General features: G+C 55.0%; 104 protein-coding genes (2 of these 104 running past the window's edge). 54 read left to right on the top strand and 50 right to left on the bottom strand.

The genetic code is table 11. From position 1 onward, the window contains the following. From LA756_RS17295 to LA756_RS17280, 4 genes are all read left to right on the top strand, one after another. On the top strand, positions 1-159 hold the 3' portion of the coding sequence (locus LA756_RS17295; protein WP_224435974.1) for a hypothetical protein. The gene continues 588 nt to the left of window position 1, outside the view; only the last 159 of its 747 coding nucleotides appear in the window; the start codon falls outside the window, past its left edge; its stop codon occupies positions 157-159. 127 nt (positions 160-286) lie between these two features. Then, complete coding sequence (locus LA756_RS17290) at positions 287-916, top strand: hypothetical protein (protein WP_224435973.1); 630 nt, start codon at positions 287-289, stop codon at positions 914-916. A gap of 44 nt (positions 917-960) precedes the next feature. After that, the gene (locus LA756_RS17285) at positions 961-1,686 is read left to right on the top strand and encodes a hypothetical protein (RefSeq protein ID WP_224435972.1); all 726 of its coding nucleotides are present in this window, start codon (positions 961-963) and stop codon (positions 1,684-1,686) included. 5 nt (positions 1,687-1,691) lie between these two features. Then, positions 1,692-2,438, top strand: a complete 747-nt coding sequence (locus LA756_RS17280) for a hypothetical protein (protein WP_224435971.1) — start codon at positions 1,692-1,694, stop codon at positions 2,436-2,438. Positions 2,439-3,221: 783 nt separating this feature from the next. On the opposite strand, the gene LA756_RS17275 is transcribed toward LA756_RS17280, so the two are convergent. The 9 genes from LA756_RS17275 to LA756_RS17235 all read right to left on the bottom strand — a co-directional run bounded on the left by LA756_RS17275 (position 3,222) and on the right by LA756_RS17235 (position 9,000). Then, positions 3,222-4,049 carry a class I SAM-dependent methyltransferase gene (locus LA756_RS17275; RefSeq protein WP_224435970.1) on the bottom strand — a complete coding sequence of 276 codons (828 nt, stop codon included), beginning with the start codon at positions 4,047-4,049 and terminating at the stop codon, positions 3,222-3,224. Between the two features lie 14 nt (positions 4,050-4,063). Continuing rightward, positions 4,064-4,501: a hypothetical protein gene (locus tag LA756_RS17270; RefSeq protein WP_224435969.1), complete on the bottom strand. Its 438-nt coding sequence runs from the start codon at positions 4,499-4,501 to the stop codon at positions 4,064-4,066. Continuing rightward, a complete protein-coding gene (locus tag LA756_RS17265; protein WP_224435968.1) occupies positions 4,498-4,977 on the bottom strand; it encodes a hypothetical protein in 480 nt (159 codons plus the stop codon). The genes LA756_RS17270 and LA756_RS17265 overlap by 4 nt, the downstream gene beginning before the upstream one ends. After that, positions 4,937-5,368 carry a hypothetical protein gene (locus LA756_RS17260; protein ID WP_224435967.1) on the bottom strand — a complete coding sequence of 144 codons (432 nt, stop codon included), beginning with the start codon at positions 5,366-5,368 and terminating at the stop codon, positions 4,937-4,939. Before LA756_RS17260 ends, LA756_RS17265 begins: the two co-directional genes overlap by 41 nt. Next, positions 5,361-5,747, bottom strand: coding sequence for a hypothetical protein (locus LA756_RS17255; protein WP_224435966.1), 387 nt, complete (start codon positions 5,745-5,747; stop codon positions 5,361-5,363). The genes LA756_RS17260 and LA756_RS17255 overlap by 8 nt, the downstream gene beginning before the upstream one ends. After that, on the bottom strand, positions 5,740-6,168 hold the full coding sequence (locus LA756_RS17250) for a hypothetical protein (protein WP_224435965.1): 429 nt from the start codon (positions 6,166-6,168) through the stop codon (positions 5,740-5,742). Before LA756_RS17250 ends, LA756_RS17255 begins: the two co-directional genes overlap by 8 nt. Further along, positions 6,165-6,584 (bottom strand): hypothetical protein, encoded by a 420-nt coding sequence (locus tag LA756_RS17245; protein ID WP_224435964.1) that lies wholly within the window; start codon positions 6,582-6,584, stop codon positions 6,165-6,167. The genes LA756_RS17250 and LA756_RS17245 overlap by 4 nt, the downstream gene beginning before the upstream one ends. Positions 6,585-6,589: 5 nt before the next feature. Continuing rightward, positions 6,590-7,108, bottom strand: a complete 519-nt coding sequence (locus LA756_RS17240; protein ID WP_224435963.1) for a hypothetical protein — start codon at positions 7,106-7,108, stop codon at positions 6,590-6,592. Positions 7,109-7,446: 338 nt separating this feature from the next. Next, complete coding sequence (locus LA756_RS17235) at positions 7,447-9,000, bottom strand: sigma-70 family RNA polymerase sigma factor (protein WP_224435962.1); 1,554 nt, start codon at positions 8,998-9,000, stop codon at positions 7,447-7,449. Between the two features lie 1,350 nt (positions 9,001-10,350). On the opposite strand from LA756_RS17235, the gene LA756_RS17230 reads away from it, so the two are divergent. The 4 genes from LA756_RS17230 (at position 10,351) to LA756_RS17215 (ending at position 13,318) form a co-directional block, all read left to right on the top strand. Then, the gene (locus tag LA756_RS17230) at positions 10,351-11,145 is read left to right on the top strand and encodes an SDR family NAD(P)-dependent oxidoreductase (RefSeq protein ID WP_224435961.1); all 795 of its coding nucleotides are present in this window, start codon (positions 10,351-10,353) and stop codon (positions 11,143-11,145) included. Positions 11,146-11,294: 149 nt separating this feature from the next. After that, a complete protein-coding gene (locus LA756_RS17225) occupies positions 11,295-11,834 on the top strand; it encodes a hypothetical protein (RefSeq protein ID WP_224435960.1) in 540 nt (179 codons plus the stop codon). 17 nt (positions 11,835-11,851) lie between these two features. Then, the gene (locus tag LA756_RS17220) at positions 11,852-12,571 is read left to right on the top strand and encodes a lipoate--protein ligase family protein (protein WP_224435959.1); all 720 of its coding nucleotides are present in this window, start codon (positions 11,852-11,854) and stop codon (positions 12,569-12,571) included. 78 nt (positions 12,572-12,649) lie between these two features. After that, positions 12,650-13,318, top strand: a complete 669-nt coding sequence (locus tag LA756_RS17215; RefSeq protein ID WP_224435958.1) for a basic secretory family protein — start codon at positions 12,650-12,652, stop codon at positions 13,316-13,318. Between the two features lie 119 nt (positions 13,319-13,437). On the opposite strand, the gene mutY is transcribed toward LA756_RS17215, so the two are convergent. Beyond that, on the bottom strand, positions 13,438-14,568 hold the full coding sequence (mutY, locus tag LA756_RS17210) for an A/G-specific adenine glycosylase (protein ID WP_224435957.1): 1,131 nt from the start codon (positions 14,566-14,568) through the stop codon (positions 13,438-13,440). A gap of 152 nt (positions 14,569-14,720) precedes the next feature. Here mutY and LA756_RS17205 point away from each other — a divergent pair, with 152 nt between their 5' ends. Next, positions 14,721-15,701 carry a S9 family peptidase gene (locus tag LA756_RS17205; protein WP_224435956.1) on the top strand — a complete coding sequence of 327 codons (981 nt, stop codon included), beginning with the start codon at positions 14,721-14,723 and terminating at the stop codon, positions 15,699-15,701. 8 nt (positions 15,702-15,709) lie between these two features. On the opposite strand, the gene LA756_RS17200 is transcribed toward LA756_RS17205, so the two are convergent. Further along, positions 15,710-16,699, bottom strand: a complete 990-nt coding sequence (locus LA756_RS17200) for a DUF1559 domain-containing protein (RefSeq protein WP_224435955.1) — start codon at positions 16,697-16,699, stop codon at positions 15,710-15,712. A 54-nt stretch (positions 16,700-16,753) separates the two neighbouring features. Then, positions 16,754-16,918 (bottom strand): hypothetical protein, encoded by a 165-nt coding sequence (locus LA756_RS17195; RefSeq protein WP_224435954.1) that lies wholly within the window; start codon positions 16,916-16,918, stop codon positions 16,754-16,756. Positions 16,919-17,419: 501 nt separating this feature from the next. Here LA756_RS17195 and LA756_RS17190 point away from each other — a divergent pair. The 5 genes from LA756_RS17190 (at position 17,420) to LA756_RS17170 (ending at position 24,154) form a co-directional block, all read left to right on the top strand. Then, the gene (locus LA756_RS17190; RefSeq protein ID WP_224435953.1) at positions 17,420-19,105 is read left to right on the top strand and encodes an alpha-keto acid decarboxylase family protein; all 1,686 of its coding nucleotides are present in this window, start codon (positions 17,420-17,422) and stop codon (positions 19,103-19,105) included. 237 nt (positions 19,106-19,342) lie between these two features. After that, positions 19,343-20,338, top strand: a complete 996-nt coding sequence (locus tag LA756_RS17185; protein ID WP_224435952.1) for a zinc-binding dehydrogenase — start codon at positions 19,343-19,345, stop codon at positions 20,336-20,338. 129 nt (positions 20,339-20,467) lie between these two features. Next, the gene (locus tag LA756_RS17180; protein ID WP_224435951.1) at positions 20,468-21,496 is read left to right on the top strand and encodes an aldo/keto reductase; all 1,029 of its coding nucleotides are present in this window, start codon (positions 20,468-20,470) and stop codon (positions 21,494-21,496) included. Positions 21,497-21,643: 147 nt separating this feature from the next. Next, positions 21,644-23,062, top strand: coding sequence for an arylsulfatase (locus LA756_RS17175; protein ID WP_224435950.1), 1,419 nt, complete (start codon positions 21,644-21,646; stop codon positions 23,060-23,062). Positions 23,063-23,152: 90 nt separating this feature from the next. Further along, on the top strand, positions 23,153-24,154 hold the full coding sequence (locus LA756_RS17170; RefSeq protein ID WP_224435949.1) for a hypothetical protein: 1,002 nt from the start codon (positions 23,153-23,155) through the stop codon (positions 24,152-24,154). Here the strand turns inward: LA756_RS17170 and LA756_RS17165 are convergent, their stop codons facing one another. Beyond that, positions 24,155-24,493: a ribonuclease E inhibitor RraB gene (locus LA756_RS17165; protein ID WP_224435948.1), complete on the bottom strand. Its 339-nt coding sequence runs from the start codon at positions 24,491-24,493 to the stop codon at positions 24,155-24,157. A 209-nt stretch (positions 24,494-24,702) separates the two neighbouring features. Between LA756_RS17165 and LA756_RS17160 the strand changes: the two genes are divergently transcribed. The 3 genes from LA756_RS17160 to LA756_RS17150 all read left to right on the top strand — a co-directional run bounded on the left by LA756_RS17160 (position 24,703) and on the right by LA756_RS17150 (position 28,137). After that, positions 24,703-25,161 (top strand): hypothetical protein, encoded by a 459-nt coding sequence (locus LA756_RS17160; protein WP_224435947.1) that lies wholly within the window; start codon positions 24,703-24,705, stop codon positions 25,159-25,161. A gap of 96 nt (positions 25,162-25,257) precedes the next feature. Further along, complete coding sequence (locus LA756_RS17155; protein ID WP_224435946.1) at positions 25,258-26,601, top strand: sulfatase-like hydrolase/transferase; 1,344 nt, start codon at positions 25,258-25,260, stop codon at positions 26,599-26,601. A 207-nt stretch (positions 26,602-26,808) separates the two neighbouring features. Further along, a complete protein-coding gene (locus LA756_RS17150; protein WP_224435945.1) occupies positions 26,809-28,137 on the top strand; it encodes a sulfatase in 1,329 nt (442 codons plus the stop codon). A 106-nt stretch (positions 28,138-28,243) separates the two neighbouring features. Here LA756_RS17150 and LA756_RS17145 read toward each other — a convergent pair whose 3' ends face one another. Together LA756_RS17145 and LA756_RS17140 are read right to left on the bottom strand one after the other, a co-directional pair. Further along, positions 28,244-28,978 (bottom strand): DUF2071 domain-containing protein, encoded by a 735-nt coding sequence (locus tag LA756_RS17145; RefSeq protein ID WP_224435944.1) that lies wholly within the window; start codon positions 28,976-28,978, stop codon positions 28,244-28,246. 452 nt (positions 28,979-29,430) lie between these two features. Beyond that, a complete protein-coding gene (locus LA756_RS17140) occupies positions 29,431-29,820 on the bottom strand; it encodes a hypothetical protein (protein ID WP_224435943.1) in 390 nt (129 codons plus the stop codon). A 96-nt stretch (positions 29,821-29,916) separates the two neighbouring features. On the opposite strand from LA756_RS17140, the gene LA756_RS17135 reads away from it, so the two are divergent. After that, on the top strand, positions 29,917-31,416 hold the full coding sequence (locus LA756_RS17135) for a sulfatase (protein ID WP_224435942.1): 1,500 nt from the start codon (positions 29,917-29,919) through the stop codon (positions 31,414-31,416). Positions 31,417-31,533: 117 nt separating this feature from the next. Here LA756_RS17135 and LA756_RS17130 read toward each other — a convergent pair whose 3' ends face one another. The 6 genes from LA756_RS17130 to LA756_RS17105 form a co-directional block, all read right to left on the bottom strand. After that, positions 31,534-31,965, bottom strand: coding sequence for a carboxypeptidase-like regulatory domain-containing protein (locus tag LA756_RS17130; protein WP_224435941.1), 432 nt, complete (start codon positions 31,963-31,965; stop codon positions 31,534-31,536). Positions 31,966-32,007: 42 nt separating this feature from the next. Continuing rightward, positions 32,008-33,039: a DUF1559 domain-containing protein gene (locus LA756_RS17125; RefSeq protein WP_224435940.1), complete on the bottom strand. Its 1,032-nt coding sequence runs from the start codon at positions 33,037-33,039 to the stop codon at positions 32,008-32,010. A 399-nt stretch (positions 33,040-33,438) separates the two neighbouring features. Continuing rightward, on the bottom strand, positions 33,439-33,864 hold the full coding sequence (locus LA756_RS17120) for a carboxypeptidase-like regulatory domain-containing protein (RefSeq protein WP_224435939.1): 426 nt from the start codon (positions 33,862-33,864) through the stop codon (positions 33,439-33,441). Between the two features lie 39 nt (positions 33,865-33,903). Further along, positions 33,904-34,965 (bottom strand): DUF1559 domain-containing protein, encoded by a 1,062-nt coding sequence (locus LA756_RS17115; RefSeq protein ID WP_224435938.1) that lies wholly within the window; start codon positions 34,963-34,965, stop codon positions 33,904-33,906. Between the two features lie 486 nt (positions 34,966-35,451). Then, entirely contained in the window at positions 35,452-35,877 is a 426-nt protein-coding gene (locus tag LA756_RS17110; protein ID WP_224435937.1) for a hypothetical protein, read from the bottom strand. Positions 35,878-35,904: 27 nt separating this feature from the next. Next, the gene (locus tag LA756_RS17105; RefSeq protein ID WP_224435936.1) at positions 35,905-36,858 is read right to left on the bottom strand and encodes a DUF1559 domain-containing protein; all 954 of its coding nucleotides are present in this window, start codon (positions 36,856-36,858) and stop codon (positions 35,905-35,907) included. A gap of 610 nt (positions 36,859-37,468) precedes the next feature. Here LA756_RS17105 and LA756_RS17100 point away from each other — a divergent pair. The 4 genes from LA756_RS17100 (at position 37,469) to LA756_RS17085 (ending at position 42,176) form a co-directional block, all read left to right on the top strand. Continuing rightward, positions 37,469-39,097 carry an alkaline phosphatase gene (locus LA756_RS17100; protein ID WP_224435935.1) on the top strand — a complete coding sequence of 543 codons (1,629 nt, stop codon included), beginning with the start codon at positions 37,469-37,471 and terminating at the stop codon, positions 39,095-39,097. Between the two features lie 279 nt (positions 39,098-39,376). Then, a complete protein-coding gene (locus tag LA756_RS17095; protein ID WP_224435934.1) occupies positions 39,377-40,342 on the top strand; it encodes a DUF1559 domain-containing protein in 966 nt (321 codons plus the stop codon). 13 nt (positions 40,343-40,355) lie between these two features. After that, positions 40,356-40,754: a carboxypeptidase-like regulatory domain-containing protein gene (locus tag LA756_RS17090; RefSeq protein WP_224435933.1), complete on the top strand. Its 399-nt coding sequence runs from the start codon at positions 40,356-40,358 to the stop codon at positions 40,752-40,754. A gap of 36 nt (positions 40,755-40,790) precedes the next feature. Next, positions 40,791-42,176 carry a YncE family protein gene (locus LA756_RS17085; protein ID WP_224435932.1) on the top strand — a complete coding sequence of 462 codons (1,386 nt, stop codon included), beginning with the start codon at positions 40,791-40,793 and terminating at the stop codon, positions 42,174-42,176. Positions 42,177-42,261: 85 nt separating this feature from the next. Here LA756_RS17085 and LA756_RS17080 read toward each other — a convergent pair whose 3' ends face one another. Continuing rightward, complete coding sequence (locus LA756_RS17080) at positions 42,262-42,681, bottom strand: carboxypeptidase-like regulatory domain-containing protein (protein WP_224435931.1); 420 nt, start codon at positions 42,679-42,681, stop codon at positions 42,262-42,264. Between the two features lie 63 nt (positions 42,682-42,744). Beyond that, positions 42,745-43,770: a DUF1559 domain-containing protein gene (locus tag LA756_RS17075; protein ID WP_224435930.1), complete on the bottom strand. Its 1,026-nt coding sequence runs from the start codon at positions 43,768-43,770 to the stop codon at positions 42,745-42,747. 398 nt (positions 43,771-44,168) lie between these two features. Here LA756_RS17075 and LA756_RS17070 point away from each other — a divergent pair, with 398 nt between their 5' ends. The 5 genes from LA756_RS17070 to LA756_RS17050 all read left to right on the top strand — a co-directional run bounded on the left by LA756_RS17070 (position 44,169) and on the right by LA756_RS17050 (position 49,983). Beyond that, complete coding sequence (locus LA756_RS17070; protein ID WP_224435929.1) at positions 44,169-44,735, top strand: dual specificity protein phosphatase family protein; 567 nt, start codon at positions 44,169-44,171, stop codon at positions 44,733-44,735. A gap of 76 nt (positions 44,736-44,811) precedes the next feature. Next, a complete protein-coding gene (locus LA756_RS17065; RefSeq protein ID WP_224435928.1) occupies positions 44,812-45,777 on the top strand; it encodes a hypothetical protein in 966 nt (321 codons plus the stop codon). 56 nt (positions 45,778-45,833) lie between these two features. Beyond that, positions 45,834-47,666 (top strand): glycerophosphodiester phosphodiesterase, encoded by a 1,833-nt coding sequence (locus tag LA756_RS17060; RefSeq protein ID WP_224435927.1) that lies wholly within the window; start codon positions 45,834-45,836, stop codon positions 47,664-47,666. A 10-nt stretch (positions 47,667-47,676) separates the two neighbouring features. Continuing rightward, positions 47,677-48,420: a UPF0489 family protein gene (locus tag LA756_RS17055; protein WP_224435926.1), complete on the top strand. Its 744-nt coding sequence runs from the start codon at positions 47,677-47,679 to the stop codon at positions 48,418-48,420. A 162-nt stretch (positions 48,421-48,582) separates the two neighbouring features. After that, positions 48,583-49,983, top strand: coding sequence for an arylsulfatase (locus LA756_RS17050; RefSeq protein WP_224435925.1), 1,401 nt, complete (start codon positions 48,583-48,585; stop codon positions 49,981-49,983). Positions 49,984-50,081: 98 nt separating this feature from the next. On the opposite strand, the gene LA756_RS17045 is transcribed toward LA756_RS17050, so the two are convergent. Then, a complete protein-coding gene (locus tag LA756_RS17045) occupies positions 50,082-51,485 on the bottom strand; it encodes a tetratricopeptide repeat protein (RefSeq protein ID WP_224435924.1) in 1,404 nt (467 codons plus the stop codon). A gap of 300 nt (positions 51,486-51,785) precedes the next feature. On the opposite strand from LA756_RS17045, the gene LA756_RS17040 reads away from it, so the two are divergent. Next, positions 51,786-52,175 carry a hypothetical protein gene (locus tag LA756_RS17040; RefSeq protein WP_224435923.1) on the top strand — a complete coding sequence of 130 codons (390 nt, stop codon included), beginning with the start codon at positions 51,786-51,788 and terminating at the stop codon, positions 52,173-52,175. Between the two features lie 85 nt (positions 52,176-52,260). Here LA756_RS17040 and LA756_RS17035 read toward each other — a convergent pair whose 3' ends face one another. Continuing rightward, complete coding sequence (locus LA756_RS17035) at positions 52,261-52,695, bottom strand: putative adhesin (RefSeq protein WP_224435922.1); 435 nt, start codon at positions 52,693-52,695, stop codon at positions 52,261-52,263. 322 nt (positions 52,696-53,017) lie between these two features. On the opposite strand from LA756_RS17035, the gene ilvN reads away from it, so the two are divergent. From ilvN to LA756_RS17020, 3 genes are all read left to right on the top strand, one after another. Next, a complete protein-coding gene (ilvN, locus tag LA756_RS17030) occupies positions 53,018-53,542 on the top strand; it encodes an acetolactate synthase small subunit (RefSeq protein ID WP_224435921.1) in 525 nt (174 codons plus the stop codon). Between the two features lie 154 nt (positions 53,543-53,696). Beyond that, positions 53,697-54,701, top strand: coding sequence for a ketol-acid reductoisomerase (gene ilvC, locus LA756_RS17025; protein WP_224435920.1), 1,005 nt, complete (start codon positions 53,697-53,699; stop codon positions 54,699-54,701). A 321-nt stretch (positions 54,702-55,022) separates the two neighbouring features. Then, the gene (locus LA756_RS17020; protein WP_224435919.1) at positions 55,023-55,940 is read left to right on the top strand and encodes a hypothetical protein; all 918 of its coding nucleotides are present in this window, start codon (positions 55,023-55,025) and stop codon (positions 55,938-55,940) included. A gap of 189 nt (positions 55,941-56,129) precedes the next feature. Here the strand turns inward: LA756_RS17020 and LA756_RS17015 are convergent, their stop codons facing one another. Further along, positions 56,130-56,687: a hypothetical protein gene (locus LA756_RS17015; RefSeq protein ID WP_224435918.1), complete on the bottom strand. Its 558-nt coding sequence runs from the start codon at positions 56,685-56,687 to the stop codon at positions 56,130-56,132. Between the two features lie 228 nt (positions 56,688-56,915). On the opposite strand from LA756_RS17015, the gene LA756_RS17010 reads away from it, so the two are divergent. The 4 genes from LA756_RS17010 to LA756_RS16995 all read left to right on the top strand — a co-directional run bounded on the left by LA756_RS17010 (position 56,916) and on the right by LA756_RS16995 (position 60,522). Then, the gene (locus LA756_RS17010) at positions 56,916-57,593 is read left to right on the top strand and encodes a trimeric intracellular cation channel family protein (RefSeq protein WP_224435917.1); all 678 of its coding nucleotides are present in this window, start codon (positions 56,916-56,918) and stop codon (positions 57,591-57,593) included. A gap of 151 nt (positions 57,594-57,744) precedes the next feature. Then, positions 57,745-58,686: a hypothetical protein gene (locus LA756_RS17005; protein WP_224435916.1), complete on the top strand. Its 942-nt coding sequence runs from the start codon at positions 57,745-57,747 to the stop codon at positions 58,684-58,686. A gap of 102 nt (positions 58,687-58,788) precedes the next feature. Continuing rightward, positions 58,789-59,322 carry a DUF6790 family protein gene (locus tag LA756_RS17000; protein WP_224435915.1) on the top strand — a complete coding sequence of 178 codons (534 nt, stop codon included), beginning with the start codon at positions 58,789-58,791 and terminating at the stop codon, positions 59,320-59,322. Between the two features lie 261 nt (positions 59,323-59,583). Continuing rightward, the gene (locus LA756_RS16995) at positions 59,584-60,522 is read left to right on the top strand and encodes a hypothetical protein (RefSeq protein ID WP_224435914.1); all 939 of its coding nucleotides are present in this window, start codon (positions 59,584-59,586) and stop codon (positions 60,520-60,522) included. Positions 60,523-60,724: 202 nt separating this feature from the next. Here the strand turns inward: LA756_RS16995 and LA756_RS16990 are convergent, their stop codons facing one another. Together LA756_RS16990 and LA756_RS16985 are read right to left on the bottom strand one after the other, a co-directional pair. Beyond that, positions 60,725-60,955 carry a hypothetical protein gene (locus LA756_RS16990; RefSeq protein ID WP_224435913.1) on the bottom strand — a complete coding sequence of 77 codons (231 nt, stop codon included), beginning with the start codon at positions 60,953-60,955 and terminating at the stop codon, positions 60,725-60,727. A 113-nt stretch (positions 60,956-61,068) separates the two neighbouring features. Further along, a complete protein-coding gene (locus tag LA756_RS16985) occupies positions 61,069-61,998 on the bottom strand; it encodes a restriction endonuclease (protein WP_224435912.1) in 930 nt (309 codons plus the stop codon). 276 nt (positions 61,999-62,274) lie between these two features. On the opposite strand from LA756_RS16985, the gene LA756_RS16980 reads away from it, so the two are divergent. The 4 genes from LA756_RS16980 to LA756_RS16965 all read left to right on the top strand — a co-directional run bounded on the left by LA756_RS16980 (position 62,275) and on the right by LA756_RS16965 (position 69,107). Then, positions 62,275-62,805, top strand: coding sequence for a HEAT repeat domain-containing protein (locus LA756_RS16980; protein WP_224435911.1), 531 nt, complete (start codon positions 62,275-62,277; stop codon positions 62,803-62,805). 415 nt (positions 62,806-63,220) lie between these two features. Beyond that, on the top strand, positions 63,221-63,484 hold the full coding sequence (locus tag LA756_RS16975; protein ID WP_224435910.1) for a hypothetical protein: 264 nt from the start codon (positions 63,221-63,223) through the stop codon (positions 63,482-63,484). 484 nt (positions 63,485-63,968) lie between these two features. Further along, entirely contained in the window at positions 63,969-67,382 is a 3,414-nt protein-coding gene (locus LA756_RS27195) for a S8 family peptidase (RefSeq protein WP_261362043.1), read from the top strand. Positions 67,383-67,625: 243 nt separating this feature from the next. Then, positions 67,626-69,107, top strand: coding sequence for a PQQ-binding-like beta-propeller repeat protein (locus LA756_RS16965; RefSeq protein WP_224435909.1), 1,482 nt, complete (start codon positions 67,626-67,628; stop codon positions 69,105-69,107). On the opposite strand, the gene LA756_RS16960 is transcribed toward LA756_RS16965, so the two are convergent. Both LA756_RS16960 and LA756_RS16955 read right to left on the bottom strand, forming a co-directional pair. Next, positions 69,022-69,936, bottom strand: coding sequence for a hypothetical protein (locus tag LA756_RS16960; protein ID WP_224435908.1), 915 nt, complete (start codon positions 69,934-69,936; stop codon positions 69,022-69,024). The genes LA756_RS16965 and LA756_RS16960 overlap by 86 nt on opposite strands. Further along, a complete protein-coding gene (locus tag LA756_RS16955; protein ID WP_224435907.1) occupies positions 69,933-70,772 on the bottom strand; it encodes a hypothetical protein in 840 nt (279 codons plus the stop codon). The genes LA756_RS16960 and LA756_RS16955 overlap by 4 nt, the downstream gene beginning before the upstream one ends. A 476-nt stretch (positions 70,773-71,248) precedes the next feature. On the opposite strand from LA756_RS16955, the gene LA756_RS16950 reads away from it, so the two are divergent. Continuing rightward, positions 71,249-71,686, top strand: coding sequence for a hypothetical protein (locus tag LA756_RS16950; protein ID WP_224435906.1), 438 nt, complete (start codon positions 71,249-71,251; stop codon positions 71,684-71,686). A 142-nt stretch (positions 71,687-71,828) separates the two neighbouring features. Here the strand turns inward: LA756_RS16950 and LA756_RS16945 are convergent, their stop codons facing one another. Together LA756_RS16945 and LA756_RS16940 are read right to left on the bottom strand one after the other, a co-directional pair. Beyond that, the gene (locus LA756_RS16945) at positions 71,829-72,770 is read right to left on the bottom strand and encodes a DUF3616 domain-containing protein (RefSeq protein ID WP_224435905.1); all 942 of its coding nucleotides are present in this window, start codon (positions 72,768-72,770) and stop codon (positions 71,829-71,831) included. 30 nt (positions 72,771-72,800) lie between these two features. Further along, positions 72,801-73,142: a hypothetical protein gene (locus tag LA756_RS16940; RefSeq protein ID WP_224435904.1), complete on the bottom strand. Its 342-nt coding sequence runs from the start codon at positions 73,140-73,142 to the stop codon at positions 72,801-72,803. A 102-nt stretch (positions 73,143-73,244) separates the two neighbouring features. Here LA756_RS16940 and LA756_RS16935 point away from each other — a divergent pair, with 102 nt between their 5' ends. After that, positions 73,245-74,045: a TrkA C-terminal domain-containing protein gene (locus LA756_RS16935; protein ID WP_224435903.1), complete on the top strand. Its 801-nt coding sequence runs from the start codon at positions 73,245-73,247 to the stop codon at positions 74,043-74,045. Positions 74,046-74,058: 13 nt separating this feature from the next. Here the strand turns inward: LA756_RS16935 and LA756_RS16930 are convergent, their stop codons facing one another. After that, positions 74,059-75,177, bottom strand: coding sequence for a DUF1570 domain-containing protein (locus LA756_RS16930; protein ID WP_224435902.1), 1,119 nt, complete (start codon positions 75,175-75,177; stop codon positions 74,059-74,061). A gap of 194 nt (positions 75,178-75,371) precedes the next feature. Between LA756_RS16930 and LA756_RS16925 the strand changes: the two genes are divergently transcribed. Together LA756_RS16925 and LA756_RS16920 are read left to right on the top strand one after the other, a co-directional pair. Beyond that, positions 75,372-76,667, top strand: a complete 1,296-nt coding sequence (locus tag LA756_RS16925) for a hypothetical protein (protein WP_224435901.1) — start codon at positions 75,372-75,374, stop codon at positions 76,665-76,667. Positions 76,668-76,744: 77 nt separating this feature from the next. After that, positions 76,745-77,812 carry a peptidylprolyl isomerase gene (locus LA756_RS16920; protein ID WP_224435900.1) on the top strand — a complete coding sequence of 356 codons (1,068 nt, stop codon included), beginning with the start codon at positions 76,745-76,747 and terminating at the stop codon, positions 77,810-77,812. Here the strand turns inward: LA756_RS16920 and LA756_RS16915 are convergent, their stop codons facing one another. From LA756_RS16915 to LA756_RS16880, 8 genes are read right to left on the bottom strand one after another with little or no spacing between them, the layout of a single operon-like run. Then, on the bottom strand, positions 77,813-78,754 hold the full coding sequence (locus tag LA756_RS16915; protein WP_224435899.1) for a hypothetical protein: 942 nt from the start codon (positions 78,752-78,754) through the stop codon (positions 77,813-77,815). Next, positions 78,751-82,434, bottom strand: coding sequence for a hypothetical protein (locus tag LA756_RS16910; RefSeq protein ID WP_224435898.1), 3,684 nt, complete (start codon positions 82,432-82,434; stop codon positions 78,751-78,753). Before LA756_RS16910 ends, LA756_RS16915 begins: the two co-directional genes overlap by 4 nt. Positions 82,435-82,477: 43 nt before the next feature. Beyond that, positions 82,478-85,111, bottom strand: coding sequence for a hypothetical protein (locus tag LA756_RS16905; protein WP_224435897.1), 2,634 nt, complete (start codon positions 85,109-85,111; stop codon positions 82,478-82,480). Between the two features lie 41 nt (positions 85,112-85,152). After that, positions 85,153-85,578: a biopolymer transporter ExbD gene (locus LA756_RS16900; protein WP_224435896.1), complete on the bottom strand. Its 426-nt coding sequence runs from the start codon at positions 85,576-85,578 to the stop codon at positions 85,153-85,155. A gap of 3 nt (positions 85,579-85,581) precedes the next feature. Next, the gene (locus tag LA756_RS16895; protein WP_224435895.1) at positions 85,582-85,998 is read right to left on the bottom strand and encodes a biopolymer transporter ExbD; all 417 of its coding nucleotides are present in this window, start codon (positions 85,996-85,998) and stop codon (positions 85,582-85,584) included. Positions 85,999-86,019: 21 nt separating this feature from the next. Beyond that, a complete protein-coding gene (locus LA756_RS16890; protein WP_224435894.1) occupies positions 86,020-86,832 on the bottom strand; it encodes a MotA/TolQ/ExbB proton channel family protein in 813 nt (270 codons plus the stop codon). 14 nt (positions 86,833-86,846) lie between these two features. Next, a complete protein-coding gene (locus LA756_RS16885; RefSeq protein ID WP_224435893.1) occupies positions 86,847-87,986 on the bottom strand; it encodes a hypothetical protein in 1,140 nt (379 codons plus the stop codon). Next, positions 87,970-89,001, bottom strand: a complete 1,032-nt coding sequence (locus LA756_RS16880; RefSeq protein WP_224435892.1) for a VWA domain-containing protein — start codon at positions 88,999-89,001, stop codon at positions 87,970-87,972. The genes LA756_RS16885 and LA756_RS16880 overlap by 17 nt, the downstream gene beginning before the upstream one ends. A gap of 288 nt (positions 89,002-89,289) precedes the next feature. Here LA756_RS16880 and hemE point away from each other — a divergent pair, with 288 nt between their 5' ends. Beyond that, positions 89,290-91,218, top strand: coding sequence for a uroporphyrinogen decarboxylase (gene hemE / locus LA756_RS16875; protein WP_224435891.1), 1,929 nt, complete (start codon positions 89,290-89,292; stop codon positions 91,216-91,218). Positions 91,219-91,266: 48 nt separating this feature from the next. On the opposite strand, the gene LA756_RS16870 is transcribed toward hemE, so the two are convergent. The 3 genes from LA756_RS16870 to LA756_RS16860 all read right to left on the bottom strand — a co-directional run bounded on the left by LA756_RS16870 (position 91,267) and on the right by LA756_RS16860 (position 93,933). Beyond that, complete coding sequence (locus tag LA756_RS16870; RefSeq protein ID WP_224435890.1) at positions 91,267-91,842, bottom strand: HYExAFE family protein; 576 nt, start codon at positions 91,840-91,842, stop codon at positions 91,267-91,269. Positions 91,843-91,937: 95 nt separating this feature from the next. After that, complete coding sequence (gene hisS, locus LA756_RS16865) at positions 91,938-93,287, bottom strand: histidine--tRNA ligase (RefSeq protein ID WP_224435889.1); 1,350 nt, start codon at positions 93,285-93,287, stop codon at positions 91,938-91,940. A 211-nt stretch (positions 93,288-93,498) separates the two neighbouring features. After that, a complete protein-coding gene (locus tag LA756_RS16860; RefSeq protein WP_224435888.1) occupies positions 93,499-93,933 on the bottom strand; it encodes a YkgJ family cysteine cluster protein in 435 nt (144 codons plus the stop codon). A gap of 253 nt (positions 93,934-94,186) precedes the next feature. On the opposite strand from LA756_RS16860, the gene LA756_RS16855 reads away from it, so the two are divergent. The 3 genes from LA756_RS16855 (at position 94,187) to LA756_RS16845 (ending at position 99,216) form a co-directional block, all read left to right on the top strand. Beyond that, entirely contained in the window at positions 94,187-95,044 is an 858-nt protein-coding gene (locus tag LA756_RS16855; protein ID WP_224435887.1) for a formyltransferase family protein, read from the top strand. Positions 95,045-95,319: 275 nt separating this feature from the next. Beyond that, positions 95,320-97,956 (top strand): diguanylate cyclase, encoded by a 2,637-nt coding sequence (locus LA756_RS16850; protein ID WP_224435886.1) that lies wholly within the window; start codon positions 95,320-95,322, stop codon positions 97,954-97,956. A 96-nt stretch (positions 97,957-98,052) separates the two neighbouring features. Continuing rightward, complete coding sequence (locus tag LA756_RS16845) at positions 98,053-99,216, top strand: hypothetical protein (protein WP_224435885.1); 1,164 nt, start codon at positions 98,053-98,055, stop codon at positions 99,214-99,216. A gap of 55 nt (positions 99,217-99,271) precedes the next feature. On the opposite strand, the gene LA756_RS16840 is transcribed toward LA756_RS16845, so the two are convergent. The 3 genes from LA756_RS16840 to LA756_RS16830 are packed head-to-tail and all read right to left on the bottom strand — an operon-like array spanning position 99,272 to position 102,834. Next, positions 99,272-99,976: a sulfite oxidase-like oxidoreductase gene (locus LA756_RS16840; RefSeq protein ID WP_224435884.1), complete on the bottom strand. Its 705-nt coding sequence runs from the start codon at positions 99,974-99,976 to the stop codon at positions 99,272-99,274. Further along, positions 99,973-101,142 carry a GTPase gene (locus LA756_RS16835; RefSeq protein ID WP_224435883.1) on the bottom strand — a complete coding sequence of 390 codons (1,170 nt, stop codon included), beginning with the start codon at positions 101,140-101,142 and terminating at the stop codon, positions 99,973-99,975. Before LA756_RS16835 ends, LA756_RS16840 begins: the two co-directional genes overlap by 4 nt. Next, the gene (locus LA756_RS16830; RefSeq protein WP_224435882.1) at positions 101,143-102,834 is read right to left on the bottom strand and encodes a M3 family oligoendopeptidase; all 1,692 of its coding nucleotides are present in this window, start codon (positions 102,832-102,834) and stop codon (positions 101,143-101,145) included. It lies immediately after the preceding gene. A gap of 151 nt (positions 102,835-102,985) precedes the next feature. Here LA756_RS16830 and LA756_RS16825 point away from each other — a divergent pair, with 151 nt between their 5' ends. From LA756_RS16825 to LA756_RS16795, 7 genes are all read left to right on the top strand, one after another. Continuing rightward, positions 102,986-104,056 carry a DUF4282 domain-containing protein gene (locus LA756_RS16825; RefSeq protein WP_224435881.1) on the top strand — a complete coding sequence of 357 codons (1,071 nt, stop codon included), beginning with the start codon at positions 102,986-102,988 and terminating at the stop codon, positions 104,054-104,056. A 499-nt stretch (positions 104,057-104,555) separates the two neighbouring features. Beyond that, positions 104,556-106,124, top strand: coding sequence for a bifunctional phosphoribosylaminoimidazolecarboxamide formyltransferase/IMP cyclohydrolase (purH, locus tag LA756_RS16820; RefSeq protein WP_224435880.1), 1,569 nt, complete (start codon positions 104,556-104,558; stop codon positions 106,122-106,124). A 19-nt stretch (positions 106,125-106,143) separates the two neighbouring features. Then, positions 106,144-106,935 (top strand): indole-3-glycerol phosphate synthase TrpC, encoded by a 792-nt coding sequence (gene trpC, locus LA756_RS16815; protein WP_224435879.1) that lies wholly within the window; start codon positions 106,144-106,146, stop codon positions 106,933-106,935. A 46-nt stretch (positions 106,936-106,981) separates the two neighbouring features. After that, positions 106,982-107,575, top strand: coding sequence for a HupE/UreJ family protein (locus tag LA756_RS16810; RefSeq protein ID WP_224435878.1), 594 nt, complete (start codon positions 106,982-106,984; stop codon positions 107,573-107,575). A gap of 214 nt (positions 107,576-107,789) precedes the next feature. Further along, entirely contained in the window at positions 107,790-108,602 is an 813-nt protein-coding gene (locus tag LA756_RS16805; protein WP_224435877.1) for a phosphatase PAP2 family protein, read from the top strand. 17 nt (positions 108,603-108,619) lie between these two features. After that, positions 108,620-109,780: an LptF/LptG family permease gene (locus LA756_RS16800; protein ID WP_224435876.1), complete on the top strand. Its 1,161-nt coding sequence runs from the start codon at positions 108,620-108,622 to the stop codon at positions 109,778-109,780. A 10-nt stretch (positions 109,781-109,790) separates the two neighbouring features. After that, positions 109,791-111,380 carry a glycosyltransferase family 39 protein gene (locus tag LA756_RS16795; RefSeq protein WP_224435875.1) on the top strand — a complete coding sequence of 530 codons (1,590 nt, stop codon included), beginning with the start codon at positions 109,791-109,793 and terminating at the stop codon, positions 111,378-111,380. 5 nt (positions 111,381-111,385) lie between these two features. Here LA756_RS16795 and LA756_RS16790 read toward each other — a convergent pair whose 3' ends face one another. The 3 genes from LA756_RS16790 to LA756_RS16780 form a co-directional block, all read right to left on the bottom strand. Continuing rightward, complete coding sequence (locus tag LA756_RS16790) at positions 111,386-113,026, bottom strand: DUF58 domain-containing protein (protein WP_224440400.1); 1,641 nt, start codon at positions 113,024-113,026, stop codon at positions 111,386-111,388. Between the two features lie 5 nt (positions 113,027-113,031). Beyond that, positions 113,032-114,366 carry a MoxR family ATPase gene (locus tag LA756_RS16785; RefSeq protein WP_224435874.1) on the bottom strand — a complete coding sequence of 445 codons (1,335 nt, stop codon included), beginning with the start codon at positions 114,364-114,366 and terminating at the stop codon, positions 113,032-113,034. A gap of 63 nt (positions 114,367-114,429) precedes the next feature. Then, positions 114,430-115,343, bottom strand: the 3' portion of a protein-coding gene (locus tag LA756_RS16780; protein WP_224435873.1) for a hypothetical protein. 310 nt of this gene lie beyond the right edge of the window; the window shows 914 of its 1,224 coding nt (coding positions 311-1,224); the start codon falls outside the window, past its right edge — the gene reads right to left on this strand; the stop codon is at positions 114,430-114,432.

Genomic DNA, 115,343 nt, shown 5'->3' with positions numbered 1-115,343 from the left:
TGGATGCTTCCCTCGCTGTGGAATCGACTTCCGCTGGTGATTGCCTGGGAAACGTTTTACCTGCTGATCGCAGGTATCGTCGCGCTTCAGGCGATTGCCAACGATGAAGCACTGACGCAGGAACAAGACATCAAGTCGCCAACAATTTCACGCCTCTAACGGCGGGATTCGTTATGCTGGGGGGATGAATCGGACCCCTCAACTCGCATCATTGCTCTTTCTAGTTGCGATCATTGTACTGCTTGACGTGGTCATGGCAGTGATCGTCCTATGGCACGAGAGTAACGTGGCAGAAACGCCTTATCATGGCATTTTCATTGGACTGATATGTGGTCAGTTTGGTTTATGCTGTGCCGCGCGGCTTCGTTTCGATTCGTGGAAACTCGCTGCGTATGCCGGCATGGCAATCTGTCCGTTGATTGCCATTGCCACCCTGCTGACGAGCGCCGAAGGAATCGCAAGGCAAAACCTGTCGGTGATGGTGATGTTGGCGGCCGGGTTCACAGCACTATACTGTCTTGGTCCTCGATCGTTGTTTCGCTGGCTCAGTTCGCATCAAAACGAACGGCAATTCAGCATGAAGGAACTCTTCGCCGGCACGCTGTTGGTGTCCTTCGGTTGCATCCTGGTAATGAATGTCCAACTTGCTTTAGGCGTAGCCCTGGGAGTTTTCTTTTTAGCCCTTCCCACAATTGTCGGATGCAACTTACTGGCAAACGCCCAGCAATTGTGGATCTTCAGCGGGCAGATGGTTATGGGATTGTTCTTTTGCATTGTTACGATACCGTTTGTCCCTCCCGATGTTTTTTACATGTTCGCCGCGCAACTGCTTGTCTTGTGGCTAGGCGGCATTCAGCTCATATCGTTCCGCAAATTGTCGTCGCATAACGTGGTGATTGGTTTACCAGAGGAATAATTGCCGCTTTGGAATTTTCACTGAAACGGAACCTCGTTCTTCTGATGGCGGCGAGTATCGTCGTCCAGCTTTTCGTCGCGGCCGCGCTGACGCCGGGGTATTACTTGTTCAGTGTGCTGCTGGGAATTTCCAGTGGGTATTTGGCTTTGGTGTCCGTCGCGGTGGTGCGTAACGAAGAGGCCCGTTCGTCGATCTACTCGGCGGTTATCGCCACGTGGATGTTTTGGTTTGTGCTGAGTTTATGGAAGAACTCCCGGTTCACGATCCTGGATGCGTTGATCAGCACGTTCGGCACGATTGTGATTTATTGTCTGCTTTGTCTCGGGATCGCGTTTTACGCACGCTGGCAGCTGACTCGAAACAAGTACCAATTCCCGTTAAGCCAGGTCTTTGGTTTGACCGCGATCGTCGCGCTGGTTTCTGTGATGTCGAGTACGTTTCCCGATGCGGTGCCAAGAGTCTTACGACTGTTGCCAGGCATCTTTCCCGCGGCGACGGCCTGTGTCACGCTTGCGTTGACAAGTCGCCTGAAACGGTTCGTCGGCGCCATGCTCGGCTGTGGTGCGGTGGTGATCATCCTCTATGGGTTGGCAATCCCAAACAGCGAACTGATGATCGGAACGCTCTCTCAATGGCTGATGATAATGCTCGGCGGCGTGCTATTACGACAAGTTCCGCGAGACTTGGAAGTTAGTACCGACGCCAACACGGAAGCGGCAGACAATGAGCTTCGGCCGGAGCTCATCCCAGAATCTTTGGACGAGTCTTAACAACCATGGAAAGCAAGTCGGCAATCGATCGAGACCACCATGCAACGACCAGCGAGATTCGTGGATTTCTTCGCGTACTGCTTGTTTTTACGGCCGTCCTCCATCTGTTAGTGTCGTCGATGTTGGTCGACTGGTTTTTGCCATTTCGAATCGGCGCGCTAATCGGTTTAACCGCCGGTTATCTGGCAGTTCTTTGCGCTACTTACATTCGTCGGAGAGAAATTGCAGACGCATTTCTATTCGCGTTGGTCGCGGTATGGACTTATTGGAGTGCGTTTGTGCTTATCGAGAGTCTCGACCATTTACTGGACGCCGTTGTCTTCATACCCCTAGGGATGCTTTTCTATTGTGCAATTTGCCTGGGAACCGCGTATTCGGCACGCTGGTTAGCGACGCGAACGAAGTTCCAATTCACACTCAAGTATGCTTTCATTTTCATGACCTGCATCGCGCTGGGGTGTGTCGCCACTTTTCAAGCACCCACCAATGTACTTCGGTTATTGAGCGAAACGTTGGTCGTTTTTCCGGCACTCATTGGCTGCTTTTTTATGGCCATATCACGCAGAGTCTGGGGCTTCCTTGCGGTGATGTTCTTTGTGTTTGTCTCCTTGATCGCCATCGGTCCGATACTAGTTAGTGAGTTATTGTTCGTTCAGACTCTTTACATCAACCTGGCAGGCGCCGTATTGGTACACCTCTTTCGAGGCGAACAAGCCTCTACCAACGTCAAACAAGAAGCCGCAGCGAACTAGCTTCGACCGGAGATTGATTCCCGTTTATTGAAGACGCCTAACGAAGCTTTCTCGATAGATTCGATGCCAACATGAGAGAAGAACGCAAAAATCGTTGGATTAGCCGGATCGTCATTTCCGTCTTGGTGTTTGACTTTTTGTTGGCGTTAACGATTGCCAAACCAGGTCTTCACGTCGAATATTGCGTTTCGTTTTTGGTGGGCGTGCTGATTGCCCAGTTTGGAGTTTGCTGCGGGGCGATACTTCGAAGTCCGACACTGCGTGTCGAAGCAATTGGAGGAATGGCCTTATTGGCTAGTTTTTCTGGGGCGATGCCAGTTGTCTTAAATTATCTTGACGCGCTCGGATACGTTCTCGTATCTGTTGTGATCGTTAGTGTGATATGTCTGGCGACAAATTTGATTCCAACGATGGTAATGCGATGGTTTGTTTCCTATGACGGTTTTCAATTTTCAATTTTTCAGATGATGTTGCTAATGACATTGGCGGGCATAGGAGCACTAATCGTTTCCCTTACCGATGTCCTTATCCTTGTGGCTGTTCCTGTGGCCGTACTCTTTGTAGCTCCGTCTGCGATCTGCTGTTTTCTGGTTGGCAACTTCTCAAAGGCCAGGATCGTTTACCCAGTTATGGGAGCGATCGCACTAATCGTTTGCGTCGTATGGATCAGCTTTCCCTGGACCTACGCGTTTTCGATTTACCTTCTAGCTCAAACGTTAATGGTTACGTTAGGAGCCTACGTCTTGCTATTCATTGAATTAGAAAGAACGGACTCGGCTGGTTTTAACCAGGAAGCCACAGCGAACCCACTTCGGTCCGAGTTTGCTCCTGACCCACTCGACGAGCTTTGATGCGGACGTAGGGGGCGATGTATTTGCTGCGGTCTTCGAAGCTGTTCGGTTCGGCGTCTTCTTTGGCATGCAGCGGTTCGACGAGATCTTCAATTACCAGTCCGGCTCGGCACATGCCGCCGAGCAGTTGATCCCAACGGTGCAGATACTCGAGCGTTCCTTCTTCGCGATGGCGGCTGCCGCGGACTTCCGGCAAAGGGCCTTCGCGGTAATATGGCTCGGTTACTTCATAGCCGCGATCGCTACGCTTGATGTCGGCTTGCAGGCTGGTCGGCGTTTTATGCTGACTGATGTAGAGCCCGCCGGCGCACAAGACTTTGGCGACTTCGCGAAAAACCGGCGCGACATCCGGCACGTAACAAGTACTCACCGGATGAATGACAATGTCAAAGTCGGCCGGGGCGAACATCGACAGATCGTCCATCGAGGCTTCCACGGTTCGCAGCTGCAACCCACGATCGGTCGCCACTTTTCGGTCGATTTCCAGCTGCGCTCCACTGATGTCGACGACTGTCACCGTAGCACCTGCGGCGGCGTAGAGGGGGCCTTGTCGACCACCGCCGGCGCCGAGGCAAAGAACGCGCTGCCCATAAATACTCGCCCCGAGCCAGCCCCACCGATCGATCGTTTTCAGCGGGTCTTTGAAGTCATCCTCCTTTGCCGGCTGAGCAAATCGATGCCCACCCCGAGCCATCCGGTCCCAGGCACCTTGGTTATGCTTTTTGGCAGGCGAGTTCTCTTGAGGGGCAGGGGCGTTCAATCTTCAATTTCCAGCTAGGCTTGGTGACTATTGCTACCGAAGTAATAAGCTCGACCAAGCGGATGAAGTAGACAAACCAGGATCAACGCACTGAAAAGAAGCGGCAAAATCGGTAGGAAATCGTATTCGCCAAATCCGACGGCCGTGCCGATCCAAAACATGTGCGAGATCAGTTGCATACTGTAAAACAACACGCCGAGCCTCCAAAAGTTAGCATAGGGGATCAGCACCGAAAAGGAGATTACCGCGGAGACGACGCCGAGTGCGAGTCCTGCAGTTCCCAGCAAGAGGAACAACATCGCTGCGAGGATAAGCACATTCAAAAGAGTCTCGATCGTCAATACACAAGCGATTACCAATATCGACTTCGAGGTTTGATCGGCTTGGCGTTCCGCGAGACTTTGAGTTTCCACCGGCGATGCGAACGGATTATCCTTCGTGGGATCGATCACGATCGCCTCTTATTATTTCGGTAATAGGTTTTCGCGCTATCATTCATCAGCATCAGTACGATGGCGAAACTGAAAACAATTCCTAGGGGAGCGTAGACCTCATAGCCAGGGGGAATTGACTTCAGCACGGGTTTCATCGAGAGGACAAACCCAGGAATGAGCAAGCCAAAGTAGGTCATCCCCAACCAGCGCACCAATGGTTGGCGGACGAATAACAAAACGAAACCGAGTGTGATCGTCCCTACTACGGCAAACGAAAACGGTATCGCGAGCAGAGAAAGCGCGAGCGGTGCCAGGGGAGAGAGAAACAGGGCGGCCGTCATCGACATCACGACAGAAGTCGGGGCAAGGTCTTTCTTCCTGCGACGAGGCGTTTCGACAATCGCCGCGACGACCGGATCTTCGTCAACGACTTTTGGCGACTCGAACGGATTCTCACTCGTTGGCGTGATAGTAGAATCTCCGCGATTGGACATGCATCAGCAATAACAGAATGAGCGTTGTCACTAACAGAATGAACGTGCCTCGAACGACACGCCACCATTGTTGTTCCAGCAATGCGAGAGCGGTGCCGGCCAGCATAATCAGAAAGAGCACCGCGAAGTAGTTGGCCGACACGCGGTACGCCCAAAGGTGTTTCCAAAACAGCAGAAACCCGGCCACCGTCGACAGCAAACTGGTGATCGGTCCGATCGGCGATTCGACTAAGACGACAAGTGCCACGGAAAGCCCCAGACTGAGCAGCCACGCCAATGCGACGGGGCCTGGCACGCGAATGGCCTGAGGATCGCCAGCCTCTTCGACTACTTCGGTCTCGACGGGAGGTTCTTCGATTGTTTCGGGGGATTCAAACGGATTGTCATCCATTGGTCTCTCCCTTCGGCTGTTGGGCATAAATCAGCGTGACAAGCACGACAAGATATCCGATTCCAAACAGGATCAAGCTAACGTTTTCAGGATAGGCAACTTCGGTGACCGACCAGCCGAAGCAGAGGACCAGCAGCACCTGAGACAACGTGATCGTTCCAACTTTCCGGCAGTTTCCGGGGATGGCCATCAACAAAACGACCAGCAGCGACAATCCAAAAAGAACGGCTTGAGGAACGCTTTGCCAGGTCAGGTAAAACCCCAGATGAAGCGCAGACAACGTTATCAGTAGCGCCCACGCTGCGACGAAGGGGACCGAGAGTGGGGCGAATTGCGGAGATTGCCGGATCGCTTTGGGGGACTCGAACGGGTTATCCACGTGTCATCTGCTTCCTTTCCTGGTTTCCAATATAAACCAGTAGAGCAGTCATGATGGCATAGACGGCCAAGAAGCTGAGCAAGACGACCGTTTGATAGCCTTTTTCCTGCATTGCGGCGAATGTTCCGCAGTAAGCCACCACCGAAGCCGCATAAAGTATCGCCATCAGCCGGGTACCAGGCGTGGGAATGATCAGAATGATGCCCACGATTCCCGTCAAGCAAAACAACACGCCATGCAGAACATCTCGCTCGACCCAACTCATCCCAAAGTGCAGCGAGGCGACCAACATGAACAAACACCACGTGATGAACAGCAGGATGGTCATCTGATGATTCGATTCGTCGGTGCTGCTTTCTGAGGGCGGATCTTGATCGATTCCCTTAGGCGACTGAAACGGGTTGTCAGAGCGTGCGTTCATTCTTTCCTGTTCTGTTTCCAGTAATAGACGCTCGCGTTTTGAATGAGCAGTACCATGATGACGATGTAAACGATCAGCGGGGCATAGCCAAACAGCAGCAGTGGGTGGTCCTCAAACATTCCGGTGGAAATCTGCCAGACCGAAAGTATCGCCATCAGCGTGGTGTATGCGAGACCGATCAACCACGTGTGATGCGACGGCAGCAATATGATGAATCCGATCGTTAACGTAAGCACCCCGACGACGGTCTGGAGTCGATAGCCGATAAGAATGGCTGCCTCCAGATGCATAAGGGCCGCAATCAGGAAAAGCAGGCCTGTGAGCCCGACGAGACCCATTCCCTTAATGGGAGCCGCTTCATCGGCTTGCGAGGGGACGCGCGGCGAGCGAAACGGGTTGTCAGGGGAATCAGACATTTTCTCTACCAGCGATAGTCACAACGCGTACATCGTCGCTGGAAGCATAACAAGTCATCCCCGCGCGAATTGACGTACTCGCATTGAGGGCATTTCAAAAGATGGAATCGCCGGGCCGCTTGTTGCTTCAACGCCATGAAGATGGCCAGGCAAAATCCAGCTTGGACCAGCCCCGAGACGATTGCCAGCGGTGGCTTGAGAAAGACGAATGCCATCACACAAAAGCCAATCGACATCGCTCCATGAAACAGAAAGTAAAACCGCGCGACGGCCCAAGTCGGCGTACTCGGTGCGATCAGCCCTAGCGAGATGAGAAACGAGAAGCCGGCTCCGATCAACAAACTGAACTGCTGCGAAGTATCGGTGTAGCCGATGACGAAGAACTCGCCAATCTGCCAAGCGGTGAGTACCAAGCCAAGCAAGATCGCAATCGCCAACGCCGCGGGAAACGACGAGATCTCTTGCGGCGTCGAATCATCGTCGCCGTGCGGAGAAGTGAACGGATTGGATTCCTGCTCAGGCATGTCTCGAGTTTGCGCAAGTTATCGACAAGTATCAACAATTCATCAAACGGCTATCGACCAGTTAACGACAAGCTATAGACAGCATAGTGACAGGTTATCGACCGGTTTTCCACAGGGTTAGTTTTCAGTGGGAAGTGTTCTGTTTTTCGGTAAGAGGGTAGGTATCTGCCGGGTGGCCCATGGTTGCAAGCAACCGTGGGCCACCCAATACCTGATGTGGTTTGAGGAAACCTCTTTCCTGCTGAAAGCGGAACACTTCCCACTGGAAACTAACAACAAAAAAAGCCGGACCCATTTGAGTCCGGCTTTTGAATTTCGAAAGTTGTCGCGGCAGCGGCTTAGTCGAGGAACCCGACCAGGTCTTGGCTGCGGCTTGGCTGCTGCAGTTTGCGGACTGCTTTGGCTTCGATCTGGCGGATACGTTCTCGCGTCACTTTAAAGATGTGACCAACTTCCTCCAGGGTATAGCTGTAGCCATCGCCCAAGCCGTAACGCAGCTTGATGATCTCGCGTTCGCGGTAGCTGAGAGTCTTCAGCACGCGACCGATACGACCACGCAACATTTCTTGAGCTGCACCGTTGGCTGGGCTTTCGGCTTCGCCATCGGGAAGCAGATCGCCGAACTGGCTGTCTTCGCTGTTACCAACAGGGCGGTCAAGCGAGATCGGGTAGCGGCTCATAGCCAACACGCGTCGAGCTTCCTCGACAGTGGTGCCAGCACGACGGGCCGTTTCTTCGATGGTTGGTTCGCGACCTTTTTCTTGCAGCAACTGTCGAGCGACGTTGCGGACGCGGGACATCGTTTCGACCATGTGAACCGGGATACGAATGGTTCGGCTTTGGTCAGCAACAGCACGCGTGATGGCCTGACGAATCCACCAGGTGGCGTACGTACAGAACTTGAAACCACGACGGTATTCAAACTTGTCGACCGCACGCATCAAACCGGCGTTACCTTCTTGGATCAGATCCAGGAAGCTCAAGCCACGGTTACGATACTTCTTGGCGATCGAAACGACCAGACGCAAGTTACCTTCGGACAGCTCGCGTTTGGCTTGCTGGTATTCCGAGTAAATCGCTTTGACGGCCTGGCAGCGACGGTTGAGGCTCTTGGGAGTCTCTTGGGTCGCCATCAACAAGTTGCGATATTCAGCCAGCAGTGGCTCGCGATCTTCCATCGGCGTGTTCGCCGCTTTGTGATCGTCCAAGCGAGCCTTCAGTTCGTTGATGCGTCGGCAGAATTCTTCCAACACGCCAATCTTGGCTTCAATACGCTGCGTACGCAGACCGAGCTCTTCGATCAGCTTAACGACGCGTTGGCGGCGATGCCCCAGACGCTTCCAAGCAGCATGGCGCTTTTCGGCCGAAGCAGACTTGCTCAGCGCGGTGATGTAATCGCGGCGGTTTCGCTTGAGCAGGCGATCGATCGTGATCAAGTTGATCGGCATGCGACCCATGATCTGTTCTTTTTCCAGACGATCAGTCACCGAAACTTGAACGGTACGATCGAACGGAAGTTCGCCATCCTGCACGCGCTGCAATACTTTGAACGAATCTTGGGCGACGTAGTCACACTCCAAGAGCAAGCGGCGGAATTTGGCACGGGTCTGTTCGATCTTGCGGGCCAGATAGATTTCCTGTTGGCGGGTCAACAGGGGAATCTCGCCCATCTGCGTCAGGTACATACGAACGGGGTCGTCGGACCACGTTTCGCTATCCTCGCTGAACTCTTCGGACGAATCATCTGCCGAATCATTCGACATATCGTCCGTAGACATCATGCGATCGTCATCAGAGTCGTCTATTACATCGACGGCAGCATCGTCGAAGCTCCGTGGACGTACACGTGCATCATCATCTTCGAAATCGTCAATCAACGAATCGTACAACATATCACTCCTTCACTCGCCAAAGTGAGGCCGGTGTTCTTCTGGTTTAACCCATGGGTGACGGGATAAGTTTTGCGGTCGTCCCGCCCATTCCGCACATTATTTTCGATGGCATTCATTGCGATGAAAAACTTCGCAAGTCTACCACCTAACGCGCGAACGACTGCCTTCCGTGGATATTTGGAAAGAGATTACATCTGACGCGTGCTTGCGGCCTGCGTGGCTTGCCCAATCCTGAAAGTTCAGTGCTGAGCCAGACGGAAGTTCGCCAATCTTGCGATCTTTCGCGGCATCGAAGCAGCAAACGGACATGGCCGGCAGCGACGTGCGACGTGTCAGTGGTAATCCGTGCCCCTTTCCACCAGCACCAAGTCCTCTCTTGCCACTGGCCGACACAGCATCTTGCTATGCCAAAGAATTACTCTAACCCTTGTTAACGACCAGACTTTCAACTCCCTAAAAATCGGTCTCATTCCCTAGTGTAATCAACCGGAATGCCGCATTTCCACGAAGTTTACCGCTTCTATGCGACTGTAATGGCCTGGAAAACCTTCCGGAAGCTTGCTATCAATTACCTAAATTCCGCAGTTTATATAAACTCAACAACGTCTTGCTGATCTCAATCTCAACAGTTCTCACTGAAAGAACCACCAAGGCAAATTAAAACCGGCAAGACGATATCGTCCCGGGCATCCTTTCCATCGAAGTGTCTGCATCTTGCGATATGGGCGACACTCCGCATTCACATATGGCAACCAAACCTCAACTCGTTTCACGACAAGTAGAATTCCGTCTTCGGAGCCGTGGGACTTAATCAGACCACGGGGGCAAGCTGTTCGTTTAAGAGATGGAGGGTTTGGAGGATACGAAATTTGGGCTAGTCATCGAGCATTTACTGGTCGATCGAATTCACCCAATTCTAACTAGACACTAATCAGGGTCCAGAGTTTCATTCGGGAAAATAGGACTTTCCGTCCCTTTTCGATCTACGGACAACCACAGTCTATCTCAGGTTTTCCTCTGTGCTGGCAATTCTTTTCCCTTAGCTTCGCTCCTGGGGGAAGATTACCCCGGTGTGTGGCATCTGGGCATCAGCGTTTCGATTTCTGGGCTGCGATGTTTCCCGCACACACCATCGGACACTCCGGAAAAGGCGCAAAAACGCCTCATTTTCGAGCAAAATCTCAACTTGGGTGAGAATGTTCCATTGAATTGGTAGCATTCCAGCTTCTTCCCCGAAGCTGGCGTCGTCCGCGAATTGCGGCTAATGGCAACCGTCGTTAGCATTACGCAGCAGAGAATGACTTCATCGCACTGGCCGACAGTTCCCATCACACCCCGGAAAACAAAACCATGACGCAACGAGATTTCGAAGGACAAGTGGTTCTCGTAACAGGTTCGAGCCAGGGGATCGGCAAATCGGCCGCGATCGCCTTTGCCCAGCAAGGGGCCAAAGTCATCGTGAATTACCACTCCAGTCCTGCCAAAGGGGAAGAAGTGGTCGCCGAAATCGAGAAAGCCGGATCGGAAGCCATCGCCGTCAAATGCGACGTTTCCGACTACGCAGCTGTCGAAGCGATGGTGGCCAAAGGGGTCGAAAAATTCGGTAAGCTGGACGTTGCCGTTTCTAACGCGGTTTATAGCGACCGCGAGTTCTTCTACGAAGCCGATATGGAAGGTTTTCGCCGTACGATCGATGTCACCATGTGGGGTGCGTTTCACTTGCTGCGTGCTTCGTCGCGGCAGATGATTGCCCAAAAGACACCTGGGGTGGTCAGCATCATCAGTTCGCCGCATGCGTTCATCCCGGCTCCTAAAGCGATGGCCTACAACATGTCGAAAGCAGCCATCGAGCACATGGCCAAAACGGCCGCCATCGAGCTTTCTGACTTCAAGATCCGCGTGAATATCATCCAGCCTGGCTGGACCGATACGCCTGGCGAACGGAAATTTGCCACCGACGATGTCTTGGAAGCAGGAGGCGCTAAAATCCCTGCCGGTCGACTCGGAACGCCTGAAGAAATGGCCGACGCGATCTGCTACATGAGCAGCCCCAAAAATACCTACATGACGGGGGCAACGCTGTTGGTCGACGGCGGCATTTCGCTTCCATGGTGGGGGAAAACGGGTCGCGCGGCACCAAGCTAGGCGAGAATCGGCACAATCTGTAAAGATTGGTAAAAAACGCCCCTGTTCTCACAAGCCGTTTTCCCCACAGGCGGTCGGGGGAGTACACTGGACGGTTTCGGCTTTCCCGATTCACGCTTAGATAGAAACCCTGCGATCGCACACGCGCCATGGCTCAAACGTATCTGCTGACGACTTCCGATGGTGAAGAGGTTCATGTCGAGACCTCTCAGGCCGGCGAAACGATTACAACTCCTAGCGGCAAGACGATCGAAGTTCCTACGCTTCGAGAACTCAAGAAGCTGCCCGTCGTTCAAGGCAACGAAGGACCTCAGGGACGTGAATGGTCCAACGGGCAATCGGTTTGCCTGGTGATCGGTCTGCTTTTGTTTCTGGGCTGTCTTGTGAGCTCGGTCTATCTGTACCGCATCACGCCGCTGGAATCGCTCGACAAAGCGACTGAAGTTCCCGTTGAATTGATCGAAGGGGACGTCAGCCAGTGGAACATGGAGCAGACGCTCAGCTTCTGGACATTCGCCACAAGCGATAATGCGTTAAGCCAAATGCGCGGCGGTGCGACCGGCGAACGTTACGCACTGGACGTCTACAAAGGACGTCAGACGTTTCTGCTGCTTTCGGTCATTGGTGTCGTCGTTGGCTTGGTGTTGATGGGCGTTGCCTTCGTCATCCCCGGACGCGTTAGAAGCTAGACTGAGTTCGGCCGCCGATGCAACTTCTCGATCTGACGCTTCCGACCCCGGAAGAAAATGTCGCGCTGGATGAAGCGCTGCTCGATCAAGCAGAGCAGGGGAACACACCTCAAGAGATCCTCCGCATTTGGGAACCAGCCGATCCGTTGGTTGTCATCGGTCGCGCGTCTCGCTTGCACGAAGAAGTGAACGTCGCCCACTGCCAACAACGTGGCGTCCCTTATCTCCGCCGAGCAAGTGGCGGTGCTGCCGTCGTCACTGGGCATGGCTGTCTCATGTATGCCGTCGTGCTCAGCTACGAGATTCACCCGCAGCTCACCGCGCTTGATATCTGCCATCAATATGTGATGGGGCGAATCCAGAAGGCGCTCGCCAACGAAGTCCCGGAAATCGGCTTGCAGGGAACTTGCGATCTGACACTAGGAGGAAAAAAATTCTCCGGCAACAGCCTGCGGTGCAAACGAACGCACCTGATTTATCACGGGACAATCCTCTACGACTTCGATCTGGCACTGATCCACGAGCTTCTCGGCACGCCACCCAGGATGCCTGACTATCGCGAGAAACGTTCGCACGAAACGTTCGTAACCAATGTTCCCATCGCACGAGAAACACTTCGTCGGCGACTGACGGAAGCCTTTCCCACGACCGGGCCAATGACCGATTGGCCGGCCGAAGCAACGGCAAAACTAGTTGCGGAAAAATATACAAATCCGGAATGGACCTCAATGCGATAGAGATTTGCGTGGGCTAACATAGGGGCACGTTTCTCCCCTGATAACTCACAAACCTATCGCAACCGAAGAGGCCATTCGATGCGACTTCCTGTCCTTCTTTCGATCGCCCTGCTAAGTCTTCCTGGCGCGGTCTTCGCCGAAAATCAAGCCGAGAAGCAACCGCTGAAAGTCGTGATCGACGTCAGCGAAGTACCCGAGCTGAAAGCATGGAGCGAGAACGCCGAGAAGTTGATTCGCGAGTGGCATCCAAAGATTGCCGAGATGTTGAAGCAGGAAGGTTTCACCGCTCCGCAGGAAGTCCGCGTGGTCTTCAAGAAGGACATGGATGGCGTCGCTCATACGATTCGCAACCAGATTGTCATCGCAGGCAATTGGGTCAAACAGCATCCGGAAGACAACGGCATGGTCGTCCACGAACTTGTCCACGTTGTTCAAGCCTATCCACGTGGTGGCCCTTTCTGGCTGGTTGAAGGAATCGCGGACTACATTCGTTTCTATAAGTACGAACCCAACACGCGTCTGCGGGGGATCAACCCCGAGCGTCAAAGCTATCGCGACGGTTACCGTACCAGCGCCCAGTTCGTGGCTTGGCTCGAAAAAACGAACCCTGGCTTCGTCCAGAAGGTGAACGAAGCAATCCGCAAACGCGAATTCCAAAACACAATGATCCGCGAGCTAACCGGAAAGCATGTCGAACAGTTGTGGGACGAGTTCGTGAAAACGGAAGATGCCCGCGGTCGACGATAACGCACGATCCGTGGTGCTGGATGGTCCAGGTTTTGAACACGGATCGGCCAAGCCGACAAGAGGCAGATCGTTTGAGCCTGAATTAGATAGCGGCAGCTACCAAGTCGATCTCGGTTCGATCATTTGCCAATTAGTTTTGCCAGCTTGCGTCCGGTGGTCGAAAGGGGCAACTCGGTCAGGTGATCGACATCGCGCCATTGCCACACGCGAGGCTGGCCGTCAGGGCCGGTCTCGGGATGGAGTCGGCCACTGTCGAACGTCATTTCGTGACACAACAGTGTAATGCGGTACTTCGTCACGCCATGCTTGATCGTCGTCAGGTGAGACCCTAACGTCGCTCGAACGCCTGACGCTTCGGCCAACTGCTGCTCTACTTGGTTGAGGTCGGTTCCTTCCTTTACAGAGAATCGTGGAAAGTCCCACAAGCCGGCCCATCGTTCGTCTTGGCCACATTGCCGGACGAGCACTTCTTTCTTCCGCCGCACGACCAACGCAATTTCGGTAACAGGGATGAACTCGATCTTCTTCTTGGGTCGCGGGATCTCGTCTTGGCGGTCTTGTCGATAAGCTTCGCAATGGGCGGACAGCGGACACTGCGAACAAGCAGGGCTTTTCGGCGTACAGACGAGACTGCCGATCTCCATCAGTGCCTGGTTGAAAATGCCGACGTCGTCACTCGGCAAGATATCTTCGGCAAATTGCCAAAGCCGTTTCTGGCTGGCCGATGTCGTCAACACGTCGTCCAAACCAATCAATCGGGCGAAAAGTCGCTGAGTGTTCGCTTCCAGAATCGGAGCCCGTTCTCCGAAAGCGATCGACGCGACGGCGCCGGCCGTGTATCGACCGATGCCTGGCAAACTTTGAATCTCTTCGGCTGTGCCGGGAAACGTTCCGTCAAACCGCTCGACCACTTCCTTTGCCGCCGCATGCAACTGGCGGGCTCGTCGGTAATAGCCAAGCCCTTCCCACAGTCGCAAGACCTGCTGTTCTTCCGCCGCGGCTAAGTCTTGAACGGTCGGCAGTTCAGCGGTGAAGCGTCGGAAGTACTCCTTCACTGTCGCGACTTGTGTCTGCTGCAGCATGATTTCGCTGATCCAGACACGGTAAGGGTCGCGAGACTTTCGCCAGGGGAGATCTCTTTGATGCGCCGCAAACCAGGCCAGAACGTTGGCTTGAAAAGTTGCCAACGATCCCAACACCGGCGAGGTGGTCTTTTTCGGCTTTTTCTGGGCGGACTTCGTGCGTGCCATGGGAACGTCGAAACGAGGAAAACCCCAACAATAGTCGTTTCCCGAGGGCTGACAACCACGCCAAAGGTGGTTCAGGACGACCGTTTCAAACGACCGGGCCCCCGAGTTACAATAAGGGGGATCGTTCGTCCGCATCCATAGGTATTCGTTTCATGTCGCCACGTTTTTTGAATGTTCTGCTGGGAATCTCGCTGCTTGGCTTGGCCGGCTTGGCTTGTTCTCAGAACCCTCCGGTCAACGAAACGATTATCGAAACCGAAGTCGCCGATCAACTACTTGCGCCGCCGAACTATTGGCGTGATCTCGCCAAGACGATGCCGAATCCTCAGTTTCAGTTGCGGGGAAGTGGCGGCCGGAAAGCGATCGTCAATACACGGCTGCCGGACGGTCAACCGATGACGCTGTGGATTTACCAGCCCGATCCGTTACCGCAAGCGAAAGTGCCGTGCGTCTTTATCGCTCCCGCTGGCACCATGATGATCCATGGGCTGGGACTTGCCGAAGGAGACTCGCCGGAACACATTCCCTGGGTGAACGCCGGATTCGCTGTCGTCGCTTACGAACTGAGTGGCCCGGCCGATGCTGAAAGTTCGACCGATCCTGAATTCAAAGAAGCGGCCGAGAAATTCCGCGCGGCCAAGTCTGGCTTGCTCAACGCTCAAGTGGCGATGGCTTATGCTCGCGAAAAAGTCTCGTTCGTCGATCCTGACCAGTTCTATACGGCCGGCCATAGCTCGGCCGGAACGATGGCGTTGTACGTCGCTGAGATGGAACCGCAAGTCAAAGGAACGATCGCCTTCATGCCGGCGGTCGACGTGCGTGAATCGCTCGGGATCGAGGCGATTTCGTACGTTCAGAATAATGGCATCCTCTCGGACGCTGGCGTTTATGTGAACGAAATTTCACCGATCACGCACATCCATCGGATCAGCCAGCCGACGTTTCTGCTGATCGTTGGCGACGATCGAGAGGACTTGCGAGACCCGGCCGAATCGTTCGGGAAGAAGCTTCGCGAGATGGGCAAAGATGTCACCGTCGTTCGCATCCCCCGCGGTGGCCATTACGAGCCGATGCTCGACCCCGGCATTCCGATGGCAATCGATTGGCTGAAGATGGTTACCGACAACCGCTGAGCATCAACTCAGTTAGCAGCCGTCGTATTGCCTTCGTTGCGGATCATCATTTGCTGGAGCACACCAACGCTTCCCGCCGTAGGATCCTCGACCCAGGCCGAATCGGTATCGGTCGACAGAAACTGCACCGAGCCATCGACTAACAGCACGTTCGCCCCGCCCGGATGAAGACTGGAATAGCCTTCACCACAAAGCGTGTCGCCATCCCATGGCGTCGCGTTGATCTTTGGTTTCGCTCCGGCAACGACGCTCCAAATGGAAGGCCCACCGTCGTGCGTCATCGGATCTGGCACGCCAGGCCAACTCCCTGCACGGCACTGCGTAAGATCGCGCTCGCCGACCATGATTGTGTGACTGATCCCGTCGGTGATGTCGCCCAGCGTCACTGCCGAGTTTCCGAAGAAGATTCCCGTGTTCGGCTGCGAACCGACTGCATCGTGGCGATGCCCAGCATTGCCGAGATACATACTGAGACCGACGGGCACCTTTACGTCGTCATGAATCCATCGACGGTCGGGATGGTTTTCGCCATTGAACGCCAATGCGTTGTCGGAAGGACAGAGATAACCTTCGAAGTAGACTTGCAGGAACTCCATCCGCTGGTCGTCTGCGATCAACACTTCGCTCAGCGGTTGCTGAAGGTCTTCCGGCGTTGGGTAGGTCACGTCGGTCAGGCTGATCAGCTTAGACGGCCAGCCCCATGCCGGCAGCGACGGATCGTCCCCCTTATTAATTTCCCAACCGGGTGGGAACGCGTTATGGATCTCGTAGTAGTCCTCGATCTGCATGCCGATTTCCCGCAGATTATTCATGCAGGCCGTTCGTCGCGCCGCTTCGCGCTTCTGAAGAATGAGCGAGCTAAGCGGCCCTAGTACGACGCAAGCGGCAAATAATCCGACGAGGACCATTCCGGCAACGATCCACGGAATTCGGTTAGGTTCGTGGTCTTCGACAACTTCTGAAGGGGAAGGAGCCGAGTCGCGGCCGGAATCGGTCATGCGTTTATTCTGGGGGTAAGAGATTCATGGGGTGCGTCACGCACCGCCATTAAATCAGCTACCCAGAATGAATTGCAATGTGGGTGCAAGAATCAGAAGCCCAGCGATCAGACCCAAACTAACTAAGACCATCGCAAGCCACGAAGTCCCTTGCGGCGGTGCTTTCGAGTAAGGATCGGACTGGGGATACCCACGATCGAGTTCTTGTTGCTTATCCATTTTCGGTTCTCCTAAATACCATCGGAAATGAGACGACTTAGCCTTGGATCTTGAGACCAAGATTGCCAGCCGTGTGGTATAGAACCGCAAACAATGCGCCAGATTAAAAATAGGAGATGGGGGGAGGCGAAACACCTTTTGCCTCGGGGCAGGGAGACAACCGGAACATTTCACCCCCCAACCCATGCTCCGACCGACGCTGCCCAGCCGTCGGATTTCACGGGAAATTGAACAGCGGTAGTTTATTTGTTCATGTAAGGTCTTTTCTGTGAAAATGAATACATTTGAGACTAGAAATGTCTCAAATCTTCGCAAACCCCCTGATAGACAGCAATTACGTGAACGACTGGCGCTCGTAGATTGCGGTTTGGCTTGCTCGGCAAAACGCCTAGCTGGCGGGTGTCTATTAGCGATCCCAATATTTATGTGCTCTTTTAGCCGCCGATTCCTAGAATGGATATAGACGGCTAAAAAACTTCTTATGATTCGGAGTCGACCAGGATGAATCGTTCCGCCCCTTCACCCAGTGTGCCTGCTTCGCAAACGGTCAGCGGGATCTCCATCGGTCAGTATTTGATCCGAAGGCTCCAGGAATATGGGCTCGAAGATATCTTCGGAATCCCTGGAGACTACATTCTTTCGTTCTACGGGATGCTCGAGAAAAGTCCCATCAATGTGGTGGGATGTACCCGGGAAGATTGTGCCGGGTTCGCAGCTGACGCGTACGCGCGAGCCAAAGGGCTGGGAGCCGTCTGCGTGACGTATTGCGTGGGGGGATTAAGCATCTGTAACAGTATCGCTGGCGCCTACGCGGAGAAGTCCCCGGTCGTCATTTTGACCGGATCGCCTGGACTTCGCGAACGGACCAACAATCCGCTGCTGCATCACATGGTGCGCGACTTCAGTACACAGAAAGATGTGTTTGAAAAGCTTTGCATCGCTGGGGCTGAACTGTCAGATCCCGTCAGCGCGTTTCGCGAGATCGATCGAGTGCTGGACGCGGTCGTGCGATTCAAACGGCCAGGCTATATCGAACTTCCTCGCGACATGGTCAACGTCATTCCGCACATCAGCCATGTCTTTCCTTCGCAAGAGAACAGCAGCGATCCGCAGGCTTTAACCGAAGCCGTCAGCGAAGCGGCTCAACTGATCGAGAACGCCGAGAAGCCGATGATTCTTGCCGGCGTCGAACTGCATCGATTTCATCTACAGGACGAATTGGTTGCCCTCGCCGAGCACACCAAGATTCCGGTCGCAGCAACTGTGTTAGGCAAAAGTGTCATTCGCGAAACGCATCCACTTTATGTCGGCTTGTACGAAGGAGCGATCGGGCGAGAAGAAGTGACGCAGTATGTCGAGGAAAGCGATCTCGTGCTGCTGCTGGGCACGTTCATGACCGACATCAATCTGGGCGTGTTCACGGCCAACTTGGATCCTGCGAAGTGTATCTATGCGACCAGCGAACAGCTTCGATTGCGACATCATCATTACCACGGGATCACGCTGCCGGACTTTGTTCGAGAGCTTTCGCAGCGGAACATTCCTTGTGCCAAGCGGGCGATACCAGATGGCATTCGCATGCAGATGCTGCCAGTCGGTGACGTGACTGATAAACCGATCACCACGCGGCGCATGATGCAGATGATCAATCCGCTGTTGGATGACGAAACCTTAGTGATCGCGGACATCGGCGACTCGTTGTTCGCGGCGACCGAGTTAGTTACCCAGGGACGAAGCGAATTTTTGAGCCCGGCCTATTACACGTCGATGGGCTTCGCAGTTCCTGCCACACTCGGCGCGCAAACGGCTCATCGCAATGCTCGAATTCTAGCGATCATTGGCGACGGTGCTTTCCAGATGACTGGCATGGAATTGTCGACAATCATTCGGCATGGCTACGATCCGGTGATCATCGTTCTCGACAACCATGGTTATGGGACCGAACGTTGGCTACATCCCGGCAACTGGCACTACAACGAAATCCATCCGTGGGCTTACAGCAAACTGCCGGAAGTCCTTCGCGGCGGCACCGGCTACGAAGTCAGTTCTGAAAAAGAGTTTCACGAAGCACTGCATACGGCCTGGAATGATCGCCAGGCGATGAGCATTATCCATGTTCACTTACCGGAAGACGACGCTAGCTCGACACTTCATCGGCTGAGCAAGCGATTAGGGGCGAACGTTTAATACCGCTCGGCCGAGCGAGGCCAAGTGACCATAACGGTGCGATAAAAAACGTGCTCGGTTTGTCTTGCCGATCACCTTTTCCGCTGGAAGAGGCCTCGCCCACACTAAATCTTCACCCTGGGGTCTCGTAACCCCAGGTTGTTTGCCGGCATCCCATCTTTAAGATGCTTCCAACCGCCTGGCGGTTTCATCTCGGCAACCACCCTTCCTGTTCTCGCGCAAGCAAAGGACCATTCCATGCCTGGATTGTTGATTCAAGAGCTCAACGCACCTCTGGTTCTCTCGGACTTCGACATGGGAGAGCTGACTCCCGGCCATGTCAAAATCGAGCTGAAGGCGGCCGCCCTGAATCACCGCGACGTCTGGATCACTAAGGGCATGTACCCCGGCATCGAGCTTCCCAAAGTGCTTGGTTCCGATGGCGCCGGCATCGTGGTCGAAGTGGGGGATAAGAAGGATGAGAGCTGGCTCGGTCAGGAAGTGATTATCAACCCCGGCTGGGATTGGGGAACGTGCGAGGCTGCTCAGTCGGCCGAGTTCACCATCTTGGGCATGCCGAAAAACGGGACGTTCTCGAGCCATATGCTCGCCCCAGTCGACACCCTTCGCGCGAAACCGAAACACCTCAGCTGTGAAGAAGCGGCCGCGTTACCATTAGCGGGCGTCACCGCTTTCCGAGCGCTGATGTCGCAGGGGCAATTCCGCCCTGGCGAGAAGGTTCTTGTCAGCGGCATCGGTGGTGGTGTGGCCACGTTCGCGTTGCAGTTCGCTGTTGCGGCAGGTGCAGAAGTTGCCGTTACTTCTTCCAGTCCTGAAAAGATCGCCAAAGCGAAAGAGCTGGGGGCCGTTGCTGGTTTCAACTACCGCGAAGAAGACTGGCACAAAAAAGCCATCGAAGAATTTGGTCGACCCAATGTCATCATCGACAGCGCCGCCGGCAAAGGGTACGCGAACTTGATTTCCGTGGCGGCCCCTGGGGGACGTATCGTCAATTATGGTGCGACGACCGGACCACCTGAGTCGATCGATATGTTCAAAGTCTTCTGGAACCAACTGAAGCTGATCGGCTCGACGATGGGTTCTCCGGCCGACTTCCGTGGCATGCTCCAACTGGTCGATAAGCACGAAATTCGCCCGGTGATCGATCAAGTCTTTAGCCTCACCCAAGGGAACGAAGCGTTGTCCCGGATGGAACAAGGCCAGCAATTCGGTAAGATCGTTCTGCGTATGTGAGCCAGCGATCAGCTTGCGCCATGTCCCTTTCAGTTAGCCCAGGTTGCTTGCAAACTGGGCTACCCCGTTGTAATTAGCACGTCCCGCTCAATACACTCCCCAAAAAAATCTCCGAACAGAAAGAGCATCATGAAAAATCGACCCTTGGGCAAATCTGGCATTGAAGCTTCCGTGGTTGCGTTCGGCGCCTGGGCCATTGGTGGATGGACGTGGGGTGGGGCGGACGAAAAAGAATCGATCGCCGCGATTCATGCGTTTCTCGATGCCGGTGGCAACTTGATCGATACGGCCCCCATGTATGGCTTCGGCGTCAGCGAAGAAGTGGTTGGCAAAGCGATTGCCGATCGTCGCGACAAAGTGGTTCTTGCCAGCAAGTGCAGCATGCGATGGGACCTCAGCGATCAACAGAAGAAGCGAGCCGCCAAACGCTTCAGCACCACCAAGCACAATGTCGACTGGGACGGGAAGCCGAAAGAGGAAAGCTTCGACGTTTATATCTACAGCGGCAAAGATGGGATTCGCGAAGAAGTCGAACGCAGCCTCAAGCGAATGAACACCGACGTCATCGATCTGTACCAAACGCACTGGCAAATGGACGACACGCCGATCGCCGAGCGAATGGAAACGCTGATGGAGCTGAAAAAAGAAGGCAAGATCCGCGCCATCGGTGTCTGCAACGCCTCGCAGGACGAGATGAACGCCTATCGCCAGTTCGGTCAGTTGGACTGCGATCAGGAAAAGTATTCGATGCTCGATCGCGACATGGAGAAGACCAATCTCGATTACTGTGCGAAGGAAGATCTCGCGTTTCTCGCCTACAGTCCGCTAAGCCAAGGGCTGCTGACTGGAAAGATCACGCCGGAGCGAAAGTACGACGAAGGAGATCAGCGGAACTTCAAGCCACGCTTTGAAGCGGAAAACGTTCGCAAAGTGCAAGCGATGCTCGATCCCATGCGACCGATCGCCGAAAAGCACGACGCGACGCTCGCCCAGCTGACGATGGCTTGGACGCTTGCCCAGCGAGGTTGTTCGCACGTCTTGTGTGGTGCACGAACGCCTGAGCAAGCGGTCGATAACGCCAAGTCCGGCAGTATCCAACTGAGCGACGCCGAGCTGGCCGACATCACCAAGGCGGTCGAAAGCTACGACGGCGTGTAAGCCGCTTTTCGCCGGACGTTTCAAAATTGTGGCGACCAGTTCTGGAAAAGGTCGTCACATCGGTTGACCGATTGGGTTAAGCTAGAGCAGTGCGCCAATTCGTACTTTGGCGCAAGTGACCATCGCTTCTCCTGCCACGATGATGCCATGATCCGTCTGACACTTTCCCTTGCGGTGCTGCTGGCAACTGCGACAGCAAATGTTCTTTCAGCGGCCGAGCCTACCGCCCAGCAGCCCAATATCATCTATATCAACACCGATGACTGGGGCATCGGCAAAGTTCCGTCGTTGAAGATGGACCCTGCCAGCGAGCGAATCATCAAGACGCCGAATCTCGATCAGTTGGCGGCCGATGGAATGACGTTCGTGAATGCTTACTGTGGCAATGCCGTGTGTGGGCCATCGCGCTGCACGCTGCTGACCGGGAAGCACCCCGGGCATGCCGCGTGGCGATCCAACCGCGGCAAGATGCCTGCCGAAGTATGGCCAGTCCAATATCCGCTGTTGGGGCAAGTGGCACGCGACGCTGGGTACACGACGGCTGGTTTCGGCAAGCTAAGCACCGGCGGTTCCAACACTCCGGAAGAGATCACCCAGTGCGGCTGGGACTATTGGCTGGGCTTTCTTGGCCACATCGATTGCCGCGATTACTATGCCCGCAAAATCTGGGAGAACGGCAAGCAGATCGATCTGCCCCGTAACACGCCAGACGTTTTGAAAGGAACCGTTTTAGCCGAAGGGGGCAGTGGTGTTGTCGGGGAAGGGAAAGGGACGTTCATTGAAGATCTCTACACTGACAAACTGATCGAATTCATCACCACCAACAAGGACAAGCCGTTCTTTGTTTATCTCGCTTCGACTGTGCCGCATGGTGGCCCTCCCGGCGGGATGCGGGTTCCTTCGCTTGAAGGTTACGACCAAGTGGAAGGACTCACAAAATACGAGCAGGTTTACTGCGCGCTGATGACTCGGCACGATCGCAACGTCGGCCGCATTCGAAAGGCGCTCGACGAACTTGGCCTGGCCGAAAACACGATCGTCATTTGGACGTCTGACAACGGCGACGAAGATAGCTATTACAAGCGGACTGGGACATTCGATGGCAATGGCCCTTACCGGATGATGAAGCGTTATTTGTACGAAGGGGGGATTCGTGCTCCGATGTTCGCTGTTTGGCCAGGGACGATTCCACCGGGAAGCACGTCGGAGTTGATCACCACGCAAGTTGATCTGATGCCGACGCTTGCCGATGCTGGTCGTCAGCCGGTGACCGAGGAAATGGACGGCATCTCGATCTTGCCCACTTTGGCCGGCAAGCCAGAAGACCAAACGGCCCGGGAATATATTTACTTCGAGTACTACCAAAACGGTAAGCAGCAGTCGGTTCGGATGAAAGATTGGAAGGCGTACCGAAACGGCGGCTGGAAGGCCGACATGGAGCTGTACGACCTGGCGAAAGACCCCGGCGAACAGAATAACCTCGCCGCCGAGCATCCTGAACTGATCGAAAAGATGAAAGCCATCATGCGGAAGGAACATGGCCAGCATCCGATCTACAAGCTGTAAACCGATTTCCAGCGGGGGGCAGGCCATGCGGCAGGGATCGCTTTGGATTACGCTATCGGCATCCCCACAAAACCTGTCGGAGAATCGACCATGTTTGGTCGCTTGTTGTCGCTAAGCTTGTTGCTGATCGTTGGCGTGTCGCCTCTCTTCGCTGAAGAGAAGCGGTTGCGCGATCGGTTTGCGCTGCCGGAGCAAGGGCACATCGAACTGCAGCGGGCGATCATCGCCGACTTGGATGGCGTTCAGCTGGAAACGATCGCCGACGTCATTCAGTTTCGTAGCCGACTTGAAGCAATTCCGTATGATCGCGAGTCGATCTTGCAGTGGAAGTTTCTCGAGAAGCTTGGCCTTAGTGCTGCCCAGCATCAGCTCCCCCCATCGCCTCCAGGGGTGAAAATCGAAATGGTCCAGGGGGCGGCATGGACGAAGTCACAGCTCGACTTTACCAAAGATACGTTCGTCGATCGAACTTCGTACGACAAGTCGCATCGCGTGAATGCCTTTTCGCCGGTCTCTCAAGTATCGCTTTATCGCAGCGGCAACTTGGAAACGATCGATCACTTCTCGATCGACTCAAACCAAGTCACCGGCATCCACCCCAGTCAGTTGTTCGGTCGCACTTCACAGTTACTCGATCGCAACTACCAAACCGAGCCGCACGCCGGTCACAACTTCCTGCTCGCTCACTTCAACCAGGTTCAGTACTGGGTTCTTGCCGACGAAGATCACGACGCCATTTGGGCCAACATCGTCACGCAGAAAGATAGTGGCCGCGTCATCAGCTGTTCGCTGCACTTCTATTTGCAGCCGCCGTGCGAGACATGTGTGTTTCAATTGCCGAAGTTGATTCTCGACTTTCGCCCGCAGTCACGTCAGGTCTGCCACGTGACGATGTACCACATCGACTTGGCCGACTTTCAATCGCCCGTACAGCCGCAACAGCTACGCGTGCCGATCCATGCCGGTGCGGTCTATTGCGATAAAACCAGCCCAACCGAATTCGAACGCCGCGTTGCGAAACCGATCGACGATATCTTGGGACTTGATCCCAAACATGTGCATGCGATGCTGCAAGCACCCGGCGGTAACTAGCTAGTCGTCGTCCTGGTTGCCGAACGTGCCGAACCCATCGCTATAGCCACCAAACGGTTGGGCCAAATCGTCGAGGTTCTCTTCAATCTCGAAAACCGTATCGACCGTCGCCAAAATGGTTTTGGTGCAATAGCACGTCCATTCGCCAGACTCTTCGTCTTGTTCAACGCTTGTCTCGAAGCCGATCTTGCGAGCCTCGGCGGCACACTGTTCACCCGATTCCTGGCTCGGCACGGCCAGAAAGAAGTCCATCTCGATCGGCTTGGAAAGATCGGTCCCTTCCGCCTCGATGTGCTCGAGAGCCTGGGCGGTGACTGCTTTTGCTTCGGGGTCGAACATGGCTGTAGGTCCTTGTAGAGTAAGGAAGCGTTCGAGATTGTATTCTACTCATTCCAAAGCTGGCAACCTATCCACGCTATTGTCGGGATTCGCCTGCTAACACGGTTTCACGTCCGGTGTGCGTGCGTTAGGTTGATTTACATCTCGCCCCATCTTTATATCTAGCGCCATTCATGATCCCAAATCACAAATTCAATTTGGCATCCATCGTGACGATCGTCCTTATAGGTGGCTGTATTGAGCGGCAACCACCTCCGGCAGAACCCAGTACGCCGCGTGCTTGGTCGTTTTGGAAGCCGGTAGTTGTTCAGCATGAAGGCTCCGAATGGACCGCTTTGTACGTCACGTCAGAGGATCGTAAAACAGGGTTGATCCATCCCGAAGCGTTTGTCATTTACGACGCCAGTTTAGAATTTCATGGGTCGGATCCGAGGATTACTCCAACGACTAATTTCTTCCTGGTTTCCGTCAATGGTCACGAAACGGAGTTTCCGATTGGGGCAGTCGTGTATGTAAATCCAGACGGCAGCATGCGCCAACTCGAAGAAGAATGGTCCTTTGATCCACAAACCGGCTCGAGCAGGGAAGAGATCCAAGACCATCTCGAACGAATCAGCACAAAACTAGCCGAACAAAAATCGGAAACATCCGACGTAGAGCCAGATTAGCGAGTCGAGTCACCGAAATTTGACCCTACTCTTTCAGTCAAGGATACTAAACGGTCAGCAAATATCCTTCCTGTTCCCCCGTCAGGTCTCCATTCCATGAAACGAGTTTCCCTGATCGCCGCGGCTTTTCTGTTGTTGGCGAATCTCGCGTCTGCCTTCGCGGATGAAAAGCCCAACGTCATCTTTATCCTCGCCGACGATCAAGGCTCCGTCGATGCGGGGTGTTATGGGGCGAAGGATTTGCATACGCCGCACATGGACTCGCTGGCCGTGCATGGCGTCCGGCTGACGCAGTTCTATTCGGCGGCGCCTGTCTGTTCGCCATCCCGGGCCGGGGCACTTACCGGTCGCTGGCCAGTCCGTGCTGGCGTGCCAAGTAACTGCTCGTCGAAGAAGGGGGGCGGCGGTGCGCTGCCTAGCGAAGAGATCACCCTCGCCGAGATGTTCAAGTCGGCAGGGTACGCGACCGCCCACATCGGCAAATGGCACATCGGTTATACGCCAGAGACGATGCCGCTGGCCCAGGGGTTCGATTACTCGATCGGTCACATGGGTGGCTGCATCGACAACTACTCGCACTTCTTCTACTGGAATGGTCCCAACCGTCACGACTTATGGCGTAACGGCGAAGAAGTGTACGAAGATGGAACCTACTTTCCCCAGTTGATGGCGGACGAAGCTTGCACGTTCATCGAGAACAACAAGGACCAGCCGTTCTTCATCTACTATGCCATGAACACGCCGCACTATCCTTACCAGGGAGAAGCGAAGTGGTTAGAGCAGTTTCAGGATGTCGAGTATCCCCGTAACTTGTACGCCGCGTTCATCGCTTCGCAAGACGAACGTGTCGGTCAGGTACTCGCGAAGCTCGATAAGCTCGACCTCCGCAAGAAGACAATCATCATCTATCAGTCCGACAACGGTTATTCGACCGAAGAACGTGCTCACTTCGGCGGCGGCAACAGCGGGCCGTATCGCGGTGCCAAGTTCAGCATGTTCGAGGGAGGCATCCGCCTGCCAGGCATCATCAGTTGGCCTGGCCATTTGCCGGAAGGGGAAGTCCGCAATCAGATGACGCACGCGTGCGACTGGATGCCGACGCTGGCCGAACTGACCGGGGTGAAGCTTCCCGAAACACATCTCGACGGCCGCAGCATGGTACCGGTTTTAAAGGATGGTCAAGCCAAAACGGCACACTTCAATCACCCGTTGCATTGGCAAGTCGGCAAAGGGCCCAATGCCGCTTGGGCAGTCCGCGCCGGCGATTGGAAACTGATCGCCAATACCCGCGACACCCACGAAGATGCCAAGAACGCGTCGTTCAAACTGTTCCTTGCCAACATTACCGAAGACCCTGGCGAAAAGAACAACCTGGCCGATCAACACCCCGACGTCGTCCAGCGCCTGACCAAACTTCACGAAGAAGAATTCGCCGAGTAAACGACCCACCGGATCAACGCACCATCGATTTCGGGTGCCATGCTCATGTCCGCGTGGGCATGCTGTCGTTCGATGCGATCCGTTGGGTGCCATGCCGTCGTCTTCGTCGGCATGTCTTTTCCATCCCTTGAAATCAAACATGCCCACGCAGACGTGAGCATGAAAACGACATCCGCATTTCGTCCTTTTTCCCGTCCGAGCCCCACCATGAAGAACATCGTGCCGCTGCTTTCTCTTCTGCTGTTCGCGTCGACCACGTTCGGGGCGAAGCCTAACTTTCTGATCATCTATACCGACGATCTCGGCTACGGCGACGTCTCGACCTATCACGAATCGGACGTCAGCACACCGCACATCGATCAATTGGCCGCCGAAGGGTTAACGTTCACGCAGATGCGGGCCAACTGCACTGTTTGCTCTCCATCGCGGGCCGCGCTTTTGACCGGACGTTATCCTGACCTGGTTGGTGTGCCGGGGGTGATTCGCACGACGCCAGGCAACTCGTGGGGCTTCCTGAAACCAGGCGTCCCGACGCTGGCCGATCAACTGAAGAAGCAAGGCTACCACACAGCTTGCATCGGTAAGTGGCATCTTGGATTGGAGTCGCCCAACACACCTAACGAACGCGGCTTCGACCATTTCCATGGCTTCCTGGGCGACATGATGGACAGCTATATCACGCATCGCCGCCAAGGCAACAATTACATGCGGTTGAATCAGAAAGAGATCGACCCGAAAGGGCACGCGACCGATCTGTTCACGCAGTTCGCGACCGACTACCTTCGCGAGCGTTCGCAAACCAAGGAGGAGCCGTTCTTTCTTTACCTCGCATACAACGCGCCCCACTTTCCAATCGAGCCGCCGCAAGCGTACCTCGATGCGGTGAAGAAAGCGCAGCCGGAACTAAACGAAAAGCGAGCCATGAACGTCGCCTTCGTACAGCATTTGGACGATGCCGTCGGCAAAGTGTTGGCTTCGCTCGAAGAGCTTGGTCTGGCCGAGAACACGGTCGTTTACTTCGGCAGCGACAACGGCGGCAGCCTGCCACATGCTCAGAACAACGACCCTTGGCGCGACGGCAAGCAAAGCCATTACGACGGCGGGCTGAAGGTTCCCTTCTTCGTCCGCTGGCCAGGGCACATTCAACCAGGCAGCACGACCAACTACGAAGGAATGAACTTCGACGTCTTCCCGACTTTCGTCGAACTCGCCGGTGGCACTCCGGCCGAAGACTTGAACGCGGTCAGTTTGGTCCCGCTGTTCGAGGGCAAACCGATGCCCAAAAAGCAGCGCGATCTCTACTTCGTTCGCCGCGAAGGAGGCCAGCGCTACGGCGGCAAAGCTTACCAGGCGATCATTCGCGATGGCTGGAAACTGATGCAGAACGATCCCTACTCGCCATTGGAACTTTACCACTTAAAAGAAGATCCACAGGAACAAAACGACCTGGCAAAAACCAACCGCCAAAAGTTCCGCGAGCTCCAGCAAGCCCTGCAAACGCAAATTCAAGCGGCCGGCGCGGTGCCTTGGCAGTAGGGTCCGCTGTGCGGACGCGGGAACTGGATTGTCCCGTGGTTGAGCGAATTTTCACGGAATCGTTGTAGGATGGCTACGCCGTCCGAGGCGTTAGCCATCTTCCTTGCTAAATCGTTGACGAGCAGCAGATCGGTTCCCGCTCGTGCCACTGGTGATCAATCCCGCGCATGAGGAGAGCATTGTCGAACGTAGCCGAGCCGGGCGGGAAAAGATCGACGTTATCGAAAAACGACGACTCGATCTTATCAATCGCCAGTGGCAGAGTCCGCCAATTGAGCGATCGAAGTTCTAGACCGTCAAAATGGTTTAAGCGATGACTCGGTGAATAGCCGAGCGATCCCGCTTCAAAGAATTGCGAAACATCGTCGAGTGACTCAAAGATCGATCCTGTTGGGAATTTATCGGACAACTCTCCTTGAACCAAAAAGTGGGTTTGCCGATCGCGACTCGTCACTTTCACGCGGTAATGGTTCGCGGTCTCACGGACATCAAAATTGGCCCGATGATGAACCCCAGGAAAAATCCTTCCTCCAGCAATAGCATTGATCGAGGAAGACGTGTCGCGGCGAGGTATATAAACGCCGGTTCGAATATCACCACCATCATCCCATTCCACCGCAATCCGATGCGCCGCGTTTTCTGAAGCTATTCCAAGGAATGCCGGAAACACACTCGGCCGAATCTGCTTGAGTCGAATCAAGCAGATCCCAGCAATTCCGAAGCCATGAACAAGCTGCGGTCGGAAAGGTTTTGGCAAAATGCTCTCAAGCACTTCAGGCACAACTCGATAGTTGGCGAGAATGCGGCGATCGATCGTTCCACGAATCACGGGAAGTCGCATGGGGTCGTTCCTGTCATCTAACTTGATCACACAAAAACCGAAGGAGCATCAGTCTTTTAACACAATCATTCGATTGAGCATATTTAACGAGAGCAATCCGGATGTCCAATCGTCAAGCGAATTTTCAAGAAGATAATGCCGCTGGGAGTCCCCTTAAGAATTGACTGTGCGTGTCAGAGTGGGGACTTGATCAATTGTAATCAAGTATGCGCACAGTATGCAAGAAATATTCACGAAATGTCAACGAACATGCGCCCCACATAGCCGGTTTCTACCTGTGAAACGGGACACGATCAGCCAGAAATAGTGGTAGTGATTCACGCACACACAATTTTGCGCCAATCGAGAAAATCACTCGCGAAGAAACGACCACACGCTGGAGTAATGTTGGACGACTGTGCAGGAATTATGCGATAATTAAGTAGAAGTACGCAGCTCATTGACAAAACAATTTACGGCCAATCGGATATGGCCCCGGCACACATGCAAAACGACATCATAAGTCCCACCACAGCCGTTAGATAGAAGATCATGGTCAGGGGAATCTTCCCATCCGGTAGCGGGTCTTGCCCTCGGTAAAGCCAACACAAAACCAGTGCGAACATCCCCAAGGCTCCGGGGATGGAAAGAAACAGAAAGATCTCTGCATCGGAAGTAAACGGGCTTCCGTCGGCAATCTGAATCGCGAAGAAGCCTAGGGCGTAAACATCAAATACAACCGACAACCAGCCCAGCTTGCGTGCCGTCGGCAGATACTTCATCAGGGCATACCCAATCGCAGCGAGTCCGGCAAAGAGACTTGCAGGCAATGCGACGAGGAAGAAGACGTCGAAAAAGTTCATGTCGGCAGCCCCTATTTGACCTGCAAATCGTCATCAAGGATACTGTCCTTGAGTCCCACCACCCACCTCATTTCTCGATTCTGCGCGGAAATACTCATGCCACGACTTCACTGCCTTGCACCACTCTTGCTGCTGTTTCTGTTGGCGATGCCTGTCATGGCGGACGATCGACCAAACTTTATCGTCTTCATTGCAGACGACGTCAGCTGGAACGACTTCGGTTGTTACGGCAGCGAAACGGCTCGAACGCCCAGCATCGACGTGTTGGCTGCCGATGGGTTGAAGTTCACCAATGCGTATCTAACGGCGAGCAGTTGTAGCCCGAGCCGATGTAGCATCATCACCGGCCGCTACCCACACAACAACGGCGCGGCGAGCGAACTGCATCGACCGCTTCCAGAACACCTGGTGAAGTTTCCCAAACTGCTCAAAGAAGCAGGCTATTACACGGCGCTGGCCGGCAAGGATCACATGCCGCAAGACAACGCCGATGAAGCAGCCGTCTGGGATGACAAGCGTGGCATTCGGGTCCCGGGCAATTCTGGCGGAGAAGGGCACTGGGTCGATGTCGTTCAGAAGCGTCCCAAGGATAAACCATTCTTCTTTTGGTTCGCCGCGACCGACGCCCACCGCGGATGGGATGCCGACACGCAGTGGCAAAAGGACAACTACGGCCCAAAGCATAATCCTGACGACGTGAAGGTTTCGCCCTACATGCGAAACGAGCCAGCGACGCGAAAAGATCTTGCTTCGTACTACAACGAGATCACGCGATTCGATTACTACATCGGTCAGGTCTGCGAAGAACTGAAAGCCCAAGACGCGTTCGACAACACGCTGATCATTGTGATGGCCGACAATGGCCGGCCTTTCCCACGTGGCAAAACGCGTGTGCACGACAGCGGTATGAAAACGCCATTTGTCGTCAGTTGGCCAAAGGGAATCAGCGATGCCGGCCAAACGTGCAACAAGCTAGTCAGCGCCATCGATATTTGCCCAACGTTTTTGTCGCTTGCCGGAGTTACCATCCCACAGCAGGCCCAAGGGGTAAGCTTCGCGAAGCTACTGAAGGACCCGCACGGCGAGACGACGCGAAACTATGCGTTCAGCGAACATAACTGGCACGATTACGAAGCCCACGGCCGGGCCGTCCGCAATCAGCAGGGCATTTTGTATGTTCGCAATGCTCGTCCGGAACAAGCCTGGCTCGGCCCAGCCGATTCGGTCAGTTCCCCTTCACACGAAGACCTGGTGAAAGCGAAAGACGATTTGACCGCTGCCCAAGCCGATGTCCTGCTCGCCCCGCGTCCGGCTGAAGAGTTGTACGACACCGAGAACGACCCGCTGCAAACCAACAATCTGGTCGGCAATCAGCAGTATGCCAAGCAGTTGGTCGTCATGCGTCAGCTGATGGACAAGTGGCAAAAAGAAACCGGCGATAGCGTTCCGGAAGATTACACCGTCGACTTCTACGACCGCGTCACCGGCTATACCGACAGCAAAACCGGCAAGCGAATCAAAGGAGATCGACCCTACGGCAACTGGTCCGGCCAATCGAAAGACGCCGATAAAATCAACGCCAGCGGACCCAAGTAGTTGCGACGTTGTTTTGATACGACCAATGCAAAAAGGCCCTCGCGAATTGATCGCGAGAGCCTCTTCTTGGATGCCACCTTCTCTGGTTCCGCGGGTGGCTTTTGGTAGGAGATCGGTTTAAAGCGCGATCTCCAAGTGGGTTGGTTCGCCGGCGTTGACTTCAACTTCGATCCCCTGGCGTGGCTTTTGACCTCGCTTGGGGGCGGCGTCTGGATTGGCCATGAACTCGTTACCGTCGGCGTCGACATTTTTCACCGCTGCTTCGCCGGACGTTTTTCCACCGATGACGCTGACACGGTGCGTACCAGCGACGGCTCCGAATTCGCCGGTGGAATAGCGAAGTTTGAATTCTCCAGCTTGATTCGATTTGCCATAGGAAGGAGCTCCACCCACGGTTGGATAGAACTCGAGCGTTGCCCCGGCCAACGGCTTTCCATCTTTAGTGACGGTACCAGTCACTTCGTCCAACGGCGGGCCATCGTAATGGCTACAGCCCATTGCGACCAATGCGAGAGCCAAGCCAATCGCGAGCAGGAATCGTTGCATCATTCTTCTCGAGTTGAGGTTAAGTGGTTGAGAAACTCAACACGTTTAGAATTCGCCGATCACTTGGCCATCGGATCGGTCGGCCAGATTCTCGAGCGTGTCGAACACGATATGTTCGCTGACAAATCGAACGGATCCATCCGCCATCGTGAACATGGCACCGCCTGGGTGAGCGGATACAAACGGCGTGTGATGTCGCGGACGCGTGTACATCAGGCCCACGCCAAACGGATTGTTGACTCCCGGAGCAAGCACGTTGATTCCGGCACGAACCGAGGAAACACCTTTCCAGTAGGCCCGAGCTTGTCCTTTGGTTCCGCCGCCGCCGCCACAAAACAGACCAGCTTCGTTGATCCAGCTGCGGTGATCCGCCTTTTGGACTTCGCCGTTGTTATCGAGATAGCGGAAGTAGTCTGACTGTTCGCCAATTGCCAAGGTATTACTCGTGCCATCGGTCACGTCACGGAACGAACAAGTCTTGCTGTTGAAGTCGTCGATCGAGATGAAAATTCCGCTGTAGTCCTTGCGACCGCGGTAGCCATTCCAATGACTCGGATTCGATCCGTTGTAGTCACCAGCGACGCCGGTATAGTCGGCGATCTGGTACTCGGCCGTCTCGGAAGGGGCACCCAGATCTTGCGTTTCCTGAGGAACGTCTTGGGTCCATTTCGCCGGCATCGGATTCGACGGACAGCGGACCGACTCCATGTACAAGTTTTGCGTGATCTGCCAGTTTCGATCGAGGTTATAAGCCCCGAAGTCGGTATCGTCGAACGTCAGTTGGCTGAAGGCGCCTGCTTGATCCATAAACGGCATCACGCGAACCATCCAACTGGCCGGTTTTCGGTTGCTCGGCGAGAGATGATAGGTGATCGGAAAACAGAGGTGCGTGTCGTGATAGTTGTGCAGAGCGAGCCCCAACTGCTTCAAGTTGTTACTGCACTGCATCCGCCGCGCGGCTTCGCGTGCTTGTTGAACGGCTGGCAATAGCAGGGCAATTAAAACGCCAATGATTGCGATGACGACAAGCAGTTCCACAAGAGTGAACGCTTTTCGTTGTTGAGTAAACGCGCTCATGGTGGCCTCCAAATTTCTGTTCGGAACAAATCGATTAACGGTACATAGATGAATTCGATATCCCGAGTAAGCAAAATTAGGGCCATTTTTGCTGACCTTCTCCTCGGCGCGTTACCAATCCAAAGCAACCTCATGGTGATAAGGGGCTAAGGCAATATGAAGCGACCTAATCACTCTTTCAGGGAAGATGGCTCCACATCAGCGATGTATGTGGAATTCCGTAAGATTCCTCAGCAAAACAGCAGGGGCAGTCGAGATGGTAGAGAGTGCCTGGAATTTCGCAGCGTGCTGCGCAACGTTCCAGCAGTTGTCGTGACTCCACGAAAAAAGACCCCCACGTAAAGGCATCGCGAGGGTCTTTTGTGTCCACCTGTAATGCGATTACAGAAGGACGTTGTTTTAAAGTTCGATCTCGATGTGGTTCTCTTGACCAGGTTCAATGGTCACGAGAATCTCTTGGCCCGATTGCTCCTTCGGAGCTGGAGGCGCTTTGGTGGGATCTTTTTGAGAAGCCGCGTGAGGATCTTTGCTTCCCGATTTGAAACCATCTTGAACGGTCACTTTATGTGGACCAGGAACGGCGCCAAGCTTTCCAGTCGAGTAGTACAACTTGAAGTTGCCGTTCTCGTCGGTGATGCCTTGGCTGGTGGCGCCGTTGCCATTCACCGGCAGGAATTCCAAGCGAGCTTTGACCAACGGAACGCCATCTTTGGTGACCGTTCCTGTTGTTTCCAACAGATCGACCGACGAGCTGCTGAAACAACCTAGCGAAGTTGCTGCGAATGCCAACAGCATTGCCGCGCTGAAACTTTGTAAGGAGGACATTGTCGTTCTCATCGAAAGCGGATTAGGGATGGGTTTCGATTAATACTCTGGAATGACTTCGCCGTCGGTTCGATCGGCTAGGAATTGCAGAACATTCAGCGGTGTGTTCTCGCTGACAAATCGAGTCGAACCATCGCCCATGACAAACATCGCGCCGCCGGGATGAGCCGAAGTAAACGTTGTGTGGTGCCCCGAACGACCGTTATAGGTTGGGTTGTTTCCAGTGCCGGAATCGGCGTTGTAACCAGCGGCATGGAAATAGTTGATGCCCTTGCGGAACGAAGAATGACCTTCCCAGTTGCCATACCACGAACTGTAGCCGCTGTGACCACCGCCACCGCTCCAAGCGCCACCGCGATGACCATATTCGCGAGCATCGTGCTTCGTGATTTCGCCCGTGTTTTGATCGAGAGCACGAACGTAGTTGGATTGTTCGCCGATGGCGAGCGTGTTGCTTGTACCGTCGGTGATGTCTTTGAAACGGACGATCTGATTGTAATTGGTATCGAGTGCCACGAAGATGCCGTTGTAGTCATTCATCCCGTGGTAGCCGATCCACACCGACTTTGGATCGGAATGATTAACAGAGTTCCCTTTGAATCGTCCACCGACACCGACGTAGTCGGCACGCTGATAGCGAACTTGGGCCGGAGCACCATCGTTTTGGGTCGCGCTGCTCGAGCTTTGTTCCAGAAAATGTTCCATTGGGTTTGAAGGACAGACAAGCGAGTCAATGTACAGCGTCGTGGTGACACGCCAGTTTTTATCGAAGCCGATCCCAGTCCAATCGCTTTGGAACGTGCATTGGTCGTAGGCGGCTGACTGTTCGATGAATGGCCAGAGTCGCACGAGCCAGCTTGCCGGACGATGCGTGTTATCGATGTAAGTAACCATCGGAAACGCACGGTTGGTGTCGTGGTAGTTGTGCAGAGCCAAGCCCAGCTGCTTCAAATTATTGCTGCACTGCATCCGGCGAGCCGCTTCGCGGGCCTGTTGCACGGCTGGAAGTAACAGGGCGATCAAGACGCCGATGATGGCAATCACCACCAGGAGTTCGACCAAAGTAAATGCGAAACGACGTTTCGACAGATAGGTTTTCATGGGACAGATGCTCTTGGGTAGGGAAGGTAGTAAGGATGGAAACAATGCGGTGGATGGAGCCTTCCAGATAGAAGTCCATCTCGAGCTATACCGGGATATCAGCAAAGCTTAGACCAATTTCGAACGCTGTGAATAGCGTTTCGGGTCGATGCGCTGCAAATTGGGCGGATAGAAACGCCTAGAGGTAATCATCGTTCCATCAATCGACCGAGACGGACGATAACGGGCGATTAAACGAGATCAAACAAATTTAAATAGCGCGCAAAATAATCGACATCTGCTTACCGAAACGCGCAGATTGTTCAACGTTTAGGCGAAGCCTTGCGGAAACTAGGCGCAAACTTCGCGCAGACTATTTGAGTCGTCACGGCTCATACATCACCTGTTGGGCGCTCGAAGCGATTTCCACGGTGACCGTCTCGCAGGTCGACTTGCCTGCGAGACGTACGAGACAACATTCCCCCAGGGAAAGGGGCGTGAGCCGAATTACAGCTCGAACGTAAATTCATTCTCCGTTTGTGAGCGGACCTCGGCAGAGAGGTCACTCGTTTCTGGTTCGCTGTACTTCTTGGGCAGCCCTTTGGGCAGCTTGGGAATCGTCGGCATGCCGCTCGCGCCAGGCTCGTGGACCGAAGCGGCAGGTGATATGGCAACTTGGTAGGTCGCCTCAGGAATCTTCGTATCACTGGCAAACGTACCATCAGGTCTCAGCGGGCACGTGATGCCGACGCCTAAGTCCGCGTTGTGAAACTTGATGTTTGCATCGGTCAGTGGTTTGCCGTTCAGCGTGACGCGACCGGAGACCATGCCTCCTTGCTCGGAGGAACTGCATCCCAGTGTCGCCAACAACCCCAGCACCATCAGCGTGCTGGGGAACTTCAACCGGGCTAGAATCGTTGTGGATGAAACCATAGCTCGTTAACTCTTCGCTCCTGCTTCTTAATCAAACTGAACGACTTCGCCGTCGCTCTTGAGGGCCAGCAACTTGAAGTTGTTCAGATCGATCGTTTCCGGAATGAAACGAACCGAACCATCGGCCAGCAAGATGTTGATCCCGCCAGGATGAGCCGAAGCCAGGATGGTCGAGTTGATATAGCAATAGCCGCAGTCCCAGGGATCAGGGCACGTGGCGTTCGGACCATATTGAATCGGCACGATTCCCGACATGATGCCATACTGCGAGCCGGTTTCGCTCAAGTTGCCGGGGCCTTCCCAGCCACCATGGTATCCGCCTGGCGACATCGTCTTGCCTTCGGCGAATGGCCACGATCCGACTCCCGATCCGGTGTACTTCACACGTTCCGATTGCTCACCCACGATCATCGTGTTGGAAGTACCATCGGTCAGCTCGGCGAGGCGGACTTTCTTGTTCACCGAGAACGGCCCGTTGTCGCAGTTCCAGCCATAAAACTTCTGGCATGTTCCGACGCTCGTACCGACCGCGCCGCTGACGCCCATGTAATGGTGGTACTGATAGTTGTTACCGTTCCAACCAGGGTTCATGACGGGATCGAGCGGGCTCGAAGGACAGACGAACATCTCCACCGCGTTCTCGCTCAGCAGCGGCGTGTTGGCGGTTGTCTGATCGCCGCGGAAGTTCTCCGAGAAATCGAGTTGGTCGTACAGATTGTTTTGTTCCAAGTAGGGAAGTACGGCCACGCGCCAGTTGTGCTTTTCGAGCACGCCCATCGGTAGCGTCCGATAGGTATCGTTGTAAGTGTGCAATGCGATCCCAAGCTGTTTGAGATTGTTTGTGCACTGCATGCGCCGCGCGGCTTCGCGGGCCTGCTGGACGGCAGGAAGGAGCAGGGCGATCAGCACGCCAATGATCGCGATGACGACTAAGAGCTCCACCAGGGTGAAGCCGCGACGTGTTCGATTCGAGCACATCATGAGAGTTTATCTCCGGAAGTTGTTAGAAGAAAAAAACAGAACGATAAAGCCTCTTCCGATTCCTGAGCACGACATCACCGAGATATATCGGGATATCGTCTGGTGTTAGACAGGGCAAAGAGTGTGCCACACAAAAAGCAAAAAATTGAAATCATCCAAAATAGGGAGGGAGAATCTCTGACAGATCCCCGGCGAATAACCGCGTTCTGCGGGTTTTCATACAAAAGCGAATTTCGCCGGCTTTCCAAAGGAAGGGTGATCATCAAATTTCCAACGGCACACAGGCTCGCTTAATTCGAAAGCAGCCGCTGCACAGATCGTTGACAACGCTGAAAATCGGTTTCGTGTCCTACGTCACTTTGAGAATCCTTCCGATTGACTGTGTCAGCCCCCAATAAGTGAGTGGAGAGCGAATTGGCAGTTTTGTGGTGCGGTATCCTGGAAGGAGCGAACCATTTCCGAGAGGATTAAGGGTGTATGAATTGGACTGCGCAAAAAGACGTACGGACTGCGCGAAGTGGGGGTGTGAAAGCCAGCCGCCGAGAGGTTCAATAGAGGGTTATCTTCGGATGAATTTCCCCCCGCCTTACCTATGGAACGAGACCTACCTGTGTTGAAGTCTTCATCCTTTGTGTCGTTGTTGCTGACGATTGCCTGTATTTCGGTACCTGCTCGAGCAGAAAAGCTCGATAAGACGCCGGTATCTGAGATTCAGAAGAATAACGCCGAAACCAACCGTCCCAACGCACTGCGCTGGGGACCCAACACCGAGAAGTACTCAAGCTGGACGACTCACTCGAATCGTTTGATTCCCGTTTACTCTTTCGGGATCGGCCTGGACGAGTTCCGCGGCGAGAACAGCATTTATCGCAGCGAAGAGAAACTGAAAAAACTGTTTGGTTACCTGCCTGCGCAAACCGTCAATTCGCAAGCAGAATATCTCGATCAAACCGACATTTATCGCTTGCAGCAGCAAGCGGTAGCTGACGGGAAGAAGCGGATCATTCTGTTCGTGTTCGATGGCATGGATTGGCAAACCACTTGGGCCGCTGCGATCAACAAGACAGGGAACGTTGGCTACGACGAAGGTCGCGGAACAGGCCTGCACTTCCAAGACTATCGCGGCGCGAAGACCGACTTCGGTTACTTCGTGACAACTCCGCATAACGACGGTACCAACGTGAATGTTGATCGTCAGATTGTCACGTCGCCGGGAGGCAAAACCAAAGGGGGTTACGACCCCGAGACAGGCGGCGAGTTTCCTTGGAGCGTTCCGACCGACGACAAATACTTGATTGCCGGCGGTAAGAAAATTAAGCATGCCTATACCGATTCGGCATCGTCAGCCACTTCGATGACGGCAGGCATCAAGACGTACAATGCTTCGATCAATGTTGACTTCATGGGCCGCGAAGTGCTGCCGATCTCGCGACAGCTGCAAGACAAAGGTTGGACCGTCGGTGTTGTGACAAGCGTGCCGATCTGCCATGCCACGCCAGGGGCGGCGTACGCCAACAATGTGCATCGGTACGATTACCAGGACATCACACGCGACTTGATCGGACGTCCTTCGGTCTTTCATCCTGGTGGATTGCCTGGCTTGGATGTCTTGATTGGTGGCGGTTGGGGCGACCAGAAGAAGAAGGATGGAAACCAGGGAGAGAATTACGTCGATGGGAATCGTTACTTGCCGGACGCGGATTTAAAAGCAATCGACGTTGAAAATGGTGGCAAGTATATAGTCGCCCAGAGAACGCCTGGCCGTGGCGGTAAGGATGTTCTCAGCGAAGGGGTCGATGGGGCCATCAAGCAGGATAAGCGGCTGTTCGGTTTCTTCGGTGTCTCTGGCGGTCACTTGCCTTACCAAACGGCCGACGGCAAGTTCGATCCCGTCGTCAGTGCGAAAAGCTCAGGCCCTGTCGACGCAGAAGAATATAGCGAGAGCGACATCACCGAAAACGTAACGCTTGCCGATATGAGCGTTGCCGCCCTTGAGGTGTTGGAAGCAAAGGGGGAACCATGGTGGTTGATGATTGAATCTGGCGACGTCGACTGGGCCAATCACTCGAACAACATCGACAACTCGATTGGCGCTGTCCTTAGCGGCGACGAAGCGTTCCACGAAGTCACCAAGTGGATTGAAGCCCATGGTGGTTGGGACGATACGTGCCTGATCCTGACGGCCGATCACGGGCATTACCTGGTGATCGATAAACCGGAAGCTTTGACTGGCAACTAGTTTCCGACATATCTATTTCAGCTGATCAAAGCCTCAGCGGAACCGCCTGGCAATCGTAATTGGGTTGCCATCGTTCCGCTGGGGCTTTGTGCATTTCTTGAGCAGACCATTCGCCCGACAGGGGGGATTCTTAGAACTTCTCGCCAATTAAATCGCCTCTGAATATAAATACTCCAAGAAGCTACTTGCAATTAAGTTGCAATATCAATAAAGTCGCACATATGGTCATGTCGTGCGAAGATCGCGCGAGATTTTATTGATTGGTTTGCGGAGAAGCTCATGCGTCGTCGAAACGCATTTACGTTGGTCGAGTTGTTGGTGGCGATTGCCATCATCGGAATTTTGATTGCCCTGTTGTTGCCGGCGGTGCAGCAAGCGCGGGAAGCGGCTCGGCGGATGCAGTGCCAGAACAATTTGAAGCAGTTAGGTTTGGCGCTGCACAACTATCACGATACGCATCGCAAGTTTCCTTTGATTTCTTCGGAAAGCACCGGCTTCTCGGCACAAGCCCAGATGCTGCCGTATCTGGAGCAGGGAAACTTGCACGATTTGATCGACTTCCGCGAACCGTTGATGTTAGGTAGCGGCCCTAGCGTTTCGTTGAACCCGGTACATGCCGGCATTCAAGATCGCTTGCTTCCGATGCTGCTTTGTCCTTCCGACAGCGGCGATCCGCTTTACAACGACGGAACCGATACCTGGGCTGGCACCAACTATATGGTGAATGTTGGTAGCGGCGACGGTTTGAATTTTTGCGAAGGATGCGATCCCAACGGGCTGTTCTGGCGCGGAAGCGATACGGCATTTCGCGATATTACGGACGGAACGAGCCATACGATTTTGATGGCGGAAACGTTGTTCGGTGGACGCGATTCCGTTTCGACTACCGTGCTGACCGATCCTCAGCGACAGACTAAGCGAGTCAGCGGTGGTGCTCCTGGATCGAAGACAGGAGAAGATCTCGACGCAGCGTCCGCCTCGGGTTACACCGGCGTGCGTGCTGGTTCGTGGATTCGTACCACTGGATATCACATCACGATCAATGGCTTCTATACGCCTAATAGCCGCAGTCCGGATGTCTCGCACCATGGCCATATCGTTTCCAGCAGCCGCAGTAATCACCCCGGCGGAACGCAAATTGTGTTGGCCGACGGTGCGGTGAACTTCGTTCCGGAAACGATCAACCTGGCCGTCTGGCGGGCGTTGTTTACACGCGGCGGTGGCGAAGTACCACAGCCTTACTAAGGGAGAGAAACGAGTGCCCGACGTAAGACTTTGCTTCGCAGCCATTGCTTTGCTGACGCTGCCCGGCTGTGGAGAACCTCCCGCGATTCCAGGTGGAACGCCAGGCCATTTGGAGGCCGATGGACAACCGCTTCGTGATGTTCGCTTGACGCTGTACGACGGCGCCGGCCAACCCCAGGCGTTCGCCGTGAGCGATCCGCAGGGGAACTTCCAGCTTCGCACGGAGGCGTCGCTGGAAGGGGTTCACTTGGACCCAGGAACCTATCGCGTCACCGTCGAATCGGCGGGCGAGTTTCATATGGTCTGGCCGCGGAAGTACCAATCGCCAGAGAAAACACCGCTGGTTGTCGAGTGGACGGAAGAGCAAGAGAAGATCGATCTCGAAGTTCCTACTCCCAAGTTATCGCTTTAAAACATTTCGCATAATCTTCGACGAAAGAATCAAACTATGAAAAGAAGTATTCGATTGCGTAGCATCGCTGTACTGCTGCTTATCGGCGTACTCGCCGCGCCCCTGGCGGCTCATGATGGCCATTCGCATGGCGTTCCTCTGACGCGGATCGTCTGGCAAGATCGCGACGGTAAGACGTTACGCTGGGGGCAATTCTTCCAGGAAGGTTCCGCAATCAAGTTTGAAAAGCATGACGCCGTCGAAGGCTTTCCCGAACTTGACGCCGAACGCAACGAACTGGTCCAGATGGATCGGATCGGCCGGGTGGTCGTCGTGGGGATTCGTGACGACGACGAAGGTAAGTACCAAAGTGGTTGGGCCGCCATCGATATGGGCGTTCGCAGCCATTCGCATGGCGATCACGACGATCATCACTACCGCGAAGAACCGAAAGTGCTGGCCTCGGTGGTGAACCAGTCGCAGGGAAACCCGGCCCACTTGTATCAGTACGACGGTAACTTCTATCTGGCCAACGACAAGCTCAATGGTTATACCAAGCTGGTCCCGATGGACTTGCTGCGACAGTCTGGCAACGAAGAAGGAACGTTCTATCGCGGTGGCGGCGGACACATCACCATGGCGGCAGTCGAAGGCAAAGTTGGCTATTCGACGTGGGCTTCGCGTGAGGAAGAGAACAGCGGACGCATCGACGTCAGCGATCTTTCCCGCAGCGGTGAAGACGCGATTGCTTACTCGTTTCAGCTTCCTGTCGGCGGACTGCACGGGGCGACAGCTAACAGCGGCCGCGTGTTCTTTGCACCTTCGGATGGCGTTTACTATGTCGATGCGGACGTCAACTTGAAGCAATCGGCCGACGACGTTCAGCCTAAGCATCTTTCGCTGGGTACCGATGAAGAAAACCAGCGTCCCTATCGAACCGGCGCGTTCGCAACGCATCGTAACTGGGTGCTGTGCACAACAGGGAAGCATGATTTGTCGGCGCTTTGTCTGATCGACGCCGCGGCGGAAGAGCCTTCGGTCGTTAAGCTGCCGATCGATACGCCGGATGGGTTGTCGCTGACGACGCCGAGCGTGGCGGTTACTGCGGCCGGCAAGCGATATGCGTTTCTGTTTCAAGATCGCAAAGAAGGGGACGTTGCCGAACAGTTGGTCGTCGTCGATCTCGATCCGAACGCCGACCGAGACTTCAGCGATGCGAAAGTGGTGAAGCAGTTGCCGGTCGCAGCGAGTGCCGTGACAGGGCACTATGGCCATCACGAAATCGACATCGATGCCGACGGCCGCTACGGCGTCGTCACCAATCCCGGCAGCGGCAAGCTGCAGCTTCTGTCGCTGAACGACTTGGAATTCGTCGGCGAGTTTGAAGTAGGCGGCATGCCGACGAAAGTTCTGTGCGTCGGTGGAAAAGCCATCCACCACTAACGAACAATGCTCGCGCGAGCGTCCGAAGACGTGGGGTCTCCTAGGTTTCCAGGGTGACCTCACGTCTTTTCGTTGTTCTGAAAAGCTACTTGCTTTGTAGCTCGATATCGAACGTTTGCTGACCTCCCTTTTCTACTTTGTAGGTCAGCCCGCTGGTCGTTCGCAGGTGATACTTACTGGGTATCTTTGTCTTCATGGGAATAATCTTCGGTACCGCATGGGCATCTTCCACTTCGACGTAAGGCCGTTGAATGGCGATCTCGTACAGCTGACCGACGTCCGCTTTGGGGAACTCGATCGTGTACTTGCCGCTGGAATCTACGTTGGCCACGGCCGACTCGCCGGTTAAGGGAGACGTGAAATGAACGCTGGCTTGCTCCAGCGGTTTGCCATCGTAACGAACGATTCCTTCGATGGTGGCTGAAGGACGCGACGTTTGCCCGGTGCAGCCAACCGTCAGTGTGGCGGACAACACCAGGAATGCTGCGAATGAAATGCGAACCATGATCTCTAGACCCGGATAAGAGAACCAGCAAACTAAGAAAGTCGCAGGATGCGATCGAGCGACTTAGAAGTCTTCGACCACTTGTCCGTCGTCTCGCACGCAAAGTCGCTGCAGAGTAGTCAGCGGGATCGTTTCGGTGATGAAGCGAACCGAGCCATCGGCCAAGACAACCATCACGCCGCCAGGATGGAACGACGTAAGAGGCGTGTTGAAATCCCACAACGCGTCCGCTTCGGCGCCGGTCGAACTCGGGTTCGGCGAATGAAACACGGAGGTCAATCCACTGCCGTAACGGTGCTGGCTCGCAGAACCGGCACGCCATTGGTCGACGGTGCCGACATGCGAAATACCGCCCCAGCCGGTGTGATAGTTTGAAACGCGGCGATAACGCGCGTTCGGGTTCGTATTACCTGATTGCTCGGAAACGATAATCGTATTGGACGTCCCGTCGGTCACGTCGCGCATCGCTTTCGTTTCCGAAATGGTCATGATGCCGTTATCGGTCGCGTAGCTTCCATACTGCAAGGCGTAAAATGTGTCGGATCGTGCCGCCGGATCAGGATAGGCACCCATAATGCCCACGTAATGATGCGCCTGGGTAACGGCCCCAATCGATTGCATCGAAGCGCTGTTGTTCGGCACGTGCAACGTAGGCTCGGTACTCGAAGGGCAGACGTAGCCTTCCACGACCAGGCCAAACAGCTGCCGCGTTTCAGCGTTATAAGCATTGATGTCGGTATTCGACTGACCGCCGGCGTACGTGTCTAAGTCGTATCCCGAGGCACGTTCCAAGTCGTAGATTGCTTTCTGTTCCATGAACGGAAGGAGCGACCATCGCCAACTGGTGCCAGCGTGGGTGATGTAATGTTGCCCACCGTACGGAAATGAAAGATGTGTGTCGTGGTAGTTGTGCAACGCCAGGCCTAACTGCTTGAGATTGTTCGAGCAGGTCATTCGGCGAGCCGCTTCTCGGGCTTGTTGCACGGCCGGCAGGAGCAGGGCGATCAGCACGCCGATAATAGCGATCACTACCAACAATTCCACGAGCGTAAAACCGCGGCGCACGCCGCGCAGCTTTGTCGTCAACATCGAGACCATCTCCAAAGGAAGAATAGATAAGGAAGCAGTCAATAACACGCCGCATGATGAAGCGTTATTGATATTCGTGGGGACCACGAGGACCGGCAGGACGATCGACGTGGTGGATGATCGATGGAGGGGAGTTGTCGCGAAGGAAAACGGTTCCGCAGGGAACCACCATTTTGGCTAAGCCTTCTCCGTACATTCGAACTATAAGAAATGCCTCAAGTGATGTCACGTGGAATCTCAACAAAAATTAGATATCCCGTAAAACGATGTCGGTGGCCTGATCGTCCCGGTTTCCGAGGTAGTTACCTGCGAACATGTTGTGGCAAATGGCTCTCCTTTTAGAATGACGCCGGAAGTTTGACGGGAACAAGTATCGAACCTGAAACGGATTGGCACCCATGACGCATTTCGCTGAAACATCGCTGGCCAATGGCCAGGCACCGCCGACCGAACGTTGTTACTGGGTGGTGCCTGGCAAGCTCCTCGCAGGTTCCTACCCCGGACATCCCGATACGGCTTTGCAGTTGCAGCGCCTGGAAGCAATGTACGCGGCTGGCGTTCGGACGTTTTTAAATCTGATGGAAGCGGACGAGACCGACAAAGACCAGAACCCATTCAACCCTTACCTGCCGATGATCCAGCAGTGGGGCGAACCGATTGAAATGGTTCGGATGTCGATCGTCGATATGAACATTCCGACGACGCAGCAGATGACCGCGATCCTCGATACGCTCGATCAGTTTCTGCTTCGGCCGCATGTGACGTACGTGCATTGCTTTGGTGGAATGGGACGTACCGGAACAGTAATCGGCTGCTGGCTGATGCGGCATGGTTTGGCCAACTCGAAGAACGTGCTTGAGATCATTGCTCAGCTGCGACACGTCGACATCCAGCGCCGCAGCGTTGTCGTTCCTCAGACTCCGACACAACGTCAGTTTGTGCTCGATTGGCAGCCGGCGAGTTAACTTTTCGCGATTGGTGCGTCCGACGTTAGAATGGGCCTAAGCGATTTCCACGCCCGATCTTCTCTCGGAGAGCCCCATGGATAGCCACGTCGATCGTCGCCGCTTTTCGCAGCTTGCGCTTTCGGGCAGTCTTTGCGCGGCAGGGATTGTTCCCGTCCAGCTTTGGGCCGAAGATCCATCGCCGCTGGACGACCAGCATCTGATTCGCCAAGGAATGAATGCCCTCGCGCGCTGCCATCAGATGAACTATTTCAACGACGGGCATCGAGGCGCGGCGATGATTTCGGCTCACTTGATGTGTGTCGAAAATGGTTTCGACGACGCAGCAACCGCGCGTATTTCGCAGCTGTTCGATTTGAACTGGGGCAAAACGAAGCTGTGCGAACCATTTCCCGAGGAAGACCCCGATCCACAAGCGATTCAAAAAGTTCGCCTGGCATTGCTCGATGGGCGCGAGGCATTGCGCGAAGTAGGACACAACGTGATCTTCACGAGTCTGGCGATCAAGTCGTTCACGATCATGCCGCAGTTAGCGACGCCGCAGCGCGTGGATGGGATCTGCCAGATGATTCGCAAGTTCAAACCATGGCGCGACGAAGCGCCGGACGAAGAGGTTCAACCGCCACCGTTTGCCGATTCGGTTGCGGCATCGCGTTTTGTCCTGCAAGAGGCCAGCACCGCAATCGACCGATTCGTTGGCCATGGGCAAGGATTCGCCGGTCACATGCTGACGTTTGGCCAGGCATTGGTTGAGTTGGCTGCCGATGGCGATGAAGAACTGGCCGAGGGCTGTCGTACGGCGTTTCGCAAGTATGTGACCGTCACACGAAAAGGACCTGGCCGGGACGCTCGGAAAATTAAAGATCATGCTCCTAGTCTGCTGCGGCCAAATCAGGCCAAATATTGGCAGCAGCGAGGGGACAAAGCGGTGGGCATCGGACATGTGTTCAAGTACCCGTACGGATACTATGATTTGCTCCGTCGGGCCAACGACGAAACGCTGGCCGAGACACTCTATGCGAAGGCGTATCACTTGTTTTAAAGCGAAAGCATGAGGCTTCCGCATCACGCGACGAATTTCCGAGAGACGAGCTGACTATGATTGCCCAGGCCTCGAAATCTTTTTCTGCGTGCTGGAAAACGCTTTTCGCTACCGACATTCTTTACAAGATTCTGGCGTTCATTCTGCTGACTCCGCTGTTGAGTAGTTTGTTTCGCACGTTTCTAGCAACGTTTGGCGACGACGTTCTGTCGGACGTCGATATCGCACTGTTCTTTCTCGGCCCGGCCGGATGGGTTTGCTTGATTGTCGTTGGATCGCTTTGGCTGGGGATCGTGTTTCTGGAACAGACGTCGCTGTTGGGCGTGTTGATGGCCCGATCGGCAGGGCAGAAGTTGTCGCCGATCGGTGCGGTGCGGTTCGCCATGCTGCATGGTTTGCAGGTGGTGCGGCTGACGTTGCGGATCATTGTGATTTTGATCGGTGCGATTGCGCCGTTTTTGGTGATCGCGGCAATCGTTTATTTCTCGCTGCTGACGGAATATGACATCAACTATTACTTGAAAGAGAATCCACCGGTCTTTCGCGTTGCGGTGGGGATTGGTGTTGTGCTGGCGATTGGACTGGTCAGTGTCGTGTTGTGGTTGATGGCAAGTTACTTCTTCGCGCTACCGCTGCTGGTGTTCGAGCGACTTTCGCCGACCGAAGCGTTACGCCAAAGTCGACAGCGATCGCACGGCAAGCGGCGGCCGATTGTGCTTTGGATTATCGGCTGGGCCGTCACCATCATGGTGATTTCTTCCATCGCGTCGGCGGTGGTGACATGGCTGTGGCAACAAGTGGCACCTGATTCGACGACCTCTTTGCAGTCGTTAGTCATGGCGATCGGCTTTGCGCTGTTGTGTCTGACGGTGGTGAACCTGGCCGGCAACTTGCTCGGTACGACGACGTTCACGGCGATGCTGTTCACGCTGTATCAAAACTGGGCCCAAGCTGAGGAATTTGAACTGGTGCAGTTCGGCGAGGAAGGGACATACGCCATCCCGCAGATCACCCGGCTGCGGCTGACGGTCGTCGCCGTGGCTGGCATACTGATCGCCGTGTTGATCGGTATTGCCGCGGTCGAATCGATTCAACTGGAAGACAACGTACAGATCATGGCCCATCGCGGAGCTTCCAGCAAAGCGCCTGAGAACACGCTCGCTTCGTTCCAGCAAGCGATCGATGACGGTGCCGATTGGATCGAACTGGACGTCCAGGAAACGGTGGATGGCGAAGTGGTGGTGATGCACGATAGCGACTTCATGAAGCTCTCGAAGAATCCACTGAAAATCTGGGACGCTAACGTCGAGGACCTGAAAGAGATCGACATCGGCACGTGGTATTCGCCCGACTTTGCCGACCAACGGGTACCGACGCTTGCCGAAGTGCTTGCGTTGTGCAAAGACAAAGTGGGCGTGAACATCGAGCTGAAGTACTACGGTCACGATCAGATGCTGGAACAACGCGTCGCCGATATCGTCGATCAAGCGGGAATGAACGATCAAGTCATGGCCATGTCGCTCAAACGTCCCGGCGTGGAAAAGATGAAATCGATCAAGCCTGAGTGGAAAGTCGGACTGCTGATGTCGGTCGCCGCGGGGAACATGAAAAAGCTGGAAGCCGACTTCCTGGCCATCAACGCAACGTTCGCCGATCCGCTGGTGATCGACGAAGCACACGACAACGGCAAACAGGTCTTCGTCTGGACGGTCAACGACGCCGCGACGATGTCGGCGATGATAAGCCGAGGCGTCGACGGCCTGCTGACCGACAAGCCGGCGCTGGCTAGATCGGTCCTCAAACAGCGCGCCGAAATGAACGCCCCCCAACGCTTGCTGTTGGAATTCTCAGGCCTGTTGGGGATCGAACCGAAAGTCGCAGAGCAATAGAGATTCTAAAATGCAAAATCTGCTGTCTATCGATTTAGACTACTTCGTAACGCCTCGATGCTTATTTCCTCTATCAGGAACACGACCGGACGATTCGCAATATCAAATTAGAGCGACGAATGAAATTGAGGAATTTCTCAAGACAAAGTGTTTGCTCTGTTCTGAGCGACCGACTGCGGGAATCATTGCCGAAGATCACGATAAAGCTTTTGACGCTATTAAGAAGTGGATAGAGAACGGCGAATTGAAAGCACCCTTTCGTTTAGTGCACCTAGATGCTCATGCTGATCTTGGCATGGGCGATTCTGGATATATTGAAATCGTTTCAGAGATCCTTCATCGAGATATTTCTAGCAGATCTTCGGATTTAGAGTCCCTATGCCCTGGCAATTGGCTCGCTTATGCGATTGCGAATCGTTGGATTGGCGAAGTTGTGTTCTTGAGAGACAAATATTGTTCACGCGATGAATATGATGATTTATTGCCATGCTATTTCTGTTCATCGAATGACTGGTCAATACTGCAAATGCGTCCATTAAACGAGGAACAACTCTGGAAGATCCGGGAAGATCGTCACATTTGTTCTGAGGTGGAGTCTGAAGAGCCAGAAGTCAATTGGATCCAGATTCAAGAACCCAATTTTAAGTTGCACCAGAATCCCGAACGAGTGTTTGTTTGTAGATCTCCTAGGTATTCTCCACCAAAAGCGGATGATCTTTTCAACTTCATTGGGTCATTTGTTTCCGAACAATAAACGACGGATTGCACTGCTCGAATCTTCCTTATACGGCCGATTGGTTGATCTTTCTCAACTTGTGACGAGCAAAATTTGACCGCACCCCCAGAGCAAGCAATACTAGACAGCCTCCTTCCCGAAATCCCGAAACATGTTGCTCTCGTGCGTAAGGTCCCTCCCATGCTTCGCCTGTTCTTGATGCTTGTCATTGGTTTGTCTTTGGCGGTTCCTGCTATGGCTTCCGCGGCCGATGGAGACAAGCCGAACGTCATCTTCATTTACGTCGACGATCTCGGTTACGGCGACTTGGGTTCGTTCGGCCAGAAGAAGATCGCCACGCCGAAGCTCGACGAGATGGCTTCCGATGGGATTAAGCTGACCAGCTTCTACGCCGGCTGTACCGTCTGCCGACCTTCGCGGTTGGTGTTGTGGACCGGTCGCAGCCTCGGGCATCAGCCGATCAACGATAACAAGCCGTACACGATGAAGCCTTCCGATCACACGATCGCCGAGCTGATGAAAGAGCAAGGCTACACCACCGGCGGCGTCGGTAAGTGGGCGATGGGCACGCCTGGCAGCGGCGGCGAACCGATTTATCACGGCTTTGATTTTTGGTGTGGTTACCTCGAACAAAGCGACGCCCATAACTATTACCCGCCATACATCTGGCGCTGCGAAGGGGACAAAGTCGAGAAGCTTCCGCTGGAAGGCAACGTCTTGATGGACGATCCTCAGGCCCGCGGTCGCGTGGCCAAGTTGGATGCTCGCAAGACATACTCGCACGATGTCATGACGCAGGAAGCATTCGACTTCGTACGACGCAATCACGAAAAGCCGTTCCTCCTTCACATTCATTGGACCATTCCGCACACCAACAACGAAGGGGGCCGCGTCACCGGCGACGGTCAGGAAGTTCCCGACTACGGCCAATATGCCGACAAAGATTGGCCCAACGTCGAAAAAGGATTCGCCGCGATGATTACCCGCATGGATGGCGATGTCGGTAAGCTTCGCGATCTGCTGAAAGAGTTGAAGATCGAAGACAACACGCTGCTCATTTTTACGTCGGACAATGGGCCTCACGATGAAGGAGGGCACAAGCATGGGTTCTTCGATTCCAACGGTCCGCTGCGTGGTTTCAAACGAACCGTGTACGAAGGGGGCATTCGCGTGCCATTCATCGCCGTTTGGCCTGGCAAGATCAAGCCCGGCACCGAAAGCGGCATCACCTTCAATGCCTACGACGTGATGGCAACGTACGCCGATTTGACCGATGCGAAGGAAGTTCCGCTGAACGACGGCCTGAGCATGTTGCCAACGCTGCTCGACCAACAGCAGAAAGTGGTCGTCGCCAATCGCAAACCAGATCCGAAAAGCCGCATCTCGTATTCGTCGTTCGCAAAGATGGAAGCGGCACGCATGGGCAAATTCAAAGCGGTCCGTCAGGCCCCCGACAAACCGATCGAACTGTACGATCTTAGCGTCGACATCGGCGAAACGACCGACATCGCCAAAGATCATCCTACGATCGTCCAAATGATGGCCGACTTCATGAAAGAAGCCAAAGAGCCACTAGAGTAGCCGTTAAATCCACCGCCCGGACGCAGCATGATGATTGGTGTCCGAAAAGAACGCACGAGTTCCGCTCCCCGATAGATTCCCGCGCAACACGGAGGCCGCTATGGGGCGTTTTCATCAACGTAGCTCTTTTCCCACGGATCAAAGCTATCGTAGATTTTTTGAGCTCGCGCGGCGTATTGTTCGGCGAGGTCTTTCTTTCCGAGATGCCGGCACACAATCGCTAGGTTGCGGTAGGTGTCATAGTCGTCACTCTGTTTAGACTTTATCAGGACATTGAAGTCTCTCTCAGCCTCTTCCCAGCGTTTCAGCTCCATGAAGTAGCATGCTCGATGATAACGAGCCGAATGGGGAAAATTGGACGCGGACTCTTCGCCATCGATTGCTACCTGAATCTCATCCCAGCGACCCTGGCGGAGCATGACACGGTACTTTGACGACCACTGCGAGGCATGCTGAAGTCGCTCAAAGCCTGGAATCGTCGCGGTTTGATCCAGTTCAATAGAGCGATCCAAATCGATGATGGCTCTTTCATATTGCTGCAGTTCAAAATAGCAGTCAGCTCTCTGCATCAATGGAGATACGAGGAATTCTTCTTTGGATTCTTTTTTGCGATGGATGATAAGCCTAGAGTAGGCCAAGATTGCTTTTTGGAATTGCTTTCGTGCCATCAAGCAATCCGCTTTGATGCTTAACCACTGACCCACGGTAGAAGATGTCAGGTGATCCATTTGCTCAGGGATTAGATCCATTACTTCCTGATACTTGCCAGCATTTAAGAGAGCTTCGCCAAGCTTAGGCATTTCATCTTCGGGGTCGCTCGAATATAGAATCATTTGACGGAGATCATTCACTTGCTGCTGAAAACAGAATTGATCTCCCAAGTCGGCGCGCATATTCCAAAGGTGAGTACGACTATGGTAGCAAGTCCAGAGTTCTTTCTCAGAGGCCGCACCGAGGGCCATTGTCACATCGCATATCGCAAAGTCGTAGCGCACGCTTAATGGTTGAATTTTATTGTCAAAACCGGACGCGAGTTCCATATTTTCAATCATGTCGCTGCGATAAATTAGGATTTCGACCTCTTGAGAGTTCTGCTCGAGTTTGCCGTTCATCTCTCCAAGATAAAACTTGAAATAATTCTGATCGACTTCGTCCAAATCTTTTTGCTGATATAGCTTGGGTAGTAAGGCGGTCGAAACGCGATAGTACGCGTTGAAAGCATCGTCACGGGAGGCTTTCAACGCTTGATTCAGATACGCAATCGCCTGAATAGGATCGTCCTGCCAGATTCGGCACTGAGCCAGAATGGTGAGTGCCTCGATCGACGCTTCTTTCGATTGCTGAGTTTTCTTAGCCAATGCTTCAGCTTGATCGAATTTATCTGATTTGATTAGCTGAATCGCCTCGTCAAGAAACGCCTGATCTAACTCAGCAGCGGCAGTGTCGCCGATGCCCGACAAGCATAAGACAGTTAAAAGAAAGTAAAACGAAACCCGATTCATTCGTGATGTCGGCATGAGCTGTGGATGAGGCAAATGTTTAAAAAAGCCAAGCGTACCTAAATAGATAGTCGTCCCGAGGATGAGGCTAGGTGAAAGTTTACCATAGAGCGCAGTCAGACTGAATTATTTCAAGAAGTTACCGTCAACTCTGCATCTGCAGGAATCGTCCTTTCGTAGGCCAGCTTACATTGCGCTAGCGGGGAAACTCGTTCTTGGAATTGTTCTGTAGACGCCAGCTTCGTGCTGCTCTATAACTGCCCGATTGTAGTTCTAACGTCTTACCATTCGGGGGAATAGTTTATGGCGCTAAAGTTCAAACCAGGCTGGAATACTGAGCTCAAGAAGTATGCCGACAAGTATGGCGAGTATCAGGCCTTTCTCGACTCGTTCGACGAAGCAGGCATTGCCAAAGCGTTGTTCGATGCCAAGAACCGCTTCAACCATCCTTGGTGTCAAAGCCTAATCGATGTTTCGATGGACCCGTTCTCCAGACGTGTCTTCACCATCGAGCAAGGTGCCCACCAAACGGAGAACATGCGAGCCGGCGGTTTCTGTCTCCACTTCACCGGCCGCGACGACAAAGGCAGCGCCTTTCACTTCTACGTGAAACAAAAAGACAACGGCCTGCCAGAGATCTTCGAGATGTCCTTCAAAGACGGACACATGTTCCGCTCTGTATATCGAACGTAACGTTCACGCCGAATCATGCCCACGCCAATGTGGGCATGATTTTTAACCTTCCATTGGCTGATCGAGTCGCTAGCCCAACGCCAAGCTAAACCCCAACTCCGGTGCCGGGGCGGTAGTCGTCGTTGAAGCCGCCTTGGGTGGTGTCGAGGTGATTGAACATCACGCGGCAGGCCAGCCAGTACAGTTTGTTGCCGGCGTACTTCTCCATGAGGTCTTCCAAGGAGGTCGGCACCAAGACGCGGGCAAAGCGGACGCCAGTTCGGAGCAGGGCCGTGATCTCGTCGCCGAACACACCATCAGAGAGCGTCAGGTTTGGGCACTGCTTGAACTGACGGATCGTTTGATAAGGTTCCAGCGCGTTCGGATCGCCGCGCATGATTTCGGCCGTTTGGTCACTGTTGATGAAACGTCCGACCGGCGTGTAAAAGACCACGCTCGTGTTCTTAGGGACCTGGCAAAATGCCTTGGCAGTTCCACGAGATTGCCACTCGCCATGCCCCAGTAGATAGATATCAGCCATCCTTAAATTCCCCCGATCAAAGCCCCTGACGGAAGAGTCAATATCTGAGGCAGATTATATGGCCTTTTCGAGGGGATGTCGCATACTTATGCCCGTTTCTGCGTGCGAAAAGAAACCTCATCGGAGGGACCCGAACTCGTCGTAACTCGCGGTGTCTTAACAAGATCGGTCAGCTCCATCACGTCATGTAATTTTATCCCGCATTACGATGGAGCTAATGCTTCCCCAGGGCACCTTAGTTCGCGGCTAAGCCCCGCCTCTTGTCGGTGCAAGGGGGGCAAACTATCATGCGGGTTTCAATTTACGGTTCTGGGAGAAAACAATGCGTCACGTGCTCTCGGCGGTGGTACAAAATGTGCCCGGGGTACTCGCCCACATTTCCGGGATGCTCGCCTCACGCGGATACAACATCGATTCGCTTGCAGTGGGGGAAACCGAGGATCCACATCTTTCACGCATGACGTTCGTCGTCGTAGGGGATGATGCGGTACTAGAGCAGGTACGCAAGCAGCTGGAAAAGATCGTCACCGTCGTACGCGTGCTGGATGTCAGCTCGTCCGACTTTGTCGAACGCGATCTCATGCTGATCAAAGTCGCCGCCAAGCCAGGCGGACCGCGCACGGAAATCAACGAACTGGTCGACATCTTCCGCGGCCGCATTGTTGACGTTGGCCGTGAAGAGGTGATTGTCGAAATCTCCGGCACCGAAAACAAAATCGTCGCATTCATCGACTTGATGCGACCCTACGGAATCCGCGAGCTGGTGAGGACGGGACGAATCGCCATGGTTCGCAGCGGAATGTCGTTGGACGACCAAGTCAACGATCCGCACGCCGTCGAGGCGTAGCCACTTCGTGGCCGTTTTCAGTTTGAAGTTTTCAGTAAGAGAGGGCTCCGATTCTTTCTCTTACTGAAAACAGTACACCTCACACTGAAAACTCTTTCCCCCTACCATTTTCACCGTCCATTTACCCATCAGTTTAGAAACCAGTAACAATCCTATGACCGCCAAAATCTATTACGACAACGATGCTGACCTGTCCGTGTTGAAGGGCAAGACGATTGCCATTCTCGGTTACGGTTCGCAGGGGCATGCCCAAGCTCAGAACCTTCGCGACAGCGGTTGCACCGTGATCATCGGCCAGCGTCCTGGCAGCCCGAACTACGACTTGGCCAAGTCGCACGGCTTCGAGCCCATGAGCGCTGAAGAAGCGACCAAGAAGGCCGACATCATCAACATGCTGCTGCCAGACGAAGCCCAAGCCGACGTCTACAACAGCTGCGTCAAGCCAAACCTGAAGCCAGGCAACGTCCTGATGTGCTCGCACGGTTTCAACATTCACTTCTCGCAAATCGTTCCACCCGAAGGTGTCGACGCGTTGCTGGTTGCCCCCAAGGGTCCTGGTCACCTGGTTCGTAGCGAATACGAAAAGGGTGGCGGCGTTCCTGGCCTGATCGCCTTGGGCGACGGTGCTTCGGACGAAACGCGTCAAATCGGTTTGGCTTATGCCAAGGGTATCGGCGCGACGCGTGGTGGTGTGATCGAAACGACGTTCGCTGAAGAAACCGAAACCGACCTGTTCGGCGAACAAGTCGTTCTGTGTGGCGGTTTGAGCGAGCTGATCAAAGCAGGTTTCGAAACGCTTGTCGAAGCGGGCTACCAGGAAGAAATGGCCTACTTCGAGTGCATGCACGAAGTGAAGCTGATCGTCGACTTGTTCTACGAAGGCGGCTTGAACTACATGCGTTATAGCGTGAGCAATACGGCCGAATTCGGTGACTACTCGACCGGCCCACGTATCATCACGCCAGAAACCAAAGCCGAAATGAAGAAGTGCCTGACCGAAATCCAAGACGGCACGTTCGCTCGCAACTGGATCCTGGAAAACAAAGCCGGCGCTGCCCGCTTCAAAGCAATCCGCCGTCGCGAACGCACCCACCAGGTCGAAGAAGTCGGCAAACGCCTCCGCCGCCTGATGAGCTGGATCGACGCCAAAGAAGTTTAATTTGCTTCCACGCAAATCGACGCTGATAATCAAACGGCACCCAGTAATCTGGGTGCCGTTTTTTGTAGGGCCTGCGTGTCGCAGTTCGACGAACCAGGTGCCAGCTTCCCGACCCGCGACACGCGGGTCCTACCATCCGCCCCGGGTGCCATGCCGTCGTCTTCGTCGGCATGCGAATCGGGTAACCGCTGTCCCATCCAGAAAGCCATGCCCGCGCCGCCATATTGCCCCGGTCTACCGGACTTTTAGACATCCCCCTTCTGACGTGATATCTTGAGGCGAGGTTAGCCGTTTGTCTTGAGTACGAGAAGGAGCTCTAGGATGGTTCGTTGGGCATGGATGGGAAGTCTTCTGTTGCCGCTGCTTGGGGCCGTTTTGGCTTGGGCCGATAAACCGGCCGAGGAGCCGACGGTTGAGCAGCTTCTGGAAAGTGTGCCGGTCATTGCTTCGACGGACGAGCAGTTCCAGCAGATTCGTTTCCGCATGGAATTGGCGTTTTCTAAAGATGCGGCGGTAACGGTCGATGTCGATTGGCGTCGCGATCAGCCATTAGGGATGCTGGCCAGCTGTGACCGACAACGTACGCCAGGTTGGTTCATCGCCGATCGCGAGGGAATGGTTTTCGATCTAGGCGAGCAATGTATTTACATTGTCCCCAAGTGCCACGGCACGTTTCATTTGCGAGTCAAAGAAGGTAACTTCGGCTTTGAGTTGGGGATTGGATCGGGAGAAGACAAGACGGAAGTGCGTCTCGATATTCCTTCTTTTTGGAAGGGGCTGAAAGAAGAGCCGCAACTCGAAAAAGATTCTCCCAGCGGATGGAAAGTGACTGGTATGTCTTCTTCTGGGAAAACTAAGCAAACGCTCTACTTTGCTGAAAAGCCACCCTACCAGTTGAAGCGATTCGAGGCGCTGATGACTGCCGAAGGAGCAACCGGCAGTTTGCGAATTACCAAGATCGAGCTGAATCAACCGTCGGTGAAGCCGTGGCCCCAGTTTCCTCCGTACGATGTTTTCCCCGAAGGCTTGGAAGTTCGCTTTCCCAAGGGCAACAAGGATGAGACAGAGGCGTACGCGCGAATGGTTGTCGTCAAATCGTTGAAATGTCTGTTCACCCACATGGGCGTCGAGAACGAAGAAGCCCGAAAGTTCCCCTTCGTTCAACAACTCGATTGGGACAAGGCCCGGCAGTTGCTCGACCACTTCGGCCCGCAACTACGATATGTGGTTGGCTTTTAAGAAACGTAAGCCCAACATAATAGGTACCAGGTGCCCGCGTCCCGACCCGCGGCACGCGAGTTCTACCATCCGTCCCGGGTGCCATGCCGTCGTCTTCGTCGGCATGCGAAGAAAGAACGCGTTGCCTGGTTCAGAAGACATGCCCACGCGGACGTGGGCATGGCACCGTTGGGCCTACCCAACAAACTCTCAATCCAACAAATGTGGAAACCGCTGGGCATACGCTGCGGACCAGCTTTCGTTTTCCAGCACACAGCGGATGCAGTGTTGGGTGAAATCTTCCAGCGTGTCGACCAGCTCGAACGATTCTGTTTCGGTGCTCGGGGCGGTGACTTCCAGCATGCGGTTTAAATAGAACACCGCGCCGGATGGGGTCGATTGAAACGCGTACGTTTTCGGCGGAGGGGTGAAGATTGGGTAGCCCATCGCTTCGTCGGTTCCGGCCGGGCTGAAGAGCGAACCTTCGGTGGCCATCTCGCCGGTGAACGCATCGGCATAACCGCCGGCGATTTCGGGATCGTCACATTTCATGCCATGCAGTGCACTGACATACGGCGGAATGAACTCGGCCGTCATCTCTGGCACACCAAAGCAAAGCCGCGTGCCGCTGACCAGGAAATCGCCGAGATACTCGATCACGACCGGTTCGAAGTCCAGCGAAACGACCAGGCCAATCAATTCGTCCCAGACCGGCCAGCCAGGGTTCGCGTGGGTCAGTCGTTCGAGCAGGTGTTGTTTCATCATCATGGGGCGGCTCCGGCAAAATGCCCGGGGTTATCAGTACGGTTTCTTCCATTATAGAGAAATTCACGCACACTTCTCAGGGGCACTAATGGGGACTAAGCTTCCGCCGCGCGGGCCCAACCATGGATCGACGGACACCCCACATCGCCAGGCCAACCAATTAGGCAACATACATCAGCCACTGCGTGTTATATTGACCACTTCACGTAGTAGGAAAGCGGACCGAGACCGATGCCAGCTCCGACGGAATCTCTTAGTACCAGCATCTTGGGAATCATGTACTTCGGCGAAGTCGTGTTCGCAATCAGCGGTGCATTGACGGCGGCTCGCTACAAGATGGACGTGCTGGGGTTCGTTCTGATCGGCACCATCACGGGGATTGGTGGGGGAACGCTTCGCGACTTGCTGCTCGATCGCCCGGTCTGGTGGACGCATGACCCGACCGAACTGATCTTGTGCATGGTCACGTCGCTGATCACGTTCTTCTTTATCACCAAAGACATCACGCGGCATCAAGCCATGGTCTGGTCCGACGCGCTGGGGCTGTCGGTCTTCGGCGTCGTCGGTTGCTACATCGCCATGCAGCATGGCTCGTCATTCATCATTGCGGTGTTCATGGGAATGGTTACCGCCACGGGAGGCGGCGTCCTTCGCGACGTGCTGACGAACACCGAGCCCATGATCGTCCGCGGACAACCCTACGCGACAGCTGCTCTGTTAGGTTCGCTTAGCTATGCCAGCCTCCGCTACTTCGGCGTGCCAACGATTCCCTCTGAAATCATCGCCTGCACCGCCGCATTCACCCTCCGAGCCGCCGCCATCCTGCTAGACATCCGCATGGGCCCGCCAGGCCAGTTCATTGCGCTCGGAAATCGCGAAGAGCAATCCGATTCAGGGGATGAGCGTTGACGAATTGGATGCCTACAAAATCGAAAAGCCATGCTCACGCGGACGAGAGCATCCCATGCACGTTTCTAAGTAGGCCCAAGCTGAAGCTATGAGTACAATGCGGCGCGGTAGGAATCGCTACTCGTACTCTTGCGGCAAGGAGGCTCGGCTTATGTTTCGTATCTTGTTTATGTTTGCCGCGTGGCTGTCGCTAGGTGTTGGATCGCTGCTGGCAGAATCTCCAGAGCGTCCGCCGAGGCTGGAAGACTTGCTGGCAGGCGTGCCGGTTCTTTCGCCTGAGTCGGAAGGAATCGAACAGTTCTCTCTAACGTTGGAATCACCGTTCCAGGAGAAGGGGCTGGTGCGATGTGCGTTTCGTTGGCAGCGAAACGAACCGATGCAGCTCTATCTTTCGGCCGACCCGCAGCAACTTCCTATCTGGTTGGCCGCCGATCATCAACTGATGATGTTCGATCTTGAAAACCAGCAAGTCGTACTCGTCCGCGATACCCAACCGTCGCTGACGCTCAAAGTCACCACGAGAGCATGGCAATGCCGTTTTGGAGTTGAAGATCGCCAAGAGTCGGTTACCCAAGCGGACGTTTCGATCGATCTGCCGTCGTTCTTCAGCTCGGAATCAGGTGATCCGAAAATCGAAGAGGATGACCACGGGAACTGGCGTTACGAATCGTTGTCGCTCTCTGGCAAGTCAAAGTTGTCCGCTACGTTCGATCGCGAATCTCCCTATTCGGTTCGCGACATCAAAATAGAAAACGTCGAGTCCGGCAAAACGTTGCTTCGCGTTCACGACATCTGCGTCAACGAAGAGTGCACGCAACCATGGCTACGTTTCCCTCCGATCGATACATTGCCTGAGCAACTGGACGTGCTGACGATCCCGGAGCGAAACTTCAACACAGGGTTTCAAATCGCACTGCGTTGGAAAAGGATGGTCCAGCTGATCTTGATCACGCAAATGGCCGCTTCCAACAAATCGCTTCGCCTGCCACCGTTGAACTTTTCCGAACTCGAATGGCAAGCAATGGAACAAACGAAACAACACTTCGGTCCCCGTCTGCGCTACCTGATCGGACTTCGTGAATCGGTGGAGTGATGGCGGCCTATCCTCCCTGCGATCTAACACCATCCGCCATCCGCACGGAAATAAGGTACGCTTTAACCGTTCAGACAGCCACGTCCCTTAAAAGCAAACGTCATGATCGAAACCTTCTTGCGGTTGGTGCTTAGCAATTATCCGATCACCTTCTTCGTGCTGGGCTTGATTTGTTCGGCCGTTTCGTTGGTCGTTCACCGGCAGCCGTGGACGAAGCATGGGGTGTTTGAGAAGTTGCTGGCTTACTATTGCCTCAGTGCGGTGGGGTTTTTCTATATCTATAACTTCGTGATGCATGTCTTCTTTGGCGAGATGGCGGCCCGATACATTGGTTGGGCCGACAGTCCGTTTCAACTGGAAGTCGGTTTCGCGAGTCTCGGGTTCGGCCTGGTTGGCGTGCTCGCTTTTCGGCAAGACTTCGGCCTGCGGCTCGCGGCGAATTTGGGTCCGGCTTGTTTCATGTGGGGAGCGGCCGCCGGACATGTTTATCAGATGATCGCCCACAACAACTTCGCCCCCGGCAACGCCGGCACCATGTTCTGGGCCGACATCTTCCTGCCGATCATCGGCTTCGTCTTCCTCATCGGCTGGCGAATGACCGCGCCTGTGCGGTCTGTTGAAACACAAGACGCGTAGCGGCGTAGCCTGGATCACGACCCTGTCTACGGGACTTAACGTCGTTCTCGTCCATCACTCCAAAACGGGGCGAAGCACCGATATCTTTGGCGGACGCTTGATCCCGTAACAGTTCGGAATGGAATCCGTCACTACCCTGAACCGATGCAGCCCAAACAAGCTGGGCATTGGCACCAAAAAAATCTGTCTTGGTTCGATGTGAGCGATCCTAGTATGTTCTAGGCTTACCTCCTTCGAAGAAGTGCTAGCAAGGAACGCGTAATGTCCAAGTTTCTCTGGGCCCTATGTCTGACAAGCTGCTTGTGCATGGCCGATAGCGTGCAAGCGGAAACGCCTTCCATCGAAACATTGTTGGAGGGCATTCCAGTGATGTCTTCGGAAAATCCGAGCATGAAGAGCATGCGGATGACGCTGCACTATCGTCTTCACGCCGATTCGGTTCCGATTCGAATAACCATCGACTGGACCCAGGGTCAACCATGCGGCATGCTGATTGTTGCGACTTCCGACGGAGTACCAGTCGTGTTTGTCTCGGAAGGTCGAAAGCTTCTGTTCGATGCCATGCGGCGGAAGGTTCATATCGAAACAGATACCGATGCCAATCCTTCGCTGTTGTTCAAAGTGATCGGCGAAGATATTAAGATAAACTTCAGAACGAAAGCAGAAAAAGGCGAAATGCCTGTCGATGTTGACATTCCTTCTATTATCGGCGTCTGCGAAGAGAAGGGGATATTGCAGAAGACACCTGACGGTCAATGGGTGGTGTCGAAGGTCTCATTGTCCGGCAAGACCGAGATGCTCATGACGTTTGATCCGAATCCTCCCTATCCTATCCAAGAGCTCGTCGTGCGTTCGCGAGAGAAAGACTTTGAAGTCTTCAAACTGAGTGAAATTTCGTTCAACGATGATGACTTGAGGCCGTGGCCAAGCTTTCCTGCCCCGAGTGCGTTTCCCGAGAAGTTGGATGTCGTCGTGATCGAGAAAGAGAAGACACCCAAGTCCAGCATTCGCGAAAATATGATCAAAGCGGTAGACATATTGATCTACATATGGGCCCAAATCGCACTCGACTGCGAAGAGCTTCAGTCGGACGAATCGTTCGCCGATTTCGACTGGGAGCTTCTCCGCAAAAACAACCAAGAGTTCGGCCCTTCGATACGATACGTCCTCGGCTTTCGGGCCTATCTTCCCAACGATTAATCACCAACCGCTCGTGTACCACTGCTTTCCACAGCAGTGCAAATTTCGAATTCGTGTGGACCTGATAACGATGTTGATGATGCATCACGTTGTCTGAACGCCTTTGGATCGTCCATTGGCAGTGGCACACTTACGATCCCGTCTTCTGATATTCAATAACGCAATTCACACTGTTAACCGGGTGGCGCAGCATAGTTGAGTTCTAAGCATCCTGGTTCGACTGTTCGTTCGGTTTTCGTGCCCTTAATGCCGAAAATCCCCAGGCGAACGCAGCGGCAACCATCACGCAGGAACCAATCGCTACGAACGGCCCCCCGATTATCATGAGATAAACCAGTTCGATATTTGCACTGAATCCGCCACTATGTGTATCAGCGGAAACATTTCCGCCTTCCGAAAGGACAATCGCGAGAAACGGTACGATAGGCAACATCAACATCGCACCTATGGCAAATCCTACTCGAACACCGGTCGGCATCGCGGTAACCTCTCGGCCTCAGAAATTCATACTCGCAACGTCTTGATACTACTCAACTCTGATTTAGTTTATGCATTTGGAGAATTAAAGAACGGCTGTGGATCTTCAATCGGCGGAGGACTCGCTAATTTGCGAATCTCTGCGCCTCTTCCGGCTTCGATCATCCTTCGAAGGCCATCGCTATCGATGAGTTCACAGTTTAGCTCCTTAGCAAGTTCGATAGCTTTTGGAGTGAACTGGCTTGTCGTTACGACGGCGCAACCATCGCATTTGTAGAATCCTTGGCCTGAATATGCTTCTTGGACGGCCTTATTTCCTACAGAAGACTGCCAGCGTTTTGCTTGGACACAGGTTCGCCGACCGCGATGCTCTACGATTAAGTCGCCTCCTTGATCGCCGGAATTAGAAGTGAGTTCTACTTGGTAGCCATTTAACTCATACACTTCCTTGAGTCGCATTTCGAACTCTAGTCCACTCAGCGTGTTCCAATTTAAATACAACAATCGTTGACGTTCAATCAGGCGTTGATCACGAACACGTTGTTCCTCAAGTGCTGCATTCAGTGACTTTATACTTCGTTTTAGTTCTGAAATGCTGACGTCGATTTGCAGAGCGTTTTCTCGAGCATTCGCACGATAGTTATTGCGATCAGAAATCAGGCTTTTGAGGTAATGTTCCGCTTCGACAGGCAAGTGGTTGGGTAATCGCGTAAGGAACCAAGTAGCGACTCCTACTCCCAACCACACTAGTACGACGAAGCAAATCAGAACTACAAATGCCGCTGTGTCGTCAGCACCCAATGGAATAGCAGTGATTAAGCCAAAGAGCGTTGCTATTGCGAACCCAATTAGTGCGCTTGCGATAGGCGGATCAAATCCAAGCTTTGCGATAAACACCCGAAAGTGAAGAAGAATGTCTTGCCAGGAAACACTTGCTTCGCTCCAAAGTTTCCGGCTCAAACTTTTCGCCCGATCAAGCCTAAGATTGAGCGAAGGCATATCCAACTCGCTAGGTTCCAAGTTATGCTTGGAACGTAAGTCGTCATCTAAAATGCTTGAATGAGTTTCTACCATCAGAGTACGAGGTGTTGTTAAGGAGAGAATATTCTTGGCAGGAAGGTGTGCGAGGCAGTTCCACTAGTCTGTTAGATTGTAATACAATCGATCATCTTGGGTAGTCACAAAGGGCTGGCCAATACAGTTCTTTAGAGGTGTCAGTCCAGTCTGTGCTACCCACGTGTTCGATACCAATCTATTTCTCGGAGAGTCTCGGCGGTGGATTGGATTGCGTTGCTTCGGCAGTTTGATGGAAAGCATACCGACGTGCTTGAGCGGTTGGCGGGAGAGTTGCCTCGTGGGGAAGAATCGCTGCGACGGTTGTTGGTCGCGGTCGAGTGTGATGAGGTGCCGGTGCAAGTTGCGGCGACGTGGCTGCTGAAGCGTTGGCATGATGAAGGGGAGCCATGCGTCGCGGACGCTACCGGCGAGTTCTGCCGTCTGCTGCGCGGAGCGACTCATTGGGAAGTGCGGCTCCATTTGCTGCAGCTGTTGTCGACGGCAACGGTGCCACATCGAAGCCGAGCGACGCTTAAGAAAACGTTGCTTCCATTGACGGCCGACGACAACAAGTTGGTGCGGGCATGGGCCTACAGCGCGCTGGCCCAGTTGGCCGATCAGCAGCCACGCTTTCAAACCGAAGTCCGCACTTTGCTGGAGGCTGCCGGGGAAGATGAAGCGGCCTCGGTTCGAGCACGCGTTCGCCAAGTGAGAAAGCGACTGAAATGGACCGACGTCACGCTCGATTAACGTCGCTTAGGGTGCCCTAATTTTCGCTGACTGGCGATCACGTTTCGTTAGAAGTCAATTATAACGAAGTGTTGTACACGTGTACAAATAGTCTTTGCCAATCGTTAGACAAATGTGCGCTGGTTATCGATCAGGTCTCGACCCAGAAATGGGTGTCGCCAGCTTCAAAATAAGGGCAGAGGGCATAGCGGCCGAATATTTTGCAGACTGAGCCAGGCCGGAAACGCTCGGCAATTCATGGACTTCTAAAATAGTCTTGGACCGTTGTACAGGTTATTTGTGATAATACCTGAGAAGTGTTCGGCGAATGGGGGGCCAAGCGGGGCGACCTCGAATTTTGACGACGGCAGCGGCCTACGATAGATTGGGTGCTTCTTAGGTCAGCACTTATTTCTCTTCGATAGGCAACCAGGCCATGGATCTTTTCTTTCTCTTGGCGGACGCGAAGGACGACTTCAACCAGTACTTGGACGAGCACCCGGTGATCTTGGGGCTAGGGTCGATCGGGCTCGGCTTGTTGATCGGCGGTTACGGAGCGTTCGAACTTTTTACCGGGGTGTCTCGGGACAAGCGAGGGAACGTGCTGGAAGGGGGGACCGGCAAATTGGCGTCGTTCGTCCGCTTGGCGGTGGGGTTGTTTTTCATCGGTTTCGGGCTGTTCAAGCTGGTCAGCGGATAACAGCCGCGGCCGGTCGATTGATGAATCAAAAAATCAACATGGTTGCATAACAGAAGCAGCTAGCCGCACGCGGCGTTTTCTTTTCGCCTCAAATGTCGGATTGAGGCGACTTGGACTTGAGCCATTCTTGGGATTTTTTCAGAATCCCTGCCCGCTCGATTTGACGCCAGGGAAGGCGCGACCGACATTTCCGCAGGATTTTGCGGACCGGCTGATAGCAGGCAAGGAATGCTGGCTATCGCTGTCTGAAAGTCTCTAACTCCCCAGCGTGACCGGGCAGCCAGCTTATGGCAGCAAGGTGACCCACGTCACGCTCTGCTTATCCCGGCCGTTGCCATTCAACGCGACGGCCATGTTCCTGCTGGCAAGCAAGCAGCCGGACCCCAGCTACATGAGGGTCGGCTAGCAGCGGCCAGCAAGCACTTATCCAAACCATTGGCTCGGTTGGAATCGAGCCCTCAGGTGAAACCTAGGAGCAGCGAAGGTGGGAAGTTTCGATAGCGAAAAGTCCGAGGTAGGTCTCGGTCTGGCAAGCTTGTTGCGTGGCTGGACAACGAATCCGAATCGCTTGACCAAGAGCCCGCGCCGCGAAAAGAAGCGTTCCGCGAAACATTCTTCGGCCCACGCCATCGAGACACTCGAAGTGCGTAGCATGATGGCCGCCGATACGATCTCTTCGATCTGGTTCGAAGACGTCGCCGGAGACAACTACGAGCGCAACGGTGGCGCTTACTCGATCGATGCCAACGGCGTCGTTCAGCAGTCGACTTCCGATCCGTACACCAACGACTGGATCGTGCAACTTTCCAGCGATGTCGCTGGTTCCCTTACGTCCGTTTCGCAAGTTGGTTCGCTACTGGCTGGCAGCGGATTTGAAGTGGAAGTCGTTCGCGGGCTGGGGCTCGTCGGGCAGCTGCTGGTTCGCAGCGAAGGGGCGTCGGCGGAAGATGTCGGAGCATGGTTCTCTTCCCTCAGCACCATCAGCAACTACGAACTCGACATCGCTTCGGTCTTTAATATTACGCCGAACGATGCGAGCTACTCTTCCACCTACGGCATGAATCAGATCGATGCCCCACAAGCTTGGAACAAAACGACTGGATCCGATAGTGTCGTTGTCGGGGTGATTGATACCGGGGTCGATTACACCCACCCGGACCTGGTTGGCAACATCTGGACCAACCCAGGCGAGATCGCCGGTAACGGGATCGACGACGACAACAACGGTTTCATCGACGACGTGCATGGCTTCGACTTCGTCAATAACGACGGCGATCCGATGGACGACAACCATCACGGGACGCATGTCGCGGGGACCATTGCCGCACAAGGGAACAACGGACGCGGCGTCAGTGGGGTCGCTTGGAACACGTCGATCATGGCGCTGAAGTTCCTCTCCGCGAGCGGAGCTGGCTATACGTCTGACGCTGTTCGAGCGATCAACTACGCGACGATGATGCGAACGCAGTATGGCGTGAACATTCGCGTGCTGAACAACAGTTGGGGTGGCGGTGGCTACAGTGCTTCGCTGGAAGCAGCCATCAAAGCGAGCGAACAAGCCGACATTTTGTTCGTCGCTGCAGCTGGCAATGATGGAATGAATAACGATTCCAGCCCGCACTATCCGTCGAACTATTACGTGAGCAACGTGATCTCGGTTGCCGCGACTGATCGCAACGACAACCTGGCCAGCTTCAGCAATTACGGGGCAAGCACCGTCGACATCGCCGCGCCAGGGGTCGGCATCTACAGCACGATTGCTGGGGGTTATTACGCTTCGTTCTCGGGAACGAGTATGGCGGCTCCGCATGTCGCTGGCGTGGCCGCATTGGCATTCGCCTACGATTCCGATGCCACCGCATCTGAAGTGAAAGACGCGATCCTGTCAGGAGGAGATTGGATTTCTGGACTTAACGGGAAGGTCTCGACCGGCATGCGATTGAATGCCGCGGGAACACTTGACCTTCTCAGCCCGGGAAGCACCAACCCGACACCTGATCCAGAACCAACTCCAGATCCAGAACCGAACAAAGCTCCGACGCTCGGCAGCGTTTCGACAAACCCCAGCACCGTTTATCTGGGCGAAACGAACACGATCACGATCTCTGCGAACAACGTTTCCGATTCCGATGGGAACGTTTCCAAGGTAACGTTCTATCGCGACTCGAATGGCAACGGCCGATGGGATTCGACCGACTCGGTCCTTGGTAGCGATTCGACCATCAGTGGCGGACTGGCCAGCTTGACGGTCAGCAATCCATTCACCACCACAGGCAGCCAGCTGATCTTCGCTCAGGCAACCGACAACGATGGGGCCAAGAGCAACATGGTCGCCACGTCGGTCAACGTGGTGCAGCCAGACGACTACGCGAACACCGCCTCGGGAGCCGCGCTGATTTCAGTCGGCAGCTCGAAGTCAGGCAAGTTGAACTACGCTGGCGATGTCGACTACTTCCGTTTTAGTGCGGTTGCTGGGACGACTTACGTGATCGACACCACGCACAACGCGCTCGCAGGCTCGGTGCTGACTCTATATGGCAGCAACGGTGCTTCGCAGCTGGCTCAAGATTCCAGCAGTTCCGGGTCGAAGATCGTCTGGACTGCCAGCAACTCTGGCACCGTCTACCTGGCGGTGAAGGGAGCGACCAGTACGCACACCGGCGACTACACACTGAAGGTCACCGAGTCGTCGCCGTTCGAGCTGAAAAGCGGGACATTGGCGATCATCGGAACGGCCGGAAACGACAGCATCACCGTGAATCATACCGGTTCGACGGTCACCGTTTCGATGAATGGCAAGTCGTCCAGCTACAGTGCATCGCAGGTGAAGAAGATCACGTTCGATGGTGGAGCAGGAATTGATACGGCTCGTTTCTATGGCACCAGTGGTAAGGAAACGTGGACGTTCCGCGCCGACACGATGACGGTTCAGGGAAGCGGTTTCACGTGGAGCACCGAGAACGTCGAGTACAACTACGGCGGTGCGAGCAAATACGATTCGGTAACGTTCTACGACACAATCGCGAACGATACGTTCACCAGCACTCCGACGAAGTCGACCATGCAAAGCAGTGGCTACAAAAATGAAGTCACTGGAGCAAAAACCGTCACGGCTCGAGCCATTTACGGTGGGATCGATACGGCGATGCTATACGACTCGAGTGGCAACGATTACTTCATCGGCCGTGGCGAAGATGCTTACATGCTGACATCGCAGTCGTCGACGATGACGTATGGTTTCGACCGCACGAATGTCTACAGCACCGGCGGCCGCGATCAGGCTTACTTGTACGACTCCAAAGGAAATGACACGTTCACTTCGTACGGAACGTCGAATGTTCTCAGCGGTTCGGGCTATACCAACACGGTTTACAATTACGACCGCGTCTCGGCGATTGCCATGAATGGCGGCAACGACCTGGCCACGTTCCACGATACCGCTGGCAACGATGTCTACGTGGCTCGGGGCGATCAAGCGACCATGTACGGAGCAGGGTATTATGTCGCCGCCCAAGGTTTCACGCGAACTTCCGCCGTGTCGACCAAGGGAGGCAACGATCAGGCGTTCTTCTACGATACCGTCGGCAACGATACGTTCTACAGCCGCACCGTCGAAAGCTCGATGGCCGGGCAAGGTTACGCCAACTCGGCTCGTGGGTTCGATCGTGTCAATGCGATCGCTTCGTCCGGGGGGCATGACGTGGCGTATCTGTTCGATACCGAAACCGATGACAGACTTATCGCTCGGTCAAATTACGCATCGCTACAAGGCGACAATTTTACAAGTTACGCTGCCGGTTTTGACGTCGTGAATGCCTACTCGACTAAAGGTTCTGACAAAAGTTATGTCAGCGACATCGACTTTTTGATGCAATACTTTGGTGAGTGGGACGATTAACACGACCTCTTAATCGCCCCTGATGCTTATCCTCTTTCCCTCCGAACTTGGGCAGTTTCCCACCCACCCCACGTCGACCTACCCCAATCGCTCGGACCGCCCTGGTCGGAGCGATTTTTTTATGCCTGACTGTCCGTGAAGTGTTTCGTCGATTGATTGATTTACGGACACAAACGAAGCAAAATAAGACTCTGCCCACAATCTTCTTTCTTGCTGCGACCTGATTGCCGAGGTTTTTCTCTCATGATTCGTGCCACCACTGCGCTTCTGCTGTCGCTTGCACTGCTGATAACGTCTGCAGAAGCTGAAACACGAACCTGGACCGATTCGTCCGGTCAGTTCAAGATCGAAGCCGAATTCGAGTCTTACGCGGAAGGAAGCGTCACACTCAAGAAGCAAGATGGCGAAACGATCACCGTCCCGATGACTAAACTTAGCCGAGCCGATCAGACATGGGTTCGGGCAGAGCTCCGTGAAATGCGGGCCGGACGTGGTCGGCCGATGCGAGGTGGCACGAACGAAGAGACTTCGCCTGCCGCCAACGGGATGCCTGGCGATTGGCTCGAATGGCGGGGACCGAATCGCAACAACATCGCACCTGGGCCTGCCGCTCCGACAAGTTGGAGCGATTCAGAAAACGTACAGTGGCGAGTCGAAGTTCCCGGTCGAGGACATTCTTCGCCGATTATCGTGGGCGATCTGATTGTGTTGACGTCTGCCGACGAAAATCGCAAAACGACCGGCGTGTTCGCTTTCGACAAAAGAAATGGGAAACTCATCTGGCAGACGCCGATCACGCAGGGTGGTTTCCAAAGCGAGATGCATCCGAAGAATACGCACGCCACTTCGACCGTCGCTTCCAATGGCAAGCAGCTGTTTGCTGTCTTCATTCAAAATCAGGCGGTCCAATTGGTGGCGCTCGACATGAAGGGGAGAATTCAGTGGCAGATTAATGCAGGCTCGTACAATCCGCAGCAGTACAAATTCGGTTACGGGCCTTCGCCCATCCTGTACGACGACATGGTCATTGTCGCTTCGGAATATGAAAAAGGGTTTATCGCGGCTTACGCACAACAAGATGGCAAGCCGCGCTGGATGCAACCGCGTAACGGTATTTCGTTCAGCAGCCCCGTCGTTGCGAAAGTGGCCGGCAAAGATCAAATGCTGATTAGTGGATTGAAGTCGGTATCGTCGTACGATCCGAAGACCGGAAAAGTCTTGTGGACCGCACCTGGGACAACCGATGCAACGTGCGGCACGATGGTTTGGGACGAGGATATCGTCTTCGCCAGTGGTGGCTACCCCGATTCGCAGACGGTGGCCGTGAAAGGAGATGGTTCCGGCCGAGTGCTATGGACCAACAACGAAAAATGTTACGAGCAATCAATGCTGGCTCATAACGGTTATGTCTACGCGATGACCGACAACGGCATCTTCTATTGCTGGAACGGTAAGACTGGCGAAGAGATGTGGAAGAAGCGACTCGGCGGCCCTGTCAGTTCTTCGCCACTGCTAAGCGGTGACAACATCTTTGTCACTAACGAACAGGGCAACGTCTGGGTCGTGAAAGCGAATCCACAAAGTTTCGAGATGGTCGCTGAGAACCGACTCGGCGATGACATCTTCGCGACACCGATCGTCAGCCAAGGACGTCTGTATGCTCGCTTTGCGGACAGCTCGCAAGGGCGTCGTCAGGAGTATCTGATTTGCATTGCGGAGAACTAAGTGCCGAGCTATCCGCCACATGTAGGAAACCGGGAAAGTAAATCCGCAGCGGAAAAAGAGTTCCCCAAACGATCAACGCCTGAACCCCGTGGACGGGATAAAGAAGCAGCAGCAACTGACGGCCATCGCCTGATCCTGCCTGGCCGAATAGTCCCAGGATTCCCCACAACGCCGCTGGGTAAGCAAGCCATAGCAGAACGGTCGTGACGACCAGCCATGCGATGCGGCTTGAACGATTGGCGACCGTAGCCAGACAACAGGGAAGCAGATGGATCGCGGTAATGAACGCGAAGACGACGAATACCACGATGTCTTCGGAAAGCCAGAAGCTTTGTTCGTAAGCGCCGGAGACTCTGGCCATGAATAAAAAGACGCCGACGAGCCCACTGCTCCAAAGGATCTCGGCAATCGAAAACTGCAGCGACCATTTCTGGGGAGGCGCAGGTAAGTGAAAGAGCCAGCACGTTAAGAGCGTTGCCTGCAAAAGCACGATCGCTTCCGCTAAAAACAAAAGGATTGCTCCGAAGATCTCTTTGTTAAATAGCAGCATCGACGTGCCGACCATCAGTAGAAACCAAAATGTAAAGATCAAACGGCGAGTCGCTGGAGGCAAACCCCCAGCCACCACCTGAAAGGTAAGCATTGCCGTCAGTGCAAAAGGACCAGAAAGAAGCGACCACGCGACCCAGTGAATGGTGGCTAAACTTCCTCCTTTGAGCACGGCCACAATAAAAGGAGCCGAGTTGAGGCCCAGCACCCATACGATCGTCAGCCACTGACTTAGTGACATGTTTTGGACAGAAGTAATCAATCGGGCGATGGCATTCATTGCAGCTTCGTGAAATCGGTTTCGGTTTCCGCCTTGGGGTTCTGCGGGGGCGTTTCTTCTACTGCGGGAGCTTGGCGAATCAACACTCCGGGAAAAGCCAGTATTGCTGGAAGTATCACGGCCAGGCCCATCACGAGGTGGCCGGTGTGGGCTGCATAAAAGAGTTCGATTTTGCCCCCGTCTAAGTTCAGTGCATCAAACGTCCTCGATTCAAGCGGTGGAACGAGAAGAGCCGTCGCGATGACTAGAACGACCGAGAGAATTCGGGCCACGACTCCATTCACGACCATCGATAACAGCAGGATCGTTAAGACGACGCCCGTAAAGATGGAAAAGACCAGGAAGTGAACCCCGGCAACTCCTGCCCAGTTGGACCAATTCCATACAGTGAATTCGGACAGCGCGCGGAGTATACCTAACGCGATGGCCAACAAGCCGATACTCGCCACGACTTCCCACAAAGCAATACGCACCGTCCAGGAGGTAGCGATCGGCACAAACGTTCCCATGCAGCCGAGCGCTAAAGTACCCATCGCCGTCGTAGCCGTTGCCGCGGCAAGTCCTGGGGTAAAGGAAACCGGTGACTCGGGAACGGCTGGCATCATCGCCGCAATGAGCAGGCTTTGTCCCACGACCACACTCAGCAATCGAAGCCAAAACGGTCCGCTGCCAGCGGTGAGCCAAATGCCCAACAACGAGGCGGTAAAGAAAGGGACTGTCAGGCCATACCAAAATCCGTCACCGACCCAATTGCTGCTCAACAGGACACCAAACGTCGCAACGAACACGGCGATAATCCAAATCAACGCAAGGCATTGGCGACCGGTCCAGTTCATTCCGCACGATCCTCTCACGATCGATTCTCAAAGGATGCTTCATCGTAGCTCTTCCAGCCGATGGTTGCCAAATCGTGGTGAAATACCGCAGTTTGGCTTACTTATCTCGTTGCAACAGTTGGGGGTTTAGGGGGAAATGATTCCGGACTACGGCTTGAATCAAACGCATAAAATGCCAGCCCCGCGAACTTGTTGAAGAAATAAGCATCCATAAAGGTACGTGCACCTCACTTGAGCATTGGTAATTCTGGCCAGCTGCCGAGCAGGGTTCATCGAGCGTCTTTCGCTTTTTTGAAAGTCAACGCTCTTTAGGAGTTACGTGCTGTTCGCGGAAACCCGATCCGCGTTTTGGCACACCTTTCGCAAAAGGCTTTCGACAGCATTCCGGAATGCGAACGGATCCTTGCGCACCGCAGCTCCGCGAACGGATGTCGCGGAACTCTCCATTTCCAACGACTGGTAAGAGGGAGACGAGCATGACCTCGTTCGTAGTCGCGTCCATCTTAACGATGGCGTCGATGGGGGCTTCCCCTGTCGAAACCCATGCGGTCGACCGTGTCGACCTCATCGAAATTAATCACCTGTACGACCTTCAGGGTCGTCTCGTTATCAATCAACTTATTTTCTATCAATGGGACAGTGCTTCCCAGCGTTTTCAGGTCCGCGCCTGGCGGCTGTTGAAAACGGACGAACAGCTTCCACGCAAATCGTGGAATCAGGAGCAGTACATTTGTCATTGGCGAGACATGAACGTGCTTCGCAAAGTGTATGCGGACAACGTTCGTGAAACATGGACAACGTACGATCCGGAAGTCCTCGAACGGAATATGTTTCCAATCGAACAACGGAGCGAATTGAGCCAGCCGGAATCTCTTTCGGGACGATTAGCGATGGCCGATTCGGAAGAAGAATAACACGTACAACACGAAGCTCGTGCCGGTAAGGGCAAACGCCGGATAGAGAGCTGCCGAGGGAACAATCACCGAAAAGGTCTCTCACCCTTTTCGCCCTCAGGCAGCTTTTTTTATTTCTTGAGCCGTACCGAAACCGAACGTCTCAGCGAACCGGCTTCGCAACACGAAGCAGTGTAGGGCTACCCATTGGTGAACTGTCGCAGACCACGACCACATCCCAGTGTGTATCGGTTTCTTCGACCAGGCCCAAGCCTTCTGGCTTGGCGCCTTCGTGGGGCAGGGGAACGTCTCCCAAAAGCTTCGGCATGTTCGCCGCATCACGATCGGTGCCTGGCACGGCATCTTTTCCATTCCAAGCATACAGCGCGTACGACAATGGTTCGTCACGCATTGGTCCTGCAAGAATCAAGATACGATCTTGCGTATGGACTAAGTCACGGATTCCACGTCCGTGTAAATCAATCAGCAACAAGTCTGCCTTCTTCGGCTTATCGAAATCAAGCCGCAGGACCGGAACCAAGTGTTCTCGCAGAATCGGTCCCCGAAAGCCCACCCACAAGTCATCTCCTTCGGCAGCGAGTCCTTCCATATCGATACCGTTCTCTTTGCTCGGAATACCAAGGAACGGGGCGAGGAGTGAGTCCGACTTTAAGCGAGGTAGCAAATCACATGTCTTTACTTTCGGAGAGAACCGGCCATCTCCTAGGTACTCGATCTCAAACAAGCCTTGCCGATCTGACTGAGGATCTGGCTCGCTGATTCGTTTGCGATTTTCTTTTTGCGTAAGTGTCGTGTCGATTAACCGTCGCTTCTTGCAATGCGATCCTATCACGTAAAGTCGACCGCCACTGAATGCGAGCCCTTCGATATCGATCTCTTCTTCTTCATCTTCCAATTGATCCGACAGATCGATCGTGCCGACGAGGTCGTAATCGCCGGGACTACGTTGACGAAAGATCTGCACCGACGCCCCTTCATCGCCTGCGATTGCAACGAACCGTCCTCCTTCCAAAACGACAATCGCGCTGATGTCGTAAGGGTGTTGCAGGTCTCCATGAAACGTCCACAGTTCTCGTTGTTGCATCACGATTCCATTGGATTAGAGGAGAGCGAATTAAAGAGAGTCATGCTCTGCTTTCTCGAGACGCTGAACATAAGCACGTTCTATCGCGTGAGCTGCCCAAGCGGCGTAGCAGAACAGAAAGATTCCGCCGATACAAGCAGCTCCTTGCATGGCATACGAAATGGGAACGATGAAGAGGGTAACAATCAACCCAATGCCAAGCACCGCAGACGGAATTGCCGTGAGTTGTGCGACACGCTGTGTTACGGTTTCAGGTCGGATGAATAGCCCCGCAAATACGTGATACAAGAATTGCCCGAAGTAGAACGGAAGCAGGATCAATCCGCCATCAAAGTCGTCTGGCTCGTCGAAGGGATCTAGATCGACCATCATTGACAACCGAAAGGGAAGTGACGTCGGCGCACGATTTGCTCTTATACGTTAACCGTAGATCTCATTACATTTCAAATCTTGTCGGGGGAATATCAGACAACAATGGCGTCCTTTCTACCCATCATCTCTCTTCTGCTGGTGATTGTCATCTCGTTGATGGTCGTTCGCATTGCGACCATCGCGCTGGTCCTAACTGGCATTTCGCATCAACTGGCCCAGTTTCAAGCACGATCTGCGTTCACTGGGGCTGGTTTCACCACGTCGGAATCAGACAAAGTGACGCAGCATCCTGTTCGCCGAAAGATCATCATGCTGCTGATGTTGCTGGGGAACGCGGGGATCGTGACGGCCGTCAGTTCGCTGATGCTTTCTTTCGTCAGTACGAGTGACGAAAACCCCGTTAACATTTGGCTTCGCTTTGGCTTCTTGGGCGTGGGCTTGGTCATTCTTTGGTTTGTTACTCAAAGCCAATGGATCGATCAGAGGCTGAACAACTTAGTCGAATGGGCCCTTCGCCGTTGGACCGATTTAGAAGTCGCCGACTACTCGAATCTGCTGCACTTGGGACATGGCTTCAGTGTCGTCGAGATGGGCGTCGAAGAAGATGACTGGCTCGTCGAACGAGACCTTGCGGGCCTTCGCCTTTCGGAAGAAGGCGTGCTTGTCCTCGGTATCGAACGACCCGGGGAAGATTACGTCGGTGCCCCTCGCGGAACGACGCGATTGCAAGCGGGAGATACGGTGATTTTATACGGCCCGCGCGACATTCTTACCAACCTCGACGAACGCCGCGCTGGATCAACAGGAAACTGGGACCATCACAAAGCGGTCGATCGCCAACTCAAAGCACAACGCGAGCAAGCCGAGAAGGATGCAGAAGAGGAAGAGAACGCAGCGAAATGAATGGCTTGCGTTTCTACATTTTGTTGGGTAGCTGCGAGATGTATCGGGTGAAGTGAGATTCGAGTTGCGAGATGTCGCGGCCGAAGGCTTCTTGGAAATCGGCGAGACGCTGCTGAGGCGTGTATTCTTCTTCCGCCGAACGTGTTGCCACTTTGCGAACGTAAGCAGCGAACTCGCGTGGCCGGGTCTCGATGAGATAGAAGACCATGGCCCAGCCTTCTCCGTAGGCAGTGCTAGGGCGATTGTAGTAAGCGTCATCTGTGGCAACGAACTGGGCGAGCGAGTCGGGCGAACGCTTGGTTTTCATGTACTCCAGAAATTCCAACATTCGCGTCTTGTTTACGCGATCTCGAAACTGAGGATGGTTCCGCGAATCCCAAACGCCCGGCGCCTCGAACATGGTCGCGAGACCTTCGACAAGCCATTTCGGTTGCGGGGCATAGCGACTGTGGATTCCGGTGTTGAACGCGGTTTGGTGGGTCGCCTCGTGAATGATCGTGGCCATGTTTTCTTGCCACATCGGATTGTCGTGATGGCCGTGCGTAACGTCGTACAATGCCACTCGGTTGGTACGTGACGAGTAGTAACCGACGGTGCCTGGGCTGACCCGCATGCCATCCTTGGCCGCATACAACTGATAAGACCGGAAGTCCGGGAAGACGACAGCGACTAAAGGGAACTCGCTTTTAACGGGCTGAATCCCGCGAACGGTAAAGTAGTGATGAAACGATCGGAACAGCTTCTCAAACTGATCGGCCCACTCATCCTCTTGGCCGGCCGGATGCACGACGAGATAGTTGCCGGTTCCCGTAACGTCGTATCCTTGGCCGAACTCCGACAGCAGCAGTCCACGCATCTCGTTCTGACGCATCGGTCGAAACGGCGTTTGCAATTGGGCATAGTTGGAAGCGCTTTGCGGAGCGAAGTCCCACATCTGTCCATCACGCCCCAACATAATGACGCGTTGCGGGCTTGCTAGCACAGGAGTGGCTTGAATCGTTTCGTTTTTCAGATCCAACTGGATCATAACGGGGTAGGTCGGCCCTTGGGCCTCTGCCTTCGGCGTGCAATTTTGCGTAGAATGCAGTCCGAGAAGAAATCCCGTGAGCAGGAAAATTTGTAGCGACTTCATAGCCGTTTCCAGGGTTTACTAAGTAGTGGGACCGTTATGACCTTACAAGGGTAGGTTACGCTAAATAAAAAACCCCTACAAATGAGGGGGAAAGTTTCGAAGAATTCGCTGGAATCTCATCGCCACAATCCCTAGAATGAACGCTCACCTCATCTCAAATTGACCTTATCCGGAAGAAATTCCTTACCCTATTCATGGCCGCGCTTCGAACCATCATGTGGGTGGGCCTCTTGCTTGCGCTTGTGGCACCGCTCTACGCTCAAGATGTCGAACCTAGTATGTCGGACCAGGTGAAAGCTTGGGCTCGCCGTCTAGACTCTGACACGCTGGAAGATCGCGAACGCGCTGAGCGACAGATCATCGAGCTAGGACACAAAGCTCTTGAGTACCTTCCCGAGGTCAAACCGAGTACGGCTGCGGAAACCAAAGCTCGACTTCAGCGTATTCGCACCGTTCTGGAAAAGAAGCGAGCCGACAGCGCCGCCAAGGCATCTCGCATTACGCTTTCCGTAAAGGACAAACCCCTGGCCGATGTCTTAGGGGCAATCCAGGAACAGACCGAAAACAAGCTTGTCGACTATCGCTCGAACTTCGGTCAGCGAGCCGACGGCACCAAGGTCAGCGTCGACTGGGAAGACGTTCCGTTTTGGGAGGCGGTAGAAGATCTGTTCGCCCAAACCAATCTTGAAGCGTATCACTATGCCGGTCAGGCGAATGTTCTGGCTTTCGTCGCAAAGCAAAACAGCTCGGCCGAACCAAACCCGCTTGTTCGCACGAGCGAGATCTTTCGCTTTGAACCGACCCGGGTCGAGTCGTTCCTGAATCTTTCCGATCGATCCCAACGTGGAACATTCTTGAATTTGCAAGTCGCCTGGGAACCTCGAGTCGAACCGATTGTCATCAAGTTACCTTTGGATCAGTTGACTGTCGAAGACGAGGAAGGCAACTCGCTGCAAAGTGGCGACCGAACCGGTTCGCTCGATACCGAAGTCGTTCAAGGCGTTTCGGCCGTTGACATACAGCTTCCCTTGGGAAGTACCGACCGCTCGTCGCAAAAGATCGCCACCCTCAAAGGCGAGATGGTCGCGCTCATGCCAGGTCGAATGGAAACGTTCACGTTCGACAAGCTGGAAACGGCTCGCAACGTGAAAGACACCCGCGGCGCTATTGAAGTTGTCCTGGAGACATTCCGTCCCAACGGAGACATCTGGGAAGCGAGCATAATGCTCCGCGTCCTCAACGAACAAGGCTCGCTCGAATCGCACCGAGGCTGGGTCTACAACAACGAAGCATATTTGCAGGGCCCCAACGGGGAACGTATCGACATCGCCGGTTTTGAAGAGACCTATCGCGACGTCGATACCGTTGGCATGTCCTACAAGTTTGTCCTGGAACGTGAAGTAGGCGATTTCCAATTCGTGTATCGATCTCCGGCCTCGATCATTTCGTTGCCGGTATCCTTTGAGCTGACCGATATTCCATTGCCGTAATTTCCCTGGAAAGCTAAGAGCTGGCGGAGGCTTTCCTCTCGCGGCACCGGAAAACGAAAGAATTGAGAGCAAGCCATATGTTGTCAAAACCTTGGATCGGATCGCCCACTTTCGTCCTAGTGATGATCTGTTTGATCGTCCTGCCGGAAGCCGCCAATCAGTGGAGCCTCTCAGGCGATCTGGAATCTTCCGCGGGTCCATATCTGCCAGAAGAAACCCTCATTCATCCCATTACCGGGGCGATGGTGGTTGCCAGCGTTAACGACGTTCCCATTTACGATGTCGAGATCGAACGCTACCTGGAACGATTGAACGTATTCGACAGCCTTCCGGAACAGTCGCTACAGATCTATCGCTCCACGGTGATGTCGCAGTTGGTACGACGCCAGGTCATTCTCACCTACCTGCAAACCACCGAGTTCCGCGCGTCGGAACAAGAGATCGATCTGGCCATCTCCGAAATCAAGAAGTCGCTTGCCGCCCGTGGGCAGTCGCTTGACGACTTTCTCGCTTCCGGAAAAGTCGACCGCTCGATTCTGCGGCGGAACCTGGCTTGGAAGATCGTTTGGACCCGCTATCTGAAAAGCTACCTGACCGACGCGAATCTGCGGCGCTATTACGAACGCAATTACCAGCGATTCGATGGCACGGCTCGTCGCGTCTCGCAAGTTTACTTCGGCGATCCGTCCGACGAAAATTTCGACTGGGATGTGGCCTTTCGTGAAGCGGTCTTCCTGCGAGATCGAATTCAACAAGGCGAGATCACTTTCGAGAAAGCGGTTCAGGAGTACTCGAAGTCTCCGAGTGCGAAAGATGGCGGAGACATGGGATGGGTTCGTCATCATGGACCGCTTGACCCACGAATTCATGAAGCCGCATTTGCCCGCCCAGTCGGTGAACTCGTCGGACCGATTCAAACCAAGTTCGGCATTCACTTGATGAAAGTCAACGAAGAACGTCGCGGCGAAATGGAATGGGAAGAGATGGTCGACGAGATTCGTCACGCGGCCGCCGCTTACCTCTTCGCCCACGTGGCCGATCGCCACATCTCCGACTCGAACGTCTATTACTTCGGCGAGGAAGAAGGATCGGAAATCGATCCTGCGTTCGTCCGTCGATTCAGCGACGAGTTCATTGCCCCTTAGCTAGTTGTTCTTGTCGTCCGGTTCGATCCATTTTCCATCGCGGTAAACGCATTTGCGCGGGTCGAACCGTGTGGCTTTATCGAGCGACAACACCGGCAGCGGCTTGAGGAACGATTGATCGATGAAGAAGCCCCATTGTGGCTGAACTTCCATCGAAGTCTCGCTCGTGCTGAGTTCTAACTCGGCGGCAACAAGCTTCTGCATCATGTAGGGCGGGATCTTACCTTGCTCGCAGCCAGGGCAGTTTCCTTGCACCAGTGCAAGGCAATCCTGGAGCGTAATCTTGCTGGTCCCTTGCTGCAGTGCCGCTTGAATTTCATCCCGTTGAAGTTGCTGCCGCGCGTCGGCACGTTCTCCCTTTCGCAGCATCTGCAGGACGTTGATCACTTCGTCCCGCATCGACTCGTCGAGGGGCGTTCCCGACGCGGTCGCTTGCACGTTTCCTTCCAGCAAAGCCGCGTCATGGTTAGGATCGGTCAGATAGGCCATCGCACGAAGGCGTTTGACTCCTTGTGCATCGGTCATCAGGGGTGTCATACCCAGCAGGGCACTGCGCCCTTCTTTCTGTGGGTCGAGATGAGCCGCAATCATGAACAACCGAGCAGCCGTTTCGACCGCTTCCGGATCGGAGGCTTTCTCGACAAGTTCCTCGGCATACTCACGGTACGCTTTGGGATTCTCCGGAGAAAGCTGTGCCAAACGACTGGGGCTGACCGGCTGCAGAAGTAAGTCGATCTCGGTACGAAGAATGCGACGATGCAGCGGCTCTCCCTCAGGCGTTTCAATGCGCAGTTCGATGCTGTCGTCGTCGGAAGATTCCACGAAACCGGCAACGGGCTCTTTCTTACCTTTCAGATAAACGACGGCCCCTAGCGCGGATGAAAGCGGAAAGAGTACTACCAGTGCTACGGCCATGCTCGGCACATAGGTTTTGAACGTCATGCCGATCCTCCTGTCAGTTCCCACAGTTTGACCAAAGCCAGTTCGCCGCTGCGAAGTTGTTGAATCAAGTTCGTGGCATCGGCATCTTGCCGTTCCAATTGATCCACGATTTGGCCTAGCTGTCCTTGCAGTTGCGGACGTTCCTTGCCGTGCCGCATCACCAGAAGTCGGATCCAGATGCGCTGCTTGGCGACCATGGACGCGACCGGTGAATTGCTCAGGTAATCAAGGGCGATCTCGCGCCGCGTTATGTCTTGCAGTTTGGCGGTTTCGTTGTCGGTCAGCGTCATTTGCTCGAGCCGTGCTTTTTCAGCGTCAATCAGCAGCGTCGCGACCGCGGCCGGCAGGGCATTGCTGGAAAGCTGATCGGTGGCAATCCCTTCCAGACGTGCATGTTCGCGATAATGATCGCCGAGGAAGATCGCCATTTCGTTGGCCAATTGTGGTGAGAGTTCCCCAGATCGCATCGGTTGGCTGCCGAGACCTTCCAGCCCACTACGCAGAAGGCGTTCGCGAAGGTCGTCCCGAGCGGTACGGATGTTGTTGATCACGACCGTTTCGCCCAAGATACCGCTGACAATCTCGGCCATATCGTCTGCGGCACGTCGCGCCGTAGGAACTTGATCGGCCATGGCCAGCTTGATGGTAGTCCAGTGCGAGAAGGCCCTCAGTCCGCTTTGAATCTGGTTTTGCTCGGCGCGCGGTTTCGGAGCAAGCAGGTACGACGCCAGTTCGGCCGATGTGTCGTAGTCGACATCGGGAACGTCGCCGGAGATCGAGCAAAGTTCGCGGTAGACGTCGATGCGTCCTAGCGGATTGCTCGCCCGTTGAAGGCGACCAATCAACTGCTCGACTTTCGACAAAGCGGCAAGTGTCTTCGTCGAGTTTCCGCCGGCGCTGCTGCCACTGACGCTATCCTCCTCGAATTCAGGAGAGCCTTCCTTCAGCGTTTCTTCAAAGACACGCTGTCCCATATCTCCCTGGCTGGCAGCATGACCGAGCACCGAAAGAAAGCTCAGCTCGGTCACTTCTTTGGCCATCTGTCCTGCGGTGATATCGGCTGAAGGTTCCCACGCAAATCCGGCTGAGCGACGGGTAAACATGCGATACATTTCGCCATCGCGAACGACAACCGCGTCGAGTCCAAGCTCGGTGCGAACCAGTGCAGCGGATTGAATCGGATCGTCGGCATCGAGGCCTCGTCCGATTCGCTTTGAGAGAAGACGCGTGACATTCCGCTGCACCATTTCACTTTTCAACGTTTGCTCAAACGCGTCAAGAATCGGCAACAAGCGTTCCGGCTTTTCTGAGTTGACCACCCTTTGGACGACCGGCTGGTACGCTTCCCAATTGCCATTCATACGTCCGACGATATCGGCTACCAATAGGCTGTCTTTGGCAATGACCTGATCGGCCGGCAAATAGCTTTGAGCGGTCTTGGAAAGATCGGCATGTAGTCGGGCCGCCGCATTCGGTTCGCTCGCCGCAAGATCGCGAATCTTGCGATACTGCTCGCGAATCATCTCGCTCATCGTCAATTCCATTGGCGCCGCTGAACCGGAATAGACGATGCCAAGTTGTTGTTCCATTTCGTCGATGAACATCGCCTGACGGTCCTCAGGCAAGTCGGCCTGCTGCGATGCTTTGACGCTGAGGTATCCTTTCTCCAGCATTTGCGAAAGGGGCGTTGCCGCGGTGATCGGAGCGTCTTTCAGCGAGATGCCTTCCGTCAATGTGGCCGCGATCGCTTTAACGGCATCGTCATTTGGCTCGTCATGAACCAGGTCGACGATGGCTTCGCGAAGGGCTTCTTTCGATTCTCCTTCCTGGGCGACCGAAGCGGTCACCATACGCGGCAGTAGCTTGCGATACGCCGCGCTCCGAGCAATCGGATCGTCGGTGCAGATCTCTGTCAGCTGAGACTGTAGCGAAGGGTTCTCCTGATAAACCTTCAACAGATTCAGCGAAAGCGATTCACCCCACCATGGCTGTCGTTTCCACACGAGTGGTTCTGGTTCGGCTTCATCGGGGCCTCCGTCCGGGTCGCTGTCGACTTCGCCAGGGACGGTTCCTTCAGGGCCCGGCACGTTTCGCGCGGTGGGGGAACCCTGAGGTGGGATCGAACCCAGGTAAATAATATAGCCGCCCCCAAAAATGAGCAGGGCAAAGAACGCGCCGAAGATCATCGCGACTTGCCGTTGGCCACGATTCTGCCGACGGTTGTAATCGACGATGTGGTCTTCGATCAGCTGTTGGCATTTGCCGTGATCGAGTCCCCACTGTTCCCCTTCGTTGAGCAGCCGTTGCCGGTTTTCGATGGAGAGGAAGCCTTGGTCCTGCATCAGCTCGTCAACAAGCGAAGTGATGTGGGACTCGGCCTGCTGGACGGTTACCAGACGCAGGTCTTCTTCCTGAAGAACTTCCCGCAGCGTGCTCCATGCCAGCTCTTCATGGATGCCATGCATGTCGACGCCGATTTGTACCAACTGCTGAGCCAACGTTGCGATGACGATTCCATGATTGATACTTTCGAGTCGTTCGCGAATGAACTCGCGGAACGAATCGGCTCGCTGCTGGAGGCGTGTGTCGGACTCGTTCTTTTCGTTTTGCTTTTGAATCGAAGCGAGTGCCGCATCGCGTTCTTCGTCGCTCAGCCCTAAGTCAGTGGCGACTTGGGCGATCATAATACGCGTTAACGAATTGACGCCTCCTTGTCCGGCAATGATGGTCGCCGCGCGCTGCTGGAACGTGGTGATCAGTTCCGCTTTCGCTTGCTTCTGATCTCGCTCTTCCGGTTGCTCGACTTCCGAGGCGATCGTGTAGCCTTCCTGTTGAGCCACTTCCCGAAGAAGGTCCCGCGCCAGCACTTCACTCAAGCCAAGCTTCGAAGTTCCTTCACGAATCAGTTTCATTTCGCGACGTTCATTGATTCGCTTCGTCGGCAACGCTTCCATCGCTTTGCGAAGGTAATGCCGATACATTTTGCTAGGGGAAGGCTTCTTTTTCGGAGGTGCCGCTTCCGCTTTTGATTCGTCCGATCCCTCTTCGTGGTCCTCGGTTTCCGCGGTTGCGTCCGTATCCGCTGTCTTTGCTTCTTCGCTCGCTTCGCCGGAAGGGGGTTGCGGGTTGAAGTCGGTATCGTCCAAACGACGATAGAGGTTCCCACGAATGTCGTGCGGAATGAGCAGTTGGTCGGCGAGAAAGTTGATTCGCGCTAAAGCACGTTCCGACCAACCTCGTTCATCGGCAAGGATCAGCCGCGATTGCCGCGTGAAGGAATACAAGTCTTGTGGTCGCACGCCGGGGTATTGCTGGTCGGAGTCCTCAACGATTTCGGACGAGATCAGCGACTCGTCGTCCACGGAAGCATCTTCCGACGGCTCATCGGCCAAAGCGGGTTCCCGCGGCGGTGGGTATGCGGGTTCGGTGCGAACGACCGGTTCGCTTGTTCGAGGTGGAGGAGGGGGCGAGCCGTTTTCTGGCGAAGGGGTCGAATAGAGACGATTCATCGCCTGCTGATATTCTTCCCGAGAAAGTCCGAACTGATATGCCAGCGCAGGCAGAGCGGTCGGATCGTGTCCGCCGCGAGAAGCTAGAAATGCTTCCGCTTCGCGAACGAATGCTTCGATCCGTGGCGAGTGATGATCGTCAGAAGAGTTTGAGGACGGTCCTTGCGCCATTCCATTCGACGTGTTCGGGAAATGCAAAAAGTCAGGGCCCTGCTTATCCGGAGATCTGCTGGGCAAGTGTCTTTATTTTATCGCGCCACGGGGGCAAACCCCAATCTGGGTGCAGTAATTCGAACTGCTGGAGCACAGTTTTAGCTTGATCGGGGTCGGTTTGCCGCAGACAAGCCAGCTGGTAATACTTCGCCTCGAACCAGGCTTCATCCCCCTTATTGAGCCCCACCAACAAGGTACGCCAGTGCTTTAAAGCGTCTGCGTAGTTTTGTAACGTGAACTCGACTCTTCCCAGCCGCTGCAGGTATTCCTGTTCGTTGGGGTTCGCTTCCACGAGTACACGAAGGTAAGTCGCGGCGTTGGACCACTGCTGAAGCTGCTCGGCAAAACCGGCCGCTTTCGAGCATGCGACTTTGGCGTTCTTGCTTTTCTGAACGGCATTCGCGGTCGCTCCCAGGTGCTTCGTCAAGCGGCTGTAAATGTCGAAGCCTTCCTCCAGCAGTTGTCGGCTGGGATTCGATGCGGCGTCGACTTGCCGGTCGATTTCGAGCGCTCGCACAATCAATGCGGACTGTTCGTACGGTGTCCCTTGAGCGTTTTTGAGCAGCCAGTCGGCATGTTCGTTGACTGCGGCATCGTCCTTTTGGGCTCGCGCCAATAACAGCGACTGGTAATGGAAATCGACCCAGGCGCGGTCTTCACTGGGTAATGCACGCACCAGAGGGTCCGAGGCTTGAACGTACTTGGCGAAATCGCTTGTCGGCAGTACATCCTTTCGGGCCAAGTCGGCCACGTTCAACAGGCAGCGAACGACGCCTGAGATCCGGTCTTCCGGGGCGTTGTTTTTGTTGAGCCGCGACTCCAAATCATCCGCGACATCTTTCAGCTGCCGGGCAAGTTCTTTCTTTTCATCCTCGGACGATGCCTGATCGACTTGTTGGCGAAGCAAATTGCACAAGTCGAACTTGGCCGACCAATAGTTGGGATCTGCCGCATCGATACTTTGCAGTTGACGGATCGACGACGTCATCGAACCTCGCGACTGCTGCAACTTGGCAATGAAATAGTCAGCCTTCTGGGCATACTGGTGATTCGGAAAGTCTCGCTTAAGATCTTCCAGAACTTCAATGGCTCGCAGGCCGTAACGCGGTTCTTCCTTGGCCAACGCTTGATACGAAACGAATGCCATCCAGGCCGACTCGGCCGCTTTGCTGGGGTTGGGGCCCTTCAAGCCGGAGACTGCATCTTGGAAGTTCATGCCTGCCTCGGCATGTTCGTTCAATCGATAGCTGCACCAGCCGAGCGTGTATCGGCATTCACTAGCCGACAAAAGGTCTTTCTTCGCTTCCGGAGCGGCGAGTGCTTCCCGCAGCTGGGTTTGGGCGGCGCGGTAATCGTCGTCCGACTTCGACTCTTCCGCTTTGGCAAACTCTTGCTGGCCGATCAGCCAGAGCATGTAAAAGCCTTTCGACTTCTCCAAATCGATTTCGTACTTCTCGATCAGCTGAATCGCCGCCGAGTGATGTCCCAGCTTGGCCAAGCCAATGAGTCCCTGCACGCCCATGTCGCGAATGGCAGGTTTGTCCTCGCCTTCGCGAAGGCCAGTGTCGGCCAGCAGTACGCACAGGCTCGTCTTGCCGGGGGACGAATTGCCTTGGAATTCTTGGATGGTCTGCTTGGCAAACTTGGCCGCTTCGTCCAGCTTCCCTGCATTGATCAAACCGCGGCAGTACCAATAGTCGGCCTGATCGACGATGTCAGCTGGCGTCGGACCCGCTTCGAGCAGGGCGAAACAACGCTGGCCGTCGAGCAAGTTGTTGTTCAAGATCTCGGCCATCGCCAGGCCAATCAGCGCGCGGGCACGCCATTCATGTTGCAGACCCATCCGGTTGGGATCGGCTTCTTCATGCCAAGGGGTTGTTGCCTTTGGATCGATCTTTAAGTCGAGCAGCTCGCGAAATTGACTGATGGCGATCTTGGAATAATCGGACGGACCACGAACGCCTTCAACGAGCGAAAGATAGTAGTTCGACCAGGCTCCAAAGAAGGCGGCTCGACCAACGACCCCTTCTAACTCTCGGGTGATTTTCTCTCGGTTCTCTCGCGCCGAACCGGGCGGCATGCGATCGATGACGTCCCATTGTTCTTCGATTCGTTTTTGAATCGACTTGTGATACTCGACCAGTTTTGGAGCAATCCGTTTGAAGATCGCGTCCGCTTCGGCCAGCGATTCTTTATCGGCGGGATCGTTCAACCATCGCGAAGCGGCCGCTTCGCCACGGTTGTAGTCGGCTTGCAGCAGCATGACCTGCAATGCCGGCGTGTCGGCACTTGGGTTGTCGGAAAGAAACTGCTGCACTTTCTGCTGATAGGCTTTGGACCGCGTTGGATCGTCGGCGTAGCGCATCAGCTGCGATGCATACAGCTGCGATGCCGTATCGAGCAGTTCTTCGCGATCGTTCGCAGGAATGGCTGAACCGAGGTAGCGTTCAATCAACAGTAAACGCTGATCAGCGAGGTTCATGCTGCTGAGGTAATTGTCGACTCGGCGATATTCCTCGAGCATTTGCTGCGGCGTGCGAGTATCGTTGAGCACTCGACTTTGAGCAGAAACGGCGCGGAGCAATCCATCACCCAGCCCGACCGTCAGCAGACAGGCGAGCAGTGTGCGAATCATTCGCCATTTCGAGCGGGACAACACGAGCGAGATGCTTTCGTTTATTGGGCCAACGGAACGTACGAAACGCCGGGGAACTCGGCGTTTTTGCAGGCTTGAATCGCCGAGGCTGCCATGCCGTACGGAGCGGCGTCGGGGGCACGCACAAACGCGCCGTCTGCTTTGTTGGGAAACTTGTCGAGTACTTCCTCAAGTTCAGCGAACGTGCTGATATTGTTCGAGCCAATTTGGTAGACCCAACTGCCGTCGACTTCGGCAAGCAGGACGATCGCAGGTTCTAAATCGGTTTCGGCCGCGGAGCTCGACTTTTCGTTGACCTTGGTAACCGCGTCGAGATCGCGTTCGGTTTTGGTAAAGCTGGCCGTCACGATAAAGAAGATCAGCAACAGGAAAACGACATCGATCATGCTGGTCATTTCCAACGTGATCTGCCGATTGTGGGCACGTTTATGGCTGGATAATTTCATGGTCTAGTTCGGTACCTGGACGGCGAGCCGCACTTTTTGAATGCCTTGGCTGGCGAGCTGTTTAACGAGCGCGTTGGGGATTTCGCATGTCGCCCTTTGGTCGATGCGAACGACGACGGTTACCAGTCCGGGGTCGCCCCCGTTGGCTTCCAGTTCGTTGCCGACCAAAAACGCGACGTCCGCCAACTCCAACGTGTTGCCGGCCACAACGATCTCGCCTGCTTTATTCACGTTGACGACCAGGGAGGTCTTCTTCTGATCTTTCGCTCCCTTCAACTCCGGCAGTTCCAGCTTCTCGCGATTGGTTTCCGAGACCTGGCTGACGGTGATGAAGAAGATGAGCAGCAGGAAGACGATGTCGATCATCGGCGTGATGTCCATCCCCTTGGTGTGCCGCACTCGCTTCTTGGAGAGTTTCATGCTTAGGCTCCACGAAGACGATTAACGACGACGACCCAGCGGCGTCAGGATTTGTTCGACCCGCTTGCCGACTTCCGCGACCAGCGAATCGATGCGGTTGCCAAAGTAGCTGTAGGCAACCATCGCGGGAATCGCGACGACGAGGCCCAGCAGCGTGGTGACGAGGGCCTGACCGATCGAGCCGGCCAGGTCTTCCGGTTTGGGGGCACCGCCGCTCGAGGCAATCGTATTGAACGCTTTGATCATACCGAGCACGGTGCCTGTCAGCCCCAGCATGGGGGCGATCGAACCGATCAAACCGAGCACTTCGGTCTTTCGATACAGCTTCGCGGTTTGGTCTTCGCCCGCTTCTTCGACGGCCGCTTTGTATTCGGCGAAACCGAATTCGGCCCCGCGGAATCGTTCCAAACCAGCTTGCACAACGTACGTCAGCAGCGAGTCGTATTCGGGGTTCTTACAAACCTCGAGGGCTTCGTCGACGCGGCCTTGGGCGATCATTTCCTCCAGTTCGTACGCGACCCCTTCCGGCATCAGCACGCTTTTGCGGATCGTCAGGAAGTGTTCGACGATGAAGCCGATGGCGACCATCGATAGTAGTCCGATCAGCACCCCGACGGTGCCACCATCCATCAGCGTATCGAGCAGCGTTTTCTCTTCGTAATCGGCCGGGGGGGCAGTGGTAGCGTCGTCGTTGTCGTCTAGCGTGAGCGTATCGGCCGAGTCTGCTGGCGGAGGATTGCCGGCATCTTGGGCCCATGTCTGAACGGCGAACAACGCCATCAGCAAGACCAGACAATAAATGATGCCCGCCTTGGGCGTGGTTTTCTGTCGCATATCGAAGGTGCCTCTCAAGGGTTGCTGTTGGACGATTTCGCCTGGCGAAGCTGCTCGGCATGGATCGTGCCGCCATAGAACAACATCAGTTGCCGGCGGATATCTTGGGCTTGTTCAGGTTGTTGGATTCGCTGCAGTGCGGAGTACGTTTCGGCGAGTGCGGCGGCGGCCAGCTCGGGATGGTCGTTGCCATACATAGCCGGAACATGCAAAAGATCGAGCACGCCATTTTCGATCCGCAGGAACTCGCTGGAACGGGAACCGGAGATGCCCAGCAAGTATCGCGCGACCGGCTGATTCCAGGGTTTTAGGCTGTGGATGACCGGTTCCAAGTCGGCCCCGGCGCCGATCAAATCTCCGGAGTTGATTCGTGACTGAGCGGTGAGGATCGTGGGCCATTCCTTCAAAGTCGGATTGCCGCTGCGAATCCGTTTCTGCCAGGCTTCCGCTTGCATGAATTCTTCCGCCGCGATCGCCAACGCCGCCATATAAACGAAGACACCATCGGGCGCGCCAGATCCGATCGACGTTGCGGCGATGTCAGCGCTTGCCAATGCGGCTTTCGCTTTTTCTCGATCAAAGAACAGCGGCATTAAGTCGCTAGTCAGTCCGGTTTGCTTGTCGTAGTCCAGCGAGCGCGTTCCGGGAAGCTGCGTTACGTCGCTGCTGCGGGTGCTTTTCATAATTCGCAGACAGCAGAAGTAAGGCTCGAGCGCCGCTTCACGATCTCCTTCGGCCAGACGTCCCCACATGGTGGCCTGGCAAACCATGTAGGCGACTTTCGAGTCCCGTTCTTTGTAGCGGTCGAAGATGCTTTCGGCCGGTTCACGAGCACCGGCATAGTCGCCCACTTTCAGCCGCTGATGAATGCGAAACAACGGCAGCCCAAGTTCGTTCCGCAGGCGATCGAAGTCGGCTTGCTTGTCGGGACTGACGGTGCCCAGTTCAATCTCGTGCCAGGGGATTAAGTTGTTGTCGGTGACTTTCACGCCTTCTTCGTCGAAGCCGATCACCGTGATATTGCCCAGCAGACGGAGGTCTCGCAGAATGAGTCGATCGGCTTGGGCCGCGCCGACGGTCACGAACCCGATCGCACACGCCAGAAGTGCCTCACGCCACCAACCTCTCAGCGGCCGATTAGAAGGCGGAGACATGGCGATACGAGCCTCCTGAGTCGTTGGCAATCTGTCGCATCAGCGGTTCGGCCGCTTTATCGATGAACGAGATCGCGTGGATCTTCGACTTGCCGCTGCCGCCGATGTTCAATCGTTTGACGCCTTGTACGACGTCAGGCTCGAACAAACCGTCGGTCATAAAGAAGATGGCATCCGGCGGAGGCGTTAGCTTGAACGATTCCTCGAACGCCGGCAGCGGCATCGTGCCCCCTTGAGCACTAACCGTATTCAGCCAACGTTTGACGTTGTCCAGATCACGTTTGGGGTTTCGCCAGCCGCGCATGTTATAAGGAACGGCCTGGCTGTTGAAGAATACGATCTGAAATTCGCTCTCCCGCGACATGCTGCGGATCGCTTCCAGGATTTCTTCTTTCACATAATCAAGTTTGGCACCGCTCATACTGCCGCTGCAGTCGGCGATGATGCAGATCCGGGAACCTTCGGCCCTGACGCCCATGAACGTGGTGCCGGCTCCGACCGAGCCACCACCACCGCCGATTGTGTTGAGCGATCCCGCGGCGCCTCCGGCCGCTCCGCTGGGAAGCAGCTGCGAAAGACTCACTTCCTGGCCCATTTCCGAGTTGGCTGCCGTGGGTGGTTCGATATCGGCGACCAGCTCGTCCAAGCTGGCGGTGTCGGCCGTTTGCTCGACTTCGCTTGTATCGAGAACGTCGCCGCCGGAGTCGGTTAGGTCGATTCCCGGAAGTTCGCCGATACTTACTTCCTCGCCTTCGGGCATTCCGCTGCGATAATCACAGGTAACGGCTGCCAGGATGAACAGCAGCCCCATGTGGATCAGCAGCGACGCGAAACCGGAGATGCTGTCGGTCAGCCAGTGATGCACGCGAGGCTGATGTTCGACCTCGTTTTGGTGTACCTGTTCCGCGTCGGGCAAGCGAACGACATTCCCGCAATGCGGACAAACAACTTCCCCTCCTAACTGCTGAGCAGTCGCGGTCAGGTGTTTGCCGCAGTAAAAACAGGAAAGCTGCATGAGGGAACTCGCGAAAAGCTTGGGTCTGCCGACATCCACGGCAAACTGCTAAAATCAGAGGAGCATGGCAGTTACGCCGCAAGCGGTGGTGTACACTGCACAATCATCATCGTAGGAATTGAATTCAACCCGGTCAATGAAATGGGAGGGGAGTGTTCGGTTTTCGGTGTTCCGTTTCCAGCAGGAACGAAGAGTGACGAGTGATTGCATACTCCGAATCCCCTTTCTTACTGAAAACGGAACATCGAAAACTGAAAACTCCCCCCAAACAATAAGCGGTTACTTTTCATGCCAGAAAACGGAAAAAACTTTGCAGGCCTCAACGTCGCTTCTTTTGAAAGCCGACGCGGCAAAGAGATGGGGATGATGATCGAGAAGTTCGGGGGGGTGCCGCACGTCAGCCCTTCGATGCGAGAAGTCCCGCTCGACGATAATCAACCGGCCATCGATTTCGCCAATCGAGTCATTACGGGGCAAGTCGACATCGTCATTTTCATGACGGGGGTTGGCTTTAACCACCTGTTGGCGGCAATCGATCGCAAAGTGGATCAAAAGCAGTTCCTCGAGGCGCTTTCCGATATCACCACCATCTGTCGTGGTCCGAAGCCGGTTGCGGCGATGCGGGAAGTCAAACTGACGCCGACCATCAAAGTGCCGGAACCGAACACCTGGCGCGAGATTCTGCAGACGATCGACACCGAGATCCACATCGCCAATCAAACATTGGTGGTACAAGAGTACGGCGTAACCAACGCCAGCTTAGTGGCTGGGCTGGAAGCACGCGGGGCCCATGTCGAAACGCTGCATGTGTACGACTGGGATTTACCGGAAGACATCGGACCACTGGCCGCCAACATTCAGAAGATGATCGACGGCAAGATCGACGTCTCGCTGTTCACGTCCGCCAACCAGTTGAACCATGTGCTGAAATTGGCCGAACGTCAGGGACAGTTGGAAGCGTTCTCGTCGGCACTCCGCGGAACAGTCATCTGCAGCGTCGGTCCGACGATGAGCGAACGACTGCGCGATCTCGGTTACCCTGTCGATGTTGAGCCGGAACATCCCAAGATGGGACCGCTGGTTGCCTCGGCGGCCGAACGTTCGCAAGACATCCTCGTTCGTAAACGTCAGATTCGTGCGGTGCTGCAGGAATCGACCAAAGCCGCATTGAACAAGGAAGCCCCTTGGTACAACAGCGAGTTTCTCAAAGCGTGCCGCCGCGAGCCCACCGACTTCACCCCCGTCTGGCTCATGCGTCAGGCCGGTCGATACATGAAGGAATATCGCGAAGTCCGCGCGAAGACTAGCTTCCTGGAACTGTGTGCGAATCCTCAGCTCTGCAGCGAAGTGATGTGCACGGCGGTCGAAAAGCTGGGCGTCGATGCGGCGATCATCTTTTCTGATCTGTTGCCGATTTTGCAGCCGATGGGCCTCGACTTGGAGTTCGCCAAGGGAGAAGGACCGGTCATCCACAATCCGATTCGCGAGGCGGCCGACGTCGATCGTGTGCTGGAATTGGAAAGCACCGACTCGCTGCATTACGTCATGGAAACGGTCAAGCAAACGCGAGCCGACTTGCCGGCCGACATGCCGCTAATCGGCTTCGCTGGGGCACCATTCACGCTGGCCAGCTACGCGATTGAAGGGGGTGGCAGCCGCGATTACGTGAACACCAAGACCCTCATGTTCCGCGATCCTGGCGCCTGGCGAGAACTGATGGAACGCTTTGTCCGCGCGATCTCGCGTTACTTGAATGCCCAAATCGCTGCGGGTGCCCAAGCCGTGCAGCTGTTCGATTCGTGGGCTGGGGCGTTGGGGCCGGACGATTACCGGCGATACGTACTGCCGTACGTGAAGGACATCGTCGCGCAAATTGCGCCAGGCGTTCCGGTCATTAACTTCGCCACAGGGAACCCCGCGCTGCTACCGATGCTGGCCGAGTCGGGCGCAGCGGTTGTCGGTGTCGATTGGCGAATTCGCTTGGACGTGGCCTGGGAAACGGTCGGGCACAACATCGCCGTTCAAGGAAACCTCGATCCGGTTTCGCTGCTGGCTGATCAAATGGAACTACGCCGCCGGGCGAAGGAAGTGCTCGATCAAGCTGCCGGACGCCCAGGTCATATCTTCAACCTGGGCCACGGCGTGATGCAGCAAACACCCGTCGATAATGCCCGAGCTTTGGTCGACATGGTTCATGAAATGAGCCAACGCAAATAGCCTAAGCTACTTCGGAGGAGGGCCATCCTTGGGGTGGCCTCGATCTCTTCAAGCAATGGCCGGCATCGATTCGCTGGCCCGGCGTCGGTCGAAGTCGCCTCCTGAGACAATCGGAGTCCGCAGGGTCACTTGCAGCGGTTCGCCGAGCTGCCGGAACGCTTTGGTCGGCATCGACATGGTTTTCCAACGCGGCGAGATCTTCCGTGCCCAAGCGACGTACAAGTCGAGTCGCACGCCAATGAATGCGTACAGCCGGTCATCGTGTGGGAAGAGCAGATCTTCCGAGACAGGAGCCATGTCGCCGATCACTTCGTAGACGAAGACTAGCATTCCGCGAAACTGCGGTCCCAACAACCGTTGCCACTGCGAGAGGCTTTGCAGATCGTCGGTGGTCGTCCAGTTCTTCCAGTAACGGTTCTTTCGTCCGGAAGGGAAACGGCGCCCTTTGACGTCGATGAGCCACGACATTTCGCTGCCGCTGGGGGTAGCGATGAAGTCGAGATTCTTCAGCGAGCCAGCCCCGTACAGCGAACGACGCCGCTCGTCGACGGCGATGTAGGGGATTTTCTCGTCGCGCAGGAATGCCTCGAGCGCGACTTCGTAATGGTTGGTGCGGATCGTCATCGGTGTTGCCCTCGGAAAGTTGCGAGGTAAGAAGCCGGGTCTCCTTCGATGGCTTCAATATCGCAACTAGGGGTGACAACACCTTGTCACGGGGGTTATGCGGTGGGCCGCAGAATTTTCGAAATACCCGCAATCAATTCCTCGGCACCCCCCGCAAGACTGGCGTCGGTCGTGTCTCCGGTCTTCAGATCCTTGACCTGACACTTGTTTTCGGCCAGTTCGCGGTCGCCGGCGACGACGGCAACTTTGAACCCACGGCGGTCGGCATACTTTAGCTGCTGACCCAACTTCTTTGCTTCCGGGTAGAGCTCGACGTTGAAGCCGGCACCCCGCAGCGTCGCGGCGATCTTCAGATATTCCTGAAGGCTATTGGCATCGAAGTACGGCAGAAACACCTCGGCAGGCGTCGTTCGTGCTTCGATCTTGCCGAGCTCTTCCATGGCCGCCAAGAGGCGATCGAGCCCCAGCGAGGCTCCAATGCCAGGGAGTTCCTGGTTGGTGTAGAGGCTCGCCAGATCGTTGTAGCGGCCACCACTGCAGACGCTACCGATGCCGGGCAGCTCGCCCAGGAACGTCTCGAAGATCGTTCCGGTGTAATAGTCCAAACCACGCGCGATCGAAACATCGATCTGCAGTCGCTCGGCGGGAACTCCTGCGGCGGCGGTGGCTGCGGTCAGTTCACGCAGTTGCCCGACGCCGATCTCGCCTTTCTCGCTGCCAGCAATCAAGCTATCCAATGCGGACAAAACGTCGTCGGTCGTGCCGCCGATTTCGGCCAGCTTCAAAACTTGGGCCGCTTGTTCGGCCGAAGCGCCGGCCGTCTCTTGCATTTCGGCGGAAACCTTTTCGGCACCGATCTTGGCCAGCTTGTCGAGTGCGCGGAGGATCTCGGTCGACTTCTCGGCCAAGTCCAGCTTTTCCAGCAAGCCAGAAAGAACCTGGCGATTGTTGACGCGAACGGTAAACGAATCGAAGCCGATCGCCAGCATCAAGTCATGTATGACCAACGCCGTTTCGATATCGGAAACGATGCTCTTGGTGCCGATCGTGTCGAAGTCGCACTGCATGAACTCGCGGTAACGACCACGCTGGGTGTTTTCGCCGCGCCAAACCGTCGCAATGTGATACCGTTTGAATGGCGTGCCTAGTTCGCCAATGTGTTGAGCGGCAAACCGAGCCAGCGGCACCGTCAAGTCGAAACGCATCCCGACGTCTCGTTTGCCATGATCCTGGAAACGGTACATCTGCCGGTCCGTCTCGTCGCTTCCCTTACCCAGCAAAATCTCGGCATATTCCAACGTTGGCGTATCGATCGGAGCGAAGCCGTACGAACGATAAACGCGTCGCGCCGTGTTGACCAACTCTTCCCGCGGCATCATCGCGTCCGGCAGATAGTCGCGAAAGCCTTTGAGCGTACGAGGTTGGATCTTCTTCTTATTCGCCATGAGATTTGGGTCAGGTTCGGGATGGTTTGAAAGTAAAGTAGGGACAAGGGAAACCAGCGTAAGTTCGCGAAGAACGATCGCTCTTAAGCCCCGAAAGGGGCGGCAGATAATAGCCAGGGGTGCGAACCCCTGGAATCGGTTTCCCGACAACATCTCAGCCCCAACGGGGCGAAAGAAGAGCCTCGTCTTCGATTCTGTCGCCCGTTCGCCCTTACGAAAGAATCGGCAGCTCCGGCGGTTTGGGGCTGCGGAGGCTTTGCCCTGGGCGCCGAGCCATGGTGGCTTCGTTGTACTCCCAGATCTGCTCTGGCGTTTCAAAGTACTTCTCGTAGCACCAATCGTCGTCGTACTCGCAGGCATCGGTCGTGTAGTCGCGACAAATCTGCGGGCGTGTCTCGTAGATCCCGCAGCGATGGTCGTCCTGCAAGTGCTTACAGGTCGTGTGGACGAGCAAGTACCACGTTCCTTCGTCCAGAAATACCGAGGCCCGATCGTGCAATAGGTACCAGCGAATGAACTCGAAATCCGAGAACTCCGTGGGGGTGTCGATCGGCAGTGCGAAGTAGCGACAACACTTCGCAGTGCAGTGATCGCACAGGTTTTCGCCTGGCTTCAGATCTTCCCGACGGACCTTGGTTTGTATCATTTCTGGCCATCCTCAACGATTTGGTGGCATTGGTAAGATGTAACGCTTGTTCGGACAAGGTATCAAACCCGTGCTACAATGCCTAGTTCGGGTCGATGTTCGAACATGGATATAGCGCACGTTTCGCCGCCAAAACCTGATCTCCTCTCCCCTTAATGCGGAGAACAGCAAGGGCAAGCGACGAAACCATATCACGTTCCTAACTCTCAAGCGACGCAATGCGACGAGGGTTTCCCAGAAAAGGCATCAGGCAATGCTCGTTGTGATTACCGCCGTTGGACCCGATAACGTAGGGCTCGCCGATCCGATTATTCACTATGTGACGGGTCTAGGGGCGAACATTGCCGAAATCCAGATGTACGACCATGACGAAGAGGCCGTCTTCGCCATGTTCCTGCGGATTCATATCGACGCCGATCTCTACAACTCTCTCCGCACAGCACTCACCGAGATCGGCAAGCTGAAAAAGCTTTCCATCCGAGTCTGGTCGGCCGATGCTCGGCGAGATTGTCCTCGCATCGCAATTTGCACCACCTATCGTCCCGAGCCTGCTTCGGCCGTGCTCGATGCCATTCAGTCTGGCGATATCAACGCCGTACCTGCCGTTATGATCGGGAACCGCGATAACTGCAAAGGGCTCGCGGAAAGCCACAACGTCGATTGGCACAGCATCGGGGGCGAAAACGGGCAAGCCAACGACGATCGCATGATCGAAATCCTCGATCAGTACGATGTCGACTACGTCTTGCTCGCTCGCTACATGCGTGTGCTGCCGGCAAGCAGCTGCTGGAAATATGCCGGCGGGCGAATCATCAATCTGCATCATGGGCTGCTGCCAAGCTTCCCCGGCATTCGTCCTTACCACGATGCCAACGAAGTCCGCATGCTCACATTCGGGGCGACGTGTCACTTTATTGTCCCGGAACTGGATGCCGGCAATCAGATCATCCATCAGGAAACCTTCTCCGTCGAGCCTGGCACAAAGATCGAAGAGATCATCCAAATCGGCCAGGAAAAGAACGAACCGAAATGCCTCGTCGAGGGGCTGCGTCGTGTCGTGGATGGCGAAGTCGAACTGCACTTTCACCGCGTTGTGCCGCGTAAGCGATAACGCCTGAAAGATCGGTTGAGCGGCACCCTCTCGTAGCGCAAAGTGCCGCATGTAATGGTTGTGCCGGTTATTGGCTCGCGGCCTGAAAGCAGGGGAAAGGTGGCTCCGGCAAAACCGGTATCATTTTTCGCGAACTTGTCTGTCTCTTCTCTTGCGAACGTTCATTAGCGACCTACCTTTCCAGCAACGTATTTAGCTGCGGTAGGAAATCGCCGTTTGGGGACGCGTAGATCTCAGACGCGAAAACGGCCATCCACGCAGTATGGTGGGCAGCCATGCACAATCGGTTACTTGTGATCGAAAGCACTGATGCGCTTCGCAAGAAGTTGCGCGAAATCCTAAGTGCGCATCACGAGCTTTATACAATAGAGAACGGCAACCGCGTCCGTGAGACGATCGAGAAGTTTCAGCCTGAGCTGATCCTGCTCGATTTTCACTTGTACGATGACTCGGCGATCGAAATATGTCGTACCATTCGTCGCGAGTTCGCGGACCGACAGATCCAACTGCTGGTCTTCGGAAATCGCTTGAACGAAGCCCAGCGGCTGGAAGTATTCGCTGCAGGCGCGGACGATATCATCGAGAAGTCGATCGGTCGGCTGGAGCTGACTGCCAAGATCGACGTGCTGATGCGGCTTCACAGCGCACTGATGCGCGCCACCGCCGCCGAACGAAAGCTGGAAGGCTATTCCCGCGAACTCGAACGGATTGTCGAGACACGTTCGTTGGCCATTCAATCGACTCAAGATATCGCGGTCTTCGCGCTGGCCAAGCTGGCCGACTCGCGCGATACCGAAACCGGCGAACATCTCGTTCGCATGCGTGCTTACTCGCAGATCATTGCCGAGCAGCTGCGTGCCGATAGCCCTTACCAGGACGAAATCGACGATTACTTCCTGCAAGATCTCTTTCGCTCGAGCCCCTTGCACGACATTGGCAAAGTCGGGATTTCCGACGCCATTCTCCTGAAGCCTGGCAAGTTGACGCCTGTCGAGTTTAACGCCATGAAGCAGCACGTGCTCATCGGTGCCGAGACATTGCATGAAGCGGCTCGCAGTAGCCCGAACGGTTCGTTCTTTCATATGGCTGCCGAAATCGCTCGCTACCATCACGAACGTTGGGACGGCGACGGCTATTTGGAAGGCTTGCGCGGAGCGGACATTCCCTTGGCGGCACGTATTGTGAGTGTGGCCGATGTTTACGACGCGCTGTCGAGCAAGCGCGTTTATAAGGATGCGTGGACGCCGGAAGATGCCCGCGACAAGATTCTCGCCGGCAGCGGTACGCAGTTCGATCCTGTCGTGGTGAATGCATTCGAGCGGACATTCCGCCGCATTGTGGCTTTCTGCGAAGAGCAGGGGACCAACATGCGTTTTCAGTCAGGGGCTCCGGCGCTCAGCATGAACTATCACTGGGGCAAGCATCAGCAAGCTCCGGAACTAAGCGACGAAGATGTGGTGATCATCGATCATGGTTCCACATCACTGAAACTGATTGCGACATGGCTTCGCGGGGCCGGCATGAACATTCGCTTGTGCAGCGACTTCGTGTCCGCCAAAGAGCTGATCCGCGACAATTGCCCCATGGTGGTGTTGACCGACTGGGGTAAGGAGCTTGCCACCGGCGAAAAGTTCTTCCATTGGATTCGAGAAGAGCATTTGCCCGAGTACGTCTACACGATGGTCTTGGCCGACGAAGGCTCGCTGCGAGAACCATCGCATGCGTATCGCCTAGGCATCGACGACGTCATCTCGCACACGATCAGCCGCGAAGAACTGCTGGCCAGAATCAATTCGGCCGGACGAGTCATCGAACTGGAAAACCACCTGCGGACGATCGAACGAAACGACCCACTGACCGGACTGGCCACGCTTCGCTATTTGAACGATCAGCTCAAACGCGAATGGATGCGTGCCCGAAACTATCATCTGCCGATCTCGTGCGTATTGATCGATATCGACGACTTCAGCACGATCAATCAAGAGCATGGCGTCGAGGTAGGGGATCGCTTGATCCAGCAACTCGCACGCACCATCGCCAGCGAAGGCCGCAACGTCGACTACTTCTGTCGGCTCGACTGCGATCGCTTGCTGCTGGTCTTGCCAGAGTGTGCCGAGATCAATGCGTTTCGTACTGCCAAGCGAATTGAAATGCTGGTCGACAAAATCAGGATCGAGGCCGGCGGTCGCGAGATAGGTTTTACCGTCAGCATGGGCGTGGCCCAGCGAGATAACAACGTCCCGAATCTCGAAGCCTTGATCGACAATGCTGAAATCGCATTGAAAGTCGCCAAGCGTTCCGGCAAGCGTCATGTCATTTGTTTGCGTCATTGCCAGGAATCGGCCGGGGCGATGACTTCGGACGATCAAGTTCGCGAACGCCTCGAGCATCTGTCCGCTTCCAAGATCATGACGACACCGATCATGACGGTGCTGGAAACCGACACCGCTTCGACCGCCGCCCAATTGCTGCTGAAGCATCGCTTCAATTCCGCTCCGGTGATTGATGGCGAAGGGAACCTGGTTGGGGTGATTTCGGAAAAAGACTTGATGCAAGCGTTCCGCCAGCCAGACGCCGGAAGAACGTTGGTCGCAGAGATCATGCTGCGAGATGTCGTTCGATTCGACGAAAACGAACCAGCCATTCATATCTATGAATACCTTTCCCAGGCCGCCATTCGCCGCGTGATTATCGTCAGCGATACACGTCCTGTCGGGGTGATCAGCCGTGGAAATTGTTTGCGTTGGGTCCACCAGCTCGACAACGATCCTGGCTTGAACGACCCGGAAAAGCTGGCCAGCATTCTCGATTCCGGCATCCTCGAATCGGCCACTTTGGGCCAGGTCCGCGAGATGCTTAAGAGCATGGAGAACACCGATATCTCCTTGGATGGGCAGCAGATCGAGTTCTAAGCTGGGGGGCGTTGCTATTCATCGCCGCGCGTCCCTGTTACGATGACGGTATCAGTATTTGACCGTTTCGTAATGTTTTCGATGGGGTTCTAAGCGGTGTCGCAGGAAGTCTTCGATCAGTTCCGACAGCATATTCAAGAAGCCGGTAGCCTGGCGGCGATCGAAAAGATGATCGAGCATTTCCGCCAAGAGAAGCAGCACTTCCAGCTGTTCGAGATGTACAAGCTTCGCGCGCGTGCCAAGCTCGGATTGCCACTGCTGTTTCCTGGCGTTTCGGAAGAACTTACCGAAGAGCAACGCAGCTTCCTGGAAGACGCCCTCGTCGAAGCATGCGACGAAGTCGGCCGCTTGCTGCTGGATGCCGGACAGATTCGCGAAGGGTGGTACTACCTTCGTCCCGTCGGCGACAAGGCGCCTGTCATTGCCGCGCTGAAAGAAGTGGAAGTCGACGAAGAGAACCTGGAAGACTTGATCGAAGTCGCCCTGTACGAAGGGGTCGCGCCCGAGATCGGTTTTCAGTGGATGCTGGAACATTACGGCACATGCAACGCGGTAACCACCTACGAACAGCAAATCGCCGGGATGCCGCCGGCCGCGCAACAGCCGCTCGCCGCGCTGCTGCTGGATCATGTTTACGACGAACTGATGGGAACCGTCAGCGCCGACATTTCGCATCAGGAAGGAACCGACCCGCAAGAGAAGACTCTCAGCGAGATCATCGCTCCGCGTGATTGGCTGTTTGCGAATTCCGCCTACCATATCGACACGAGCCATCTGGCCGCGACGGTTCGCTTTGCCCGAGTCCTGCACGACGAAGCCCATCTTCGCAAAGCGTTGCAGCTGGTCGACTACGGCTCGCGGCTCGATCCGGCGTTTCAGTACGAACAGTCCCCGCCGTTCACCGAGCTTTATCCCAGCCACCAAGTTTATTTCCAAACCCTCTTGGGCGAAGAAACCGAGGCCGGGATCGCTTACTTCCGCGAGAAAGCGGAAGCCTCCGACATTCGCCGCGAAGGTTCGTTGGCGATCGAGATCTACATCGAACTGCTATCCCGGCTCGGCCGTCACGACGAAGCGCTCGATACCGCGCTGAAGATGATTCCGCCAGGCATTCATACCATCGGCGTCGCTCCCAGCTTGATCGAGCTCAGTCAGAACGCCGGTAACTTCGAACGCCTCGCCGAGCATTCCAAAGAACAAGGCGACCCACTCGGCTTCGCCACCGCGCTGCTCTTCGCCAAACGAGCCGAAGAGACCTAACGAACACTGTCCTCCGTCTTCGGGGAGCCCAGGAAGCTTCTACGGAACCGTGCGATCAAATCCCGTCCGGTTCACCGGTCCAGCCGGAGGGCATCTGGTCGCTGCCGAAGCGTTGTTCCTGCCACGGATCGCCCACGTTGTGGTAGCCGCTTTGTTCCCAGAAGCCTGGCTTGTCGGTCGCGCTCAGTTCGATCGCGCGGATCCACTTGGCACTCTTCCAAGCGTACAGCTTCGGCACCATGCCGCGGACAGGGCCGCCATGCTCGGCGTTGATCTCCATGCCGTCGTGAGTGTCGGCCAGCAGCGAGTCTTCGTTTAAGAAAGCCTCCAGCGGCAAGTTCGTCGTCCAGCCGTTGTCGTACGCGTGGCAAATCACGTACTTCGCTTCCGGCTGAATGCCCGCTTGCTCCAGCAAGTAACGCGTCGAAACGCCTTCCCACAAGTTGCCCAGTCGCGACCACTGCGTCACGCAATGAAAATCGGCGAACACCTTCACGCGGGGCAGGGCCTGGAACTCGTTCCACGTGAACGTTAACTCCCGCTGGACCAAGCCGAAGATCTTGAGCGACCACTCCTCTTTGGCGACCTCGGGTACCGTCGATGCATGCAGCACCGGCCATTTCTTGGTCCGCGATTGTCCCGGCGGAATGCGATTCTCGCGCCGCGTATCGTCGCTGACAATCACGTCGTCGCTCGCTTCGTGCGGTTCCGGACTCGGCGGGGTGGCGTCTTGGTACTTCGCGCGGTCATGTTCGTTCATCGGTCGATTAACTTTCGAATCGTCGCTTCGGCGGCCGCTTGATCGGCTGCGGCTATCGCTTCCCGCAGTTGCTGCAGATGTTCGATCTGCCGGTCGGTAAACGGAATCGCCGCACCGTCGTGTGGGACGGTTGGAATCAAGTGTCGCACGATCGACGAGATTAACTCCGGAACGCCTTCTCCGGTGACGGCGCTGGTCGCCAGCATCTCTTCCGAATTCGGCAGCGTCACGTTTTCGGCCAAGTCGATCTTGTTCACCACATGCAGTGCCGAAGGCAATTCCTGGAGCGACTCGTCCAGTTCGTCAGGGCGAAGATCGGCCGCATCATGCAGCACGACCACCAAGTCGGCCAGCTTCAGCGCCGCTTTTGCTTTGGCAATGCCGGTTTGCTCCAAGGCATCGTCCGAAACACGAATCCCGGCCGTATCCGAAAACTGCACCGGCCAGCCATCCAGCGCAGTCGTCGCGTGCAGTACATCGCGCGTCGTCCCTGGCATGTCGAGCACGATGGCGCGATCGTAGCCGACTATCTTGTTCAACAAGCTGCTTTTGCCAACGTTGGGTGGCCCGGCCAAAACAATCGACCAAGGGGTCGTTAAATGCTTCCCAAAGCTTGCCAGCGATAAAAGCGATTCGACCAGCCCGGCGGCAACTTCGAAATTCGCTTCCTGCAACCGCGTATGAATTTCGCTCACCGTGCCGGACAACGCCCCTTGGGCCTGATCCAGCAGATGCAGGGCTGCCTGGGCCGTGGCCGCTTGGGGAAGCTCCTGCAGTGCTTCGGCCACCATCGCATCGGCGGCGTCTGCGGTGGTTCGCTCTTGCCAAGACTGAACAACGCAGCCGGCCGCTTCCAAGTGCTTCAAAATCCGAGCACTGGCCTGAATCCCGCCATGGCAGTGGATCTCGACTTCATCCGCCGCCACTTTGCCGACAACCAACTCTTCTCCCAGCTCTTCGCTCGCTTCCTGCCAATGCCCGACGAGGATCTTGCCGACGGGGGCATCTGCCAGGCGAAGCTTGCCGAGGCTTTGAAAGTAACGATCGGTGCACGCAACCGCTTGCGGTCCTTGCACGGAAACGGTCGCAATCGCACCTCGAGCCGGAGGCGTCAACACGGCCGCTTTGGTTGCGTCGCTTGGATGGGAAGAAGCAGTGGCGGTCATTTACAATCCCAGGAACTTGCTCGCTTCGGCGGCCACGTCGGTCAAACAACCCTTGGTGAAAGGGCTCTTCAAGTCGGCACTTCGGGCAAGCTCTTGGAACGGAAGCGTTCCGCCCCGAGCACACAGCGCCTGATAGTCTTCGACCGCTTGGTCGAAGTTCTGCTGCGAGCGAACCCAGAACTGCAGAGCACAGCACTGCGCCAACGTGTAGTCGATGTAATAGAACGGCGACATGTAAACGTGTCGCTGCTTCTGCCAGCGTCCCCCTTCGGGCAAGTGAGGCAAATCACCAAACTGCATGTGCGGAAGGTACAGTTCTTCCAACTCTCGCCACTTGGCGTTTCGTTCTTTCGGCGAAAGGCCTGGCTGGTTGTAGACTTCGTGCTGGTAATGATCGATCGCCACGCCATACGGCAGGAACAACAGCCGCGACGTCAAATGGATGCGGCGGAATCGATCGGCCGCGTCGCCGAAGAACTTCTCCATGTGCGGCCAGCAAAGATACTCGAGACTCATCGAGTGGATCTCGCACGATTCCATCGTCGGCCACACAATATCGGTCAGCGGCTGCGACATGCTCGAATAGCACTGATACGCATGGCCGATCTCGTGCGTGAAGACTTCCACGTCCCCCAGCGTGCCATTGAAATTGGCGAAGATGAACGGGACGCGCTGTTGCAGCAGGCTCGCACAGAAGCCGCCGCCTGCTTTGCCAGGCCGGTTCTTCAAGTCCATCAGGTTCTTGTCGCGCATCAGCTGGAAGAACTCGCCCAACTGCGGCGACATGCCGTCGAACATCGCTTGAGCTTGTTCAATTTGATGCTCGTACGATCCTTGCGGACGAGGATTGCCTGCGGCGTCGTGAACCGCTTCGTCCCAGTACATCAGCGGATCGAGTTGGAGCGTTTCGCCTTGCCGTTTGCGGATCTCAGTACACAGCGGGACAATCTTGTCGATCACTTCCTGACGATACTGCTGGACGTCTTGCTCGGTGTAATCGACGCGTGACATCCGCTGATAGGCAAGCTGTACGAAGTTGTCGTACTTCAGCTTCTTGGCGATCCGATCGCGGAGTTGGACCATCTTGTCGTAGATCTCGTCGAGCGCGTCGCTGTTCTCGGCGAACCAGCCCCACATGGTGGAAAGTGCGTCGTAGCGGACGGTCCGGTCGTTGTCCTCGGCATACTCGGTGATGCCGGATAGATTGGTCTCTTTGCCTTGGAAGGTGAACGTTGCGCTGGCCAACAGTTCGTTGTACTTCGAGACCAGTTTGGCTTCTTCGACTAAGTCTTGCTCGACGGCAGGATCGAAGGCGTTCACCTGGCATTGCCACAACTCGGTGGCTTGGGCTCCGTATCGCTCGACAATCTTCGCTTTACGATGATCGACCAGCAGCAGCTTTTTGATGGTGACGTCCAGATCGGTCAGCTTGGGATGGATCTCGTCGAGCCGATCCATGGCCGCTTTATAGGCGGGGTTCTTGGTGTCTTGATTGAAACGGATCTCCGTCAAGTTGCACCACGAATCGATCTCGCGACGGATCTCGTCCCACTGTTCGATCAAGTGAAACAGCGCTTCGCCGCGACCATCGTTGCCATTTAAATCGTCGATGCCCTCGGCAATCTCGGTGTAGCGCGTTTTGAGATCGGAAAGATCTGGTTCCGGCAGTTCGAGTTTACTGAAGTCGTCCATCAATGCTCTTCCATCCTACAGGGCAATATGTGGGAAAAACGAAGAATGCTTGCTGACGACAGGGCTGTTTGACTTTGCCGTCGCACTAAGACATTATGAAGCCTTGCACTCATCGCGCGCTTCTCTTCTGACAATTTAAAGATCATACCCGATGGCCGACGAATTCTTCTACAAGTTCAATCCCCATGCGCCGGAAGTCGGCCCGATTGATTCGAAAACGTTGAAACAACTTGCCGGAAGTGGGGCAATTCTGCCGGAAAGCTTGCTGCGTCGCGGCAGTGGAGATTGGGTAACGGCTTCGACCGTTAAGGGATTGTTTGGCGATTCCGCCGCGGCGAGTCCTCCGGAAGCAACGCCGGTCGCGCCGCCGACCGCTGAACCTGTTGCCCCTGCATCGGCAGGACCAGCCCCGATTGCTGCGCCTGTCGCGCCTGCGTCCGCTTCCCCACCGGAAGCGATTCCTGTGGCCCCTCCGGCCAACGACGGAGGGGGATTGAACTTACCGAACGTCGCCCCAACGAAAGCTTCGCCAGACGTTCCAGCCGGTCTCGATTCGTTGGTGGTCTCGCCCAAAAAAGGGGGCAGCAAGCCTGGCAAAAAAGGAGCTCCCGCTCCGAAAAAGGGCCCCGCTCCCGCAGCCGCGCCAGCGATCGAAGTGCCCAAAGCAGAACCTGTCGCCAAGGAAGCACCCAGCGTTGCCGCGCCCACGATCGCGACGCCCAGCGTGACCGCGCCGAAAGTGGCGCCGTCGAAAGGATCGGCTCCCAAATCAGAGCCAGCCAAAGCGGATGCGCCCGCGGCTGTCGCTGCGCCAAAAGGGAAAGCCAACAATGGCGATGCGAACCCTTTCGCCACCGATCCAAAAGCAGGCCGAGCACGACCGCGCCGCAAAGGAACCGGCGGAATCGGTTCGCTGTTCAACTTTGACGTGCTGATCGGACCGGCCGTAATCAAAGTTTTGTTCTTCCTGATGACAGGGCTCATTCTGTTGGGCTGGCTCGTAGGAACGGCGGTGACATTTGTGACTTCGATGCAAGCCGGAGGCGGAACCATGGCGTTGATCTTCGCCGGCTTCGTTTCGTTCGTCTCGTTGGCGATCTCGTTTATTTACATTGTCGTGCTGCGAGTGATGGCCGAAGTTGTCGTTGCGTTCTTCAGCATCGACGAGAACATGCGCAGCGTCCGCGACATGCTGGAGGAGAAGCAAGGGATCATCGATTAAAGCGGCGGTTTCTTCCCTTGCTTTCGTTGAGATCGTTTGCCTTTTCAAGCGTCGCGTTTTCTGCCCAAAGTCTGCGCGAAGTATTGATAAATTATGCGCAAGTGTGCGCGTGGTCTGGCTCAACCTTGCACGAAGTTTGACGACTTGGAGGAGCCTGGGCTGTCAAATGGCTAATGGCAACCGCCGTGAGTTGGCGATCAGGGGATGCTAACCCCAAGAGAAAGCTTAGCTTACCAGAAAGTTGTCCAAGACGCTTGGACAGCGTGGTATAATCCTTGATGAGTCTATCAAGAGTTATTCAAGAGACAAAAGGAACCGACCTGGGTACTGCGGGGCAGACGCCATTGAGAATGGTTTCCACCAGCCAAACGAATTGACTCGGAGTCCCGCCGAGGGGGTGTTCGGGTGGTTGACGATGATGCCAGAGCCAGCCTACAAAGGGAACTGATTCTCGCGCGTGTATTCCGTTCTCGATATACAGTTTTAGGTTGGTTCTGCGATGTCTCTCGACCCTGTCATTCAAAATGCCATTATCAGTGTCAGCAACAAGGAAGGCCTGACCGAGTTTGCCCAGGGGTTGGTGGAAACCGGGGTCACCATTTACAGCACCGGCGGAACGCGTCGCCACTTGGAAGAAGCGAGCATTCCGGTCAAGGATGTCACCGAGTACACGCAGTTTCCTGAGATGATGGATGGCCGATTGAAGACGCTTCATCCGAAGATCTTCGGCGGGATCTTGTGCCGACACGACCGCGACGACGACATGTCCGCGATCGGCGAGCATGGCATCTTTGCCATCCCACTGGTGGTGGTGAACTTGTATCCGTTCGAGGAAACGATCGCCAAAGAAGGGGTGACCGACGCCCAGGCGATCGAGCAAATCGACATCGGCGGACCTAGCCTTGTGCGAGCCGCCGCGAAGAACCACGCGTTCACGACGATCGCCTGCAAGCCGTGCCAATACCCGGAGATCCTCGCGGAACTGAAAAACGGCGGCAAGACCAGCCTCGGTCTGCGTCGCAAGCTGGCCGCCGCCGCGTTTGCCCACACGGCCGCCTACGACGCGGCGATTGCCAATTACTTCGAGAAAGACGAAGAGAACGCGTTCCCCGAAACGCTGCGACAAAGCTTCGAGCGGAAAGCGGTCCTGCGATACGGCGAGAACCCACATCAGCAAGGGGCGTTGTACGCCGTGCCGAAGTTCCAAGGTGCCTCGCTGGTCGACGCGAAGCAGCTCAACGGGAAAGAGCTTTCGTACAACAACTTGTTAGATCTCGACAGCGCGTTGGCCATCGCTCGCGGCTTGCCGGACGCGGCCGTTTCGGTGATCAAGCACAACAACCCTTGCGGTGCGGCCTCGGCAACGAGCCTGGCCGAGGCATGCGAGAAAGCGATGCTTGGCGATCCGCTTAGTGCGTTCGGCAGCGTGATCGGCATGAACCGTGAAGTCGATGCAGCAACGGCCGAATACCTTTCGACGCCAGGATTGTTCGTCGAAGCGATCGCCGCCCCAAGCTTCAGCAGCGAAGCGGTTGAGATCCTTACCACGAAGCCGAAGTGGAAGAGCAACGTTCGCTTGATGGCAGTCGGGGCCTTGGAAGGCAGTCGTCCTGAACTTCAGTCGCGTTGGATCGAAGGTGGCTTGCTCGTTCAAAACACTGACTTCACCCAAGACGACCCCAGCACCTGGCAGTTGGTTACCGAGACCGAAGTCGACGAAGCGACCAAGCAAGAGCTGCTGTTTGCCTGGGAGATTTGCCGCTTCGTGAAGTCGAACGCCATTGTGCTGTGCAAGGATCGGTCGTTGATCGGAGCCGGGGCAGGGCAGATGAGCCGCGTCGACTCGGTGCAGATTTCGATTGAGAAAGCAGGCGAGCGTGCTCCTGGGAGCGTGTTGGCCAGCGACGCGTTTTTCCCATTCCCCGATTCGATTCATTCGGCGGCCAAAGCAGGCGTGAAAGCGTTCATCCAGCCAGGCGGATCGAAGCGAGATCAGGAAGTAATCGACGCCTGCAACGAACATAAGTTGCCGATGCTGTTCACCGGTGTCCGTCATTTCCGACATTAATCCGCGGTAAGAAGTGTTCATGAGCGAGCCAACGGTTCTCGACAAGATTGTTGCCAAGAAGTGGGAAGAGATTGCCGCGGCGAAGTCGCTTCGTCCCCTGGCGGAAGTCGAAGCTCGCCTGGCCGATTCACCGGCCCCGCGTGATTTCTTCGGAGCTCTCGCGGCGGATGGTCCCATGAAGCTGATCGCCGAAGTGAAGAAAGCGAGTCCGTCCAAAGGGCTGATTCGCCCCGACTTTCATCCGGTACAGATCGCGAAAGATTACGAAGCGGCTGGAGCGACGTGCATTAGCTGCTTGACCGACGAGTCGTTCTTCCAAGGGCACTTAGACTTCTTGATCGCCATTCGCCAAGAGGTGGGACTGCCGGTGTTGCGGAAGGACTTCGTGCTCGATCCTTACCAGGTCGTCGAGGCTCGAGCCGCAGGGGCCGACGCGGTGTTGTTGATTGCGGAATGCCTCGACGACGATTCGCTGAAGTCGCTGCACGATCAGATCTGCGAACTCGGCATGACGCCGCTGGTCGAGCTTTACGAAGAGTCGAACGTACCGCGCGTGCTCGACATCGGTGCCAAGCTGGTCGGCGTCAACAATCGCGACCTTCGCACGTTTGAAGTCGACTTGCATCATACGATTCGCATCGGCCAGCAGATTCCGGATGACCGAGTCTTAGTCGGCGAAAGTGGAATTTTCACGCACGACGATATTCAGCTTCTGCAAAAGAACGACGTCGACGCGGTCCTCGTCGGCGAAAGCTTGATGCGGCAAGATGACGTGCAAGCAGCTGTCGGCAAACTTTTGGGTGGTAGGTAGCCGATACTATGGGTGGTCTTCGTTTTACTTCGGAAAAAGGCACCCCATGAAGCTTGCCCGAATCGTTTCCACCATCCTGATGATGGCGACCGGTGTTGCGGAAGCAATCGCAGGCCCCGCGGATGGTGTCGGAGCAGGCAGCAGTTTTTTAGATGGCGTGTTGCACCCATGGTTTGGGATCGATCACCTTCTCGCAACGCTAGCAATCGGACTGCTAGTCGTGCATGTCGAGAAAGGTTCCATCATCGCGGTGCCGCTTGTTTTCTTAAGCAGCATGATGGCAGGAGCGGGACTCAGCGGGAGCGGAATCTGGCTTCCATGGGTTGAACCCGTCGTGGCGATCTCGGTGGTTGTCGTCGGCACGGCGCTTGTCTCAGGCCGAAGATTTCCAGAGGTCCTGCTCGCCGTCGTCGCGGCAGTGATCGGCGTTTTTCATGGCTATGCCCATGGTACCGGGACACCACTGGGTTCATTGCCGCTGGCGTTTCTTACCGGGCTATTGCTCGGAGCGACGTTGCTATTGGCACTCGGAATTTGGATTGGTCATTGGATTGAACCAACCTCGAAGGTCTCGCGCGGAATCGGCGTGGTGATCTTGCTCGGCGGACTTGCGTTGGTCGTATCGCAGTTTTTCTCGTAAGCATGCTAGCAATGCACGATTGCAGATGTGTCTTGCATTGGCAGTCCAATCTAGGGTAGTACTAGCACGCGATCGCCTTTGAGTTTTCCGTTCGACATCGATTCGATTCGGATTTCCGCTCCGATTCGTTTCAATCCTTCAGGCTTCTTCGTCGATGCAGAAATTAGACACCAGAACGGTTCTGCCTTTTCCGCCAGCAGCGGACTCATCGACGATGCATCAATCCAGAGCAAACGTACCGACGCCAACCCAAGATTCGTTGGCGATCTTATTACTAGCCATGGTTTCCGTTCCGCTGGTCTGCTTGCTAGCGATCACGACGCTGTGTTACTTCACACCGCTCGATCAGATCACCACGCATCAGTTCTTTCGGCCGGAAGGGAACCCGTTTCCTTATCGCGAAACGATGCTGGCCAACATCATTTACGACTACGGTCCGATCCCGGCGATCCTATTCGGCGTGTCAAGCGTCGTGGCGTTTGTCGGTAGTTTCGTACTGAAACCCATAAGAAGCTGGCGAAAGGGAGCGTTGTTCTGCTCGCTAGCAATCATTATTGGACCTGGCATTCTGATTAATTCGGTACTGAAACCAAACTGGGGGCGACCACGCCCATGCGATACGGTCGCCTTCGGTGGCGCGCATCAATATGTTCCCCCCGCGTCGATTGGCCCCTACGAGATGGCGAAATCGTTTCCCAGTGGGCATGCCTCGATGGGATTCGTCTTTCTATTGCCGGCGTTTCTACTGCTACGAAAGAACCGCTCGGCAGCGCTGTGCGTACTAGCCGGTGGGCTGTTGTGCGGGGCAGGTGTCGGTTTGTCGCGCATCGCGGAGGGTGGCCATTACCTGAGTGATATTGCTTGGAGTGGGGCGATCGTCTACTTTACCGGCCTCGCTTTGTACGTGGGAATGTACGGCTGGAAGCAGTCGACTGCCCAGGCTTTCGAGACGGCCGATACGGTGCCGTTTTCGCACGAGAGCGGCGAAGTGATCCCTGACGAAAACCATAAGACTTCCGCCGCTTAAGTTAGCACAGAGTTCTCATGACAACGATTCAGAGGTATGTACTGTGGGAGATCACCAAGGTCTTCCTCCTCTGCCTCGGTATCACCGTGCTGCTGATGACTGTTGGTGGCGGCGTAAACGAAGGGCTCAAAAAGGGCCTGCCGCCGAATGTCATTCTGAATATGTTGCCGTACTTCGTCCCTGAGATGTTGCGGTATACGATTCCTGGCTGCATGCTGTTTGCCGTTTGTACCACCTTCGGACGAATGGCGGCTAGTAACGAGATTACCGCGATCAAATCGGCCGGCATCAATCCGATGGAACTGATGTGGCCGGTGCTGACGCTGGCCTACTTTCTAAGCTTTTTTACGTTCTGGATGTACGACGCTTGCGCTGCTTGGTCGCGACCGAACTTGCACCGCGTGGTGGCCGAATCGCTGGACGATACCGTCTATGGCGTACTCAGAACGCAGCGTAACTTTAAGATGTCAGGCTTCTCGGTTACCGTGAAAGCGGTCCGTGACCGGAAGCTGATCAGCCCGACGTTCCAAGTCGCCGCGACCGATTCGCAGCCTTCCATCTATTTGGAAGTCGAAGAGGCGGAACTGCAAACCGATCCAAAGTCAGGCATCTTGCAGCTGATTTGCCGTGACGGAACGGTCGAGTTTGGAGATGAAGGAAAGTTCGAGTTTCCGGACGAACGTGTGATTTACCTCGACCATCTGAACTCGGTCGAAATTAACGAGGACAGTGCTTCCCCCGCCAACTTGACGCTCAGGGCGATACCTCTGCAGATCGATCGCGAGAAGAAGATTATCGATGAAGCGAAGGCGAGCATCGAAAGTCTCGGCGAGAATCCTGACCCGGAACAACTCAAAAACGCCGAATACCATCACAACGAACATCAGAAACGACTTTACCGCCTGCAAGCGGAACGGCAACGCCGTCTGGCAAATGGGTTTGGTGTGTTCTGCTTTGTGTGTATGGGAATCCCTGTCGCCGTTTGGCGTAAGTCATCCGACAACGTCTCGACCTTCTTTACCTGCTTTCTTCCGATCTTGCTGCTGTATTATCCGCTGCTGGTGATTGGCGAACAAACGGCTCGTGACGGAACGTTTGGTGCCGTACCGGTTTGGATTGCGAACGTGGTGCTTTTCGCCATCGGTGCGACGTTAGTCTGGCGCGTGAATCGAAATTAGTAAGCGATCTATGAACGACCAAACCGAGGCCCTGTCGGCCGATCCGATTGATGCTTCCCTGTGGACGCGCCGCACTATGTGGCTTGTACTGGGGCTGGGGTTGTTCCGGTTGGTCTATCTTGCATTTGATCCTTTCGATCTTGTGCATGACGAAGCCTACTATTGGGATTGGTCGCGGCAGCTCGATTACGGCTACTTCAGCAAGCCGCCGATGATTGCCTGGTTGATCGGCCTTTCAACGCGTCTGCTGGGCGATCACGAATTCGCGGTTCGATTGCCGGCCGTGCTGCTGGGCACCGGTAGTCTAGCGTTTGTATTTCTGCTCGCTCGTCGAATGTACGATGCCAAAGTCGGCTTCTGGGCAACGATGCTGGTGGCGATGACCCCAGGCAACGTGGCGATGAGCTTGTTGATGACAATCGACGCTCCGTTCCTCTTCTTTTGGAGCGCCGCAATGTATTGCTTCTGGCGTCTGCTCGAAAAAGGGGAAGATCGCTGGAAGTGGCTTGTCGCAACGACCGTCGTCATTGGGCTGGGTCTGCTGACGAAACAAACGATGGCTGGCATGCTCGTCTTCGGTGGGCTGTTCGTCTTGCTTTCCCGGGAAGATCGACAAGAAGCGATTCGTCCGACGTTGTACGTTTGTGCGTTGGGGGCTTTGTTGTTTCTGACGCCAGTACTGTATTGGAACTATCAGCACGACTGGGTCACGCTTCATCACACCAGTGAACATTTCCAAGGCGAGCCGGTTTCGGTTTTTCGGCGTGTCCTGATTTCGCTCGAGTTCGTGGCTGGATTGTTCGGAGTGATCTCGCCGGTAACGTTCTTTTTGTACGGAGCCGTTTCGATCTTCGGGCTGCTTGCGTTCCGGCAGATGGGACGCCGCGAGCGATACTTGCTCTGCTTGAGCGCACTACCGATGCTTTTCGTTTTAGGCTTGAGTCTGAAACAGCGGTTGGAACTCAATTGGCCGGCACCCTTTTTTGGGGCTGGCATTATTCTGGTCGCCGCTTGGGCGCTGGGACATGTGAAGTTGCCGCGGCTGATGCTTTCGGCCGGCGAGTGGCGACTTCGCTACGCGGCGACATTCGGAGCGATCTTCCTGGTCGGGACTTACTCGATGCCAGTCGTTCTGTCAGCATTGAGCCTCAACGGCAGCAAAGTCGATGTTTTGGTGCGTCTGCGAGGCTGGGAAGAACTCGGTACTGAAGTCGGACAGCGGCTGAAATCACGAGACGCTGAAACGCCAGAGATGATTGTTGCCGCCGGTCGCGCGGTGGCTTCGGAACTGGCATTCTACATGCCGCAGCATCCGAAGGTTTACTTGTGGGGCGAGAACACGTTCCCGCTTTCGCAGTACGATGTCTGGGGCGGACCGCCATACACTGATGGCCGCGACATGCTGCTAGTGACTCATCAAGGGCATGAAGTGCCGATGCCACTACGCTTGGCGTTTGATTCCATTGAGCCGATCGAAGAAGTGGAAGTCGAAGTCGGACCGAATCGAAAGCATGCCGTCACTATCTATCAAGGCAAAGGCTTCCGGGGCTGGTCGGTCGCCAAAGGCATTCAAGCCGACCAGCAAACGATGCATCGCTAAGCAGCTTACAGCAAGTGGCGAGCTTTGATCTCGAGGTATTGATTCACGAGGTTCGCCGTCAGGTCTTCCGGAAAGACATCCATCGCCAGGACGCCTTTGTGGCTTAAATCGGTAAGCACATGGTGCCGCCACGTAAGGATTTCCGCCGCGGCTGCCGCCCTAAAGAGCTCTGGTCCATACGGCTTCTCGTTGTCGGCCGCGTCGAACAAACGGTGGTCACGCAGTAGCACGCCCAGCGGCAGATGTCGCCCCACGAGCGTTGTCAGGTACTGCTCGACTTGATGCGAATTCACTTCGTCGATCACGTTGGTGATCAGCACTACCAACGAGCGTTTGCGACAATTGGTCCGCAAATGCATGAACGCTTCGTCGTACCGCGACTCGACCAAGTTCGGAAACTGATCGTAGCTGGCGTGCAGCAAATGATTCATCTGGTTCGCACCCGACTTCGGCGGAACGTACTTGTGAACGCGGTCGGAAAACGCAATCGCTCCGACAGAGTCGCCTTGCCGCAGCGCCACGAAGCTGAGCATCAGCATCGCGTTGAAGGCGTGATCAAGCAGGCTGATTCCGTCCGCCTCGTTGGTCATCATTCGCCCGCAGTCGATCATGAACATGATCCGCTGACTTTGGCTCGTTTGGAATTCGCGAACCGTCAGGCGACGTCGTCTGGCCGTACTACGCCAATCGATGTGTTTGTAGTTGTCGTCCCGGGTGTAATCGCGAAGTCGTTCAAAGTCGTGGTCTTGGCCCACTTTTCGTGTGCGACGAACACCGACAAGGCTAAGGCGATTGGTGCGAGCAAGCAGAGCATACTCCGCCAACTGCTTCATGTCGGGATACACACTGATCGCAATATGAGCAGGAACTTTGACAATCTTCTTCCAGAATCGCAACTTGCTGTCGACTTGAATATAGACAGTATCCATGGCAAACGAGCCACGCTGCGTCGGTTCCATTTCGTAATGAACGGTCGTGCGGCTGCGAGGTTCGACATCCAGATTGAACTCTTCCGGCACCGCTTGGAACTGCTGCGGAACGTCATCTCGGACGGAAAGGTGTAGCGAACGCGGGCCTTTGTACGTGACCGTCAGTACCACCTTTTGCTTCTTCAAAAGCGAAGCAATGCGCGTCGTTTCTCGCTCGACGCTAAAGTCTTTCGCGCGAGGCAAACTGGCCAGGTCGATCGCGGCGATTAGCACAATCAAAAGGTTCAAGCCGACTAAAGTCCACGCGACCCAAACCAGTGAGTGGCCAACGGTGGCGAACGCGAACAGCACGCAGATCGCCAGCAGAGACATGAAAGTCATGCCGAGCCATACCCGGGAAGAAATCGGCGGGAACGAAAGCTGGAAGCGTTCCCACTTCAGGGTATGGGCCAAGAACTGGACAAGCGAGAAGATGCCGACAATCAGGGCGAGCATCATCAATGCGATGATTGGTCCCATCATGCTTCCGGCGTCGGCAAGCAGGATGCCAATCACCGGAACCGGCATCAGCGCTGCAAACGACAGCGCCAGCCAGATGGTGGGTGTCGTGCGCATCCATCGCGCGAGGATCGCCAACGGCACGACCATCGCGACGAGCTGAAGCATGGGCTGCGATAGAACGTTGTTCCATAGCCCGACGAAAAAGTCTTGCACCATCGAGATCACAGACGCGGCACCTCGATCGTACGGATCAGTTCCGTGAGTAGTTCGTCGGCCGTATGTCCTTCCACTTCGGCTTCCGCCGAAAGCACAATACGATGTCGCAATGCCGGCAAAGCGATCTGAACAACGTCGTCCGGCACGGCGTAGTCCCGTCCATTGAACGCAGCCAGCGTGCGTGCCCCTTGCATCAGCGTGATGCCGGCACGAGGTGAAGCGCCCAGATGAAACTGCGGCCACGTTCGCGTCAGACGGACAATCTGGTTGATGTAGTCGATCAGCTTATCGGCAACAAGCACGTCGCCATTCTGCTTGGTGACCTCCAGGATGTTCTCAGGCGACGTGATCACTTGAAGCTCTTCTTCCAACCGCTTGCCGATGTCGACTTGCTGGCTGTGCTGCTTCAAGATTTCCGCTTCTTCCAGTTCGCTCGGGTAGTCGAGATTAAGCTTGAACATAAAGCGATCGAGCTGAGCCTCAGGCAGGTTATACGTCCCTTCCGATTCAATTGGGTTTTGCGTCGCCATCACCAGAAACGGGCGATCGATCTTGTGGCTGGTCCCATCGATCGTTACGCGGAACTCTTGCATCACTTCCAAAAGCGCTGCGTGTGTCTTCGCTGGCGAACGGTTGATTTCGTCTGCTAACAGCAGCTGCGTGAAGATCGGGCCAGGGCGAAAGCGGAATTCGTTCGACTTCATGTCGAAGAAAGGAGCCCCGGTAATATCGGACGGCATCAAGTCGGCGGTGAACTGAACGCGACCGAAGTTACAACCCAGCACGCGACCCAGCGTTCGGACGAACAGCGTTTTGCCAAGCCCAGGAGCACTCTCGATCAACACGTGTCCGCCACTGAACAGGGCAACCAGTGTCCCGAGAACAAGCTCTTCCTGGCCGACGTAAATCTTCGAGATCTCGTCGGTGATACTCTGGAACAAGTCCCGCGTTTCGGAGAACGCAGAGTCGTCCGAGTGATGGCCCTGCAAAGTGGTGCTGGTCGGTCGCAACGGTTCCGCCGGAGCAGGCGTCGGCTGATTGGAAAGAGGTTCTAACGACGATTCGGACGAACCCGAGAACAAGTCACCCGATTGCGAACCTTCAGAAGCAGCTTCCGGTGGTGGTTGCGTTGTCGATGGTTCCGGAACTCCCGATTCCCCGGCGGCTGGGCTCGGACTTGGAGGAGCCGAACTGCTCGTGGTGCTGTTCTCAGGAACGATTTGCATGTTGTCGCACTGCGGGCAACGGGCTCTCTTACCAGCCGCTTCACGGCCTACCCGCAGCGTTTTACCGCAGCTATTACAGAGGAATTCAATCGAGTCAGGGGAGGAACTACTCATTGGTGCTCGCTTATCGTGATTGACGCCTATCTGGAAACGAATGCCGACACGAGGCCGGGTGAACTATTTACCTTCACCGCGACGCGTTTTCGACCGGCGATAGACGGCGTCTCCTTTCATGACTTGTTGATACTGCTGGAGGCGAAGCTGCGCGTAACCATGGTCGTCGGTCGCTTGCAGTAAGTCGCCTACGGAATCGATGTGCTTCTTGAAGTCGGATGTCTGGGCTGAAGGAAGTTTCTTCGCTCGACCGAAGATCGGATACAACGCGAAGCAAAGCACAATCAGCCACCATGCCATTTGTAAGCCAACCACATTCAAAGGCCACTGGGAAAGCCATTCCCAGCCGCTGTTCCCAGCTGTCGATTGATCGGCGTTCATTATCCGAACGTCTCCTTCCGTTTCCAGGAACGCGACGCTGTCGGGGACTTCGTAGGGTTGATCGCACTGGTTTACCAACTTGCCGGCCAGCTTGCGATGCTCGGGATTGACTAAAGGAAGATTTAGCAGGAACGAACCGTTGTTGATCAAGATGATTTGATTGTCGCTGTAGTCGCTACCGAGCCTGGCCACGATCGCTTCATCGTCGGAGCCGAGAAGGATCTCCGAACTTTCGATCAGGTGAATGGGAAGATCGTTGTCGTCCAGTGGATCAAAGTCTTCGTAGATCGATTCTTCGTCGGCCGGAATCATCCGTGACCGAAGCTCGATATCTGTTTTTGCCGCATCCACTCCTTCGGCCCACGGGCCACTAAGCGATTTGGCTTTCCGCCGAGGTGCGTCTCGCTCGGTTTCGAAGAAGTAGTAATCGGTTTTCGGGTCTTGGTAATTTCGCAGTTGGTCGAACGATTCGACGGCGAGGCTGCGTTGACGCATCGCATCGAAGCGTTGTTTGGGTTCGACCTGATTAAGGACATCGGTCCAGTATGGAATGGATGCATCGAAATCTCGCCCGATGTAGACGAATGTCCGACCTT

This window comes from Bremerella sp. TYQ1 (assembly GCF_020150455.1).
GTDB classification, from domain to species: Bacteria; Planctomycetota; Planctomycetia; order Pirellulales; family Pirellulaceae; genus Bremerella; species Bremerella volcania_A.
The sequence above is the reverse complement of the archived record's forward strand: the minus strand, read 5'-3'. Positions and strand labels throughout refer to the sequence as shown.

Bases quoted from the DNA above. Each gene is read 5' to 3' on its own strand.
- LA756_RS17285 (WP_224435972.1), top strand. From the start codon at position 961: ATGGCGGCGAGTATCGTCGTCCAGCTTTTCGTCGCGGCCGCGCTGACG.
- LA756_RS17280 (WP_224435971.1), top strand. From the start codon at position 1,692: ATGGAAAGCAAGTCGGCAATCGATCGAGACCACCATGCAACGACCAGC.
- LA756_RS17265 (WP_224435968.1), bottom strand. From the start codon at position 4,977: ATGTCCAATCGCGGAGATTCTACTATCACGCCAACGAGTGAGAATCCG.
- LA756_RS17260 (WP_224435967.1), bottom strand. From the start codon at position 5,368: ATGGATGACAATCCGTTTGAATCCCCCGAAACAATCGAAGAACCTCCC.
- LA756_RS17250 (WP_224435965.1), bottom strand. From the start codon at position 6,168: ATGAACGCACGCTCTGACAACCCGTTTCAGTCGCCTAAGGGAATCGAT.
- LA756_RS17245 (WP_224435964.1), bottom strand. From the start codon at position 6,584: ATGTCTGATTCCCCTGACAACCCGTTTCGCTCGCCGCGCGTCCCCTCG.
- LA756_RS17240 (WP_224435963.1), bottom strand. From the start codon at position 7,108: ATGCCTGAGCAGGAATCCAATCCGTTCACTTCTCCGCACGGCGACGAT.
- LA756_RS17235 (WP_224435962.1), bottom strand. From the start codon at position 9,000: ATGTTGTACGATTCGTTGATTGACGATTTCGAAGATGATGATGCACGT.
- LA756_RS17230 (WP_224435961.1), top strand. From the start codon at position 10,351: ATGACGCAACGAGATTTCGAAGGACAAGTGGTTCTCGTAACAGGTTCG.
- LA756_RS17225 (WP_224435960.1), top strand. From the start codon at position 11,295: ATGGCTCAAACGTATCTGCTGACGACTTCCGATGGTGAAGAGGTTCAT.
- LA756_RS17220 (WP_224435959.1), top strand. From the start codon at position 11,852: ATGCAACTTCTCGATCTGACGCTTCCGACCCCGGAAGAAAATGTCGCG.
- LA756_RS17215 (WP_224435958.1), top strand. From the start codon at position 12,650: ATGCGACTTCCTGTCCTTCTTTCGATCGCCCTGCTAAGTCTTCCTGGC.
- mutY (WP_224435957.1), bottom strand. From the start codon at position 14,568: ATGGCACGCACGAAGTCCGCCCAGAAAAAGCCGAAAAAGACCACCTCG.
- LA756_RS17205 (WP_224435956.1), top strand. From the start codon at position 14,721: ATGTCGCCACGTTTTTTGAATGTTCTGCTGGGAATCTCGCTGCTTGGC.
- LA756_RS17200 (WP_224435955.1), bottom strand. From the start codon at position 16,699: ATGACCGATTCCGGCCGCGACTCGGCTCCTTCCCCTTCAGAAGTTGTC.
- LA756_RS17195 (WP_224435954.1), bottom strand. From the start codon at position 16,918: ATGGATAAGCAACAAGAACTCGATCGTGGGTATCCCCAGTCCGATCCT.
- LA756_RS17190 (WP_224435953.1), top strand. From the start codon at position 17,420: ATGAATCGTTCCGCCCCTTCACCCAGTGTGCCTGCTTCGCAAACGGTC.
- LA756_RS17185 (WP_224435952.1), top strand. From the start codon at position 19,343: ATGCCTGGATTGTTGATTCAAGAGCTCAACGCACCTCTGGTTCTCTCG.
- LA756_RS17180 (WP_224435951.1), top strand. From the start codon at position 20,468: ATGAAAAATCGACCCTTGGGCAAATCTGGCATTGAAGCTTCCGTGGTT.
- LA756_RS17175 (WP_224435950.1), top strand. From the start codon at position 21,644: ATGATCCGTCTGACACTTTCCCTTGCGGTGCTGCTGGCAACTGCGACA.
- LA756_RS17170 (WP_224435949.1), top strand. From the start codon at position 23,153: ATGTTTGGTCGCTTGTTGTCGCTAAGCTTGTTGCTGATCGTTGGCGTG.
- LA756_RS17165 (WP_224435948.1), bottom strand. From the start codon at position 24,493: ATGTTCGACCCCGAAGCAAAAGCAGTCACCGCCCAGGCTCTCGAGCAC.
- LA756_RS17155 (WP_224435946.1), top strand. From the start codon at position 25,258: ATGAAACGAGTTTCCCTGATCGCCGCGGCTTTTCTGTTGTTGGCGAAT.
- LA756_RS17150 (WP_224435945.1), top strand. From the start codon at position 26,809: ATGAAGAACATCGTGCCGCTGCTTTCTCTTCTGCTGTTCGCGTCGACC.
- LA756_RS17145 (WP_224435944.1), bottom strand. From the start codon at position 28,978: ATGCGACTTCCCGTGATTCGTGGAACGATCGATCGCCGCATTCTCGCC.
- LA756_RS17140 (WP_224435943.1), bottom strand. From the start codon at position 29,820: ATGAACTTTTTCGACGTCTTCTTCCTCGTCGCATTGCCTGCAAGTCTC.
- LA756_RS17135 (WP_224435942.1), top strand. From the start codon at position 29,917: ATGCCACGACTTCACTGCCTTGCACCACTCTTGCTGCTGTTTCTGTTG.
- LA756_RS17130 (WP_224435941.1), bottom strand. From the start codon at position 31,965: ATGATGCAACGATTCCTGCTCGCGATTGGCTTGGCTCTCGCATTGGTC.
- LA756_RS17125 (WP_224435940.1), bottom strand. From the start codon at position 33,039: ATGAGCGCGTTTACTCAACAACGAAAAGCGTTCACTCTTGTGGAACTG.
- LA756_RS17120 (WP_224435939.1), bottom strand. From the start codon at position 33,864: ATGTCCTCCTTACAAAGTTTCAGCGCGGCAATGCTGTTGGCATTCGCA.
- LA756_RS17115 (WP_224435938.1), bottom strand. From the start codon at position 34,965: ATGAAAACCTATCTGTCGAAACGTCGTTTCGCATTTACTTTGGTCGAA.
- LA756_RS17110 (WP_224435937.1), bottom strand. From the start codon at position 35,877: ATGGTTTCATCCACAACGATTCTAGCCCGGTTGAAGTTCCCCAGCACG.
- LA756_RS17105 (WP_224435936.1), bottom strand. From the start codon at position 36,858: ATGATGTGCTCGAATCGAACACGTCGCGGCTTCACCCTGGTGGAGCTC.
- LA756_RS17095 (WP_224435934.1), top strand. From the start codon at position 39,377: ATGCGTCGTCGAAACGCATTTACGTTGGTCGAGTTGTTGGTGGCGATT.
- LA756_RS17085 (WP_224435932.1), top strand. From the start codon at position 40,791: ATGAAAAGAAGTATTCGATTGCGTAGCATCGCTGTACTGCTGCTTATC.
- LA756_RS17080 (WP_224435931.1), bottom strand. From the start codon at position 42,681: ATGGTTCGCATTTCATTCGCAGCATTCCTGGTGTTGTCCGCCACACTG.
- LA756_RS17075 (WP_224435930.1), bottom strand. From the start codon at position 43,770: ATGTTGACGACAAAGCTGCGCGGCGTGCGCCGCGGTTTTACGCTCGTG.
- LA756_RS17070 (WP_224435929.1), top strand. From the start codon at position 44,169: ATGACGCATTTCGCTGAAACATCGCTGGCCAATGGCCAGGCACCGCCG.
- LA756_RS17065 (WP_224435928.1), top strand. From the start codon at position 44,812: ATGGATAGCCACGTCGATCGTCGCCGCTTTTCGCAGCTTGCGCTTTCG.
- LA756_RS17060 (WP_224435927.1), top strand. From the start codon at position 45,834: ATGATTGCCCAGGCCTCGAAATCTTTTTCTGCGTGCTGGAAAACGCTT.
- LA756_RS17055 (WP_224435926.1), top strand. From the start codon at position 47,677: ATGCAAAATCTGCTGTCTATCGATTTAGACTACTTCGTAACGCCTCGA.
- LA756_RS17050 (WP_224435925.1), top strand. From the start codon at position 48,583: ATGCTTCGCCTGTTCTTGATGCTTGTCATTGGTTTGTCTTTGGCGGTT.
- LA756_RS17045 (WP_224435924.1), bottom strand. From the start codon at position 51,485: ATGAATCGGGTTTCGTTTTACTTTCTTTTAACTGTCTTATGCTTGTCG.
- LA756_RS17040 (WP_224435923.1), top strand. From the start codon at position 51,786: ATGGCGCTAAAGTTCAAACCAGGCTGGAATACTGAGCTCAAGAAGTAT.
- LA756_RS17035 (WP_224435922.1), bottom strand. From the start codon at position 52,695: ATGGCTGATATCTATCTACTGGGGCATGGCGAGTGGCAATCTCGTGGA.
- ilvN (WP_224435921.1), top strand. From the start codon at position 53,018: ATGCGTCACGTGCTCTCGGCGGTGGTACAAAATGTGCCCGGGGTACTC.
- ilvC (WP_224435920.1), top strand. From the start codon at position 53,697: ATGACCGCCAAAATCTATTACGACAACGATGCTGACCTGTCCGTGTTG.
- LA756_RS17020 (WP_224435919.1), top strand. From the start codon at position 55,023: ATGGTTCGTTGGGCATGGATGGGAAGTCTTCTGTTGCCGCTGCTTGGG.
- LA756_RS17015 (WP_224435918.1), bottom strand. From the start codon at position 56,687: ATGATGATGAAACAACACCTGCTCGAACGACTGACCCACGCGAACCCT.
- LA756_RS17010 (WP_224435917.1), top strand. From the start codon at position 56,916: ATGCCAGCTCCGACGGAATCTCTTAGTACCAGCATCTTGGGAATCATG.
- LA756_RS17005 (WP_224435916.1), top strand. From the start codon at position 57,745: ATGTTTCGTATCTTGTTTATGTTTGCCGCGTGGCTGTCGCTAGGTGTT.
- LA756_RS17000 (WP_224435915.1), top strand. From the start codon at position 58,789: ATGATCGAAACCTTCTTGCGGTTGGTGCTTAGCAATTATCCGATCACC.
- LA756_RS16995 (WP_224435914.1), top strand. From the start codon at position 59,584: ATGTCCAAGTTTCTCTGGGCCCTATGTCTGACAAGCTGCTTGTGCATG.
- LA756_RS16990 (WP_224435913.1), bottom strand. From the start codon at position 60,955: ATGTTGCCTATCGTACCGTTTCTCGCGATTGTCCTTTCGGAAGGCGGA.
- LA756_RS16985 (WP_224435912.1), bottom strand. From the start codon at position 61,998: ATGCCTTCGCTCAATCTTAGGCTTGATCGGGCGAAAAGTTTGAGCCGG.
- LA756_RS16975 (WP_224435910.1), top strand. From the start codon at position 63,221: ATGGATCTTTTCTTTCTCTTGGCGGACGCGAAGGACGACTTCAACCAG.
- LA756_RS16965 (WP_224435909.1), top strand. From the start codon at position 67,626: ATGATTCGTGCCACCACTGCGCTTCTGCTGTCGCTTGCACTGCTGATA.
- LA756_RS16960 (WP_224435908.1), bottom strand. From the start codon at position 69,936: ATGAATGCCATCGCCCGATTGATTACTTCTGTCCAAAACATGTCACTA.
- LA756_RS16955 (WP_224435907.1), bottom strand. From the start codon at position 70,772: ATGAACTGGACCGGTCGCCAATGCCTTGCGTTGATTTGGATTATCGCC.
- LA756_RS16950 (WP_224435906.1), top strand. From the start codon at position 71,249: ATGACCTCGTTCGTAGTCGCGTCCATCTTAACGATGGCGTCGATGGGG.
- LA756_RS16945 (WP_224435905.1), bottom strand. From the start codon at position 72,770: ATGCAACAACGAGAACTGTGGACGTTTCATGGAGACCTGCAACACCCT.
- LA756_RS16940 (WP_224435904.1), bottom strand. From the start codon at position 73,142: ATGATGGTCGATCTAGATCCCTTCGACGAGCCAGACGACTTTGATGGC.
- LA756_RS16935 (WP_224435903.1), top strand. From the start codon at position 73,245: ATGGCGTCCTTTCTACCCATCATCTCTCTTCTGCTGGTGATTGTCATC.
- LA756_RS16930 (WP_224435902.1), bottom strand. From the start codon at position 75,177: ATGAAGTCGCTACAAATTTTCCTGCTCACGGGATTTCTTCTCGGACTG.
- LA756_RS16925 (WP_224435901.1), top strand. From the start codon at position 75,372: ATGGCCGCGCTTCGAACCATCATGTGGGTGGGCCTCTTGCTTGCGCTT.
- LA756_RS16920 (WP_224435900.1), top strand. From the start codon at position 76,745: ATGTTGTCAAAACCTTGGATCGGATCGCCCACTTTCGTCCTAGTGATG.
- LA756_RS16915 (WP_224435899.1), bottom strand. From the start codon at position 78,754: ATGACGTTCAAAACCTATGTGCCGAGCATGGCCGTAGCACTGGTAGTA.
- LA756_RS16910 (WP_224435898.1), bottom strand. From the start codon at position 82,434: ATGGCGCAAGGACCGTCCTCAAACTCTTCTGACGATCATCACTCGCCA.
- LA756_RS16905 (WP_224435897.1), bottom strand. From the start codon at position 85,111: ATGATTCGCACACTGCTCGCCTGTCTGCTGACGGTCGGGCTGGGTGAT.
- LA756_RS16900 (WP_224435896.1), bottom strand. From the start codon at position 85,578: ATGAAATTATCCAGCCATAAACGTGCCCACAATCGGCAGATCACGTTG.
- LA756_RS16895 (WP_224435895.1), bottom strand. From the start codon at position 85,998: ATGAAACTCTCCAAGAAGCGAGTGCGGCACACCAAGGGGATGGACATC.
- LA756_RS16890 (WP_224435894.1), bottom strand. From the start codon at position 86,832: ATGCGACAGAAAACCACGCCCAAGGCGGGCATCATTTATTGTCTGGTC.
- LA756_RS16885 (WP_224435893.1), bottom strand. From the start codon at position 87,986: ATGTCTCCGCCTTCTAATCGGCCGCTGAGAGGTTGGTGGCGTGAGGCA.
- LA756_RS16880 (WP_224435892.1), bottom strand. From the start codon at position 89,001: ATGCAGCTTTCCTGTTTTTACTGCGGCAAACACCTGACCGCGACTGCT.
- hemE (WP_224435891.1), top strand. From the start codon at position 89,290: ATGCCAGAAAACGGAAAAAACTTTGCAGGCCTCAACGTCGCTTCTTTT.
- LA756_RS16870 (WP_224435890.1), bottom strand. From the start codon at position 91,842: ATGACGATCCGCACCAACCATTACGAAGTCGCGCTCGAGGCATTCCTG.
- hisS (WP_224435889.1), bottom strand. From the start codon at position 93,287: ATGGCGAATAAGAAGAAGATCCAACCTCGTACGCTCAAAGGCTTTCGC.
- LA756_RS16860 (WP_224435888.1), bottom strand. From the start codon at position 93,933: ATGATACAAACCAAGGTCCGTCGGGAAGATCTGAAGCCAGGCGAAAAC.
- LA756_RS16855 (WP_224435887.1), top strand. From the start codon at position 94,187: ATGCTCGTTGTGATTACCGCCGTTGGACCCGATAACGTAGGGCTCGCC.
- LA756_RS16850 (WP_224435886.1), top strand. From the start codon at position 95,320: ATGCACAATCGGTTACTTGTGATCGAAAGCACTGATGCGCTTCGCAAG.
- LA756_RS16840 (WP_224435884.1), bottom strand. From the start codon at position 99,976: ATGAACGAACATGACCGCGCGAAGTACCAAGACGCCACCCCGCCGAGT.
- LA756_RS16835 (WP_224435883.1), bottom strand. From the start codon at position 101,142: ATGACCGCCACTGCTTCTTCCCATCCAAGCGACGCAACCAAAGCGGCC.
- LA756_RS16830 (WP_224435882.1), bottom strand. From the start codon at position 102,834: ATGGACGACTTCAGTAAACTCGAACTGCCGGAACCAGATCTTTCCGAT.
- LA756_RS16825 (WP_224435881.1), top strand. From the start codon at position 102,986: ATGGCCGACGAATTCTTCTACAAGTTCAATCCCCATGCGCCGGAAGTC.
- purH (WP_224435880.1), top strand. From the start codon at position 104,556: ATGTCTCTCGACCCTGTCATTCAAAATGCCATTATCAGTGTCAGCAAC.
- trpC (WP_224435879.1), top strand. From the start codon at position 106,144: ATGAGCGAGCCAACGGTTCTCGACAAGATTGTTGCCAAGAAGTGGGAA.
- LA756_RS16810 (WP_224435878.1), top strand. From the start codon at position 106,982: ATGAAGCTTGCCCGAATCGTTTCCACCATCCTGATGATGGCGACCGGT.
- LA756_RS16805 (WP_224435877.1), top strand. From the start codon at position 107,790: ATGCATCAATCCAGAGCAAACGTACCGACGCCAACCCAAGATTCGTTG.
- LA756_RS16800 (WP_224435876.1), top strand. From the start codon at position 108,620: ATGACAACGATTCAGAGGTATGTACTGTGGGAGATCACCAAGGTCTTC.
- LA756_RS16795 (WP_224435875.1), top strand. From the start codon at position 109,791: ATGAACGACCAAACCGAGGCCCTGTCGGCCGATCCGATTGATGCTTCC.
- LA756_RS16790 (WP_224440400.1), bottom strand. From the start codon at position 113,026: ATGGTGCAAGACTTTTTCGTCGGGCTATGGAACAACGTTCTATCGCAG.
- LA756_RS16785 (WP_224435874.1), bottom strand. From the start codon at position 114,366: ATGAGTAGTTCCTCCCCTGACTCGATTGAATTCCTCTGTAATAGCTGC.